Source organism: Alsobacter sp. R-9 (assembly GCF_054612375.1).
This window is the reverse complement of record NZ_JBTSWJ010000014.1, coordinates 1-113,991: the sequence shown is the minus strand read 5'-3', so window position 1 is coordinate 113,991 and position 113,991 is coordinate 1. Positions and strand designations below refer to the sequence as shown.

92 protein-coding genes and 2 pseudogenes (1 of these 94 only partly in view) are annotated in these 113,991 nt (G+C 71.0%); 61 read left to right on the top strand and 33 right to left on the bottom strand.

Going from position 1 to position 113,991, the window contains the following annotated elements:
- On the bottom strand, positions 1-59 hold the 5' end (the start) of the coding sequence (locus ACX9GQ_RS20415; RefSeq protein WP_459631470.1) for an MFS transporter. 1,120 nt of this gene lie to the left of the window's left edge; 59 of the gene's 1,179 nt are visible here — the first part of the coding sequence; it begins with the start codon at positions 57-59; its stop codon lies off the left edge, out of view.
- Between the two features lie 324 nt (positions 60-383).
- On the opposite strand from ACX9GQ_RS20415, the gene ACX9GQ_RS20410 reads away from it, so the two are divergent.
- On the top strand, positions 384-2,009 hold the full coding sequence (locus tag ACX9GQ_RS20410; RefSeq protein WP_459631469.1) for a SulP family inorganic anion transporter: 1,626 nt from the start codon (positions 384-386) through the stop codon (positions 2,007-2,009).
- 3 nt (positions 2,010-2,012) lie between these two features.
- On the opposite strand, the gene ACX9GQ_RS20405 is transcribed toward ACX9GQ_RS20410, so the two are convergent.
- The 9 genes from ACX9GQ_RS20405 to ACX9GQ_RS20365 all read right to left on the bottom strand — a co-directional run bounded on the left by ACX9GQ_RS20405 (position 2,013) and on the right by ACX9GQ_RS20365 (position 10,545).
- Positions 2,013-2,627 (bottom strand): NapC/NirT family cytochrome c, encoded by a 615-nt coding sequence (locus ACX9GQ_RS20405; protein WP_459631434.1) that lies wholly within the window; start codon positions 2,625-2,627, stop codon positions 2,013-2,015.
- A 1-nt stretch (position 2,628) separates the two neighbouring features.
- Complete coding sequence (locus ACX9GQ_RS20400; protein ID WP_459631433.1) at positions 2,629-3,093, bottom strand: nitrate reductase cytochrome c-type subunit; 465 nt, start codon at positions 3,091-3,093, stop codon at positions 2,629-2,631.
- Positions 3,090-5,606 carry a nitrate reductase catalytic subunit NapA gene (napA, locus tag ACX9GQ_RS20395; protein ID WP_459631432.1) on the bottom strand — a complete coding sequence of 839 codons (2,517 nt, stop codon included), beginning with the start codon at positions 5,604-5,606 and terminating at the stop codon, positions 3,090-3,092. Before napA ends, ACX9GQ_RS20400 begins: the two co-directional genes overlap by 4 nt.
- 60 nt (positions 5,607-5,666) lie before the next feature.
- Positions 5,667-5,987 carry a chaperone NapD gene (locus ACX9GQ_RS20390; RefSeq protein WP_459631431.1) on the bottom strand — a complete coding sequence of 107 codons (321 nt, stop codon included), beginning with the start codon at positions 5,985-5,987 and terminating at the stop codon, positions 5,667-5,669.
- Positions 5,988-6,024: 37 nt separating this feature from the next.
- Entirely contained in the window at positions 6,025-6,186 is a 162-nt protein-coding gene (locus tag ACX9GQ_RS20385; RefSeq protein WP_459631430.1) for a periplasmic nitrate reductase, NapE protein, read from the bottom strand.
- Positions 6,187-6,460: 274 nt separating this feature from the next.
- Entirely contained in the window at positions 6,461-7,354 is an 894-nt protein-coding gene (locus ACX9GQ_RS20380; protein WP_459631429.1) for an aldose 1-epimerase family protein, read from the bottom strand.
- Between the two features lie 10 nt (positions 7,355-7,364).
- On the bottom strand, positions 7,365-8,183 hold the full coding sequence (locus tag ACX9GQ_RS20375) for an NAD-dependent epimerase/dehydratase family protein (protein ID WP_459631428.1): 819 nt from the start codon (positions 8,181-8,183) through the stop codon (positions 7,365-7,367).
- A gap of 13 nt (positions 8,184-8,196) precedes the next feature.
- A complete protein-coding gene (locus ACX9GQ_RS20370) occupies positions 8,197-9,420 on the bottom strand; it encodes a mandelate racemase/muconate lactonizing enzyme family protein (RefSeq protein WP_459631427.1) in 1,224 nt (407 codons plus the stop codon).
- 159 nt (positions 9,421-9,579) lie between these two features.
- Entirely contained in the window at positions 9,580-10,545 is a 966-nt protein-coding gene (locus ACX9GQ_RS20365) for a hydroxymethylglutaryl-CoA lyase (RefSeq protein ID WP_459631426.1), read from the bottom strand.
- A 109-nt stretch (positions 10,546-10,654) separates the two neighbouring features.
- Between ACX9GQ_RS20365 and ACX9GQ_RS20360 the strand changes: the two genes are divergently transcribed.
- Together ACX9GQ_RS20360 and ACX9GQ_RS20355 are read left to right on the top strand one after the other, a co-directional pair.
- Positions 10,655-11,848 carry a CaiB/BaiF CoA transferase family protein gene (locus ACX9GQ_RS20360; RefSeq protein WP_459631425.1) on the top strand — a complete coding sequence of 398 codons (1,194 nt, stop codon included), beginning with the start codon at positions 10,655-10,657 and terminating at the stop codon, positions 11,846-11,848.
- A gap of 127 nt (positions 11,849-11,975) precedes the next feature.
- Positions 11,976-12,701, top strand: coding sequence for a DUF1028 domain-containing protein (locus tag ACX9GQ_RS20355; protein WP_459631424.1), 726 nt, complete (start codon positions 11,976-11,978; stop codon positions 12,699-12,701).
- A 3-nt stretch (positions 12,702-12,704) separates the two neighbouring features.
- On the opposite strand, the gene ACX9GQ_RS20350 is transcribed toward ACX9GQ_RS20355, so the two are convergent.
- A complete protein-coding gene (locus ACX9GQ_RS20350) occupies positions 12,705-13,382 on the bottom strand; it encodes a carbonic anhydrase (protein ID WP_459631423.1) in 678 nt (225 codons plus the stop codon).
- Positions 13,383-13,509: 127 nt separating this feature from the next.
- A complete protein-coding gene (locus ACX9GQ_RS20345; protein WP_459631422.1) occupies positions 13,510-14,205 on the bottom strand; it encodes a fumarylacetoacetate hydrolase family protein in 696 nt (231 codons plus the stop codon).
- Positions 14,206-14,350: 145 nt separating this feature from the next.
- Between ACX9GQ_RS20345 and ACX9GQ_RS20340 the strand changes: the two genes are divergently transcribed.
- Positions 14,351-14,797: a DUF3306 domain-containing protein gene (locus ACX9GQ_RS20340; RefSeq protein ID WP_459631421.1), complete on the top strand. Its 447-nt coding sequence runs from the start codon at positions 14,351-14,353 to the stop codon at positions 14,795-14,797.
- A gap of 4 nt (positions 14,798-14,801) precedes the next feature.
- On the opposite strand, the gene ACX9GQ_RS20335 is transcribed toward ACX9GQ_RS20340, so the two are convergent.
- Positions 14,802-15,149 (bottom strand): hypothetical protein, encoded by a 348-nt coding sequence (locus ACX9GQ_RS20335; protein WP_459631420.1) that lies wholly within the window; start codon positions 15,147-15,149, stop codon positions 14,802-14,804.
- A gap of 138 nt (positions 15,150-15,287) precedes the next feature.
- Between ACX9GQ_RS20335 and ACX9GQ_RS20330 the strand changes: the two genes are divergently transcribed.
- From ACX9GQ_RS20330 to ACX9GQ_RS20310, 5 genes and pseudogenes are all read left to right on the top strand, one after another.
- Positions 15,288-15,491, top strand: coding sequence for a formate dehydrogenase (locus ACX9GQ_RS20330; protein WP_459631419.1), 204 nt, complete (start codon positions 15,288-15,290; stop codon positions 15,489-15,491).
- Between the two features lie 53 nt (positions 15,492-15,544).
- Positions 15,545-18,455 (top strand): annotated as a pseudogene (locus tag ACX9GQ_RS20325) (formate dehydrogenase subunit alpha).
- 13 nt (positions 18,456-18,468) lie between these two features.
- Positions 18,469-19,056 (top strand): annotated as a pseudogene (fdh3B, locus tag ACX9GQ_RS20320) (formate dehydrogenase FDH3 subunit beta); the annotation flags it as partial.
- A gap of 65 nt (positions 19,057-19,121) precedes the next feature.
- The gene (locus ACX9GQ_RS20315; RefSeq protein ID WP_459631418.1) at positions 19,122-20,180 is read left to right on the top strand and encodes a formate dehydrogenase subunit gamma; all 1,059 of its coding nucleotides are present in this window, start codon (positions 19,122-19,124) and stop codon (positions 20,178-20,180) included.
- Between the two features lie 9 nt (positions 20,181-20,189).
- Positions 20,190-20,438: a hypothetical protein gene (locus tag ACX9GQ_RS20310; RefSeq protein WP_459631417.1), complete on the top strand. Its 249-nt coding sequence runs from the start codon at positions 20,190-20,192 to the stop codon at positions 20,436-20,438.
- Between the two features lie 3 nt (positions 20,439-20,441).
- On the opposite strand, the gene ACX9GQ_RS20305 is transcribed toward ACX9GQ_RS20310, so the two are convergent.
- Complete coding sequence (locus ACX9GQ_RS20305; protein WP_459631416.1) at positions 20,442-22,985, bottom strand: YbcC family protein; 2,544 nt, start codon at positions 22,983-22,985, stop codon at positions 20,442-20,444.
- 28 nt (positions 22,986-23,013) lie between these two features.
- Positions 23,014-24,600 (bottom strand): NADH-quinone oxidoreductase subunit L, encoded by a 1,587-nt coding sequence (locus tag ACX9GQ_RS20300; protein WP_459631415.1) that lies wholly within the window; start codon positions 24,598-24,600, stop codon positions 23,014-23,016.
- 100 nt (positions 24,601-24,700) lie between these two features.
- On the opposite strand from ACX9GQ_RS20300, the gene ACX9GQ_RS20295 reads away from it, so the two are divergent.
- From ACX9GQ_RS20295 to ACX9GQ_RS20285, 3 genes are all read left to right on the top strand, one after another.
- Positions 24,701-25,582, top strand: a complete 882-nt coding sequence (locus tag ACX9GQ_RS20295; protein WP_459631414.1) for a LysR family transcriptional regulator — start codon at positions 24,701-24,703, stop codon at positions 25,580-25,582.
- Positions 25,583-25,709: 127 nt separating this feature from the next.
- Positions 25,710-26,063, top strand: a complete 354-nt coding sequence (locus ACX9GQ_RS20290; RefSeq protein WP_459631413.1) for a DUF1236 domain-containing protein — start codon at positions 25,710-25,712, stop codon at positions 26,061-26,063.
- Positions 26,064-26,187: 124 nt separating this feature from the next.
- Positions 26,188-27,198 (top strand): LacI family DNA-binding transcriptional regulator, encoded by a 1,011-nt coding sequence (locus ACX9GQ_RS20285; RefSeq protein WP_459631412.1) that lies wholly within the window; start codon positions 26,188-26,190, stop codon positions 27,196-27,198.
- 14 nt (positions 27,199-27,212) lie between these two features.
- Here ACX9GQ_RS20285 and ACX9GQ_RS20280 read toward each other — a convergent pair whose 3' ends face one another.
- A complete protein-coding gene (locus ACX9GQ_RS20280) occupies positions 27,213-28,244 on the bottom strand; it encodes a nuclear transport factor 2 family protein (RefSeq protein ID WP_459631411.1) in 1,032 nt (343 codons plus the stop codon).
- A gap of 156 nt (positions 28,245-28,400) precedes the next feature.
- Here ACX9GQ_RS20280 and ACX9GQ_RS20275 point away from each other — a divergent pair, with 156 nt between their 5' ends.
- From ACX9GQ_RS20275 to ACX9GQ_RS20220, 12 genes are all read left to right on the top strand, one after another.
- Positions 28,401-29,468 (top strand): ABC transporter ATP-binding protein, encoded by a 1,068-nt coding sequence (locus ACX9GQ_RS20275; RefSeq protein ID WP_459631410.1) that lies wholly within the window; start codon positions 28,401-28,403, stop codon positions 29,466-29,468.
- Positions 29,469-29,548: 80 nt separating this feature from the next.
- A complete protein-coding gene (locus tag ACX9GQ_RS20270) occupies positions 29,549-30,766 on the top strand; it encodes an ABC transporter substrate-binding protein (RefSeq protein ID WP_459631409.1) in 1,218 nt (405 codons plus the stop codon).
- An 82-nt stretch (positions 30,767-30,848) separates the two neighbouring features.
- Positions 30,849-31,874: a carbohydrate ABC transporter permease gene (locus tag ACX9GQ_RS20265; protein WP_459631408.1), complete on the top strand. Its 1,026-nt coding sequence runs from the start codon at positions 30,849-30,851 to the stop codon at positions 31,872-31,874.
- Positions 31,875-31,876: 2 nt separating this feature from the next.
- Entirely contained in the window at positions 31,877-33,094 is a 1,218-nt protein-coding gene (locus ACX9GQ_RS20260) for a carbohydrate ABC transporter permease (RefSeq protein ID WP_459631407.1), read from the top strand.
- A 5-nt stretch (positions 33,095-33,099) separates the two neighbouring features.
- Positions 33,100-33,636 carry an ester cyclase gene (locus ACX9GQ_RS20255; protein WP_459631406.1) on the top strand — a complete coding sequence of 179 codons (537 nt, stop codon included), beginning with the start codon at positions 33,100-33,102 and terminating at the stop codon, positions 33,634-33,636.
- Between the two features lie 8 nt (positions 33,637-33,644).
- Positions 33,645-34,619, top strand: a complete 975-nt coding sequence (locus ACX9GQ_RS20250; RefSeq protein WP_459631405.1) for a nuclear transport factor 2 family protein — start codon at positions 33,645-33,647, stop codon at positions 34,617-34,619.
- Between the two features lie 98 nt (positions 34,620-34,717).
- Complete coding sequence (locus ACX9GQ_RS20245; RefSeq protein ID WP_459631404.1) at positions 34,718-35,743, top strand: cupin domain-containing protein; 1,026 nt, start codon at positions 34,718-34,720, stop codon at positions 35,741-35,743.
- A 1-nt stretch (position 35,744) separates the two neighbouring features.
- A complete protein-coding gene (locus ACX9GQ_RS20240; protein ID WP_459631403.1) occupies positions 35,745-36,872 on the top strand; it encodes a cobalamin-independent methionine synthase II family protein in 1,128 nt (375 codons plus the stop codon).
- A 296-nt stretch (positions 36,873-37,168) separates the two neighbouring features.
- A complete protein-coding gene (locus tag ACX9GQ_RS20235; RefSeq protein WP_459631402.1) occupies positions 37,169-38,419 on the top strand; it encodes a sarcosine oxidase subunit beta family protein in 1,251 nt (416 codons plus the stop codon).
- A 73-nt stretch (positions 38,420-38,492) separates the two neighbouring features.
- Complete coding sequence (locus ACX9GQ_RS20230) at positions 38,493-38,798, top strand: sarcosine oxidase subunit delta (RefSeq protein ID WP_459631401.1); 306 nt, start codon at positions 38,493-38,495, stop codon at positions 38,796-38,798.
- Positions 38,795-41,806 carry a sarcosine oxidase subunit alpha family protein gene (locus tag ACX9GQ_RS20225; RefSeq protein WP_459631400.1) on the top strand — a complete coding sequence of 1,004 codons (3,012 nt, stop codon included), beginning with the start codon at positions 38,795-38,797 and terminating at the stop codon, positions 41,804-41,806. The genes ACX9GQ_RS20230 and ACX9GQ_RS20225 overlap by 4 nt, the downstream gene beginning before the upstream one ends.
- Positions 41,799-42,374 (top strand): sarcosine oxidase subunit gamma, encoded by a 576-nt coding sequence (locus ACX9GQ_RS20220; protein ID WP_459631399.1) that lies wholly within the window; start codon positions 41,799-41,801, stop codon positions 42,372-42,374. The genes ACX9GQ_RS20225 and ACX9GQ_RS20220 overlap by 8 nt, the downstream gene beginning before the upstream one ends.
- Before the next feature lie 177 nt (positions 42,375-42,551).
- On the opposite strand, the gene ACX9GQ_RS20215 is transcribed toward ACX9GQ_RS20220, so the two are convergent.
- Positions 42,552-43,697 carry a Gfo/Idh/MocA family protein gene (locus ACX9GQ_RS20215; RefSeq protein ID WP_459631398.1) on the bottom strand — a complete coding sequence of 382 codons (1,146 nt, stop codon included), beginning with the start codon at positions 43,695-43,697 and terminating at the stop codon, positions 42,552-42,554.
- Between the two features lie 412 nt (positions 43,698-44,109).
- Between ACX9GQ_RS20215 and ACX9GQ_RS20210 the strand changes: the two genes are divergently transcribed.
- Both ACX9GQ_RS20210 and ACX9GQ_RS20205 read left to right on the top strand, forming a co-directional pair.
- A complete protein-coding gene (locus ACX9GQ_RS20210) occupies positions 44,110-44,316 on the top strand; it encodes a cold-shock protein (RefSeq protein WP_459631397.1) in 207 nt (68 codons plus the stop codon).
- Positions 44,317-44,753: 437 nt separating this feature from the next.
- Positions 44,754-45,179 carry an NUDIX hydrolase gene (locus ACX9GQ_RS20205; RefSeq protein WP_459631396.1) on the top strand — a complete coding sequence of 142 codons (426 nt, stop codon included), beginning with the start codon at positions 44,754-44,756 and terminating at the stop codon, positions 45,177-45,179.
- A 6-nt stretch (positions 45,180-45,185) separates the two neighbouring features.
- Here the strand turns inward: ACX9GQ_RS20205 and pgi are convergent, their stop codons facing one another.
- Both pgi and edd read right to left on the bottom strand, forming a co-directional pair.
- Positions 45,186-46,838 (bottom strand): glucose-6-phosphate isomerase, encoded by a 1,653-nt coding sequence (pgi, locus tag ACX9GQ_RS20200; protein ID WP_459631395.1) that lies wholly within the window; start codon positions 46,836-46,838, stop codon positions 45,186-45,188.
- A 31-nt stretch (positions 46,839-46,869) separates the two neighbouring features.
- Positions 46,870-48,696 (bottom strand): phosphogluconate dehydratase, encoded by a 1,827-nt coding sequence (gene edd / locus ACX9GQ_RS20195; protein WP_459631394.1) that lies wholly within the window; start codon positions 48,694-48,696, stop codon positions 46,870-46,872.
- Between the two features lie 328 nt (positions 48,697-49,024).
- On the opposite strand from edd, the gene ACX9GQ_RS20190 reads away from it, so the two are divergent.
- Positions 49,025-49,375 carry an endonuclease domain-containing protein gene (locus ACX9GQ_RS20190; protein WP_459631393.1) on the top strand — a complete coding sequence of 117 codons (351 nt, stop codon included), beginning with the start codon at positions 49,025-49,027 and terminating at the stop codon, positions 49,373-49,375.
- Between the two features lie 240 nt (positions 49,376-49,615).
- Here the strand turns inward: ACX9GQ_RS20190 and zwf are convergent, their stop codons facing one another.
- From zwf to ACX9GQ_RS20175, 3 genes are read right to left on the bottom strand one after another with little or no spacing between them, the layout of a single operon-like run.
- Complete coding sequence (gene zwf / locus ACX9GQ_RS20185; RefSeq protein WP_459631392.1) at positions 49,616-51,094, bottom strand: glucose-6-phosphate dehydrogenase; 1,479 nt, start codon at positions 51,092-51,094, stop codon at positions 49,616-49,618.
- A 17-nt stretch (positions 51,095-51,111) separates the two neighbouring features.
- A complete protein-coding gene (locus tag ACX9GQ_RS20180; protein ID WP_459631391.1) occupies positions 51,112-52,068 on the bottom strand; it encodes a carbohydrate kinase family protein in 957 nt (318 codons plus the stop codon).
- Complete coding sequence (locus ACX9GQ_RS20175) at positions 52,065-53,342, bottom strand: ROK family transcriptional regulator (RefSeq protein ID WP_459631390.1); 1,278 nt, start codon at positions 53,340-53,342, stop codon at positions 52,065-52,067. The genes ACX9GQ_RS20180 and ACX9GQ_RS20175 overlap by 4 nt, the downstream gene beginning before the upstream one ends.
- A gap of 639 nt (positions 53,343-53,981) precedes the next feature.
- Here ACX9GQ_RS20175 and ACX9GQ_RS20170 point away from each other — a divergent pair.
- From ACX9GQ_RS20170 to glgX, 6 genes are all read left to right on the top strand, one after another.
- Entirely contained in the window at positions 53,982-56,465 is a 2,484-nt protein-coding gene (locus ACX9GQ_RS20170; protein ID WP_459631389.1) for a glycogen/starch/alpha-glucan phosphorylase, read from the top strand.
- A 3-nt stretch (positions 56,466-56,468) separates the two neighbouring features.
- Positions 56,469-58,661 (top strand): 1,4-alpha-glucan branching protein GlgB, encoded by a 2,193-nt coding sequence (glgB, locus tag ACX9GQ_RS20165; RefSeq protein WP_459631388.1) that lies wholly within the window; start codon positions 56,469-56,471, stop codon positions 58,659-58,661.
- Positions 58,662-58,732: 71 nt separating this feature from the next.
- Positions 58,733-60,010, top strand: coding sequence for a glucose-1-phosphate adenylyltransferase (glgC, locus tag ACX9GQ_RS20160; RefSeq protein ID WP_459631387.1), 1,278 nt, complete (start codon positions 58,733-58,735; stop codon positions 60,008-60,010).
- A complete protein-coding gene (glgA, locus tag ACX9GQ_RS20155) occupies positions 60,007-61,461 on the top strand; it encodes a glycogen synthase GlgA (protein WP_459631386.1) in 1,455 nt (484 codons plus the stop codon). Before glgC ends, glgA begins: the two co-directional genes overlap by 4 nt.
- Positions 61,462-61,474: 13 nt before the next feature.
- Positions 61,475-63,103: an alpha-D-glucose phosphate-specific phosphoglucomutase gene (locus tag ACX9GQ_RS20150; protein ID WP_459631385.1), complete on the top strand. Its 1,629-nt coding sequence runs from the start codon at positions 61,475-61,477 to the stop codon at positions 63,101-63,103.
- Positions 63,104-63,113: 10 nt separating this feature from the next.
- A complete protein-coding gene (glgX, locus tag ACX9GQ_RS20145; protein ID WP_459631384.1) occupies positions 63,114-67,304 on the top strand; it encodes a glycogen debranching protein GlgX in 4,191 nt (1,396 codons plus the stop codon).
- Positions 67,305-67,316: 12 nt separating this feature from the next.
- On the opposite strand, the gene ACX9GQ_RS20140 is transcribed toward glgX, so the two are convergent.
- On the bottom strand, positions 67,317-67,943 hold the full coding sequence (locus tag ACX9GQ_RS20140) for a helix-turn-helix domain-containing protein (RefSeq protein ID WP_459631383.1): 627 nt from the start codon (positions 67,941-67,943) through the stop codon (positions 67,317-67,319).
- 518 nt (positions 67,944-68,461) lie between these two features.
- Here ACX9GQ_RS20140 and ACX9GQ_RS20135 point away from each other — a divergent pair.
- From ACX9GQ_RS20135 to cysG, 3 genes are all read left to right on the top strand, one after another.
- Positions 68,462-69,040 carry an ANTAR domain-containing response regulator gene (locus ACX9GQ_RS20135; RefSeq protein WP_459631382.1) on the top strand — a complete coding sequence of 193 codons (579 nt, stop codon included), beginning with the start codon at positions 68,462-68,464 and terminating at the stop codon, positions 69,038-69,040.
- Positions 69,037-70,080 carry a CmpA/NrtA family ABC transporter substrate-binding protein gene (locus ACX9GQ_RS20130; protein ID WP_459631381.1) on the top strand — a complete coding sequence of 348 codons (1,044 nt, stop codon included), beginning with the start codon at positions 69,037-69,039 and terminating at the stop codon, positions 70,078-70,080. The genes ACX9GQ_RS20135 and ACX9GQ_RS20130 overlap by 4 nt, the downstream gene beginning before the upstream one ends.
- Positions 70,081-70,157: 77 nt before the next feature.
- Positions 70,158-71,609: a siroheme synthase CysG gene (cysG, locus tag ACX9GQ_RS20125; protein WP_459631380.1), complete on the top strand. Its 1,452-nt coding sequence runs from the start codon at positions 70,158-70,160 to the stop codon at positions 71,607-71,609.
- Between the two features lie 4 nt (positions 71,610-71,613).
- On the opposite strand, the gene ACX9GQ_RS20120 is transcribed toward cysG, so the two are convergent.
- On the bottom strand, positions 71,614-72,390 hold the full coding sequence (locus ACX9GQ_RS20120) for a DUF2865 domain-containing protein (RefSeq protein ID WP_459631379.1): 777 nt from the start codon (positions 72,388-72,390) through the stop codon (positions 71,614-71,616).
- 143 nt (positions 72,391-72,533) lie between these two features.
- Between ACX9GQ_RS20120 and ACX9GQ_RS20115 the strand changes: the two genes are divergently transcribed.
- Complete coding sequence (locus ACX9GQ_RS20115) at positions 72,534-72,980, top strand: NUDIX hydrolase (RefSeq protein ID WP_459631378.1); 447 nt, start codon at positions 72,534-72,536, stop codon at positions 72,978-72,980.
- Between the two features lie 3 nt (positions 72,981-72,983).
- On the opposite strand, the gene ACX9GQ_RS20110 is transcribed toward ACX9GQ_RS20115, so the two are convergent.
- From ACX9GQ_RS20110 to ACX9GQ_RS20100, 3 genes are all read right to left on the bottom strand, one after another.
- Positions 72,984-75,635: an ATP-binding protein gene (locus tag ACX9GQ_RS20110; RefSeq protein WP_459631377.1), complete on the bottom strand. Its 2,652-nt coding sequence runs from the start codon at positions 75,633-75,635 to the stop codon at positions 72,984-72,986.
- Position 75,636: 1 nt separating this feature from the next.
- On the bottom strand, positions 75,637-76,140 hold the full coding sequence (locus ACX9GQ_RS20105; protein ID WP_459631376.1) for a putative pterin-binding protein: 504 nt from the start codon (positions 76,138-76,140) through the stop codon (positions 75,637-75,639).
- A gap of 106 nt (positions 76,141-76,246) precedes the next feature.
- Positions 76,247-76,966, bottom strand: a complete 720-nt coding sequence (locus tag ACX9GQ_RS20100) for a response regulator transcription factor (RefSeq protein ID WP_459631375.1) — start codon at positions 76,964-76,966, stop codon at positions 76,247-76,249.
- A 339-nt stretch (positions 76,967-77,305) separates the two neighbouring features.
- Between ACX9GQ_RS20100 and ACX9GQ_RS20095 the strand changes: the two genes are divergently transcribed.
- From ACX9GQ_RS20095 to ACX9GQ_RS20080, 4 genes are all read left to right on the top strand, one after another.
- Positions 77,306-78,046, top strand: a complete 741-nt coding sequence (locus tag ACX9GQ_RS20095) for a metallophosphoesterase family protein (RefSeq protein ID WP_459631374.1) — start codon at positions 77,306-77,308, stop codon at positions 78,044-78,046.
- A gap of 12 nt (positions 78,047-78,058) precedes the next feature.
- Entirely contained in the window at positions 78,059-79,465 is a 1,407-nt protein-coding gene (locus tag ACX9GQ_RS20090) for a protein kinase domain-containing protein (protein ID WP_459631373.1), read from the top strand.
- A gap of 136 nt (positions 79,466-79,601) precedes the next feature.
- On the top strand, positions 79,602-80,201 hold the full coding sequence (gene wrbA, locus ACX9GQ_RS20085) for an NAD(P)H:quinone oxidoreductase (protein WP_459631372.1): 600 nt from the start codon (positions 79,602-79,604) through the stop codon (positions 80,199-80,201).
- Between the two features lie 160 nt (positions 80,202-80,361).
- A complete protein-coding gene (locus ACX9GQ_RS20080; RefSeq protein WP_459631371.1) occupies positions 80,362-82,431 on the top strand; it encodes a sensor histidine kinase in 2,070 nt (689 codons plus the stop codon).
- Positions 82,432-82,447: 16 nt separating this feature from the next.
- Here the strand turns inward: ACX9GQ_RS20080 and uxuA are convergent, their stop codons facing one another.
- A complete protein-coding gene (gene uxuA, locus ACX9GQ_RS20075; protein WP_459631370.1) occupies positions 82,448-83,632 on the bottom strand; it encodes a mannonate dehydratase in 1,185 nt (394 codons plus the stop codon).
- A gap of 197 nt (positions 83,633-83,829) precedes the next feature.
- Between uxuA and ACX9GQ_RS20070 the strand changes: the two genes are divergently transcribed.
- Positions 83,830-85,026, top strand: a complete 1,197-nt coding sequence (locus ACX9GQ_RS20070; RefSeq protein ID WP_459631369.1) for an MFS transporter — start codon at positions 83,830-83,832, stop codon at positions 85,024-85,026.
- A 14-nt stretch (positions 85,027-85,040) separates the two neighbouring features.
- Here ACX9GQ_RS20070 and fumC read toward each other — a convergent pair whose 3' ends face one another.
- Complete coding sequence (gene fumC, locus ACX9GQ_RS20065) at positions 85,041-86,447, bottom strand: class II fumarate hydratase (protein WP_459631368.1); 1,407 nt, start codon at positions 86,445-86,447, stop codon at positions 85,041-85,043.
- 178 nt (positions 86,448-86,625) lie between these two features.
- Here fumC and ACX9GQ_RS20060 point away from each other — a divergent pair, with 178 nt between their 5' ends.
- From ACX9GQ_RS20060 to ACX9GQ_RS20050, 3 genes are read left to right on the top strand one after another with little or no spacing between them, the layout of a single operon-like run.
- Complete coding sequence (locus tag ACX9GQ_RS20060; RefSeq protein WP_459631367.1) at positions 86,626-89,934, top strand: transglutaminase family protein; 3,309 nt, start codon at positions 86,626-86,628, stop codon at positions 89,932-89,934.
- A 1-nt stretch (position 89,935) separates the two neighbouring features.
- Entirely contained in the window at positions 89,936-92,458 is a 2,523-nt protein-coding gene (locus tag ACX9GQ_RS20055) for a circularly permuted type 2 ATP-grasp protein (protein ID WP_459631366.1), read from the top strand.
- On the top strand, positions 92,455-93,348 hold the full coding sequence (locus ACX9GQ_RS20050; RefSeq protein WP_459631365.1) for a transglutaminase family protein: 894 nt from the start codon (positions 92,455-92,457) through the stop codon (positions 93,346-93,348). Before ACX9GQ_RS20055 ends, ACX9GQ_RS20050 begins: the two co-directional genes overlap by 4 nt.
- 16 nt (positions 93,349-93,364) lie before the next feature.
- Here ACX9GQ_RS20050 and ACX9GQ_RS20045 read toward each other — a convergent pair whose 3' ends face one another.
- Complete coding sequence (locus ACX9GQ_RS20045) at positions 93,365-95,272, bottom strand: mechanosensitive ion channel domain-containing protein (protein WP_459631364.1); 1,908 nt, start codon at positions 95,270-95,272, stop codon at positions 93,365-93,367.
- Positions 95,269-96,405: a 2Fe-2S iron-sulfur cluster-binding protein gene (locus tag ACX9GQ_RS20040; protein ID WP_459631363.1), complete on the bottom strand. Its 1,137-nt coding sequence runs from the start codon at positions 96,403-96,405 to the stop codon at positions 95,269-95,271. The genes ACX9GQ_RS20045 and ACX9GQ_RS20040 overlap by 4 nt, the downstream gene beginning before the upstream one ends.
- Before the next feature lie 140 nt (positions 96,406-96,545).
- Between ACX9GQ_RS20040 and ACX9GQ_RS20035 the strand changes: the two genes are divergently transcribed.
- The 3 genes from ACX9GQ_RS20035 to ACX9GQ_RS20025 are packed head-to-tail and all read left to right on the top strand — an operon-like array spanning position 96,546 to position 99,889.
- Positions 96,546-97,583 carry a LacI family DNA-binding transcriptional regulator gene (locus ACX9GQ_RS20035; RefSeq protein ID WP_459631362.1) on the top strand — a complete coding sequence of 346 codons (1,038 nt, stop codon included), beginning with the start codon at positions 96,546-96,548 and terminating at the stop codon, positions 97,581-97,583.
- Between the two features lie 57 nt (positions 97,584-97,640).
- Positions 97,641-98,699 (top strand): sugar phosphate isomerase/epimerase family protein, encoded by a 1,059-nt coding sequence (locus ACX9GQ_RS20030; protein ID WP_459631361.1) that lies wholly within the window; start codon positions 97,641-97,643, stop codon positions 98,697-98,699.
- A gap of 17 nt (positions 98,700-98,716) precedes the next feature.
- The gene (locus ACX9GQ_RS20025) at positions 98,717-99,889 is read left to right on the top strand and encodes a Gfo/Idh/MocA family protein (protein WP_459631360.1); all 1,173 of its coding nucleotides are present in this window, start codon (positions 98,717-98,719) and stop codon (positions 99,887-99,889) included.
- A gap of 29 nt (positions 99,890-99,918) precedes the next feature.
- Here the strand turns inward: ACX9GQ_RS20025 and ACX9GQ_RS20020 are convergent, their stop codons facing one another.
- Both ACX9GQ_RS20020 and ACX9GQ_RS20015 read right to left on the bottom strand, forming a co-directional pair.
- A complete protein-coding gene (locus tag ACX9GQ_RS20020) occupies positions 99,919-100,320 on the bottom strand; it encodes a type II toxin-antitoxin system VapC family toxin (protein WP_459631359.1) in 402 nt (133 codons plus the stop codon).
- On the bottom strand, positions 100,317-100,556 hold the full coding sequence (locus ACX9GQ_RS20015; RefSeq protein ID WP_459631358.1) for an AbrB/MazE/SpoVT family DNA-binding domain-containing protein: 240 nt from the start codon (positions 100,554-100,556) through the stop codon (positions 100,317-100,319). Before ACX9GQ_RS20015 ends, ACX9GQ_RS20020 begins: the two co-directional genes overlap by 4 nt.
- Before the next feature lie 372 nt (positions 100,557-100,928).
- On the opposite strand from ACX9GQ_RS20015, the gene ACX9GQ_RS20010 reads away from it, so the two are divergent.
- The 13 genes from ACX9GQ_RS20010 to ACX9GQ_RS19950 all read left to right on the top strand — a co-directional run bounded on the left by ACX9GQ_RS20010 (position 100,929) and on the right by ACX9GQ_RS19950 (position 113,767).
- Positions 100,929-102,212, top strand: coding sequence for an ABC transporter substrate-binding protein (locus tag ACX9GQ_RS20010; protein WP_459631468.1), 1,284 nt, complete (start codon positions 100,929-100,931; stop codon positions 102,210-102,212).
- A gap of 139 nt (positions 102,213-102,351) precedes the next feature.
- Entirely contained in the window at positions 102,352-103,314 is a 963-nt protein-coding gene (locus ACX9GQ_RS20005) for a carbohydrate ABC transporter permease (protein ID WP_459631357.1), read from the top strand.
- Entirely contained in the window at positions 103,311-104,267 is a 957-nt protein-coding gene (locus tag ACX9GQ_RS20000) for a carbohydrate ABC transporter permease (protein ID WP_459631356.1), read from the top strand. Before ACX9GQ_RS20005 ends, ACX9GQ_RS20000 begins: the two co-directional genes overlap by 4 nt.
- Positions 104,264-104,470, top strand: coding sequence for a hypothetical protein (locus ACX9GQ_RS19995; RefSeq protein WP_459631355.1), 207 nt, complete (start codon positions 104,264-104,266; stop codon positions 104,468-104,470). The genes ACX9GQ_RS20000 and ACX9GQ_RS19995 overlap by 4 nt, the downstream gene beginning before the upstream one ends.
- A 4-nt stretch (positions 104,471-104,474) precedes the next feature.
- The gene (locus tag ACX9GQ_RS19990; RefSeq protein ID WP_459631354.1) at positions 104,475-105,620 is read left to right on the top strand and encodes an ABC transporter ATP-binding protein; all 1,146 of its coding nucleotides are present in this window, start codon (positions 104,475-104,477) and stop codon (positions 105,618-105,620) included.
- Positions 105,613-106,641 (top strand): ABC transporter ATP-binding protein, encoded by a 1,029-nt coding sequence (locus ACX9GQ_RS19985; protein ID WP_459631353.1) that lies wholly within the window; start codon positions 105,613-105,615, stop codon positions 106,639-106,641. The genes ACX9GQ_RS19990 and ACX9GQ_RS19985 overlap by 8 nt, the downstream gene beginning before the upstream one ends.
- 4 nt (positions 106,642-106,645) lie before the next feature.
- Complete coding sequence (gene dhaL, locus ACX9GQ_RS19980; protein ID WP_459631352.1) at positions 106,646-107,239, top strand: dihydroxyacetone kinase subunit DhaL; 594 nt, start codon at positions 106,646-106,648, stop codon at positions 107,237-107,239.
- 2 nt (positions 107,240-107,241) lie between these two features.
- A complete protein-coding gene (gene dhaM / locus ACX9GQ_RS19975; RefSeq protein ID WP_459631351.1) occupies positions 107,242-107,631 on the top strand; it encodes a dihydroxyacetone kinase phosphoryl donor subunit DhaM in 390 nt (129 codons plus the stop codon).
- A 28-nt stretch (positions 107,632-107,659) separates the two neighbouring features.
- On the top strand, positions 107,660-107,971 hold the full coding sequence (locus tag ACX9GQ_RS19970; protein WP_459631350.1) for an HPr family phosphocarrier protein: 312 nt from the start codon (positions 107,660-107,662) through the stop codon (positions 107,969-107,971).
- Positions 107,964-109,595 (top strand): phosphoenolpyruvate--protein phosphotransferase, encoded by a 1,632-nt coding sequence (gene ptsP / locus ACX9GQ_RS19965; protein ID WP_459631349.1) that lies wholly within the window; start codon positions 107,964-107,966, stop codon positions 109,593-109,595. Before ACX9GQ_RS19970 ends, ptsP begins: the two co-directional genes overlap by 8 nt.
- Positions 109,592-110,014, top strand: a complete 423-nt coding sequence (locus ACX9GQ_RS19960) for a hypothetical protein (RefSeq protein ID WP_459631348.1) — start codon at positions 109,592-109,594, stop codon at positions 110,012-110,014. Before ptsP ends, ACX9GQ_RS19960 begins: the two co-directional genes overlap by 4 nt.
- Before the next feature lie 39 nt (positions 110,015-110,053).
- Entirely contained in the window at positions 110,054-111,037 is a 984-nt protein-coding gene (gene dhaK, locus ACX9GQ_RS19955; RefSeq protein WP_459631347.1) for a dihydroxyacetone kinase subunit DhaK, read from the top strand.
- Between the two features lie 381 nt (positions 111,038-111,418).
- The gene (locus ACX9GQ_RS19950) at positions 111,419-113,767 is read left to right on the top strand and encodes a xanthine dehydrogenase family protein molybdopterin-binding subunit (protein WP_459631346.1); all 2,349 of its coding nucleotides are present in this window, start codon (positions 111,419-111,421) and stop codon (positions 113,765-113,767) included.
- Positions 113,768-113,991 lie beyond the last annotated feature (224 nt).

Genomic DNA, 113,991 nt, shown 5'->3' with positions numbered 1-113,991 from the left:
AGCGACTGGATCATGTCGTTGAGCAGGTGGGTCGCGCTCAGTGCCAGCAGCACCGGCATCGCGGCGCGCGCGGCGGTCGATGGAAGGGGCTGGGCAGTCACGGGGGCGTCGCTCCTCGCCGTCCGCGCTGTCGACCCGCGCGGCGTTTCGGCCTCTTGTGATGCAGTTCCGTCCGCAAGGCCAGCCCCGGGCGCGGATGGCCGCCCTGCATGGAGGGCACGAGCCGGTCAGACCAGACCCGCAGTGCACCGATGCTGACGCAGCGTCGGCACGGCGTATGCTGTCGGTTGCGCCGACGGCCTGTCGGCGCGATCACGCCGGGGGGACACGTGCGCGAGACGGACACGAAGGGGGGCCACCCGGCGGCGGTCGGATCCGACGTCATGGCCGGGCTCATCGCCGCGTCCGTGGTGCTGCCGAAGGCCATGGCCTATGCCACGGTGGCCGGGCTCCCCGTCGGCGTGGGCCTCGCCACGGCGTTCGTCCCTGCCGTCGTCTACGCTCTCCTGGGTTCCTCCCGCATCCTCAGCGTCAGTTCCACGACGACGATCGCCATCCTTGCGGGGGCCGAGCTCTCGGCCGCGGTTCCCGATGGCGACCCCGTCCGGCTCGCTGCGGCGACCGCGACACTGACGGCCCTCGTCGGGCTGGCCCTGCTGGTCGCCCGGCTGGCGCGGCTCGGGACCGTCGCCAACTTCATCTCGATGCCTGTCCTCACCGGCTTCAAGGCCGGCATCGGGCTGGTGATCGTGTTCGACCAGCTGCCGAAGCTGCTCGGCATCTCCGTTGGCCACGGCTCCAACCCGGTCGAGGCAGCGGAGGCGCTCCTCAAGGCGCTGGCCACGGTGTCGGGGCCGACCGTGCTCGTGGGGCTCGGGACGATGGCGCTGCTCGTCGCCGCAGAACGGGTGCGGCCTCACTCGCCGGTGCCCCTCGTCGCCGTCGGCGGCGCGGTCGTTCTCTCGTGGTGGCTCGGGCTGGCCGACCGGGGCGTCGCGGTGGTCGGTGCAATCCCGCAGGGCCTGCCTTCCCTCACGCTTCCCGATCCGGGTCTCGTCAGGGCGCTGCTGCCGGGCGCGCTCGGCATCGCCCTGATGAGCTTCACGGAGACCATCGCGGCCGGCCGTGCCTTCCAGGCGCCGCGGGATCCGCCGATCCGACCCAACCGGGAGCTCGTCGCGGTCGGTCTCGCCAACCTCGCCGGCGCCTTTTCCGGCGCCATGCCAGCCGGTGGCGGCACGACCCAGACGAGCGTCGTGCGGTCTGCGGGAGGTCGAAGCCCCGTCGCCCTGCTCGTCTGCGCGGCGGCCGCCGTGGCGACGATGCTGGTCCTTGCGCCGTGGCTCGGCTTCCTGCCGCAGGCGACCCTCGCCGCGGTGGTGATCGTCTACTCGGTCGGCCTGATCCAGCCCGCCGACTTCACCACGATCCTGCGCGTGCGGCGCATGGAATTCGTGTGGGCCGTGGCGGCAGCGGCCGGCGTGCTCGTCTTCGGCACGCTGCAGGGGATCGTTGTGGCCATCGTGCTGTCGCTCATCACCCTCGCGCTTCAGACGACCGACCCCCGCGTGTCCGTCATCGGCCGCAAGCGTGGCGCCGACGTGCTGCGGCCGGTTTCGGCCGAGCATCCGGAGGACGAGACGTTCGAGGGCCTGCTGATCGTCCGGCCGGAAGGGCTGCTGTTCTTCGTCAACGCCCAGGCGGTCGCCGACCACGTGACGAGCCTCGTGCAGGAGTATCGGCCGCGGGTGCTCGCGCTCGACATGAGCCGGGTGCCGAACATCGAGTACTCGGCCCTGCAGATGATCAAGGCCGGCGCCGCGCAGGCCCGCGAACAGGGCATCGCGTTCTGGCTGCTTGACCTCAACCCCGACGTGCTCGCGGTCGTGCGACGCGACGGCTTCGACCGCGAGCTCGGGCCCGACCTGATGTTCAACACCCGCGCGGCGATCGCCCGCTATACGAAGTCCGGTCCCGCCCCTGCCGGCTCGGACGAGGCGCCGACCTGACCGCTACTGCCAGCCCGGCACGCCCTGCATGTTCGGGAGCCTGTGTGCGATGCCCTTGTGGCAATCGATGCAGGTCTTCTCGCCGCTGAAGAGAAAGCGCTCGTGCGCCGTCGCCGCCCGCGGGTTCTGCTTCGACACGTCCATCGCCGCGGCGCTGTGGCAGTTGCGGCACTCCAGCGAGTCGTTCGCTTTCATGCGGGCCCATTCGTGCTCGGCCAGGGTGCGGCGCAGTGCGACGAACTTGTCACGCGTGTCGATCGACCCGAAGATGTGGCCCCAGACCTCCTTGGACGCCTGCATCTTCCGCGCGATCTTGTTGGTCCACTGGTGCGGGACGTGGCAGTCCGGGCAACTCGCGCGCACGCCGGAGCGGTTGCTCGCGTGGATCGTGCCCTTCAGCTCCTCGAAGACGTTGGCGCGCATCTCGTGGCACGAGGTGCAGAAGGCCTCCGTGTTGGTGGCCTCCAGCGCCGTGTTGAAGGCGCCCCAGAAGATCACGCCCGCGACGAAGCCGCCGAGCGTCAGGAAGGCGAGGGAGAGGGTGACCGGCGGGCGGGTCGCCGTCTTCACCCACGAGTTCTGCCAGAACGTGGTCCAGGCGCGCGCGATGGCGGTCATGTCAGCGCCCCGTCGGTTCCCGCTCGACGAGCGCGTCCATGTCCGTGAACGTGTTGGGCACCAGTGGCGGCGCCCCCGTCTGAGTGACGTGGCAGGTGAGGCAGGCGAACCGACGCGGCGAGACGCCGCCCAGCGTGTTGCCCTCGCGGTCCTGGTAGTGCGTGACGCTGATCATCGGGGCCTGCGACTGCTCCGTGAACTTGCGCGCGTGGCAGGCCATGCACTTGTTGGCGTTGAGGTCGAGCGCATAGCCCTCGATGGCGTGCGGGATCAGCGGCGGCTGGTCGGGATAGTTGCGCTTCTTGCGGACGTCGTCGGTCACCTGCCGCTGCATCGGCGGGATCGGCGTCTCCTTCGTGAAGGGCGTGGGCCCGGTCAGCCGCGGCGATTCCTGCTGCGCCACCAGGGCGGTCGCAGTGAGCGTCGCGAGGGCGACGACGGCGGCGAGGAGGAGCGGGCGGATCATTCCGCGCCTCCCTGCGCCATGGCAATACCGACCACCTTCACGGCGCACTTCTTGAAATCGGTCTGCTTGGAGATCGGGTCGGTGGCGTCGAGCGTCACCTTGTTGATCAGCTGGCTCGCGTCGAAGAACGGCACGAAGACCAACCCCGGCGGCACCTTGTTGCGGCCGCGCGTCTCCACGCGTGAGCGGATTTCTCCGCGACGCGACACGATGCGGACCTCCTGCCCGCGTCGAAGGCCCCGCTTCTGCGCGTCGTCCGGGTGCATGAAGAGAACGGCGCCGCTGAAGGCGCGGTAGAGCTCGGGCACCCGCATCGTCATCGACCCGGAGTGCCAGTGCTCCAGCACGCGCCCCGTCACCAGCCAAAGGTCGAACTCGCCGTCCGGCGGCTCGGCTGGCGGCTCGTAAGGCGCCGCCATGACGATCGCGCGCTTGTCGCTGTTGCCGTAGAACTGCCAGCCGCTGCCCTTCTCCACGTAGGGGTCGTGGCCTTCGCGGTAGCGCCAGCGCGTCTCCTTGCCGTCGACGACGGGCCAGCGAAGGCCGCGGACCTGATGATAGACGTCGAACGGCGCGAGGTCGTGGCCATGGCCGCGGCCGAAGCTGGCGTATTCCTCGAAGAGCCCCTTCTGCGGATAGAAGCCGAAGGCCTTCGCCTCGTGGTTCTCGTAGGGCGCAGGCACCTCGCTGGCCGGGAAGCGGTCCACGGAGCCGTTGCGGTACAGCACGTCGAAGAGCGTCTTGCCGCGGTACTGCGGGTTCGCCGAGAGGATCTCCACCGGCCACACCTCGTCCGTCGTGAAGCGCTTGGAGAACTCCATGAGCTGCCAGAGGTCCGAGCGCGCCTCGCCGGGCGCGTTGACCAGCTGCCGCCACATGTGGGTGCGGCGCTCGGCGTTGCCGTAGCCTCCCTCCTTCTCGACCCACATGGCCGTGGGCAGCACCACGTCCGCCGCCATCGCCGTCACTGTGGGATAGGGATCCGAGCAGACGACGAAGTTCGCCGGGTTGCGATAGCCGGGATAGGTCTCCTGCGTGGTGTTGGGCGCCGTCTGGAGGTTGTTGGTGCACATGATCCAGTAGGCGTTGAGCTTGCCGTCCTTCAGCATCCGGTCCTGCTGGACGGCGTGGTAGCCGATCTCGCCGGGCAGCAGCCCGGGCGGCAGCTTCCAGATCTCCTCCGCGTGCTTGCGGTGCTCGGCGTTGGCCACCAGCATGTCGGCCGGGAGGCGGTGGGCGAAGGTGCCGACCTCGCGGGCCGTGCCGCAGGCCGAGGGCTGGCCGGTCAGCGAGAAGGGACCGTTGCCGGGCTCCGCGATCTTCCCCGTCAGCAGATGCAGGTTGTAGACGAGGTGGTTGGCCCACACGCCTCGCACGTGCTGGTTGAAGCCCATCGTCCAGAGCGACACGACCTTCGTCTTCGGGTCGGCGTAGGTCTTCGCCAGCGCGAGGAGCCGCTCCTTCGGCACGCCCGACAGCTCGGCCGTCTTCTCCAGCGTGTACTCCGACACCATCCTGGCATAGGCGTCGAAGCTTGAGCCTTGCGACGCCGCGGCGTCGTTGGCGTGGGCGGCGCGCTGCTCGAGCACGTGCTCGGGTCGCAGGCCGTAGCCGATGTCGGTGTTCGCCATCCGGAAGTTGACGTGGCGGTCGACGAACTCGCGGTTCACAGCGCCGGTCTGGATGATGTGGTTGGCGATGTAGTTGAGGATGGCGAGGTCGGTGCCGGGCTTGAAGATCAGGCCCTGGTCCGACAGGTCGGTGGTGCGGTGCTCGTAGGTCGACAGGGTGGCGATGCGGACGTGCTTCGCGCTCAGCCGCCGGTCGATGATGCGAGTCCACAGGATGGGGTGCATCTCGGCCATGTTCGAGCCCCAGAGCACGAACGCGTCGGCCTGCTCGAGGTCGTCGTAGCAGCCCATCGGCTCGTCCATGCCGAAGGTCCGGATAAACGTCACCGCGGCAGAGGCCATGCAGTGGCGGGCGTTCGGGTCGAGGTTGTTGGAGCGGAAGCCCGCGCGCATCAGCTTCGTCGCCGCGTAGCCTTCGAAGATGGTCCACTGGCCGGAGCCGAACATGCCGACCGCCTTCGGCCCCTTCTCCTTGAGGACGCGCTTCCACTGCCGCGCCATCTCGTCGAAGGCCTGGTCCCACGTCACCGGCTGCAGGTCGGCCGTCTTGTCGAAGCGCCCGTCGCGCACGCGCATCAGAGGCTGCTTCAGCCGGTCGGCGCCGTACATGATCTTGGAGAGGAAATAGCCCTTCACGCAGTTGAGGCCGCGGTTGACCTCGGCCTGCATGTCGCCATGCGTGGCGACGACCTTGCCGTCCCGCACGCCGACCATGACGCCGCAGCCCGTGCCGCAGAAGCGGCAGGGCGCCTTGGACCAGGTCAGCTGGATGTCCTCGCCGGCGGCGAAGTTCTGGGCGTGGGCGGGCAGGTCGACACCGGCGACGGCGGCAGCGGCGGTGGCGGCCTGCACCTTCAGGAACTGGCGGCGGGAGACGTCCATGGCGTGATCCTCGGCGGTCGGCGGTCGGCGTTCTGCGGGAGGCGGCTGCAGGCGCCGCGATCACTCGAAGTGGTGGTAGACGAGGGCGGTCGAGAGAACCCCGGGCAAGTCGCCGATGGCGCCCATGCGCTCGACGATCTCGTGCTCGCTGCGCGTTTCGAGCGTCACCACGAGCTTGCCATCCTCGTTGCGGCCGTGGATCTCCGCGCCCGGCAGGCCTTCGACGGCCCTGGTCACGGCCGCCAGCGCGTCCGGACGGGCGTGGACCACGAGGCCGGTCACATGCCAGGCCCAGCCGTCTGCGGCGGGATCGCGGGCGGGTTGCGGACGGCCGGCGAGGAGGTCGCGGCGTGAAGGCTCGTGATCGCGGGAGGAGGCCATGGGCGCACCGACGGATTGAGGGGGGAAGAGCGGCGGGTCAGACGGGTCCGGGCGGGCCGGTGAACGCGTAGTACATCCACACGACGAAGCCCCAGCCGGCCACGATGCCGACGGCGATGAAGGGCCAGATGAGGACCGCGAGGACGAGAAAGGCGACGATTTCGCGCCGCCGTGCCGCAGTTGGCGTCGTGGCGTCCAAGCATTCCTCCCCTTGCATCTCTCGCGCCGATACTGGCGAAGCCCAAGCTCGGACGATCGGCGACGGTTCTGCGATCAAGTTACCAAGGCTCATCCGGCAGAACAGTTCGTGATTTGCCGGATCACCGACGTGACGAAAGCTTGATCGGAATTTGAAAAGTGATGAGTCCCGTTCCGACCGTACCGGCGCCGCCGGGGACAACAACGGAAGACGCAAGAAGGTTCCGGACGGCGGCGATGGGGCTTCCCGCTCGGCCCCGAGGGTGCAGGGCGGTTCAGGCCCCTGGGTCGTCGGTCCCGAACGCGATCGTCAGCGGGAAGGCGGCGGTCTGTCCCGGAGGCAGAGAGACGACACCCGGTCTTTGCGAGAGCTCCGGCGATCCGCCCTCCTCGGCGGCGAAGCCGTGCCAGGGCTCGATGCAGAGGAAGGGCGCGCCGGGGCGGGTCCAGATGCCGAGGTGGGGGCAGTCCGGGAAGGTCACGGTGATGCCGCAACCGCCCGGCCTGCCGAACCACACTGCGCGCGAGCGCAGGGTCTCGAACTGGATCGAGCCCCTCTCGAAGAGGTCGTCGCGCAGCGCGAGGGTGCGGCCCCCGACCGGGCAGGTCTCGCGTTCCCGCAGCAGCAGCCCGGTGGCCAGCCGCGCCCGGCGCACCGGCGCGTCCTCGCGATGGCCGAACCGGCAGACGAACGCCTCGCGCTCGTTCCGCGTGGCGGCCCACAGGAAGCCGGGGTGGTAGCCGAAGCAGAAGGGCATCGGACGCGATGAGCGGTTCTCGACTGTCGTCGTCATGCCGAGCGTGTCTCCATCCACCCAGGCGTCGACGGCGAGGCGGTAGTCGAAGGGAAACATCCCGTGCGTCTGGTCATCCGACTCCTGCGCCAGCGAGACACGGCCGTCGGCGGAGCCGGTGAGGGCGAAGGCGCGGTCCCGGGCGAACCCGTGCAGCGGCATGGGATAGGGTCGCCCATCAACTGTCACGGTCTCGTCGATCGAGCGGCCGATGACGGGGAACAGCAGCGGTGCCCGGTAGTCCCACCACTCCGGATCGCCGTGCCACAGTCGCTCCTCGCCCTCCCACACGAGCGACCAGAGTTCCGCGCCGGTCAGCGCAAGGCTGGCCTCCAGACGCTCCGAGCGCAGCGTGACGAGTGGCCGGGAGGTCATCGTCGGCTCCTCAGTAGCGGGTGTCCTGCAGCCACTGTTCGGCTGCCTCCAGCATCTCGCGCGTCCTGCGTGTGGCGACGGCCCCGCGCTGCTGCTCGGGCGTCACGCTGGCGCGGTGGCCGTCGCGGGGGGCGTAGCCGATCGTGCGCTTGGTCGTCTCGATGTCCCAGCGCATGCCGGGATTGTCGGACATCAGGTTCAGCACCTGGAAGCCCACCGATTGCGGCGCCGTCACGGCCTTTTCGAAGCCCTCGCAGAGGTCGCGGTCGGAGAGCCACATCTCCTGGCCCCAGTCGCTCCATCCCATGTGCGGGCCGGGCTTGTTCTCGCCGCGCTGGCAGTAGCCGATGCGGAAGCAGATCACCGAGAGGCCCCAGCGGTCCCAGTAGCTGCGGCCCATCCGCTCGGCGACGAGCTTCGACATGCCGTAGGCGTTGACCGGGTACGGGTCCCGCTCCGTCGGAAGCGCGCCGCCGTGGAAGCGGTGTCCGGCCATGGTCCAGTTGGAGCTGGCGAAGATCACCCGCTTCGCGCCCTGCCGCGCGGCCGCCTCGTAGACGTTCATCGGCAGGTCGAGGTTGAGCCGCTGCACCGATGCCCACGTCGCCGCAGGGCTCGGGTCGCCCGCCAGCAGCAACACGGCATCGGCGTCCTTGAAGGTCGACACCCAGCGCTCGTCCCAGACCGAGAGGTCGGCCGCGACGACGCGCGGGTCGCCGCCGTCACGGACGTCCGTGAGCCGCAGCGTCCAGCCAAGCCCCTCGAAGTGCCGGCGCAGCTTCACGCCCAGGTTGCCAGTGGCGCCCGTGATGACGACCGTGCGGCTCATCGCGCGTCTCCTCTCACCAGTTGGTGTGCGATCCGTCGAGGCGGTGCAGCATCGGCGGGTTCCAGTGCTTGAAGGCGTCGGCGCGCAGGACCTTCTCGTCGACCTCGATGCCGATGCCCGGTCCGTCGGGGATCGGGAAGAAGGTGCCGGCGAGATTGGGAGCGGTCGGGAACAGCGCATGCTCGATCGGCGGCGCCGGCCGGAACTGCGAGCGGTTGTACTCCAGCCACGCGAAGTTCGGCACCACGGCGGCGAAGTGGATGGACGCCGCGGTGCACACCGGTCCCAGCGGGTTGTGCGGGAAGAGGTCGATGTAGTGCGTCTCGCACCAGCCCGCGACCTTCAGCGCCTCGGTGAAGCCGCCGATGTTGCAGACATCCAGCCGCATGTACTGCGTGAGACCGCGCTCGATGAACGGGTAGGCCTGCCACTTCGACGAAAACTCCTCGCCGATGGCGAAGGGGACGTCGACCATCGAGCGCAGCGTCGCGTAGGCCTCCGGGCTCTCGTCGCGGATCGGTTCCTCGAGGAAATCGAGCGTGCCGCGCGGCATGCGCTGGCAGAACGAGATGCACTCGGCCACCGACAACCTGTGGTGGTAGTCGATGCCGATGGTGACGCCGGTGCCCAGCGCCTCGCGGGCGCGGACCATGCACCGCGCCGTTTCCGCGAGGGACTGGCGAGGCTCGAACGCCGCCTCGTCCTCCCCGGTCATCAGCGGGTTCACGCGGCCGAAGCGCACCACGTCGAAGCCATCGGCCACATAGGTCTGGGCCTGCTCGATGGCGACGTCGGTGGAGATCGCGTTCGTCGTGGCGAGGCTCGGGATCTTGTCGCGCACGCGTCCGCCGAGGAGCTCGTACACCGGCAGGCCGAGCGCCTTGCCCTTGAGGTCGTACAGGGCGATGTCGATGGCGGACTGCGCGGCCGTCAGCACCCGGCCGCCCTCGAAGTACTGGCTCCGATAGAGCTTCTGCCAGATGTGGGCGATGCGGAACGGGTCCTCGCCGATCAGCAACTCGCGGAAGTGTTGAACTGCGCCCACCACCGCCAGTTCGCGGCCGCTCAGCCCGCCCTCTCCCCAGCCGTACGTGCCATCGTCTGCGGTGATCTTCACCAGCAGCTGGTTGCGGTGCCCGACCCAGACCGGGAAGGCCTCGACATCCCGGATCTTCAGCCCCGAGCGTCCCTCATGGCGCGCTCCTGCGCCCTCTTTGGCGCCCTGTCCGTCGTTCATCCGCGTCTCCCCCGTCCTGGCGCGGATCGGCGGACGCCTGTGGCGGCGTCTCGCATCCGGCCGTGGCCAGCATCGACCCGCGACGGCGGGCTTGTCCACCGCGCGTTGCGCGGCGTGCCGCAGGGCTCCCATGAGCGGGGAGCAGGGGATGGATCGCGATCAGCCGCCCGCGGCGCGGCGCCGGAAGGCCGAGAGCCCGCCGCCCAGCACGAGGGCGCTCGGCAGCGTGTGGCCGACGATGGAGCGTGCGAGACGCGCGGCCTCGATCAGCGTGTCGAGGTCCACGCCCGTCTCGATGCCGAGTTCCTCGCACAGGAAGACGAGTTCCTCCGTCGCGATGTTGCCCGGCGCGCCGGGCTGGGCGGCGAACGGGCAGCCGCCGAGACCGCCGACGGACGCGTCGAAGGACGCGACGCCGAGGCGCAGGCCGGCATGCGCGCTCGCGACGGCGAGGCCGCGCGTGTCGTGCAGGTGGAGCGTCAGGGCGAGGTCGGGCCAGTGCTCCCGCACCGCACCCACCAGACGTTCCACCCGGACGGGGGTCTCCCAGCCCATGGAATCGGCGAGGGACAGGCGCGTGATCGTCACGCCTGTCTCGGCCGCCACGGCGAGGCCGTCGCGGATCGTCGACAACACCTGATCGACGGCGATGTCGCCGGCGAAGTTGCAGCCGAAGGCCGCCATGACGCTCAGCCGGTTCACCGGCACGCCGGCTTCGCGGTGCACGCCGACGTGCTCGCGCATGGCTGCGAGCTGGCCTTCGCGGTCGCGGTTGAGGTTGCGCAGGGAGAAGGCCTCCGAGGCGCTGAGCGTGATCGAGCCGGTCACCGTCAGGCGGTCGCGGAAGGCAAGCGCGCGGTGCAGGCCCTGCGGGTTGAAGTAAAGCGCCTGGTAGGCGACCCCGCGCACCGGAGTGAAGCCGGCGACGACGGCATCCGCGTCGGCCCAGCCGGGCACCTTCTTCGGGTTGACGAAGCTCGCGACCTGCATCCGCCTCAGGCCGGTCGCCGAGAGGGCGTCGATCAGCCGGATCTTGTCCTGCGTCGCGATGGGGCCCGGCTCGATCTGGAACGCTTCGCGCGGTCCCTCCTCCAGAATGTCCACGCGCTGGGGATAGTCGCTCATGGCCGGTGCTCCGCGGCGGACCCGGCGCCCTTGCCCTTGCGGCCCGCCGGTCCCTTTATGGAGGAAGCAACGGCGATCGCAACGGGGCGGCCGGCCGGGAGAGGACGACATGGACGGCGCGGGCCTGCCGCTCGACGGCATCAGGGTGGTCGAGTTTTCCCATATGGTCATGGGGCCGAGCTGCGGCCTTGTGCTCGCCGACCTCGGGGCCGACGTGGTGAAGGTCGAGCCGGCTCCGGAGGGCGACAACACCCGGCGGCTCGCCGGATCTGGGGCAGGCTTCTTCCCCACCTTCAACCGCAACAAGCGCAGCCTCGCCATCGACCTGAAGGACCCGCGCGGGCTGGAGCTGGCGCGGCGTCTCGTCGCGGGGGCCGACGTCGTCACCGAGAACTTCCGCCCCGGCGCCCTCGACAGGATGGGCCTCGGCTTCGCGGACCTGCGACAGGACAATCCCGGCCTCGTCTACTGTTCGCTGAAGGGATTCCTCGCCGGCCCCTACGAGGAGCGCACCGCGCTCGACGAGGTGGTGCAGATGATGGGCGGGCTCGCCTACATGACCGGGCCGCCGGGCCGGCCGCTGCGCGCAGGAACCTCGATCAACGACATCATGGGCGGCATGTTCGCCGTGATCGGCATCCTGTCGGCGCTGCTCGAGCGCCAGCGGACGGGACGGGGACAACTGGTGAAGAGCGCCCTCTTCGAGACCAACATGATCCTCGTGGCGCAGCACATGATGCAGTACGCCGTCTCCGGCGTCCCGCCGGCGCCGATGCCGAACCGCCTCGCCGCGTGGGCCGTCTACGACGTCTTCGAGACCGGCGACGGCGGGCAGATCTTCGTGGCCGTGGTCAGCGACACCCAGTGGCGCGCCTTCTGCGACCATTTCGGGCTCGACGACCTGAAGACCGATCCCGCCCTCGCCAGCAATCCGCAGCGCGTGAAGGCCCGCGACGTCTTCATGCCGCGCCTGCGGGCCCTCTTCGCCTCCATGCCGCGCGAGGCGATCGCCGCGGCCTGCGAGGGCATCGGGCTCCCCTTCGCCCCGATCAACAAGCCCGAGGACCTGTTCGACGACCCGCATCTCAACCACCCCGGCGCGATGGTCGACGTCCGCCTGCCGGACGGAAGGACGACGCGCTCGCCCGCGCTTCCGCTCGACATGGACGGGCGACGCTTCGGCAAGCGGCTCGACGTGCCGCGGGTCGGCGAGCACAGCGCGGCGGTGGCGCGGGAGGCCGGCTATCTGCCGGAAGAGATCGAGCGGCTGGCCGCTGCGGGCGTCCTGCGCGTCGAGGACTGACCCGCGCCGCTGGCGTCGGCGTGCCCTCCCATGCGGCACGGGCGGAGCCGCATGCACGGGGCGCTGTTGCCGTCCCGCCGCGGCGGCCTATCCTCCCCCCGTCACGTTCCTTCCGGGGTATCCGTCCATGACCTGGTCCATCGTCGCCCGCGATCCCGCCACGGGGGCGCTCGCCGTCGCCGTCTCCACCTGCGCCTTCGCCGTCGGGGCGAGGGTGCCCTATGGCTGCGGGCGCGTCGGCGTCGTGGCGACGCAGTCCTTCGTCAATCCCTTCATCGGGATCGACGGCCTGCGCCACATGCTGGAGGGGTGCTCGCCGCAGGAGGCGATGGACACGGTGATCGCCGCCGATCCCGGCGCCGCCCTGCGACAGGCCCACATGATCGACCGGCACGGCCACATCGCCGTCTACACCGGCAAGGACTGTGTCGACTGGTGCGGGTCCGTCAGCGGCCCGGACGTCTCGGTCGCCGGCAACATGCTGGCCGGGCCGCAGGTGGTGGAGAAGACGCTGGAGGCCTACCTCGCGGGCGTCGACCTCGACTTCGATGACCGGCTGATCACGGCGCTGGAGGCCGGCGAGGCGGCGGGCGGCGACAAGCGGGGCAAGCAGTCCGCGGCGATCCGCGTGTGGACGACGGAGGTGTTCCCCGCGATCGACATCCGTGTCGACGACTCGCCCGAGCCCCTGGTCGAACTCCGGCGCCTGTGGCGCATCGCCCACCAGCGCTACGTGCCGTTCCAGGCGGCCGGGCCATCGCGTGCCCGCCCTGGTGGCGTGCTCGACCGGCCGACGCTCGACCGCCAGTGCACCGCCTATGCGGACGACTGGAACGCGCGCCACCCTGCCTGAGGTTCAGGGACCGGCGGCGCGGATCATCGGGCGGCGGCGCGGCATCTCGGCCACGACGGGCTCGAAGACGCCCGTCGCCGGGTCGCGCACCATCAGCCTGCCCGTGGAGATGCCGAAATAGGCGCCGTGGATCTGCAGCTTGCCGCGCTCCACGAGGATGCGGACGCAGGGGAAGGTCATCAGGTTCTGCAGGCTGAGCTCGACGGAGGCGAACTCCAGCTTGCGGAGATAGTCCCGCTCGAGGTCGGCGGGCTTCGGCCCGAGGCTTTCGGCGGCCGGCGCGATCTGCGACATCCAGCGGCCGATGAAGTCGCCCGGGGAAAGCGGCTCGCTGTCGTCCGCGAAGGCCCGGATGCCGCCGCAGAGGGCGTGGCCGAGGACCACGATGTGCTTGACCCGCAGGGCCTGCACGCCGAACTCGAGCGCCGCCGAGGTGCCGTGCTGGCTGTCCCGGTCCGGCTCGTACCTGGGGACGATGTTGGCGACGTTGCGCACCACGAGCAGTTCGCCGGGCGCGGCGTCGAAGATCACCTCCGGGGAGACGCGGCTGTCGACGCAGCCGACGACCATGATCTCGGGGCGCTGGCCGGTATCGGCCAGCGTCTCGTACCGGTCCTGCTCGCTCTGGAAGCGTCCGCCGAGAAAGGCCTTGTAGCCGTCGGAGAGCCGTTGCGGGAACATGGGGGGATCTCCCGGTCACTGGTCGCGGCGCTGCCGCACTGCACAAATACCAGCGTCCGGATGGAGAACCAATCAGCCTGTAGGAGGGGTCCGTCCGGGCGCTTCCGCCGACCGGCCCCGCTGGCCGTCAGGCCACCTTGGCCGTGACGGTTCCGATGCCGTCCACGCCCCCCTCCATCAGGTCGCCGCGCACGATGGCGCCGACGCCGGACGGCGTGCCGGACATGATCAGGTCGCCGGCCTGCAGTTCGAACAGCCCGGAGAGATACGAAATCATCTCCGGCACCTTCCAGATCATCTGGTTGAGGTCACCCTGTTGGCGCAACTCGCCGTTGACCTTGAGCCAGATGGCGCCGTGCGACGGGTGGCCGATCTCGCTCGCGGGCACGATGTCCCCGATCGGCGCCGAATGCTCGAACGCCTTGGCGATCTCCCACGGCCGACCGGCTTTCTTGCACTCGTCCTGGAGGTCCCGGCGGGTCATGTCGAGGCCGACGGCATAGCCGAAGACGTGGTCGAGCGCCGTCTCGACGGGGATGTCGCGGCCGCCCCGGCCGAGGGCGACCACCATCTCGATCTCGTGGTGAACGTTGGTGCTGCGCGGCGGATAGGGGAACGGCGCGCCGCCCGTGACCACGGTGTCCGGGTTCTTCTGGAAGAAGAAGGGCGCCTCGCGATTCGGGTCGCCGCCCATCTCGATCGCGTGCGCGGCGTAGTTGCGGCCGACACAGTAGATGCGGTGGGTCGGGAAGCGCGCCTGCGTCCCCTTCACGGGCAGGCTCGGGACCGCGGGCGGGGCGATGACGAAGGCGGAAAGGGTCATGACGGTGCAGTCCTGTGCGATGGGCCGTCGGGCGGGAGGGTTGGCGAGCGGCGGGGGCGCCGAGGGAATCCGGAGCGCGTCATATCCCCTGTGCAACCGGTTGCACAACGGCCGCGTTGAAAGGAACCGTTTCCGGAGGCCGTCGATGAGCGTGCTCGCGTTCCTGTCGCGATGGTCCCGCCGCAGCCTCGAACACCGTTCAGGCCTGCCGGCGCGTACCCCTTCAGCGCCGCCGGCGGGAGAGGGGGTCGGTGCCCCGCCGGATGCCGCAGGCCCCGGCCATCAGGTGCCTGACCCTCCGCTGCCCGATCCGGACATGCTTGGGGCGGACAGCGATTACACGGCCTTCCTGAGGCCTGGGGTCCCGGCGGCCGTTCGCGCGGCCGCCCTGCGGCGGGCCTGGGTCTCCGACCCGGCCATCGTCTCGTTCCGCGGCATGGCCGAGTACGACTGGGACTTCAACGATCCGGCCGCGCGCCTGCCGCTCGCGCCGGGGATGGCGCTGCGGATCGCGGAGGCGGTCCTCGGCCCGCTCCCGCTGCAGACCCCGGGGGCCGATGCCGACACGGGCGAGGCGCCCGAAGAGGCCTAGTCGTTCACGGCGGTGTCTGGGCCTTGGGCGGGACGGTTCCCGTCGCGTCAGGGGCATCCGCAGCAGGACGCCCCTGCCCCTGCCCGGTGGTCGTGCCCGTCGATCCCTTGTGAGCCTTGTCCATCGACTGCTGCAGGTCGGGAGAGGCCTCGCCGGGGAGGACCTTGGGCGGGTTGCGCCCAAGCGGCGTCAGCTCGGGGTCCTGGCTTTCGCGAACCGCGGGGTCCTGGGCCAGCGTCTCCCCCGCGGTCGTCGGGGCAGCCTTCGGGGGCGCGTCCTGGGCGATCACGGTGCCCGGTGCGATGGAGACGGCGAGGGCGAAGGTTCCGCAGGCGAGGCGCGAGAATGGCATGGGAGGGCTCCTTCCGACCGACAACGTCGCCCCGCCTGTTTGGTGCCCGGCAGGCGTCGGCAAGGAACCGACCTGTCCGCTGCGGGTTGTGGGGGCAACGGCCGGCCTCAACCGACCACTGTCGTCCGGGAGCGCCCGATGAACGAGAGAGTACGGCCCGAAGCCAACGGTGTGCGCCGCCGATCCGTCCTGGGCCTGATGGGATGGAGCGTCGCTGCAGCGGCCGCACCAGCGGTCGTCCCGGACGAGGCACAGGCGATGCGCGCAACGCCAGACCAGCGGGCGGCCCGTTACCGCGAGACGGACCATGTCCGCACCTACTACCAGACCAACAGGCGCTGACGCCGCCGGGTCGCGCCCGGCGCGGCCCTTCGCGAAGCGGAAGGAGGGCCGCCATGCTGCTGAAGCGCAAGACCCCGGGTGATTCCGCCCGCCTCAAGGCCCGCCTTCCCCACGTCTCGCTTGCTTCGCCGCCCATGGACCGCCGCAGTTTCCTGCGCGCGGCCGGCCTCGGTGTCGGCGCCGCTGCCGCCCTTCAGGCCGCGCCCGGCTTCGTGACGCGCTCGGCAGCCCAGTCGGCTGCCCCGGCCGGCCCGAAGGTCGAGATCCGCAAGAGCATCTGCACTCATTGCTCCGTCGGGTGCACGGTGGTGGCCGAGGTGCAGAACGGCGTCTGGGTCGGCCAGGAGCCCGCCTTCGAGAGCCCGATCAACCTGGGCACGCACTGTGCGAAGGGCGCCTCGGTGCGCGAGATCACGCACGGCGACCGGCGCACGAAGGTGCCACTCAAGTTGCAGAACGGCGAGTGGACGCGCCTCAGCTGGGACCAGGCGATCGAGGAGATCGGCGCGAAGCTGCTGCAGTTGCGACAGGAGTCGACGCCCGACAGCGTCTTCTGGCTCGGCTCGGCCAAGTTCTCGAACGAGAACGCCTACCTCTACCGCAAGTTCGCGGCTTTCTGGGGCACGAACTCGGTCGACCACCAGGCTCGCATCTGCCACTCGACCACCGTCGCCGGCGTCGCCAACACGGTCGGCTTCGGCGCCATGACGAACTCCTTCAATGACATCGGCAACGCCAGGTGCATCATGATCATGGGCGGCAATCCGGCCGAGGCCCATCCGATCTCGATGCAGCACATCCTGCGCGGCAAGGAGATCAACCGGGCGCACATGATCGTCGTCGATCCGCGCTTCACCCGCACGGCCGCCCACGCCACCGAATACGTGCGCCTGCGCCCGGGCACCGACATCCCGGTGATCTGGGGCATCCTCTGGCACATCTTCGAGAACGGCTGGGAGGACAAGGAGTACATCGCCCGCCGGGTCTACGGCATGGACGACGTGCGCAAGGAGGTGGCGCGCTGGACCCCGGCCGAGGTGGAGCGCGTGTCCGGCGTCCCCGGCGAGCAGCTGAAGCGCGTCGCCGAGCTGATGTCGCAGAACAAGCCTTCGACGCTCATCTGGTGCATGGGCGCGACGCAGAAGACCGTCGGCACCGCCAACGTCCGTGCCTACACGACGATGCAGCTGGCGCTCGGCAATGTCGGCGTGCCCGGGGGTGGCGCCAACATCTTCCGCGGGCATTCGAACGTGCAGGGGGCGACGGACCTTCGGCCTCGACGTCACGACCCTGCCCGCCTACTACGGCCTCACCGAGGGCGCCTGGCGCCATTGGTGCCGGGTCTGGGACGTTCCGTACGACTGGATGGTCTCCCGCTTCACCAGCCCCAAGCTGATGCAGGAGAAGGGCATCCCGACCACCCGCTGGTTCGACGCGGTCAACCTGCCGAAGGACCAGATCGACCAGCCCTCGAAAATCCGCGGCATGGTGGTCTTCGGGCATGGCGGGAACACCGTCACGCGCATGCCGGATGCGGTGAAGGGCATCGAGGGCCTCGACCTGCTCGTCGTGGTCGACCCGCATCCCACGACCTACGCGATCATGGGCGAGCGGCGCGACAACACCTACCTGCTGCCGGCCGCGACGCAGTTCGAGATCCGGGGTACGCGCACGTCTTCCAATCGCTCGCTTCAGTGGGCGGACGAGGTGATCCCGCCGGTCTTCGAGTCGAAGCCGGACCACGAGATCATGTACCTGCTGGCGCGCCGGCTCGGCTTCGCCGACGAGATGTTCAAGCACATCGCGCTCGAGGGGCCGAACCGCACTGTCCCCGTCGTCGAGGACATGCTGCGCGAGATCAACCGCGGCACGTGGGCCGTCGGCTACACGGGGCAGTCGCCCGAGCGGCTGAAGCTGCACATGCAGCACCAGGACAAGTTCGATCCCGACACGCTGCGCGGTCGCGCCGCGCCGGTCGAGGGCGAGTACTACGGCCTGCCGTGGCCGTGCTGGGGCACGCCTGAGCAGAAGCATCCGGGCACGCCGGTGCTCTACAACCTCTCCCTTCCGGTCAAGGAGGGCGGCAGCGGCTTCCGCGCGCGCTTCGGCATCGAGCGGAACGGCGTGAACCTGCTCGCGGAGGGCGTGTCGACCCCGGGGTCGGAGATCCAGGACGGCTATCCGGAGTTCACCATGGCCGTGCTGAAGAAGCTCGGCTGGGACACCGACCTGACGCCGGAGGAGATGGCGGTCATCACCGCCGTCGGTGGCAACGCCATCGACGCGGTCAGCTGGCAGACGGATCTTTCCGGCGGCATCCAGCGGGTCGCCATCGCGCATGGCTGCAGCCCCGGCGGCAACGCCAAGGCGCGGGTCAACGCGTGGAACCTGCCGGACCCGATCCCGACGCATCGCGAGCCGATCTACTCGCCCCGCCCGGATCTCGTGCAGGCCTATCCGACGTTGCCGGACAACCGGGACTTCCGGCTGCTGAACGCCGGCTTCACCGTGCAGAAGACGGCGGCGGAGCGGAAACTCGGCGAGCAGTACCCCTTCGTCCTCACCTCCGGACGGCTGGTCGAGTACGAGGGCGGCGGCGAGGAGACGCGGTCCAACCGCTGGCTGGCGGAGCTCGTCCAGGAGGCCTTCGCGGAAATAAACCCGAAGGACGCCGCCCGCCTCGGCATCCGCAACGGTCAGATGGTCTGGCTGCGTGGACCGGAGAACAAGTCGTCGGCCCGGGTCAGGGCTCTCGTCACCGAGAGGGTGGGGCAGGGCGTGGTCTTCATGCCGTTCCACTTCGGCGGGTTCTGGCAGGGCAACGACCTCAGGTCACGGTATCCCGCCGGCCTCGATCCCATCGTCCTCGGCGAGAGCGTCAACGGCATCACGACCTACGGCTACGACCCCGTGACGGCGATGCAGGAGACCAAGGTGACGCTGTGCAACGTCGAGCCGGCCTGAGAGGAGCGTCGTCATGCCCCGCATGAAGTTCCTGTGCGACGCCGAGCGCTGCATCGAGTGCAATGCCTGCGTCACGGCCTGCAAGAACGAGCACGAGGTGCCCTGGGGCATCAACCGCCGCCGGGTGGTGACACTCAACGACGGCATGCCCGGCGAGCGGTCCGTGTCGATGGCGTGCATGCACTGCACCGACGCGCCCTGCGCGAGCGTCTGCCCCGTCGACTGCTTCCTGAAAACGGCCGACGGGGTGGTGCTCCACTCCAAGGAGCTCTGCATCGGGTGCGGCTACTGCTTCTACGCGTGTCCGTTCGGCGCGCCGCAGTACCCCAAGGCCACGAACTTCTCCTCGCGCGGCAAGATGGACAAGTGCACCTACTGCGCCGGTGGGCCGGAGACAGCCGACTCGCCCGAGACCTTCGCCCTTTACGGCCGCAACCGTCTCGCCGAAGGCAAGCTTCCGCTCTGCTCCGAGATGTGCTCGACGAAGGCCCTGCTCGCCGGCGACGGGGAGATCATCGCGACCATCTATCGCGAGCGCGTGCTGAGACGTGGCTATGGCTCGGTGGCGTGGGGATGGTCGACGGCGTACCGCGACAGCCCCGCCCCCGTCGGCGCCGGCAACTCCACCTGGCCCGGCGGCAGCCGCACGGAAAGCGGGAGGCAGGCATGAGGCACGCGGCGCGGCTCCTTCCGATCCTTCTGCTCGCGGCACTTGTCCTGGGGACGCCCGCCCTTGCCCAGCAACCCGCCCCCGGAGGGGTCGGTTCGAACGCGGCGCAGGATCGCGGCGTCCATCCCAATCCGAGCCGGGCGCCCGAAGCGACCGAACAGCAACTCATGAACGTGCTGCGGCAGTCGGCCATGCCCGACGGCCCGGTGCGCGGCAACGTCTACATCCCCGACGCCAAGGCCGCCGTGCTGGTCCAACCTGAAGGGCGAACGTGGCGGGATTTCCGCGTGGGTCCGTCCCGCTGGACGCACGCGATCCTGTTCGGTCTGGCCATCCTCGCGGTGCTGGCGCTCGCGCTGCTGGTGGGTGCGCAGCGATACACGCCGGACCCGGAAGGACGGCGGGTCCGTCGCTTCACCGCCTGTGACCGGTTCATGCACTGGATGACGGCAGTGAGCTTCGTCGTGCTGGCGCTCACGGGCCTCAATGTCGTCTTCGGCCGCCTCATCCTGCAACCATGGATGGGCGACCGCGCCTTCGCCGCGTGGAGCGGATGGGCGCTCGTCGCGCACAACTTCACCGGCTACGCCTTCCTGCTTGGCATCCTGCTGATGGCCGGGGTCTGGATGCGTCACAACCTCTTCCACCGTGTGGACTGGCAGTGGCTGCGGCGCGGTGGCGGCATCGTCTCGCATGAGCATCCCCCGGCCGAGAAATTCAATGCCGGGCAGAAGCTCATCTACTGGGTCAGCATCCTCGGTGGCCTGGCGATGGGCGTGACCGGAGTGCTCATGATGATCCCGACCGCGTCGCTGTCGGTGAATGGCATGCAACTGGTGCAGTCGCTCCACACGCTGGTGGCGGCCGTGATGATCGCCGTCATCATCGGTCACATCTACCTCGGCGTGTGGGGTGTCCGGGGCTCGTTCGACGGCATGGCCCGCGGCGACGTCGACCTCAACTGGGCCCGGAGCCATCATTCGCTGTGGGTCGAGCGGCTGGGCGAGGATCCGGGAGCGCTCGCGCGGCCCGGCCGGCGCCAGCCGGCGGAGTAGGAGGCAGCGGTGCGCATCTTCCTTCTGGCCTGCGTCGCCGTCATCGCGATCGCCGCGGGCGCCTATGCCGTCCTCGAGGAGGGCCTGCGTCGCAACGCCGGCGATGCCTTCGCCGTGAAGGGCTCGACCCGTGTCGGAGATGCCGCCAAGCCCGATCCCCGCGGCTTCCTCGCCAGCCAGCACCAGCCGGCCGGCGGGGTCACCTCGGGCCGCTCGCCGGCGGGCGGGACGACCGCCGGCGTGCAGAGCCCTCCCTGATCCTCAGCAGGTTTCCCACCGGCCGAGCCCCCGGTAGCGGCGGATCGTCCGGCCCTCGTCGGCGAGGGCGTGCAGGTGCACCCAGCCATTGTCGACGAGGTCCCTCACGCCGGGGTTCCGGGCGATGACGCCATCCATCGCCGCCTCGGGCGCCTCGATGAAGACGTTGAGCCGGTGCGGCTCGTGCACGAAGCGCGTCCCGTCGTGCACCGACTGCCAGGGCAGGCCGACCTTGAGGTCGCCGGCATTGCCCTCGAGCACGCCGAGCTGGCCCACCACGTTGTGCAGCGCCTTGTTGCCGGCGCCGAAGGCCGAGTTGTTCACCGTCGAGCCGAAGTACTGCAGGTTGATCCAGCTCGCGACGACCATGGGCGCGGTCATGATCAGTTCCAGCACCTTGTGGCCGCTGTCCTGCGCATGGTCGTAGCTGTGGAGGAACGACCGGCCTGCGAGGTCGAGGCCCTGCGTCCGCTCGCGCGGCGCGGCGATGAAGGCGGCGTTGCCGGCGAGGCCCCACTCGGGCCGCACCTGCGACCAGTCCCGGCTGCGGGCGAGGATTCCCTCGTCGACGCTGCCCTCGGCGGCATCGAGGCCGAGCAGCGACGCGCGTTCCATCCGCGCCAGCGCGGAGGCCTGCTGCAGCCACACCTCGAGCGCGGCGAGATCCTCCAGGTGCGATGACGGAACGTCGTCGCGGTCGAAGATCGTGACCTCGTCGGTGGTGGTGTCGTGCTGGGCCGCGAGGAACCACGTGTCGGCGGGGACGGCGATCCCGGCCCGGGCAAGGCCCTGCCGCACCTCCGGATCGTTGAGGATCGCCGCGGCGACCCTGGCGTTCGCCTCGCCGGTGTGGCCACCGCAGGCGCCACAGTCGAGGCCCGAGGCGTGGGGGTTGTTCACCGTGGTGGAGCCGTGGCCGGCGAGCAGCACGAGGCGGGCGAAGTCGCCCGTCATCGACATCGCCTTCAGCACCGCCTCGGCCATGGCGACGCGCTGCTCGGGGGTGAAGCCCGTCTGGCGTCCACCGACGGTCAACGCCCGCAGCCGCGGCCGCACCCGCCTGGTCACGCTCGTGTCGATCCCGTCCACCATGGGGTTGGCGACGGTGCGGGTGAGGCCGGCGCTGTCCGAAACGATCTTGCCGGCGAAGAGCAGGCCCGCCGTCTCGACGTAGGAGAACGAGGACACCGCGGACACCTTGAACGCCTTCCAGGCCTTGGCGGCCCGCCGCCGCAGCAGCCGCAGGCCGAGCACTTCCGTCTCCTCCTCCTCGGAGGCGCCCTTGACGCTCTCGCAGACGATGAAGCTCGGCTTCAGCAGAACGGGGCATTGCGCCCCGCCCCGCGAGTGGCCGATCGGGACGTACTCGATTGGAAAGCCGAAGAACCCGGCGAAGCCGACCGTCTCGGCCTTCGGGCACACCGTCTCGAAGGCCCTCCGCAGTACCTCCGACCGCACGTCGATGCAGAAGGCGGCCTGCACGGCCCGCCGGGCCGGCAGCTGCACCGGCCGGGCGGCCGCGTTGTGCTCGCGGATCCGGGCGGTCAGCGTCCGGCGGAAGGCGATCTCGTAGGCGTGATGCAGCACGAGGTCGAGCGCGAGCTCCGGGTCGTCGCCCAGCCGCTCGTCCTCCGGCAGCGCTGCGGCGGCCTTCATCGCGGCGGCCCAGGCCTGCCGGAAGGCGTCGTCCCTGCGCGCGTTGAAGAGGCCCCAGCCATAGGCGATGCGGATCGCGAGCAGCTGCACGAGGGTGTCGTCCTCGCGCCCGTCGAGCTCCGCGTTCCAGCCGATGTAGCGGGCGTAGGCGGCCCAGCCGCCGATGTCGAACAGCGCCCGGTGGAGGTAGTCCTCCACCGCCCGCTCCGGAATGCCCAGCCGGTCCACCACCTCGCGGATGGCCGCCACCGGATCTTCGGGCAGGTCGAGCACCGACGTCCTGAACCCGGCGATGCCCATCGCCTCGGCGTTGAGATCGTGGGCGGCGAGGAGCCGCCACGCCGCGTAGGGCCGCAGCGTCCGCCCCGGCATCCGCCAGATGGCCTGCCCTTCGTCGAAATAGCCGGCGCACCAGCGCGAGATCTCGTCGATCATGAACGCGACGAGCGAGGCCTGACGATCGCCGCCGGAGACCTTGTCCAGCACTTCCGCGACCGTCGCTACGACGGCCGGCGGGGCCTTCGCCTGGCCGACGGGACGCCGGCTTGCAGCCTTGAGGCCGTCGATATCGCCGGGGACGCCGGCGAGGCCGGGCATCTCGGCCAGGGCCTGGCCCAGGGCTGCGTCGTCGATGGCGCCCGCCGCGAGCGCCTCGCGGTAGAAGTCGCGCGGCATCAGCATCTCCGTCCCGGCGACCCGCTTCAGCGTCGCGCAGGTCGAGGCGAAGGACTGGCCGGTGAAGCCGAGGAACGGGTTCACCGCGACGAAGTGCTTGAGCGGCCAGAGCGGCGCGATCTTGCGGCAGGCTCCCTTGATGGCCGCCGCGACGGCGGCCTCGTGGTCGTTGGCGGCCGTGACGAAGGGATCGGCGGAGACGAGCTGGGCGGACATGGCAGTCCCTCTCGAGCGGGAGGATGGATCAGGCGGAGGCGCGGCCGGTGCCTGGCCACAGCTTCAGCACCCAGCGATTGGCGATGGTGTTAACGTAGAAGCCGTTGGCGAGGTGGGCGTAGAGACGCTGCCAGCGCGGCTCGCCGGCGTGGCGGGCCATCTGGCTCTGGAACACCGTCAGGGCGGCGAAGGCGACGATGGCGAGCACCGCGATCACCAGGTCGAGCGGGCCCTCCAGCGGCGCCGTGGCCGGCAGGCTCGCGCGGGTGAGCCACTCGGCCGCCGCCTGCAGCGCGAAGTAGGCGGTGGTCACCACCGCGGCCATCGCCATGGCCCGGCCGACGACGTAGCCGTTCGGCCGCTCGTCGATGGCGCTCCCGATGAGGTGCACCAGACCCATCGCCAGGATGGCGCCGAGCACGAAGGCTCCCGGCTTCTGCATCAGCGTCGCGCCGAAGAGCGAGGCGACGACCGAGGCGACCGCCAGCACCGTGACGAGCGCCAGCACGAGACGGGCGGGGTGGGGCTGGCCGCCGGGCGAGGGCGTCCACGAGGCCCGGGCGAGGTCGATGACGCTGCCCGAGGAGAGGAAGGCGTGGGCCTTGTAGAGCGAGTGCGCGACGATGTGCAGGAAGGCGGCCGGGAAGGCCCCGAGGCCGCATTGCAGCATCATGAAGCCCATCTGCGCGACCGTGGACCAGGCGAGCGAGACCTTGATGGAGGTCTGCGTCAGCATGACCACCGACCCGAAGAGGGCGGTGAAGCCGCCGACCAGCGCAAGGACGTGGAGGGCCGGCCCGGGTAGCACCATCACGTCGGCCATCCGCAGCACGAGGAAGCCGCCGGCGTTGATGATGCCGGCATGCAGCAGCGCCGACACCGGGGTGGGCGTCTCCATCACCTCCAGCAGCCAGCCGTGGGTGGGGAACTGGGCGGACTTCAGCAACGCGGCGACGGCGACCAGCACCGCGGCGGTGGTGACGGCCGCGGGCGCCTGCCCGGCCGCCTTGAGCGACTCGGCGCCGGCGAAGATCCCGGCGAAGTCGAGCCGGCCGAACTGGGCGAAGAGCAGCGCGGCCGCGATGACGAGGCAGAGGTCGCCGAGCCGGCTCACCACGAACTTCTTGCGGGCCGCGAGCCGGGCAGCCGGCCGGTTGCCGTAGAACAGCAGGAGCCGGTTGAGGCCGATGCTCGTGCCGACCCATGCCGCGATGAGCAGCGCCATGTTGCCGGCGACGGTCAGCAGCAGAACGGCGGCGAGCGTCAGCGACAGCCAGCGGATGAAGTCGCCGTGCCGCGGGTCGCCGTCGAGGTAGTTGCGGCTGTAGCGCACGACGACGACGCCGATGAAGGCGACGAGGATCGTCATCAGGGCCGAGAGCGTGTCGGCGTAAACGCCGAGCCCGATCCCGGCCATGCCCAGCGTCGGCGTCGCCACCGGCCCGCGCACGAGGACCGCCGCGGCCACCGTCACCGCGACCGCCAGGGCGGCGAGTGCGGCGGCGAAGGCGATGTCGGCCAGGCGGCGCGGAGGCCGCTCCGCGAGAAGAGGAAGGGCGGCGACCGCCGGCAGGGCCGGGGCGAGGAGGATGAGCCAGGGCAGGATCGAGGTCATGGGGCCGGTCCGGGTGAAGGTCGGCCCCGGGATTAGCAAAACTACGGATTTCGCAAAAATTCAAATTGTCAAACAGGTCGTTCTGATTTATCGAACGATCATGGCGTTCCTGAACTACCACCATCTCCGCTACTTCTGGGTCATCGCCACGGAAGGCAGCCTGACGCGGGCGGCTCGGCGGCTGGCGGTGTCTCCTTCGTCGCTGTCGGTGCAGCTGCAGCAGCTGGAGGCCCAACTCGGGCACGCGCTGTTCGACCGGCGGGGCCGTGGGCTGGAGCTGACGGAGGCCGGACGCATCGCCTTCGACTACGCCGGCACCGTGTTCCGATCCGGCGAGGAGCTTCTCAACACGATCAGGGGCCTCGGCGGCGGCCGGGGGCACCTGCTGCGGGTGGGCGCCACCGCGACGCTGTCGCGCAACTTCCAGATCGCCCTCCTCGGCCCGCTGGTGGCGCGGGGAGACGTCGAGCTCATCATCCGGTCGGGAGCGCTGGAGGACCTGCTGGCCCAGCTCGAAGCGCACGCGCTGGACCTCGTGCTCGCGAACCAGCCCGCTCCGACGGACGCCGATGTCGACTGGCAGAACGATCTGGTCGACGACCAACCCGTCAGCCTCGTCGGGCGGCCGGGCGTGCTCCCGTCGCCACTGTCGTTTCCGCAGGGCCTCGAGGGGGTGCCTCTCGTCCTGCCGGGACGCGGCAGCACGCTCAGGATTGCGTTCGACCGCCTTTGCGCCGATGCGGGCGTCACGCCCGTGGTCCTGGCCGAAGTCGACGACATGGCGATGCTTCGCCTCGTCGCCCGCGAGAGCCGCGCCCTCACGCTCGTGCCCCCGGTGGTGGTGCGCGACGAGCTGACATCGGGGCTCCTGGTCGAGCACTGCCGGGTCGAGGCCATCCGCGAGGCGTTCTACGCCATCTCGCGGCGCCGGCGCTTCCCGCACCCTCTCCTGGGCGACCTGCTCGACAGCCTCAGGCGCTGAGGCGGCCGCTTGCTCGCCTGCATGCGGGGCGACGCACTCGGCCATCCTGCCGGGAAACAAAGGAGCGGACCACGCGTTGCAGGTGTCAGGACGCTACGGCGTCAACCTCATGCAAAGGAGGCTACCCATGCAACGCACCCTCATGCTCGCCGCTGCCGCCGCGCTCCTCGCCTCGGCTGCCCCGGCCTTCGCCCAGTCCTCGACGACGACCACGACGACCAAGCAGGAGACGACGGGCGCGATCACCATCGCCCCCGAGCAGCGCACGAAGATCAAGGAGTACGTGGTCAAGGAGAAGCACGCCTCCGTGCCGGCTCCGGCCGGGTTCACCGTCTCGGCGGGCGCCACCGTTCCGTCCAGCGTCGAGCTGTACGCCTTCGGCCCCGACGTCGGCGTGACCCAGTACCGCTACACCGTGATCGGCGGCCGCACCGTGCTCGTCGAGCCGGGCACCCGGCGCATCGTTCAGATCATCGAGTAACGCGTCGCGGCCCATGCCGCGCGCAGCAGGCGCCGCAGGACGGGTCCTCCCGGCCTGCGGCGAGCTCGCGTCCTCTCTACACGTCAGGCTGGAAGCGCGGGCTGAAGCTTGCCAGAATGGCGGCATGCCCAAGCCGTCCGTGACGTCCGCCGACGTCGCCCGCCTCGCCAACGTCTCCCAGTCGGCCGTCAGCCGTACCTTCTCGCCCGGCGCCAGCGTGTCGGCGAAGACCCGCGAACGCGTGCTCGCGGCTGCCAAGGAACTCGGCTACCGCCCCAATGCCATCGCGCGGGCCATGATCAGCGGGAGGTCCCGCCTCATCGCCCTGCTGGTCGCCTACCTCGACAACCACTTCTACCCGGTCGTGCTGGAGCAGCTCGCGCGGTCGCTCCAGGACCGCGGGTACCAGGTCCTGCTGTTCATGACCGGCACCGGTGACCAGGACCGGGTGGTGCAGCAGATGCTGGAGTACCAGGTCGAGGGGATCGTCATGGCCTCGGCGACCCTGTCGTCGTCGCTGGCGCGCGAATGCGCGAACTCCGGCATTCCGGTGGTGCTTTTCAACCGCTACGTTCCTTCCTCCCCGGCCAGCAGCGTCACGTCGGACAATCTCGAGGGCGCGCGGCAGCTCGCCCACCTGCTCGTCGACGGCGGGCACAAGCGCATCGCCTTCATCGCGGGGCACGAGGATTCCTCGACCAGCCGCGACCGCGAGGCCGGCTTCTGCAAGGGACTCGCCGAGCGGGGCCACACGCTCTTCGCGCGTGCCGTCGGCGGCTACACGATGCCGGGGGCGGCGGAGGCGACGCGAGCCCTGTTCCGCGAGCGGGAGCGCCCGGATGCGGTGTTCGTCGCCAACGACCACATGGCCTTCGGCGTGATCGACGTGCTGCGGGGCGAGCTGCGGCTTCGCGTCCCCGAGGACGTGTCGATCGTCGGCTACGACGACGTGCCGGAATCGGGCTGGGGCGGCTATGCGCTGACCACCGTGGCGCAGCCGTCGCAGGAGATGGTGGACGCCACCGTCTCGATCCTGCTCGAGCAGGTGGAGAAGCGCGTCGTCCACCGCCGCGCCGCAGTGCTGCCGGCGCGGCTCGTGGTGCGCAAGTCGGCCCGCCTGCCGCGGCCGGCCTGACCCGAGCGCTTGCTCTAGATCCGCCCGCGCCGGAAGAAGCTCTGCATCCGTGCGAACACGTCGACATCCATCTGCCGGAGCAGGTCGATGATGTCGAGCGGCACCCAGTTCTCGCGGATGAGCCCCTCGTGGTGCAGGTAGAAGTCCATCACCCGCATGGTGACGTCGCGTCCCGTCGGGCCGCTGCCGAGGAAGCCGCCGCCGAGATGCTTCGCGTAGACGCTTGGCCAGCCGGACGTCACCGAGTACGGGCCATCGCCGAAGCGGACATAGTGGTTGCCGCCGCGCCGGTTGGGGAAGGCGATGCGGAAGGGCAGCTGGTGGTAGTCCACGAAGCCCTGCAGGCCGCGCGTGGTGCCGATGCCGGCCGGCCCGTACCACATCATTCGTGGGTGCCAGTGGATCTTCTGCGGCATCTCCAGGAGGCCTTCGCGCCCGCGGCCGCTCGTGTCGTCGTAGTCGCCGAGCGTCCTGTGCATCGCCAGCGTCTGCGCGATCGAGGCGGCGGAGACGGCCGGGTCCTGCGGCGTCAGCACGATGCCGTCGCCGGTGAAGGGCGCCGGCCACATTTCCTCCGTGCCGAGGCTGGGCGCGATGGGCCAGAAGCCGGCCTGCCGGATGACGTCGAGGATGTCGATCAGCACGGTGCTCTGGTCGATCTTTCCGCCGCGGACCCGGTGCACCTCGCCGTACCGCAGGTACATCGTGCGCCCAGTGGCCGGGATCGTCAGCCAGTCCTCCCGGAAGGTGCCGCAGTAGTGGCCCACGGCCGCGACGAAGTCGGCGCCGTTCCAGTTGCCGCCGATCAGGATCACGTCGCGGCGCTCGAGGTCGGGGAAGCTGCGCAGCAGCGGGCGCCACACGGTGGCGGCCATCGCCTCGGTGCCCCGCATCTCGTCGAGGGGATGGGAGCCGCGCCACTCCGCGTCGGGGTGATAGGCGGCGGCGAGCCGTTTCTCGAGCGTCGCCGGCGTCGCCTCCGCCAGTGCCACCAGCGCGTCGCGCACCGCCTGCTTGTTCGCCACGTGGTCCGCCTCACCCGTCATCGCCGCCTCTCCGGACAAACTTCGCATCGCGAGCCTACGACCCTGTTGCATACGTAGTCAAACTTATCCTACTGTGATGGGAGAGGATCGTCCGGAACGCCGCAGGGTCGCGGGGTTCCCCTGGCTCCAGCCCCCAGAGCGGGAGGATTCCACCGCATGGTCGAGGTCGCGCTCAAGGGCGTCACGAAGCGCTGGGGCTCGTTCGTCGGCGTGCGCTCGATCGACCTGACCATCGCGGACCGCGAGTTCATCGTCTTCCTGGGCCCCTCCGGCTGCGGCAAGACCACGACGATGCGGATGATCGCCGGGCTCGAGGACCCGACCGAGGGCGACATCCTCATCGGCGGGCGCGTGGTCAACGACCTCGAGCCCAAGGACCGCGACGTGGCCATGGTGTTCCAGAACTATGGCCTCTACCCCAACCTCTCCGTCTACGAGAACATCCGCTTCCCGCTGAAGGTCAGGCGCGTGGATCCGGCGACGCACGACGCGCGCGTCCGCAAGGCGGCGGCGATGGTCGAGCTGGGCGCGCTCCTCGAGCGCCGCCCGCGCGAGCTCTCGGGCGGCCAGCGCCAGCGCGTCGCGCTCGCCCGCGCCATCGTGCGCGAGCCCGCCGTGTTCCTCATGGACGAGCCGCTCTCGAACCTCGACGCCAAGCTGCGGGTCTCCACCCGCGCCCAGATCAAGAACCTCCAGCACGAGCTGAAGGTGACGACGATCTACGTCACCCACGACCAGATCGAGGCGATGACGCTCGCCGACCGCGTCGTGGTGATGAACAAGGGCGAGTTCCAGCAGGTCGGCACTCCGCGCGAGATCTACGACCGCCCGGCCAACACCTTCGTCGCCGGCTTCATCGGCTCGCCCGCCATGAACCTCGTCGCCGGCGACATCGCCGACGGCGTCTTCGAGGCGCCAGGAATCCGCGTTCCCGGCCTGCCGGGCTCGGGCCGCGTGACGCTCGGTTTCCGCGCCGAGGACGTGTCGCTCGGGCCGCCGGAGACAGCCGAGGTTTCCGCTCCGATCTACAGCGTCGAGCTGCTCGGCGACGCGACACTGGTCACCGTGCGCTCGGGCGCGGCGCTCATCGCCGCCAAGGCGCCCAAGACGTTCCGTGGCGAGATCGGCGAGCCCGTGGGTTTCCGCCTCGCGACCGACCACTGCCACCTGTTCGACAGGACGACGGGAGGCCGGATGGACGCCGGCCAACCCACGCCGGCCTGAGACCCGAGACCGGCCGAACGGGCCGGAGGCGATCACCGGGCCGGCGCGACGCGGCGGCTCACCAACGGAGGGGAATGGACATGAAGATCAAGGCAATCGTCGCGGCGACCGCGCTGTCGCTGCTCATGGCCGGGACGGCCCATGCCGCCTGCAGCTTCCAGAACACCGTGCCGCTGAAGTCGCTGACGGCAGGCTTCCAGGCGTGGAAGTCTGTGACGTCGGCCATGGCCGAGTGCGGCAACTTCCAGGCGGAGCTCGACCAGGACTTCTCGAAGAAGCACGTCGCGGCCTTCTCGGCGAACCCGGCGCTCTACCAGATCGGCGGCGTCGCCACGGAGACCTTCGTGCCTCTGCTCAACGGCGGCCTGATCCGGCCGCTCGATGCCTACGTGGCAAAGTACGGGCAGAAGCTGCAGCCCGCCCAGCTCGTCAAGATCGACGGCAAGGTGATGGCCATCGCCATGATGGTGAACGCGCAGCACCTCATGTACCGCAAGGACATCTTCGACAAGCTCGGCATCCCCGAGCCGAAGACCTACGACGACGTGCTGGCCGCCGCCGCCAAGATCAAGGCGTCGGGCGAGATGGCGACGCCCATCGGTGCGACGATGCGCTCCGGCTGGAACCTCGCCCAGGATTTCGTCAACATGTACATGGGCTTCGGCGGCGAGTTCTTCGGCGCCAACAACATGCCGGCCGTCAACGGCCCCGCCGGGGTGAAGACGCTCGACATGATGAAGAAGCTGACGGCCTACATGGACCCCGAGTACCTGAACGCCGACAGCACCGTGGTGCAGAAGCAGTTCCAGCAGGGCAAGATCGCCATCGCCAACTTCTGGGCCTCGCGCGCCGGCGCGCTCGACGATCCCAAGGAGTCGACGGTGGTCGGCAAGGTGAAGATGGCGGCGGCGCCGCTCGCCATGGCCGGCGGCAAGCCGGCGACGACCGTGTGGTGGGACGGCGCGGTGATCGCCAGGAACATCCCGGACGACCAGGCCGAAACCGCCTTCCGCGTGCTCATGGAAGGCCTCGACAAGGAGATGGTGACCGCCAACAACGACGACGCCGTGTGGCTGGTCGAGGGCTTCAAGCCCGGCCCGGCCGCCGAGGGCGCGCTGGCCACCCTCAACGCCGGCACCCCCGGCTTCCCGGCCTCGCCCCGCATGGGCCTGCTGCACTCGGCGCTCGGCTCGACGCTGCCGGACTTCTTCACTGGCAAGCTCACCGCCGAGGCGACCCTCAAGGCGGTCGAGGACAAGTACGTCACCGCGGCCAAGGAGGCCGGGCTGATCAAGTAGCATCCGTGGCGGGCGCCGCCGGTCCCGGCGGCGCCCGCTGCACACGTCCCTGCACCCCCGCGCGGAACCGGACGCCGGCACCATGAGGACCCGCACCTTCGCCGCCTTCGTCGCGCCCTCGATGGTGATGATGGTGCTGTTCATCGCGCTGCCGCTCGTCAGCGTGTTCATGCAGAGTTTCTACAACACGCGCGTCGTCTACCGGGACGAGGTCGTGGAGAAGTGCACGCCGGGCTTTCCCGCGCCCCGCTGCGAGAAGGAGACCCGCAGCATCCCCGTGGCGGGGCCCGACGGAAAACCCGTGCGCGAGACGGTCTATGTCGGGCTCGACAACTACCGCACGCTGCTGCGCACCAGCGAGGTGTCGCGGCTCCTCGGCGAGGGCCTCGCCGGCGTGAACGCGATCCTCGCCATCGACTTCTACCGCGCGCTGCGTTTCACGCTGACCTTCACCTTCATCACGCTTCCGATCATGCTCGCGGTCGGCATGGGGCTGGCGCTCGCCCTCAACGCCACGGTCCAGAGCCTGCGCGGGCCGATCATCTTCGTGTCGCTGCTGCCCTTCATCATCACGCCGGTCATCGGGGCGCTGTCGATCAAGTGGCTGTTCACCGGCGACGGACTGATGACGGCGGCGCTGAGCGCGCTGCTCGGCCAGCGGGTCTCGCTGCTGTCCAACACGTGGACGCTCGAGGCGCTGATGATGTTCTACCGGGTGTGGCACAACGCGCCCTTCGCCTTCATCATCTTCTACGCAGGCCTGCAGACGCTCGACCAGGACGCGGTCGATGCCTCGGTGGTGGACGGCGCGTCGCGCTTCGAGCGATTCCGCTACGTGGTGCTGCCGCACCTGATGCCGCTCGTGGTGTTCGTCTCGCTCATCCACCTGATGGACGCCTACCGCGTGTTCGACGAGGTCGTCGGCTTCTCCAGCCAGGCCTACGTCATCTCGCTGCAGTGGCTGACCTACGACCTGCTGATGCCCGACAACACGGGCAACCGCTCCATCGCCCGCGCGTCGGCGTCGTCGATGCTCACGATGATCGGCATCGTCATCCTGCTCATCCCGCTCATCCGCCGCACGTGGCGCGACTACGGGAGGCGCTGATCATGACGAGCGCCGCGCCCCGCGCCCTGCCGCCCCCGCTGTCCGTCAAGGTCTCCGTCTTCGCGGTCCTCGCGGTGTGGACGGTGCTCGCCCTGTTCCCGCTGCTGTGGGTCACGGTGATGTCGTTCAAGCTGCCGGTCGACGCGCTGTCGTCGGACCCGCTGACCGTTCTCACCGGGCCCCGGACCCGCGCGGCAGGGGAGGGGCTGTCGCTTCTCGACATGGCGCTCGGCCTTGCCGTCTTGGTCGCCGTCTACGTCCTCGTCACGCGCTTCGCGAAGACGCTCGCGGCGGGCCTCTCGTTCGGCGGCAGCGCGGCAGTCGGCTGGCTGCTCGCCGGGTTCGTCCTGGCGCTGGGCGCGCTCGTCGTCGTCGCCGGGCTGATGCCGCCCGCGATCCGCGGCGCCAATGCCGTGGCCCAGGCGGTGCCGGGGCTCGGCTGGCTGGCCGAGCCGCTCCTCGGCTTCACCATCCGCCACTACGTCGCGGTGTGGGTGGGGCACGGCTTCTACCGCAACTTCCTCAACTCGCTGATGGTGACGGCGGGCGTCGTCATCATCTCGCTCACCTTCGGCACGCTGGCCGGCTACGCGCTGGCGCGCACGCCGGCACGGGTGGCATTCTTCCTGCTGCTCGCCGCGCTGGTGTTCCGCGCGCTGCCGCACTCCGTGCTCGTCACCGGCTACCTGCCGCCCTTCATCAACAGCCGCGAGCTGCTGATGCCCCTGTGGACGGCGCCTGTCCTCGGCCCGGTGCTGCAGCTCTTCTCCGCCGCGCCGCCGACGCTCTACGGCCAGCCGTGGGCGGTCATCGGCGTGCTGGTGGCGATCAACCAGCCCTTCACGATCTGGATGCTGCGCTCGTTCTTCCAGAACGTCCCGGCCGAGCTCGACGAGGCGGCCCGCGTCGACGGCTGCTCCTACTTCGAGGCGTTCCGCCGGGTCATCATGCCGGTGATGTGGCCGGGCGTGATCACCACGGGCCTGTTCTCGTTCCTGCTCGCCTACAACGACTACCTCGTCTGCTCGCTGCTCCTCGACGCGCAGTCGCAGACGATGGTCCCGGCGATCAGCCAGTACTTCAACCGCGAGACCACCTCCACCGACCAGATCGAGGCGATCGCCGCCGCGGTGTCGATCACCGCGCCGCTGTTCCTCCTCGTCATGGTCTTCCAGCGCCAGATCGTGTCCGGCCTCACCGCCGGCGCCGTGAAAGGATGACCCGCATGGCCGGAAACCGCCCCGAACAGGCCCCCCTCACCCGCGACAACGACCTCTCGAAGACCGAGGAGACCCGCCGCGTCATCGAGGGCATGGTCGACGGACTGAACGACCACAAGATCAACGGCATCGCCGACTTCTTCCACGAGGCGTTCCGCTGGATGGGCAATGCCGGCTGCGGCACCAAGAACGGCCTGAGGGAATTCCAGGACAACTGGCAGCGTCCTTTCCAGGCCGCCTTCTCCGACAAGGTGGCGATCGACGAGGCGCGCCTCTTCCAGGGCGAGTGGGGCGCCTGCTTCGGCGCGCAGCACGCCATCCACTCCGGGGAGTTCATGGGCATCCCGCCCACCGGCAAGCGGGTCGAGATCCGCTACATGGACTTCTGGAAGGTCAAGGACGGCAAGATCGTCGACAACTGGGTGATGGTCGACTTCCCCCACGTCATGCGCCAGCTCGGCGTCGACCCGTTCAACGGGCACGGCTGGGAGGAGTACGACGCCGGCCGCAAGGTCCCCCCGCGCCCCAACCACGACAAGTGAGGCCCGCGATGGCGCTCGACGGATTCGATCCGAAGTGGAAGGACTTCCCCGACTACATCCTCGGAATCACGAAGGAGATCTGGGAAGACCGGAACATCGCGACGCTGCACCACTACTACGCCGAGACGATGCCGGTGCGTTCGCCCGGCTCCGTCGTGGTGGGCAACCGCAACGTCATCGCCGCCACGATGGCGACGCTGGCCGAGTTCCCCGACCGACAACTGCTGGGCGAGGACGTCATCTGGTGCGGCGACCCCGTGGGCGGGTTCCTCTCCTCGCACCGGATCATCTCGACCGCGACGCACTCGCGCGACGGCGTCTACGGCAAGGCCACCGGCAAGACGCTGCGCTACCGCATCATCGCCGACTGCGCGGCGCGCAAGAACCAGATCTTCGACGAGTGGCTCATCCGCGACCAGGGCGCCATCGTCCGCCAGATGGGCTGGGACCCGAAGGCCTACGCGGCCGACCTGATCGCGCGCGAGGGCGGCCCCGAACGCTGCGTGAAGCCCTTCACGCCCGCCATCGACGTCGCAGGCGAGTACAAGGGCCGCGGCAACGACCACCCCGTCGGCCGACGCTACGCCGACATCCTCGCGCGCATCATGGGCGCCGACATGGCCGCCATCCCGGCGGAGTACGACCGCGCCGCGCAGGTCGAGCTGCCTGGCGGGGTGACCGGCTTCGGCTGGGCCGACGTCGACCGCTTCTGGATGGGCCTGCGCGCCGCGCTGCCGTCCGCCCGCTTCGAGATCCACCACGTCATCGGCCGCGACGACCCCGAGTTCTCGCCCCGCGCCGCCATCCGCTGGTCGCTGACCGGCCGGCACGACGGCTGGGGCGCCTTCGGCACGCCGACCGGCGCCGAGGTCCACGTCATGGGCATCAGCCATGCCGAGTTCGGGCCGTGGGGCCTGCGCCGCGAGTGGGTGCTCTACGACGAGACCGCCATCTGGAAGCAGATCCTGCTGCAGACCGGCTGAGGCTCCCCCTGCCGGCCGCGCTTCTGCGCGGCGGGCCGTGCATACGAATGCGACCGGACGGGGCCGCGGTCCCGCGCCAGACCAGAGGAGGAAACACCATGGGCGCCCTCGACAAGCGGCTCATCCGCTACGCCGACCTGCGGCCGTGCCGCAACGCCTTCATCGACACCCGCTCGCCGGGGTCGGAGGAGAAGGAGAACTTCACGCTCATCGGCCCCGGCGTCTCCGAGAATCCGAACCAGCACGTGCACATCCCCGAGCCGCACGGCTTCAACATCGGCGCAGCGCGGCAGCCGGGGCGCTGCCTCAACTCGCAGCACAGCCACGAGACGGCCGAGGTGTTCATCGTCCACACCGGCCACTGGCGCTTCATGTGGGGGCCGAATGCCGACGACGGTTCGATCGAGCTGCACGAGGGCGACGTCATCAGCCTGCCGATCCACATGTTCCGCGGTTTCGAGAACCTGGGCACGCCGCAGGACGTGAGCTTCCTCTTCGCCGTGCTGGGCGGAGACGATCCGGGCAAGGTGACGTGGAGCCCGCGCGTCTTCGACCTCGCCAAGCGCTTCGGCATGGTGCTGCTCGAGGGCGGCCGCCTGATCGACACCGCCGCCGGCCAGTCCGTCCCGGAAGGCGCCACCCTGCAGCAGCCGCCGGACGCCGCGACGATGCAGCGGCTCGCCTCGCCATCCGACGAGAAGATGGCGCAGGGCGTCGTGCGCTTCGCCGACCTCAAGGGCAACCCTGCGTCTCCGCTCGCCGGCCCCGGCGTCGAGGAGTGCCCGGTCATCGTGCCGAAGCCGACGAAGGACGGCTTCCAGCCCGGCCCCGTCGTCGGCTGGTGGCCGCACGGCTTCAACCTGCGCTGCCTGAAGATGGCCTCCGGCGCCTCCGTCCCGGCGCACATCCGGCGGGAGGAGGAGGTGATCTTCGTGCACAAGGGCACGCTGCTGGTCACGACGCCGGATGGCGACGTCGTGATGGGCGCCGGCGACACCTTCACCACGCCGAAGGGGCTGCCACGGTCCTTCCGCGCCACCTCGTCGGACGGCTGCGTCGCCTATGTCGTGCGCGGCGGCGACGAGGCGGGCGCCGTGGAGTTCCTCGCCGAGAAGGCCGCCTGAAATGCCAAGGATCCGCACCACGCATGTCGGCTCGCTGCCCCGCTCGTCCGTGGTGGCGGATCTGCTCTTCGTACGCGAGAAGGGCCTGCCCTTCGACGACGCGGCCTATGACGACGTCATGGCGAAGGCGACGGCGGCGACCGTCGCGCGCCAGAAGGAGATCGGCATCGACCTGCCGTCCGACGGCGAGACGTCCAAGATCTCGTATGCCACCTACGTGAAGGACCGGCTCACCGGCTTCGACGGCGACAGCCCGCGCGAGCCGCCGCAGGATCTCGACGACTACCCGGACTTCAAGCTGCGCCTCGCAAGGGCCGGCGGCACGCCGCAGTACCGGCGGCCGCGCTGCGTCGGGCCCATCGCCGTGAAGTCGATGGAGCCGCTCGCCAAGGACGTGGCGGCGATGAAGGCGGCGCTCTCTGCCTCCGGCTATGCCGAGGGCTTCATGAACGCAGCGAGCCCGGGAGTCATCGCGCTGTTCCAGCCCTCCGACCATCACGCCAGCCTCGACGACTACCTCGCCGACATCGCCGAGGGCATGCGCGCCGAGTACGAGGCCATCGTCGCGGCGGGGCTGATCCTGCAGATCGACGCGCCCGACCTTGGGCTCGGCCGGCACATGATGTACCGCACGCTGGACGAGGACGGGTTCCTCCGCCGCGCGGCGCTGCACGTGGAGGTGCTCAACCATGCCCTGCGCAACGTCCCGCGCGACCGGGTCCGCATGCACATCTGCTGGGGCAACTACGAGGGCCCGCACACGCGCGACATCGCGCTCGCCCGCGTGCTGCCGGTCCTGCTGAAGGCGAAGCCCGGCGCGCTGCTGTTCGAGGCGTCGAACCCCCGCCACGCCCACGAGTGGACGGTGTGGCGCGAGGCGGCGCTTCCCGACGACCTGGTGCTGATCCCCGGCTGCCTCGATTCGACGACCAACTTCGTCGAGCACCCGGAACTCGTGGCCCAGCGCATTGCGGCCTTCGTCGACGCCGTGGGGTCCGAGCGGGTCATCGCCGGCACGGACTGCGGCTTCTCCACCTTCGCCGGCTTCGGCGCCGTGGACCCCGAGATCGCGTGGGCCAAGCTCGCGGCCCTCGTGGAAGGCGCCGCCATCGCCTCGCGCCGGATGTGACGGGCGGCGGGCCGAGCCGCTTCGCTCCCTTCTCCCCGCTTGCTGGGAGAAGGTGGCTGCGCGACAGCGCAGCCGGATGAGGGGCGGGGGCGGGCAAGAGCCCGCCCCCACCTCGCGGGAAACGCGCCGGACCGCCCGAATTCACGCCCGCTCGCGCGCCCGGAGCCCCCTGCGACATGCCGGCCATGTCCGAAAACGGCTTCGCGGATGTCGCAAATCGTCTAGAAGCGGCGTATTCCCCCGTGCAAATGTCCGACCACCGCGGCTCCCGGAGCCGCCAGGGTGACGAGCGAGCCATGCGTTTCAATGCCTTCACCATCCTGCGCCAGGCGCTGAGCGGCAATATCGGCTGGCCGGAGCAGTGGCGTTCGCCCGAGCCGAAGCCGGCCTACGACGCCGTCATCGTCGGCGGCGGCGGGCACGGGCTGGCGACCGCCTACTACATGGCGAAGGAACACGGCATGACCAACATCGCCGTGGTCGAGAAGGGCTGGCTCGGCGGCGGCAACACCGGGCGCAACACCACCATCATCCGCTCGAACTATCTCTGGGAGGAGAGCCAGGGCCTCTACGAGCACGCGGTGAAGCTGTGGGAGACGCTCTCGCAGGAGCTCAACTACAACGTCATGTACTCGCCGCGCGGCGTCATGATGCTCGCGCACAATGTCCACGACGTGCAGGTGTTCAAGCGCCACGTCCACGCCAACCGGCTGCAGGGCATCGACAACGAGTGGCTGACGCCGGAGGAGGCGAAGGCCTTCTGCCCCCTCCTGAACATCTCGCCCAACATCCGCTATCCGATCGTCGGTGCCGCCCTGCAGCGGCGCGGCGGCGTCGCCCGGCACGACGCGGTGGCGTGGGGCTACGCCCGCGGCGCCAGCGCGCTCGGCGTCGACATCCTCCAGAACTGCGAGGTCACGGCGATCCGCCGCGGCGCCGACGGCGCCGTCGAGGCGCTGGAGACGACGCGCGGCACCATCCGCACGAAGCGCGTCGGCGTCGTCGCGGCGGGCCACACCAGCGTGGTCATGGCCATGGCCGGCGTGCGCATGCCGCTGGAGAGCTATCCGCTGCAGGCGCTCGTTTCGGAGCCCGTGAAGCCGATCATGCCCTGCGTGGTCATGTCCAACACGATCCACGCCTACATGTCGCAATCCGACAAGGGCGAGCTCGTCATCGGCGCCGGCACCGACGCCTACACGTCGTATTCGCAGACCGGCGGCCTGCACATCGCCTCGCACACGCTCGACGCGATCTGCGAGCTGTTCCCCACCGTCCGGCGGCTGCGCATGCTGCGCAACTGGGGCGGCATCGTCGACGTCACGCCGGACCGCTCGCCGATCATCGGCAAGACGCCCGTGCCAGGGCTGTTCGTGAACTGCGGCTGGGGCACCGGCGGCTTCAAGGCGACCCCCGGCTCCGGGCACGTGTTCGCCCACACCGTCGCGACCGGCGAGCCGCATCCCATCAACGCCCCCTTCACGCTCGACCGGTTCCGCACCGGCCGTCTCATCGACGAGGCGGCGGCCGCCGCCGTCGCGCACTAGAGCAGGCGCGAAGACGTGGAATCAGGTTCTTCGACATGACGCCTGCGACCAAGACCAAAGAGGTCCCCGCCCGATGCTGCTGATCCGTTGCCCCTGGTGCGAGGCGGAGCGTCCCGAGCTCGAGTTCCGCTACGGCGGCGAGGCGCATGTCGTGCGTCCCGAGGACCCCTCCGCCGTCTCCGACGAGGCGTGGGCCGATTTCCTCTACATGCGGGCCAACCCGAAGGGCCTGCACGCGGAGCGCTGGCGGCACACGCATGGCTGCGGCCGCTTCTTCAACGCCGTGCGCCACACCGTCACCGACCGGTTCGTCGCGACCTACCGGCCGGGCGAGCCGCGGCCCGACCTTGCCGCGCTGGCGACGGAGGGCTCGCGATGACCGCGCCGTCCCGCACCGCCGCCGGCGGTCGCATCGTCCGCGAGCGCGTGCTGCGCTTCACCTTCGACGGCCGGCGCTACGAGGGCCATCCCGGGGACACTCTCGCCTCGGCGCTGCTTGCCAACGGCGTACGGCTCATGGGCCGCTCGTTCAAGTACCACCGCCCGCGCGGCGTGCTCGGCGCCGGTGCCGAGGAGCCCAACGCGCTGGTCACGGTCGACCGCGGCGGCGGCGCCTCGACGCCCAACCTGCGCGCCACGCAGGTCGAGCTCTACGACGGCCTCGTCGCGCGCAGCCAGAACCGCTGGCCGAGCCTCTCGGTGGATGTCGGCGAGGTCAACGACCTGGTCCCGGCCGGCGTGCTGTCGGCCGGCTTCTACTACAAGACCTTCATGCAGCCGCGCACGGCGTGGAAGGACCTCTACGAACCCTTCATCCGCCGCGCCGCCGGCCTCGGCCAGGCGCCCGACGCCGCCGATCCCGACCACTACACGCACCGCTACGCATTCTGCGACGTGCTCGTCGTCGGTGCCGGCGCGGCCGGCCTCGCCGCCGCGCTCGCCGCGGCACGGGCCGGGGCCAGCGTCATCCTGTGCGACGAGCAGGCCGAGATGGGAGGGGGTCTGCTCTCCGAGCGCACGCTGACCATCGACGGCGCCCCCGCGGCCGACTGGGTCGCCGCGACGCTGGCCGCGCTCGCCGGCCATCGCCGCGTCACCCTGCTGCCGCGCACCCAGGCCTTCGGCGCCTATGCGCAGGGCTTCTTCGGCCTCGCGCAGCGGCTCACCGACCATCTCGACCACCCCGACCCGAAAGCGCCCCGCGAGCGGCTGTGGAAGGTGAGGGCGCGCGAGGTGGTGCTCGCGACAGGCGCCATCGAGCGGCCGCTGGTGTTTCCCGAGAACGACCGCCCCGGGGTCATGCTGGCGGGCGCGGCCCGAACCTTCGCCAACCGGTACGGCGCGCGGCCCGGCAGCACCGCGGTGGTCTTCACCGCCTGCGACAGCGGCTATGCCGCGGCGCTGGATCTCTCGGCGGCGGGCGTCTCCGTCGCGGCCGTCGTCGACATGCGGCCCGCGCCGGATGCGTCTCCCACCGTGGCCGACCTGCGCAGCCGGATGCCGATCCGCTACGCCAGCGTCCTCACGGGCATCGCCGGACGCCACGGGGTGAAGGCGGCGCACGTCGCCACGCTCGACGCGAACGGCCTCGTCGGCCCTTCGTCCGACATCGCCTGCGACCTCGTCGTCATGGCCGGCGGCTGGACGCCGGCCGTCCACCTGCACTCGCAGATGCGGGGCCGGCTGACCTTCGACGAGGCGCGGCAGGTCTACCTGCCCACGCCCGGCTCCGTGCCGAACGCACGCTCCGCCGGCGGCTGCAACGGCGCCCTCGGCGTCGCCGCCGCGCTCGCGGAGGGCCAGAGGGCCGGCGCAGAGGCCGCCGAGGCCACGGGCCACGCGGCGCCTCCGGAGGCGCCGCTCGCGGTGCAGGGCGAGATCCTGCCGAAGGGCGGCTTCCACGGCGCGGTGCCTCACAACCGCGACGTCCAGAAGGTGAAGGCCTTCGTCGACTTCCAGAACGACGTGACGGAGAAGGACATCCGGCTCGCCGTGCGCGAAGGCTTCCGCTCCATCGAGCACGTGAAGCGCTACACCACCACCGGCATGGCGACGGACCAGGGCAAGACGTCGAACATGAACGGCCTCGCCATCGCCGCCGGCTCGCTCGGCAAGGCGATGCCCGAGGTCGGGCTCACGACCTTCCGCCCGCCCTACACGCCGGTCACCTTCGGCACCTTCGCGGGTCATTCGCGCGGCGCGCTGTTCGATCCCGCCCGCCACACGCCCACGCACGACTGGGCCGTCGCCCACGGGGCGGTGTTCGAGGACGTCGGCCTGTGGAAGCGGGCGCGCTACTTCCCGCACGAGGGGGAGGACATGCACGCCGCCGTGCTGCGCGAATGCCGCACCGTGCGCGAGGCAGGCGGCCTCTTCGACGCCTCGACGCTCGGCAAGATCGAGGTCGTCGGCCCCGACGCGGCCGAGTTCATGAACCGCCTCTACACCAACCCGTGGACGAAGCTCGAGCCCGGGCGCTGCCGCTACGGCCTGATGCTGAACGAGGCGGGCTTCGTCATGGACGACGGCGTCGTCGGCCGCCTCGCGCCGGACCGCTTCCACGTCACTACGACCACCGGCGGGGCGCCGCGGGTGCTGGCGCACATGGAGGACTACCTCCAGACGGAGTTCCCCGAGCTGCGGGTATGGCTCACCTCGACGACCGAGCAGTGGGCGGTGATCGCCGTGCAGGGCCCCCACGCGCGCGAGGTGCTGGCGCCGCTCGTCGAGGGCATCGACATCTCGCGCGAGGCCATGCCGCACATGAGCGTGCGCGAGGGCGCGATCGCGGGCATCCCGTGCCGGCTCTTCCGCATGAGCTTCACCGGAGAGCTCGGCTTCGAGGTGAACGTCCCGGCCGACTACGGCAGGGCGGTCTGGGAGGCGATCTGGGAGCGCGCCCGCGCCCGCGATTTCTGCGTCTACGGCACCGAGGCGATGCACGTGCTGCGCGCCGAGAAGGGCTACATCATCGTCGGACAGGAGACGGACGGCACCGTCACCCCCGGCGACCTCGGTCTCGACTGGGCCATCGGCAAGGCCAAGAAGGACTTCGTCGGCAAGCGCTCGCTGGCGCGGCCCGACATGCTCCTGCCGCAGCGCAAGCAGCTCGTGGGCCTGCTCTGCGAGGACCCGGCGCTGGTGCTGGAGGAGGGCGCGCAGATCACCGCCATGCCCGATCCGCCGCGCGGCACGCCGGCGCTCGGCCACGTCACCTCCGCCTATGACAGCGCCGCCCTGGGCCGCTCGATCGCCCTGGCGCTCGTCGCCGGCGGCCGGGCGCGGATGGGCGACACGCTCTACGTGCCGATGCCATCCGGCGCCGTCGCGGTCACCGTGACCTCGCCCGTCTTCCTCGATCCGGAGGGGAGCCGCCTCGATGCCTGAGATCCTCCGTCGTCCGCCGCTCGCCGCCGCCCCGCCCTTCGCGGCCGGCCTCGTGCGCATCGCTGTCGAGCCGCCCGCCGGACGCTTCGTCCTGCGTGCCGACACCGCCACGGCGCAGGCTGTCGGCCCCGCCTTCGGCGTCGCGCTGCCGGAGCGCATCAACACGTCCGCCGTCGCCGGACCCCGCGTCGCCATGAAGCTCGGCCCCGACGAGTGGCTGCTCATCGCCACCGACGCCGCGGAGCCCGCGGCCGCGGCTGCGCTGGCCCATCGCATCGAGGCCGACTGCGGCGGACGGCCCTGCAGCCTCGTCGACGTCTCGCACCGCCAGATGGCCCTGCGCGTCGAAGGCCACGAGGCCGCGCTGGCGCTCAACGCCGCCGTGCCGCTCGACCTGTCGCCCGAGGCGTTCCCCGTCGGCACGGCCACGCGCACGATCTTCGAGAAGGCCGAGATCGTGCTCTGGCGCGCGGCCCCGCACGACTTCCGCGTCGAGGTCTGGCGCTCCTTCGCCCCCTACGTGCTGGCGCTCCTGCAGACGGTCGCCGAGGAGAACGCGGTCGCCTGACGAGCACACGGCCGCCCCTCATCCGCCTCCGCTGCGCGGAGGCACCTTCTCCCCGCACGCGGGGAGAAGGTGGCGCGATGCGCCGGATGAGGGGCCGTCGCCGCGATGCGCCGGATGAGGGGCCGTCGCCGCGAAGCGCCGGATGAGGGGCCGTCGCCGTCGTGCGCTCGCGCGTCCTCAGCCCTCCACCGCCACCCAGCGCTGCCCGGCCGACGACACGAGCGCGGCGTCGATGACCTGCTGGACGGCGAGCGCCTCGCGGAAGTCGGGCCCCTTGCGCGGACCGCCCGCGATGGCGGCGAGGAAGTCGGCGACCTCGATCGTCTTCAGGTCGTTGAAGCCGAGCTGGTGGCCCGGCGCCACGCAGAAGTGGCCGTAGGGCGCATGCTGCGGGCCCGCCTCCACGCGCACGTACCCCTGCTGGCGCGCATCTCCGCCGGCGCGGTGCACGAGCAGCTCGTTGAACCGCTCCTGCGTGAAGCTGATCGCGCCCCTGCTGCCGTGGATGTCGAAGGCGAGCTGCATGGTGCGCCCGGTCGCCACCCAGTTGGCCTCGATCGAGCCGCGGCAGCCGCGCGCGAAGCGCACGGTGAGGCGCGCGATGTCGTCGACGAGAACCGGCCTGCGCTCCCGCGCACCGCGCGTCACCGGGCGGTCCTTCACCACGGTCTCGAGGTCGGCGAACACGCTCTCGACAGGGCCCAGCAGGAAGCGGCCGAGCGCGATGGCGTGGCTGCCGATGTCTCCGAGCGCGCCCGGTCCGCCCGCCGGGTCGAGGCGCCACGAATGCGGCACGTCGGGATCGCTCATGAAGCCCTCGGCGTGAATGGCGCGGAACGATGTCACCGTGCCGATCTCGCCCGCCGCGATCATGTCGCGCGCCATCGCGAGCAGGGGGTTCTTCAGGTAGTTGAAGCCGACCTGCGTGACGACGCCTGCTGCCTCCGCCGCCTCCGTCATGACGCGCGCGTCGGCCGCCGTCGGCGCGAGCGGCTTCTCGCAGTGAACGTGCTTGCCGGCGGCGACGGCGGCGAGGGCCATCTCCCTGTGGAGGACGTTGGGCGTGGTGATCGCGACGACGTCAACGGCCGGATCGGCGACGAGGTCGCGCCAGTCCGTGGTGGCGCGGGCGAAGCCCATCTGCGTCCGCGCCGCCTCCGCCGCGCCGCCGTCGACGTCGGCCACCACCGCGAGCCTCGGATGCGGAAGGCCCGGGATCACGCCCGCTGCGGCGCGGTAGGCGAGTGCGTGCGAGCGGCCCATGAAGCCGGTCCCGATGATGCCGATGCCGAGGCCCCGGCCGGCCGCTGCCCCATGGCTCATGTCGCGCCTCCCGCCCCGCGCGGTCATTTCGGGTCGCCGCGGGCGTCAGGTTGATGCCACACGAAAAAAAATCTTGCACGTGTCAACGGCCGTGGCCCGCGCCGGCATGCGGGGACGTGCAGGCGCTCCGGCATCGCACGCGGACGCGACCCTTGTGCTCGTAACCTGACCGTTAACCTTTTGAGATTGCGGTGCATTCTGGCTTCGACGCGACATCCGGGGCATGGCTGCCGGGCGTCTGGTGCATGGCCGTCCCGCAGCCTGCACGAGGCTCGCGCGAGGCGCGCGCGGGGCCGGCGAAGGCACCGGCACCGCAGGTCGTGCCGCTCAGCTTCGTTGCAACCTGTCGCGCGGCATGCCAGCGTCATGATTGCGGCGCCGGTGCCGCGACTAGGACGACCAGGATTTCGAGATGCCGACTGGGACTGTGAAGTGGTTCAACAGCGAGAAGGGGTACGGCTTCATCCAGCCGGACGCCGGCGGGCCGGATGTCTTCGTGCACATCAGCGCGCTGAACCGGGCGGGGCTGCGCGAGCTGAAGGAGAGGCAGAAGATCTCCTACGAGCTCGAGACGGGGCGTAACGGCAAGACCAGCGCCGTCGACCTCCGCGTCGTCTGACCGCGTCGCCGACGCGGTCCTGACCTCGTCTCTCCAGCCGGCCAGGACGATCCGTCCGGCCGGCTGATCCTCTTCGTTCGTCGCCTGCGCCGGAGCCGTGCCGACCTGCCGCTCCCGGACTGTCCCAGCGCGTCCCGGCACAACGTCGTGCTGCGGCCGGGGACGTGGCGACGGGCTTCGGTTCGAGCGCGCGGGGGCGCGGCCCTCTCTCGCGCCCACAGCCCATTCTCCGTCATCCCCGGCCGAGCGGCGCAGCCGCGGAGGGGACGAAGGCCCGCGGTTCGGCGGAAGCCTTGGGGTCGGTGCCCGGCGCGAGCGCGCGGCCGACGCCATGTGACGGTTTCGTGACAAAAATCACGTGACACCGATCCGGGCCGGATTCATCGTGGCCGCCGCGGGCGGCGCGAATCGACGGCCGCTGCCGGGAGAGCCGCGGTTTGGGCAAGAAGACCAGCCCCGCCATGCAGTTCGGAGCCTTGCCCGTGCGACGCCGCGACGGCATCGCCTCGGTGCTGCTCGTGACCTCCCGCGACACCGGCCGCTGGGTGATCCCCAAGGGCTGGCCGATGCCGGGCCGTCCGCCTGCGCTCGCCGCCGCGACGGAGGCCTTCGAGGAGGCCGGCGTCAGGGGCCGCGTCCTCGGCAAGTCTATCGGCGGCTACACCTACTGGAAGCAGTTCCGCGCCCGGCAGATGCTGTGCACGGTCGAGGTGTTCCTGTTCCACGTCGACGCGGAGCTTCCGAACTGGCCCGAGAAGCGCCAGCGCCTGCGGCACTGGTTCACCGTCGAGGAGGCCGCCGGGCTCGTCGAGGAGCCGGTCCTGGCTGCGCTGATCCGCGAGGCCGGCCCCCTGATCCCCTGAGGCGCCTCAGCCCGCCGCGAGCCCGCGCAGATGCGCGACGAGGCCCGCCGTGGACGGGTCGACCGCCGTCGCCGGGGCCTTGCCCTCGACGAGGGGCGCCAGCGCGCCGGCGAGTTCCTTGCCCAGTTCCACGCCCCACTGGTCGAAGGCGTTGATGCCCCACACTGCCGCCTCCACGAACACCCGGTGCTCGTAGAGTGCGATCAGCCGGCCGAGCGTCGCGGGGTCGAGCTGGCGGTAGGCGATGGTCACCGACGGCCGGTTGCCGGGAAACACCCGGTGTGGCGCGAGGACGCCCGCCTCGGCCTCCGACCGGCCGGCCGCGATCAGCTGCCCCCGGGCCTCGGCAAGCGTGCGGCCCGTCATCAGCGCCTGCGACTGGGCGAGGCAGTTCGCCACCAGCAGCGCGTGGTGGTTGGCGAGTTCGGGCTCGTGGCCCCGCGCCGCCACGAGGAACTCGCAGGGGATCACGTCGGCGCCCTGGTGGATGAGCTGGTAGAAGGCGTGCTGCCCGTTGGTGCCGGGCTCGCCCCAGACGATCGGCCCGCTGGCGCGCGGCACCGGCGCCCCGTCGAGCGTCACGGTCTTGCCGTTCGACTCCATGTCGAGCTGCTGCAGGTAGGCGGGGAAGCGCGACAGGCGCTGGTCGTAGGGCAGGATCGCCCGCGAGCCGTGGCCGCAGACATTGCGGTGCCACAGGCCGACGAGCCCCAGCAGCACCGGGAGGTTCGCCTCCAGCGGCGCCTCGGCGAAGTGGCGGTCCATGGCGTGGGCGCCGTCGAGGAAGGCGCGGAAGTTCCGCGCGCCGATGGCGATCATCAGCGACAGGCCGACCGCCGACCACACCGAGTAGCGGCCGCCGACCCAGTCCCAGAAGCCGAACATGCGCTCGGCGCCGATGCCGAAGGCCTGCACCTTGTCGAGCGCCGTCGACACCGCGCAGAAGTGCGCCGCCACCGCCTCCTCGCCCAGCGCCGCGACGAGCCAGCGCCGCGCCGACGCCGCGTTGGTCATGGTCTCGATGGTGGTGAAGGTCTTCGACGCCACGATGAGCAGCGTCGTCGCCGGGTCGAGCCCCTTCAGCGTGTCGGCGAGGTGGGCACCGTCGACGTTGGAGACGAAGTGGCAGCGCGGCCCGTCGTGCCACGGCGCCAGCGCCAGCGTCGCCATCGCCGGGCCGAGGTCGGACCCGCCGATGCCGATGTTGACGACGTCGGTGAAGCGGCCCCCGCGCGCCGGGGCGATCGCGCCGTTGCGGATGCCCTCCGCGAACGCCTCCAGCCGCGCCAGTGTCGCCGCCACCTCGGGCATCACGTCCTTCCCGCCGACGCGGATCGGGCGGTCGGGCCGGTTGCGCAACGCGACGTGCAGCACGGCGCGGTTCTCGGTGCGGTTGATCGCCTCGCCGGCGAACATCGCGTCGCGCTTCGCCTCGACGCCGGCGGCGCGGGCCAGGTCCGCGAGCAGTGACAGCGCCCGTTCGTCAAGCGCCGTCTTGGAGAGGTCGAGGAGCATGTCGTCGAGCCGCGCGGTGAGGCGCGGCACGCGCTGCGGGTCGGCCGCGAAACGCTCGGCGATGGTGACGCCCTTCTGCGCCGCGTGGTGGCGCGCCAGCGCGTCCCAGCAGGCCTCGACCTTCGCGGGGTTTCCCGTCGTCATCCTCGTCCTCCCCGAACGCTCTGCCGCCGCCTCAGCCGGCCATGCCGAACACGGACGCGCCCGCGTCGGCGCGGCCGGCCGCCTGCCGGAATACGGAAAAGAGCTCCCGTCCACAATCCACGTGCGAGGCCGAGAGATCCGCCGTCGCCGGCGCGCGCGCCGCCCACTCCGCCGGGTCGACCAGCACCTCCAGCCGCCCGGCCGGCGCGTCGACCCGGACGATGTCGCCGTCACGGACCCGCGCGATGGCGCCGCCGTCGGCCGCCTCCGGCGTCACGTGGATCGCCGCCGGCACCTTGCCCGAGGCGCCGGAGAGCCGCCCGTCCGTCACCAGCGCGACGCGCTGGCCGCGGTCCTGCAGCACGCCGAGCGGCGGCATCAGCTTGTGCAGCTCGGGCATGCCGTTGGCCTTCGGCCCCTGGAAGCGCACCACGGCCACGAAGTCGCCGGTCAGCGCGCCGGCCTTGAAGGCGGCCTGCAGCTCTTCCTGCGAGTGGAACACGCGCGCCGGCGCCTCGATGACGTGGCGCTCCGGCGCCACCGCCGAGGTCTTGATCACGGCGCGGCCCAGCGGCCCGTCGAGCAGCGCGAGGCCGCCCGTCGGCTGGAACGGCTCCGCCGCGCCGCGCAGCACGGCCGTGTCGCCGGACACCGCGGCGGCGTCCTTCCAGCCGATGCCGCCGTCGGCCTCCAGCACCGGCTCCACCGTGTAGCCGTCGAGCCCGGTGCCCCACACGGTCGTCACGTCGCGGTGCAGCAGGCCCGCGCCGATGAGTTCGCGGATGAGGAAGCCCATGCCGCCGGCGGCGTGGAAGTGGTTCACGTCGGCCTTGCCGTTGGGGTAGACGCGGCAGAGCAGCGGCACCACGGCGGCGAGATCGGAGAAGTCGTCCCAGGTGATGGCGATGCCCGCCGCCGCGGCCATGGCGATCAGGTGGATGGTGTGGTTGGTCGAGCCGCCGGTGGCGTGCAGCCCGACGATGCCGTTGACCACGGCGCGCTCGTCCACCACCCGCCCGATCGGCGTATACGCGTTGCCCTGCGCCGTGATTTCCAGCACCCGCTTCGTCGCCGCGCCGGTCAGCGCGTCGCGCAGCGGCGTGTTGGGGTTGACGAAGGAGGAGCCGGGCAGATGCAGGCCCATGATCTCCATCATCATCTGGTTGGTGTTGGCGGTGCCGTAGAACGTGCAGGTACCCGGCCCGTGGTAGGACTTCATCTCGCTCTCGAGCAGCGCGTCGCGGCCCACCTTCCCCTCGGCGTAGAGCTGGCGGACCTTCGCCTTCTCGTCGTTGGGGATGCCGGATGTCATCGGCCCGGCCGGGACGAAGATCGCCGGCAGGTGGCCGAACGCCAGCGCGCCGATGAGCAGCCCGGGCACGATCTTGTCGCAGACGCCGAGATAGAGCGCCGCGTCGAACATCCTGTGCGACAGCGCCACGCCGGTGGCGAGCGCGATGACGTCGCGCGAGAACAGCGACAGCTCCATGCCGGCCTCGCCCTGGGTGACGCCGTCGCACATGGCCGGCACGCCGCCCGCCACCTGCGCCGTCGCCCCCGCCTCGCGCGCCGCCGCGCGGATCAGGTCGGGGAAGCGCTCGAACGGCTGGTGGGCCGAGAGCATGTCGTTGTAGGCGGTGACGATGCCGATGTTCGGCGTCTCGCCGCCCGCCAGTCGGCCCTTGTCGGTCGGCCCGCAGGCCGCGAAGCCGTGCGCGAGGTTGGCGCATCCCAGCCGCCGCCGCGCCGGCTGCGCCTCGGCCGCCCGCGCGATGCGGTCGAGATACACCCCCCGCGCCCCCCGGCTCCGCTCCACGATCCGCTGCGTCACGGCCTCGACCGTCGAATGGATGCTCATCTCAGCTCTCCTGCCTCACCGCACGATGCACGCGCCAGCCCCTCATCCACTCCGCGGGCGCGGGCTGCTGCCCGCTCCCGCCCCCTCATCCGCCTCCGCTCGCGCGGAGGCACCTTCTCCCCGCAAGCGGGGCGAAGGGACGCCCGGCCGCCGCGCCTCGCCTTTCACCCTTCCAGCCCCCGCGCCGGCGCCGATCCCCTTCTCCCCGCCCGCGGGGAGAAGGTGGCGCGAAGCGCCGGATGAGGGGCAGGCTCCACCGGGAGCAGAGGATGGAAACCACAACCCCGCGTTCGTGGCGCCGGTCACGCCAGCCCGGCATGCTTGAGGTATGGCGAACCGCCCGTCCCTCGCCACGTCCCGCGCTCGCGCGCTCCGCCGCACGATGACCGACACCGAGCGCCGGCTCTGGCACCGCCTGCGCGACCGCCGATTGGCCGGCTTCAAGTTCGTGCGGCAGGAGCCCGTCGCAGGCTTCATCGCAGACTTCTGCTGCCGTGAGGCGAGGCTGATCGTCGAGGCCGACGGCAGCCAGCATGCCGAGAGCACGCGTGACCTCCACCGTGACGCCGCGCTGCGCCGCGCGGGGTTCCGCGTGCTGCGGTTCTGGAACCATGAGATCCTGCACGAGACCGACGCCGTCATCGACACCATCTTCGCCGCCCTGCACCAGCGCTCCTGAAGGCCCCTCATGCGCCCCTTCGGGGCACCTTCTCCCCGCAAGCGGGGCGAAGGGATACCCAGCCGCCTCGCCTGATCCCGCACCGCCCGTCCAGCCCCCGCGCCGCCGCCGCTCCCCTTCTCCCCGTCTACGGGGAGAAGGTGCCCGCGCAGCGGGCGGATGAGGGGCACTTCCCTTCTCCCCGCGGGCGGGGAGAAGGTGGCGCGAAGCGCCGGATGAGGGGCCTTTCGACCCCACCGCTCAATACCCGTCGTCCTGCCACGTCCGCCCGTCGCGCTCGATGAGGGCGACGGCGGCGGAGGGGCCCCAGGTGCCGGCGGTGTAGGGGCGCGGGGGCTGGCCGGAGGTCTTCCAGGCCTCGAGGATCGGGTCGATCCACGCCCACGCGGCGTCCACCTCGTCGCGGCGCATGAACAGGGTCTGCGAGCCGCGCACCACGTCCATCAGCAGGCGCTCGTAGGCGTCGGGCGCCGTCACGCCGAAGGCGTCGGCGAAGGTCATGTCGAGGGGCACGTGCTGCAGGCGCATGCCGCCGGGGCCGGGGTCCTTGATCATCAGCCACAGGCGCACGGCCTCGTCCGGCTGCAGGCGCATGACGAGGCGGTTGGAGCGCACGGCGCCGGCCGAGCCGGGGAAGATCGAATGCGGGATGGGGCGGAACGCCACCACGATCTCGCTGAGCCGCGTCGCCAGCCGCTTGCCCGTGCGCAGGTAGAAGGGCACGCCCGCCCAGCGCCAGTTCTCGACCTCGGCCTTCAGCGCCACGAAGGTCTCCGTGGTGCTGTCGTCGCGGCCGAGCTCCTCGAGGTAGCCGGGCACGGCGCCGCCGGCGGAGGCGCCGGCGCGGTACTGGCCGCGCACCGTCATGGCGTCGACCGTCTGCGGCGAGATCGGCTTCAGCGCCTTCAGCACCTTCAGCTTCTCGTCGCGCACGGCGTCGGCGTCGAGCGAGGTCGGCGGCTCCATGGCGACGAGGCAGAGCAGCTGCAGGATGTGGTTCTGCACCATGTCGCGCAGCGCGCCGGATGTGTCGTAGTAGCCGGCGCGCCCGGCGACGCCCAGCGTCTCCGCCACGGTGATCTGCACGTGGTCGATGTGGGCGGCGTTCCACACCGGCTCGAACAGCGCGTTGGCAAAGCGCAGCGCCATCAGGTTCTGCACGGTCTCCTTGCCGAGGTAGTGGTCGATGCGGAAGATCTGCCGCTCGCCGAACACCCGGCCCACCGCGTCATTGACGGCGCGCGCGCTCTCGCCGTCCTTGCCGACCGGCTTCTCCACCACCACCCGCGTCGCCGGAGTGACGAGGCCGTGCCGGCCGATGCGCTCGCAGATGGCGCCGAAGAGGTCCGGCCCCACCGCGAGGTAGAAGGCGCGGATGCGCGCCGGATGCTCGGCCAGCAGCGCGGCGAGGTCGCTCCAGCCGGCTTCGCCGCCGGCGTCGAGCGTGACGAAGGCGAGCCTCGCCACGAAGCGGTCGATCGCCTCGGCCGTCAGCTCCTCCGCCGGCACGTGCTGCTGCAGGCTGCGGCGCACCAGCGCCTCGAAGCTGCCCTCGGACGGCAGGCGGCGCGACACGCCGATGACGCGCGCATCGGCCGGCACCTGGCCGGCGACGTCGCGGCGGAACAGCGCCGGGATCAGCTTGCGCGCGGCGAGGTCTCCGGTGGCGCCGAAGACGACCATGTCGAAGGGATCGACGCTGATGATGCGGGGTGACATCGCAAGGCTCCTTGGTCTCAGGCGAGCGCCGCCGCCACCTCGGCGGCGCGCGGCAGGTCGGCGCCGCGGCGCGAGCAGGTGATGGACGACGCGGTGACGGCGTAGCGCAGCGCCTCGCCCAGCCGCTCGCGCGACACCGCGGGCGCGGCACCGGGCCGAAGCGCGGCGGCGCGGTCGAGGTCGGCCAGGAGGGCGGCGTGGAACGTGTCGCCGGCGCCCACCGTGTCGATCACGGCGACGCGGCGGCCCGGCACCTCCAGCGGCGCCTCGCCGCGGGGGAAGGCGACGGCGCCGTCGGCACCGCGCGTCACCACCACCAGCCCGGCGCCGGCCGCCTGCCAGCGCGCGGCCGCGTCTGCCACCGTCAGTCGCCCGCCATAGGCCACCGCGATGTCCTCGTCGCTCGACTTGATGATGGCCGCCGTCGCGGCGAAGCGGTCGAAGCGCTCGGCCCAGCGGTCGAGGTCGCCGATCAGCGTCGGGCGCAGGTTGGGGTCGAGGCTGATGGCGCGGCGGGTGCGTTCGCGCTCGGCCAGCGCGAGGTAGGCGTCGCCCACAGGCTGCACCGACAGCGTGTAGGAGCCCATGGTGATGACCCGCACGGCGTCCGGCAGCGTCGCCGGGAGGTCGGCGGCGGAGAACACGCGGTCGGCGGCGTTGTCGCCGTAGAAGGCGTAGCGCGGGTGGCCGTCGGCGCCGCGGGCGACCACGCTCATGGTCGTCGCGTTGGGCTTCACCGGGGCGAGCGACAGGTCGACGCCCTCGCGGCCGAGCAGGCCGGCGAGCAGCTCGCCGAAGCGGTCGGTCGAGAGGCCGCCGAGGAAGGCGGCCGGCGCGCCCAGCCGGGCGAGGCCGAGCGCCACGTTGAAGGGCGAGCCGCCGGCGACGATCTCTGCCGGCAGGCGGGCGCCGGAGGGGCCCTCGGGATCGCCGACGAACACGTCGACGAGCGCTTCTCCGCACACCAGGATCATGGGCGTCCGTCCCCTTCCTTGAACAGCACCTCGCGGTCGGGCGCGAAGCCCGCCATCAGCGGCAGCATGGCGGCGCCGATGGCGCGGGCGTCGTGTCCCACGGTGCCCTCGATGAAGCGCACCGGCGACAGGCCGCGCCGGTCGAGCGCGGCGGCCTGCGCCGACACGGCCTCGACGACGCGGCGGCGCACGTCCGGCGGGCAGGCGCCGTCGATGACGATGGCCTCGACGTCGATCACCGCCGTGCAGGCGATGAGCGCCGGAGCCAGCGCCGCCGCCGTCTCCTCGATCCACAGGTCGAGCAGGTCGCCGATGCCGCTCCAGTCGTCCGGCTGGCGCCAGATGTGGGAGGGGTCGCGGCCGGCGTCGCGCAGCTTCTCCTCGAGGAGATACAGCGAGGCCTGCCGCAGCAGCTGCGGGCGCACGAGCCGGCCGTCCTGCGTCAGCGTGGCGACGGGCATCGAGCCGATGGCGGCGGCGTTGCCGGTGCGGCCGGGGTAGAGCGTGCGGTCGAGCACGAGGCCGCCGCCGACGAACGAGCCGATGAAGCAGTAGACGAAGTCGCGGTGGCGGGCGCCCGCGCCGATCATCAGCTCGGCGGCGCAGGCGGCGGTGGCGTCGTTGCACACGAAGGTCTGGAGCCCGGTGCGGGTGGCGACCTCGGCTGAGAGGTCGCAGTCGCGCCACGCGGCCATGGTGCGGGGGGAGGCGCCCATGCCGGCGTCCCACGTCCACAGCTCGAAGGGGGAGGCGACGCCGGTGCCGGTGACGCGCCCGCGCAGCGACGGCGGCAGCACGCCGAGCACCGCCTCGCGCGCACCCTCCAGCCAGCCGAAGACGCTGGCGGGGTCGGGATAGGCGTGGGCGATCCGCTCGCACGCGCGCACCCTGCCGGCGAAGTCGACGAGCATCAGGTCGGAGCTGCGGCGGCCGACCTTGAGGCCGAGCGCGAAGGCGCCGTCCGGGTTGAGGCCATAGGGCACGGAGGGCTGGCCGACGCGCCCGCGGGTCTTCTCGCCGCGCAGCAGCAGGCCGTCCGCCTCCAGCCGGTTCATGATGGTCGTGGTGGTCATGGCCGAGAGGCCGGTGAGGCGGGCGATCTCGGCCTTGGGCAGGGGGCCGTGCCGGCGCACGAGCGACAGCACGAGGCGCTCGTTCCACAGACGCACGCCCGCCTGGTTCGTCCCCCGGCTCCCCGGCTCGGCGCGCGGCGTCGCCCCGGGGCCCTTCGCCCCGGCCGCCTCGCCGCCACCCGCCGTCACGTCCGCGTCCAACCCGTCCGCTCCTTCGCCATCCGCCCCTCGAGGCCCCGCGGGTGCGGGCGTCTGCCCGTTCCCGCCGTCTCACGGGCACGGGCTTTTGCCCGTTCCCGCCGCTTGGAGGTCGCGGGCTTTTGCCCGCTCGCACCTTCATCGAAGCACGAGACGGGCTAGCCCGGCCCGTTTGCACGGGCTTTGCTGGCGCCGCCCCTCATCCGCCCCGCGGGCGCGGGCTGTTGCCCGCTCCCGCATCCTTCGGAGCACGAGCCGGGCAAGCCCGGCGCGTGCGGGGCACCTTCTCCCCGCTGGCGGGGAGAAGGTGCTGGATCGAAGCGGAGGCGGATGAGGGGCCGCCGCCGGTGCCGACGCATCGCCTGCGTCCACAATCACCCGCCGTGCCCGATCCGCCCCGTGCAACCCACCGGCGCAGTCTGCGACCATGGCGCCCGCTCGTCAATAACTAAGTCCACTGGATTTATTTATTGACAGCGATCACGTGTTGCGTTGAACTTCCGGGCCATCGGTGGAAGGCTGTCTCCACCTCCGCGCGTGTCGCGGAAGGCCGGAGAAGACGGCGGAGAGTGTTTTTCCGGGGGCGGACAGTCGCGGAAAGCGGCGGAAATGCCCCCTGAAGCACGCGGGAGAGGCGGTGAGATGACGGTTCAGCAGAAGCCTCCCGCGGTGGAGCCCGCGCCGCCGGCCCTGCCGCAGGTCGATCCCGCGGTCGTGCGCGACGCCATCCTCGCCAAGCTGACCTACTCGGTCGGCAAGAATCCGATCGTCGCCAGCAAGCGCGACTGGTTCATCGCGACAGTCCTCGCGGTCCGCGATCGCATCGTCGAGCGCTGGATGGCCTCGACGCAGGCGACGTACGCGGCCAAGTCCAAGCGCGTCTACTATCTGTCGCTGGAGTTCCTCATCGGACGACTGCTCGCCGATGCGCTGACACAGCTGCAGCTGACCGAGCCCGTCCGCGAAGCCTTGCAGGAACTCGGAGTCGACTTGGAAGAGCTGCGCCAGATCGAGCCGGACGCCGCGCTGGGCAACGGCGGCCTCGGACGCCTCGCCGCCTGCTTCATGGAGAGCATGTCGACCCTGTCGATTGCAGCCTATGGTTACGGCATCCGCTACGACCACGGGTTGTTTCGACAGGTCATCCAGGACGGCTGGCAGCAGGAGTTCCCGGAGACCTGGCTCAGCTTCGGCAACCCGTGGGAGTTCGAGCGCCCCGAGGTGCTCTATCCCGTTGGATTCGGCGGATATGTCGAGACGACGGAAGACAGGGACGGGACCCTCCGGCACAGCTGGAAGCCTGCCGAGACCATCGACGCGGTGGCCTACGATACGCCCGTGCCGGGCTGGCGCGGGCGCCACGTGAACACCCTGCGGTTGTGGTCGGCGCGGGCGACGGACGCCCTTCGGCTCGATGCCTTCAACCAGGGCGATCATGTCGGCGCGCTGGCCGAGCGGGTCCGGGCGGAGTCGATCTCCAAGGTCCTCTACCCCAGCGACGCCACCCCGGCCGGCCAGGAGCTCCGCCTCCGGCAGGAGTACTTCTTCGTTTCCGCCTCCCTGCAGGACCTCGTGCGCCGCCACGTCCGCCAGCACGGCGACATCCGAGCCCTGCCGGACAAGGTTGCGATCCAGCTCAACGACACGCACCCGGCCATCGCGGTCGCCGAGCTGATGCGGATCCTCGTGGATCTTCATGGGGTTGCGTGGGAGCAGGCGTGGGAGATCACCACCGCCACGCTGTCCTACACCAACCACACCCTGCTGCCCGAGGCGCTGGAGAGCTGGCCCGTGCCGCTGATGGAGCGGCTGCTGCCGCGCCAGATGCAGATCATCTACCTGATCAACGCGCTGCACCTCGAGCGCCTGCGCCGCAACGGCGGCGACGACGGCTATGCCTCGGCCATGTCGCTCATCGACGAGGCGCACGGCCGGCACGTGCGGATGGGGCACCTCGCCTTCGTCGGCTCGCACCGCATCAACGGCGTCTCGGCGCTGCACACGGACCTGCTGAAGCAGACGCTCTTCGCCGGGCTCGACCGGCTCTATCCGGGCCGAATCGTCAACAAGACCAACGGGATCACCTTCCGGCGCTGGCTCTACGAGGCCAATCCGGGCCTCACCGGCCTGCTCGTCGACACGGTCGGCCCGCAGATCCTCGACGACCCGAACGCGCTCTCCGGCTTCGCGGCCTTCGCCGACGACGCCTCGGTGAAGGACCGCTTCGCGGCGATCCGCCGCGAGAAGAAGCAGGCGCTGGCTCGGCTGATCAGCGAGCGGGTCGGGGTCCGCGTCGACCCCTCCGCGCTGTTCGACGTGCAGATCAAGCGCATCCATGAGTACAAGCGCCAGCTGCTCAACATCCTCGAGACGGTCGCGCTCTACGACGCCATCCGCGCCCGCCCCTCCGCCAACTGGGCGCCGCGGGTGAAGATCTTCGCCGGCAAGGCGGCGGCGAGCTACCATCAGGCCAAGCTGATCATCAAGCTCGCCAACGACGTGGCGCGCCTCGTCAACGGCGACCCGACGGTCCGCGGCCTCCTCAAGGTGGTGTTCCTGCCGAACTACAACGTCAGCACCGCGGAGGCGATCATCCCGGCGGCGGACCTCTCCGAGCAGATCTCCACCGCCGGCATGGAAGCCTCCGGCACCGGCAACATGAAGCTGGCGCTGAACGGCGCGCTCACCATCGGCACCCTCGACGGCGCCAACGTCGAGATCCGCGAGCATGTCGGCGACGACAACATCTTCATCTTCGGCCTCACCGCCGAGGAGGTCGAGGCCCGGCGCCGGCAGGGCATCGACATGACCGACGTCATCGAGGCCTCGCCGATGCTCGGGCAGGTTCTCGAGGCCATCGGCTCGGGCGTCTTCTCGCCGAGCGACCCGCACCGCTATTCCGGCATCGTCGACGTGCTGCGCCACCACGACCACTTCATGGTGGCGGCCGACTTCGACGCCTACTGGGCGCGGCAGCGCGACGTCGACGCGGCCTGGGCCGATTCCTCGGGCTGGTGGCGCAAGGCGATCCTGAACACCGCCCACATGGGCTGGTTCTCGTCCGACCGCGCCATCGCCGAATACGCCTCGGACATCTGGTCCGTCCCCGTCCGGTCGAGGAACTGAGCCATGGCGGCCGCCGTCCCCGCATCCGACGAGGACGTGGCCGCCATCGTCGGCGCCCGCCACCCCGATGCGTTCGCCGTGCTGGGCCTGCACGAGCAGAGAGGCCCGCCGACGGTCCGCGCCTTCGTCCCCGGGGCGGAGCACGTCGACGTGCTCGATGGCCGTGGAGAGCGGCTGGACAGTCTTTCCAGACGCCATCCAGACGGGTTCTTCGAGGGCGCGGTCCCGACGCTCGCCGGACGGCGGCCCTATCGCCTCCGCGCGGCCAACGCGGGAGGGACCTGGACCTTCGCCGACCCCTATGCCTTCGGGCCGGTGCTGGGGCCGACCGACGACTATCTCCTCGTCGAGGGCACGCACCGCGAACTCTACGGCCGCCTCGGCGCACACCCGATGCGCCACGAGGGCGTCGAGGGCGTCCATTTCGCCGTCTGGGCGCCGCACGCGCGCCGCGTGTCCGTCGTTGGGGATTTCAATGCCTGGGACGGGCGCCGCCACCAGATGCGCAAGCGCGTCGACAGCGGGCTGTGGGAGATCTTCGCCCCGGGCGTCGGGGAGGGCGCCGTCTACAAGTACGAGATCGTCGGTCCCGACGGTGTGCTCCTGCCGCTGAAGGCCGACCCGTTCGGTTTCGCCAGCGAGCTGCGTCCCTCCACCGCCTCGGTCGTGGCCCGCACCGACGCTTTCGCGTGGACGACGGAGCCTCCGCGCGGCGGCGACCCGCGCCGCTCGCCCATGGCGATCTACGAGGTCCACCTCGGGTCGTGGCGGCGCGGCGAGGACAACCGGTTCCTGACCTACGACGAACTGGCCGACCAGCTCGTCCCCTACGCGGCGGAGATGGGTTTCACCCACCTCGAGTTGCTGCCGGTCAGCGAGCACCCGCTCGACGACAGTTGGGGCTACCAGCCCATCGGGCTGTTCGCGCCGACGGCGCGCTTCGGCGACCCCGCCGGCTTCGCCCGCTTCGTCGACCGCGCCCACGCCGCCGGGCTCGGCGTGATCCTCGACTGGGTTCCTGCGCACTTTCCGACCGACGTGCACGGCCTTTCCCGCTTCGACGGCACGGCGCTCTACGAGCACGCCGACCCGCGGCGCGGATTTCACCCGGACTGGAACACGGCGATCTACGACTTCGGCCGGCGCGAGGTCGTCAACGTGCTCGCCGCCAACGCGCTCTACTGGCTCGAGCGCTTCCGGGTGGACGGGCTGCGCGTCGATGCCGTGGCGTCCATGCTCTACCTCGACTACTCGCGCAAGCCGGGCGAGTGGCTGCCCAACGAGCAGGGCGGCAACGAGAACACGCAGGCGGTGGCGTTCCTGCGCCACGTCAACGGTCTGGTCCATGCCCAGAAGCCGGGCACGCTGATGATCGCCGAGGAGTCGACCGCCTGGCCCGGCGTGTCGCTCCCGCCGGATGCAGGCGGGCTTGGCTTCAACTTCAAGTGGAACATGGGGTGGATGAACGACACCCTGTCCTACATGGGCCTCGATCCGGTGCATCGGCGCTGGCACCACGACCGGCTGACGTTCGGGCTGCTCTACGCCTTCTCGGAGAACTTCGTCCTGCCGATCTCCCATGACGAGGTCGTGCACGGGAAGGGCTCGGTGATCGGCCGGATGCCCGGCGACGACTGGCAGAAGTTCGCCTCCGCCCGCGCCTACTACGCCTTCATGTGGGGGCACCCGGGCAAGAAGCTGCTCTTCATGGGGCAGGAGTTCGGGCAGCGGCGGGAATGGGCCTTCCGGCAGTCGCTGGACTGGCACCTCCTCGGCGAAGGCCCGTTCCACGTCGGGCTGCAGGCGACGGTGCGCGACCTGAACCAGCTGTACCGGACGCTGCCGGCGCTGCATGCGCGCGACTGCGAGCCCGAGGGGTTCCGCTGGGTCGTGGTCGACGATGCCGACCAGTCGGTGCTGGCCTGGCTGCGCTTCGACGCTGAGGGCGGCCCGCCGGTGGCGGTCGTCTGCAACTTCACGCCCGTGCCGCGGCACGGATATCGCATCGGGCTGCCGCAGGCTGGCCGCTGGCGGGAGGCGCTGAACACCGACGCCGTCGACTATGGCGGAACGGGGATGGGCAATCTTGGCGCGGTCGAGGCCGCGCCGGAGCCGTCCCACGGCCTGCCGGCGTCGGCCACGCTGACGCTGCCGCCGCTGGCGGCGCTCTACCTGGTCTTCGAACCCGGAGACTGATGGAAGGACCGGCGAAGACCGGCCGACGAAGAAACTGGATGAACCACGGGACTGAACGAGGGGAGGAGACCATGACGACCGCGAAGGCGCCGAGCCCGACCGTCACGCCGCTGGCCCGCCACGCCATGGCCTACGTGCTCGCCGGAGGGCGCGGCAGCCGGCTGATGGAGCTGACGGACCGCCGTGCCAAGCCCGCCGTCTATTTCGGCGGCAAGTCACGCATCATCGACTTCGCACTGTCGAACGCGCTCAACTCCGGCATCCGCCGCATCGGCGTGGCCACCCAGTACAAGGCGCACAGCCTGATCCGCCACCTGCAGCGGGGCTGGAACTTCTTCCGGCCGGAGCGCAACGAGAGCTTCGACATCCTGCCGGCGAGCCAGCGCGTCTCGGAGGAGAAGTGGTACCTCGGCACGGCCGACGCCGTGTACCAGAACATCGACATCATCGAGAGCTACGACCCGCGCTACATGGTCATCCTGGCGGGCGACCACATCTACAAGATGGACTACGAGCAGATGCTCCAGCAGCACGTCGAGCAGGGCGCCGACGTGACCGTGGGCTGCCTCGAGGTGCCGCTCGCCGACGCGACCGGGTTCGGCGTGATGCACGTCGACGAGAAGGACCGGATCGTGTCCTTCCTCGAGAAGCCCAAGAACCCGCCGCCGATGCCGGGCAAGCCGGACGTCGCCTTGGCCAGCATGGGCATCTACGTCTTCGACACCAAGGTGCTCTTCGACCTGCTCAACCGCGACGCGGCGGACCCGAACTCCAGCCGCGACTTCGGCAAGGACATCATCCCGTGGCTGGTGAAGAACGGGAAGGCGGTGGCGCACCACTTCTCGCGCTCCTGCGTGCGCTCCAGCGCCGAGACGAAGCCCTACTGGCGCGACGTGGGAACAGTGGACGCCTACTGGGAGGCCAACATCGACCTCACCGACGTGGTGCCCGACCTCGACCTGTACGACCAGAACTGGCCGATCTGGACCTTCGGCGAGATCACGCCGCCGGCGAAGTTCGTGCATGACGAGGACGGCCGACGCGGGCAGGCCATCGCCTCGCTCGTCTCCGGGGGCTGCATCGTCTCGGGCGCGGCGGTTCGGCGGTCCCTGCTGTTCACCGGCGTGCGCGTGAACTCCTTCGCCTCGATGGAGGGCGCGGTCGTGCTGCCCTATGTCGACGTCGGTCGCGGCGCGCGGCTCACGAACGTCGTCATCGACCGCGGCGTGCAGATTCCCGAGGGGCTCGTCGTCGGCGAGGATCCGGTGGCGGACGCCGCCCGCTTCCGCCGCACCGACAAGGGGATCTGCCTGATCACGCAGGCGATGATCGACAAGCTGCCGGCATGAGCGACCTCGCCGTCCTGTCCGTCGCCTCGGAGGTCTACCCGCTCGTCAAGACGGGTGGCCTCGCCGACGTCGCCGGCGCTCTGCCGGGCGCGATGGCCGGGCATGGCGTCGCCATGCGCACGCTGGTGCCGGGCTATCCGGCGGTGATGGCGAAGCTCGAGGGGGCGGGCGAAGTGCATCACGTCGCCGACCTCTTCGGCGGACCGGCCCGCCTTGTCGCGGGAAAGGCCGCGGGGCTCGACCTCGTCGCGCTCGACGCGCCGCATCTCTACGACCGGCCCGGCAACCCCTATGTCGGCCCCGACGGGCGCGACTGGCCGGACAATGCCTTCCGCTTCGCCGCGCTGGCGCGTGTCGCCGCCGACATCGGGCTGGGGCGCACGGCCCTGCCGCGGCCGGACGTGGTGCATGCCCATGACTGGCAGGCCGGCCTCGCGCCGGCCTACCTGCACTATGCCCGCGAGCGGCGGCCCGGCACCGTGATCACCGTCCACAACCTCGCCTTCCAGGGGCAGGCGCCGGCCGAGCTACTCGGGTTGCTCGGCCTGCCGCCGTCCAGCTGGTCCTTCGACGGCGTCGAGTACTACGGCACGATCGGCTACCTGAAGGCGGGCCTCCAGTTCGCCGACCGCATCACCACCGTCTCGCCGACCTACGCGCTGGAAATCCGCGGCCCCGACGCGGGCATGGGCCTCGACGGCCTGCTGCGCGCCCGCGCGCCGGTGCTCTCGGGCATCCTCAACGGCATCGACACGACCGTGTGGGATCCTGCCATGGACCCGCACCTGCCGGCGCCCTTCGACGCGCGGCGGTTGAAGGGCCGGGCGGCCTCCACTGCGCAGCTGCGCGAGCGGATGGGCCTCGACGCCGATCCGGCGGCGCCGCTGTTCGGCGTCGTGAGCCGGCTCTCGTGGCAGAAGGGCCTCGACCTGCTGCACGCCGCCCTGCCGGTTCTGGTGGAGAGCGGCGCCCAGCTCGCCCTGCTCGGTGCCGGGGAGCCGGCGCTGGAGGACGGCTTCCGCCGGGCCGCCGAGACGTGGCGCGGGCGCGTCGCCTGCCGCATCGGCTACGACGAGGGGCTCGCCCACCTCATCCAGGGCGGGTCGGATGCGATCCTCGTCCCGTCGCGCTTCGAGCCCTGCGGGCTGACGCAGCTCTGCGCGCTGCGCTACGGCGCGGTGCCGGTGGTGGCGCGTGTCGGCGGGCTCGCCGACACGGTGATCGACGCCAACGAGATGGCGCTGGCGGCCGGCGTCGCGACCGGCCTTCAATTCGCCCCGGTCGACCGCGAGATGCTGGAAGCGGCCTTGCGGCGCACCGTGGCGCTCTGGCACGACAGGGCGGCGTGGCGCCGCCTGCAGAAGAACGGCATGGCCACGGACGTGTCCTGGACCCTCCCGGCGCGCCACTATGCCGAGCTTTATCGCGGCCTCGCGCCGCGCCCCGCCTGACCGAGAACCCGCGATGACCAAGACCGTCCCCACCGCCCCGATCGCCGGCCAGAAGCCGGGCACCTCCGGCCTGCGCAAGAAGGTCCCGGTATTCCAGGCTCCGCACTACGTGGAGAACTTCGTGCAGTCGATCTTCGACTCGCTGGAGGGCTTCCGCGGGCAGACACTCGTCATTGGCGGTGACGGGCGGTACTACAACCGCGAGGCGATCCAGGTCGTGCTGCGCATGGCGGCCGCCAACGGTTTTGGCCGGATCGTGGTGGGCCGCGGCGGCATCCTCTCGACGCCGGCGGCCTCGAACCTGATCCGCAGCCTGAAGGCCTTCGGCGGCATCGTTCTCTCCGCGAGCCACAACCCCGGCGGGCCGGACGGCGACTTCGGCATCAAGTACAACATCGGCAATGGCGGCCCCGCGCCGGAGAAGATCACCGACGCGGTCTTCGCCCGCACGCAGACGATCGACCGGTACCTGACGCTCGACACGCCGGACGTCGACCTCGACCGCATCGGGGAGGTGAAGCTCGGCGACGCCGTCGTCGCAGTGGTCGATCCGGTTGCCGCCTATCGCGACCTCATGGCGACGCTGTTCGACTTCGACGCCATCCGCGCGCTGTTCGCCTCCGGCTTCACGATGCGCTTCGACGCGATGTCCGCCGTGACCGGGCCCTATGCGAAGGCGATCCTGGAAGGGGAGCTTGGCGCGGCACCGGGCACGGTGATGAACGCCGAGCCGCTGCCCGACTTCGGCGGCCACCATCCCGACCCCAACCTCGTCCATGCGAAGCACCTGCTGGACCTCGCCTTCTCCGCGGACGCGCCCGACCTGTGCGCCGCATCGGACGGCGACGGGGACCGCAACCTCATCATCGGCCGCAACCGCTTCGTGACGCCGTCCGACAGCCTCGCGCTGCTCGCGGCGAACGCGCATCTCGCGCCCGGCTACAAGGGGGGGATCGCCGGCATCGCCCGCTCGATGCCGACCAGCGCGGCCGCCGACCGGGTGGCCGAGAAGCTCGGCGTGCGTTGCTACGAGACGCCGACGGGGTGGAAGTTCTTCGGCAACCTGCTCGACGCCGGGCTCGCGACCATCTGCGGCGAGGAGAGCGCGGGCACGGGCTCCAACCACGTGCGCGAGAAGGATGGCCTGTGGGCCGTGCTGCTGTGGCTGAACATCCTCGCCGTCCGGCGCCAGGGCGTCGACGCCATCGTGCGCGAGCACTGGACGACCTACGGGCGCAACTACTACTCGCGCCACGACTACGAGGAGGTCGCGACCGACGGCGCCAATGCCATGATGGCGGAGCTGCGGGCCGCGCTGCCGACCCTGCCGGGCCAGCGCTTCGGCGCGCTGACGGTGAAGGCGGCCGACGACTTCGCCTATCACGACCCGGTCGACCACTCCGACTCGCGCAACCAGGGCTTGCGGATCCTGTTCGAGGACGGCTCGCGCATCGTGTTCCGCCTGTCCGGGACGGGCACGGCGGGCGCGACGATCCGCATCTACATCGAGCGCTTCGAGCCCGATCCCGCGCGGCACGAGCAGGAGACGCAGGCGGCGCTCGCCGACCTGATCGCGCTCGCCGGCGAACTCTCGGGCATCCGCCGGCACACCGGGCGCGACGCCCCGACCGTGATCACCTGAGTCCGGCCGGATGGGCTGCCGGGTCACGCCGGGATCGCCCGAGCCCCTCGGCGTCGTCCCCGACGGCGACGGGGTGAACGCGGCGTTCCCCGCGCCGAACGCGGAGGCGGTCGAACTCTGCCTGTTCGACGCGGCTGGTGCCGTGGAGACCGAGCGCATCCGACTCGGGCACCGCACCGGCGGCGTCTGGCACGCCCATGTTGCGGGAGTTGCTGCTGGGACACGCTACGGCCTGCGCGTGCATGGGCCGTTCGATCCCTCGCGCGGCCACCGCTTCAACCCGGCGAAGCTGCTTGTCGACCCGTGGGCGACCCGGCTCGATCGTCCGCTGCGGCTCGACCCGCTGCTGTTCGACACGCGGCGCGCCGATCCGTCCGCTCCGCCGGACGAGGCCGACAGCGCCGGCGTGGTGCCGAAGGCCATCGTCGAGGCGCTGCCGTCGCCGCCCACCGACACGCGGCCGCGGGTGCCTTGGGACCGGACGATCCTGTACGAACTGGGCGTGAAGGCCTTCACGGCGATGCACCCGGAGGTGCCGGAAGCGCAGCGCGGTACCTTCGCGGGGCTCGGGCATCCAGCAGTCGTCGGCTACCTCCGCGACCTCGGCATCACGACCGTCGAGATCCTGCCGGTCGCGGCATGGATCGACGAGCGGCACCTGCCGCCCCTGGGGCTGGCAAACGCCTGGGGCTACAACCCCATCGGCTTCTGCGCGCCCGACCCGCGCCTTGCGCCCGGCGGCTGGACGGAGGTGCGCGCGGCGGTTGAGGCGCTGCACGCGGCGGGCCTCGAGGTCATCGTCGACGTGGTGCTGAACCACAGCGGCGAGTCCGACGAACTGGGGCCGACGCTCTCCCTGCGCGGCCTCGACAACGCCGCCTACTACCGGCTGCGGCCCGACGATGCGGCGCTCTACGTCAACGATGCCGGCTGCGGGAACGTGCTGTCGCTCGACCGTCCGCCCGCGCTGCGGCTCGCCATGGACGCGCTGCGGACATGGGCGATCCGCGGCGGCGTCGACGGCTTCCGCTTCGACCTCGCGGCGACTCTGGGCCGCCGGCCGGAGGGTTTCGATCCCGACGCTCCGCTGCTGCAGGCCATCGCGCAGGACCCGCTGCTGCGCGACCTCAAGCTGATCGCCGAGCCGTGGGACATCGGCCCCGGCGGCTACCAGCCCGGCCGGTTTCCTGCCGGCTGGGGCGAGTGGAACGACCGCTACCGCGACGACGTGCGGCGGTTCTGGCGCGGCGACGGCGGCATGGCCGGCGCCATGGCCACCCGTCTCGCAGGCTCTCAGGACGTCTTCGGGGGCAAGCACCGCCCGTCACGCGGGGTCAACTTCATCACCGCTCACGACGGTTTCACGCTCGCCGATCTGGTATCGCACGAGCGCAAGCACAACGAGGCCAACGGCGAGGACAATCGCGACGGCACGGATGCCAACCATTCGTGGAACCATGGCATCGAGGGCCCGGCCGCCGATCCCGAGGTCCGGCAACGCCGGCTCGCCGACCAGCGGGCGCTCCTTGCCACGCTCCTCCTGTCGCGCGGAACGCCCATGATCTCCATGGGCGCGGAGGCGGGTCGGACGCAGCACGGCAACAACAATGCCTATGCGCAGGACAACCCGCTCGGCTGGTTCGACTGGGCGGGGAAGGACGACACGCTCGTCGGACTCGTCCGGACGCTGTGCCGATGGAGGACGGCGCTCCCGCCGCTTCGGGAGGACGCCTTCCTGTCCGGGCGCCCGCCGGCAGGAAGCGACCTGCCGGACGTCGTCTGGTGCCGGCCCGACGGCGCCCCCATGACGGACGGGGACTGGCACGGCGATGTGCGGGTGATCGTCGCCGTCTTCGCCACCGTCACGGACGATCGTGTCGTTCGGGCGGCGGTCGTGCTGAACGCCTCGCCCGGCCCCGTTCCGGTCACGCTGCCCGATCCGCGCGAGGATCAGCGATGGATCGTGCGCGTGGAGACCGGCGGCGACGCCGCGGGCGAGGCTCTCGACGGCCGACCGGTGACGGTCACGGCCCGCAGCGTGCTTCTCGCCGAGGAGGTCGAGGCTTCGCCGTCGCGTCGCTCCGGCATACCCCCGCTGCTGCTCGGAAAGCTCGCCGCGGCGGCCGGCATCGCCGCGGAGTGGTGGGAGGAGACGGGCGTGCGCCACGCCGTCGGTGACGACACGCGTCGCGCGCTTCTCTCGGCCATGGGCGTCCCCTGCGGGAGCGCAGGCGAGGCCCGGGACGCGCTGTCGTCGCTCGCCGAGGAGCGAGACGGGCGTGCGCTCGCGGCGGCGCAAGCCGTTCGTCTTGGCCGCCCGGGATCGCTTGCCGTCGCCGCGGAAGCCTTTGCGCGCTCCCGGGCACTGGTGCTCGCGGACGAGAACGGTGCCACGATGACGGTGCCGCTGCCGGCGAATTGTCCCGCACAGGGGCGCGAAGGCGTGGACGGCCGCACGCGCGTCGTCCGGATCGTCCCGCTGCCCGATCTTTCGTCCGGCCGCTGGATCGCGCGGCTGGACGGCGCGCCGGACCAGCCGTGTCGCCTGACCGTCGCCCCGCCGCACTGCTTCACGCCGGACCATCTTGCGCCCGGCGTGCGGCGGGCCGGGGTCGCGGCCCACCTCTACGCGGTGCGCCGGAAGGGGGACCAGGGGATCGGCGACTTCACGGCTCTAGGCGAACTCGGCCGCCTGACGGCCCGGGCCGGTGGCGTGACCGTGGGGCTCAACCCCATGCATGCGCTGTTCGGTGCGGATCGGGACCGCGCCAGTCCCTATCACCCCTCCGACCGGCGGTTCCTCGATCCGATCTACCTCGACGTCAACGCCCTCGGCGCCGGCGACCCGACCGGCGCAGCGGCGGCGCTGCTGGCGCGTTCCGGAGAGGCGCTGTCGCGGCTGGCTGGCGTCTCCCACGTCGACTACCCCGGCGCCTGGTCGCTGAAGCGGACGGTCCTCGCGCAGTGCTTCGCCGATCTGCAGGAGGCCCCCGCGGATCATCCGGAACGGCGCGCACTGGACCACTTCCGGACGGAACGTGGCGACAACCTGCAGCGCTTCGCCACCTTCGAGGCCCTGGCCGAGGTCCATGCGGGCCCGTGCTCGGCTTGGCCGGAGGCCGTGCGCGACCCTGCCCGAGCAGGGGCTGCAGCAGATCCGGATCGGGTCGCCTTCCATGCGTGGCTGCAGATGCTCTGCGAGCGGCAGTTCGAGACCGCAGCCCGGCGCGCCGGTCTGTCGCTCGGGTTCTACCGCGACCTTGCCGTCGGCGCCGCCCCCGATGGCGCGGAGATCTGGGCCGATCCGGGCGGCTTCGCCCGCGGCGTGTCGATCGGGGCGCCCCCCGACCTGTTCTCCCGGGATGGTCAGGTGTGGAACCTTCCGCCCCCCAACCCGCTCGCCCAGGAGCGCAGCGGAGGCGCGGCGTTCGGCGCGCTTCTGGCCACGAACATGCGCCATGCAGGCGCGCTTCGCATCGACCACGTGATGGGCCTGACGCGGCTGTTCTGGGTGCCTGACGGCGCACGCGGGGCGGATGGCGCCTATGTCGCCGCGCCCTTCCGCCATCTAGCGGCCCAACTGGCGCTGGAGAGCCACCGGGCCCGGGCCGCCGTGGTCGGCGAGGACCTCGGCACCGTTCCGGAGGGCTTCCGGGAGCGGCTGGCCGCCGAGCACGTCCTGAGCTACCGGGTGCTGTGGTTCGAGCGGGACGGGGACGGTTTCCGGCCGCCGCAGACCTGGCCCGAGCGCTCGGTCGCCTGCGCCAGCACCCACGACCTTCCGACGCTCCGCGGCTGGTGGCGGGGGGCCGACATCGCGGAGCGTCACTCCCTGGGGTCGCTCACCGGCGACGACGCGACGGCGGCGCGAGCGGTGCGTGTGCGTGACCGGGAGGCGGTGCTCGCCCTGCTGCGTCGCGAGGGCCTGCTCCCGCCGGGACCCGCCGCACTGGATGCGAGTGACGAACTCCCCACGGAGGTTGCGTCGGCGCTGCATGCGCTGGTCGCGCGCGCGCCTGCCGTCCTCGCGCTCGCGCAGGTGGACGACCTCGTGGGGGAAGGAACGGCACTGAACCTGCCGGGCACCGATCGGGAGCGCCCCAATTGGCGCCGCCGCCTCGCCGCCGATCTCCAGGAGATCTTCAAAGCCGGTCCGGCGCAGGCGATGTGGTCGGCGCTCAGCGGTTCCCGGCCGGCGTGAACCGTCCGCGCCTCACCACGGCGACGGATCAAGTGTGCGCGAAGGCTTCGCAAACGCCCGGAGCGCGTCGATGTCGTGAATGATGTAGCGGTTCCCGTCCGTTTCCACGCCCACGGTGCGCAACTGCGCGAGGATGCGCGACAGCGTCTCGGGCGTCGCGCCGAGCCGCTGGGCCACCTTCCTTTTCGGGAGGTTGAAGTCGATCACGTTGGTGTCGGGCGACCGCGACTGCTCGCGCAGGATCAGCGCCGCGAGACGCTCGGACGCGGGCCGCAGCTTCTGGTTGAGCACCTCGCGGGCCGCGAGGTCCGTGGTGCGGGCGAGTTCCGTGGCAAAGGCCATGGCGAGGCCGTTGTCGATCCGCAGGACGTCCCGGACGGATGATGCCGGGATCATCAGGAGGTCGGAACGCGTCGTCGTGCAGAAGCTCGCGAAGGACGGCGTGCCGAGCAAGATGCCCGAGTGGACGAAGCAGCGTCCGTGCGGGACCACGTACATCAGCGTCTGCAGACCGTCGTGGCTCGCCACCGCTTCCACGGCGCCGCTCACCACGCCATAGAGATACTCGACGGGCATGTCCTGTCCGAGCACCTCGGTGCCGGTCGGGACGACCTGCAGGAAACTGAATTCGCTGACCATCGCCAAAAGGTCGTCGTGCGCCTCCGCGAATAGCGAAAGCCGACGACAGGCGTGTATGACGCGCATGCGATTCGCGTTCATCACGGAAATCCCCCCAAGGCCAAGCTAGAGCATGGGCGTCGGGGAGCAAGATAGGACTTGAATAAATTCGTGGGAATGCTTGCCCGCGTTGCCGGCTTTGTAATGAAGCCGGCAACGCGGGCGATGCCGGGCGCCAGAATGGAAGGCCGGACCAGGGTTGGATCGGAGGCGCGCCCGTACCTCTCGCCTGTCCGACTGGCGAAATCTTAGGCAGAAGATCCTTAATCTTTCCTTATGATGCGGGAGTTTCAACCAGATTTGGTCAATTCCATCCCCGATGCATCAAGCCAATGTACCGAAGCTCAAGCCTGGATTCCCGATCCGTAGCCTGACGGATGCTTCCTGCCCTTGAACCCGGTGCCTGTCGGCGCCAGCCTGTGCTGGTTGGGACGCCAGCGGCGGCGTCCGCAAGTCAGGGCTGCACAAGGCCGCATGGCATGGGCACGCGAATCGTCATCATTGACCAAAGTCCCATCCGGGGCGCCATCATCGAGGAGGGACTGCGGGAGGCGGGGTACCAGCACATCGTCCACCTCGAGGCGACCGAACGGTTGCTGGAGCGCATCGTCGCAGAGGCGCCGGACGTGATCGTCATCGACCTCGAGAGCCCGAGCCGCGACACGCTCGAGCAGATGTTCCTCGTCAGCCGTTCCGTCCCGCGCCCGGTCGCGATGTTCGTCGACCAGTCGGACACGGCAATGATCAACGCGGCGATCGACGCCGGCGTGTCGGCGTATGTCGTGGACGGCCTCCGCAAGGAGCGCGTGCGGCCGATCCTCGACATGTGCATCAGCCGCTTCAATGCATTCGCCCGCCTGCGCGACGAACTCACCCGCACCCGCACGCAGCTCGAGGAACGCAAGGTCATCGACCGGGCGAAGGGGCTCCTGATGCAGGCCCGCGGCCTCACGGAGGAGCAGGCCTACGCCCTTCTCCGGCGCACCGCCATGAACGAGAAGAAGAGGCTCGCCGACATCGCCCAGTCCGTCCTCACCGCCTCGGAACTGCTGAAATGACCCGCACGATCCGGATCGGGTTCATCCCTCTCGTCGACGCGGCGCTGCCGATCGTGGCGGCGAGGCTCGGCTTCGCAGAGGAGCAGGGCCTCGCCCTCGATCTCGTCCGCGAAGTCTCGTGGGCCAATGTCCGCGACCGGCTGCTGCTCGGCCATCTCGATGCCGCCCACCTTCTGGCGCCGGCCGCCATCGCGTCGAGCCTGGGGGCGGGGCACGTGCGGGTGCCGCTGGTCGCGCCGGCTGCGCTTTGCCTCGACGGCAACGCGATCACCGTCTCCTCGCGCCTGTACGCCGAGATCATGGACCACCTCGACGGGCCGCCGACGCCACGGGCGACGGCGCAGGCGCTCGCCGCGGTGGTGGCGCGGCGCGCGGCTGGGGGCGAGGCGCCGCTGACGCTCGCCCACGTGTTTCCTTTCTCGACCCACCATTACCAGCTGCGGCACTGGCTCGCTCTCGGAGGCATCAGGCCGGATGACGACGTCCGGCTCGTCGTGCTTCCGCCCCCCTACATGGCCGGCGGCCTGGAAAGCGGACACATCGACGGCTTCTGCGTCGGCGCGCCGTGGAGTTCGCTCGCGGTGCGCTCGGCGGGCGCGGTGCTTCTGCACGCCGGCCCCGAGGTGACGCCCGACGTGCCCGAGAAGGTGCTGGCCTTCCGCGCCGCGTGGGACGCCGAGCACCCCGATCTCGTCGAGCGGCTGGTGCGTGCCATCCACGATGCCGCCCGTTGGTGCGCGGTGTCGGCCAACCGCGACGCGCTCGCGCAACTCCTTTCGGCCCCCGGGCATGTCGGCGTGGACGCTGCGACGATCGGCGAGATCCTGTCGGGGGACCTGCTGGTGCAGGCGCCGGACCGGAGGTGGAACGGGCCTGCGATCCGCCTGGGGCCGGAGGTCGTCCGGCCGCGCAGGAGCCACGCGACGTGGCTTTTCGATCGCATGGTGGAGGCGGGTCAGACGTCGGACGGTCCCGCCGGGCGGGCCGTCGCGGAAGCCGTCTACCGCCCGGACCGCTACGACGCGGCCATGGGTGCGTGAAAGCGGGGGCCTTGCCCTGCACGTCGTTCCGTGGCTCCTGATGCCCTGTCCGCGGGGCGCGGGAGCGGAGGGTCGGCATGAGCGGGGAGCATCCGGACACGCCCGCGGGTGATGACGCCGCCGCGCGCAGGATCGGCGCCCTGGCCGCCCTGCCGCTGTTCCACAAGCTCGATGGCCGGCGCGTCGTCGTCGCCGGCGGTTCCGACGGCGTCGCGTGGAAGGTCGAGCTGCTGGCAGCGGCGGGCGCCCGTGTCGATGTCTACGCTGCGCAGCCCGGTGACGCGCTGTGCGCCTTCATGTCCTCCGGTGCAGCCGCCGCCCGGGTGACGCTGCACGAGCGGCCGTGGACGCCCGACGTCCTGCATGGAGCGCGACTGGCCCTGGCCGACGTGGAGGGCGAGGCGGAGGCCGAGGCCTTCCGGTGCGCGGCGCGCCTCGCGGGGACGACCGTGAACGTCGTCGACAAGCCGGCCTTCTGCGACGTCCAGTTCGGCTCCATCGTCAACCGTTCGCCGCTGATCATCGGCATCTCGACGGACGGTGCCGCGCCGGTGTTCGGCCAGGCCATCCGGGCCCGGGTGGAGGCCCTGCTGCCCGACGGGCTGCGGCGATGGGCAGAGGCCGCGAGGGACTGGCGGCCCGCCGTGCAGGCCCGCGGCCTCGGCTTCCGGGCGCGACGGGCATTCTGGGAGCGCTTCACCGCGCTGGCGCTGGCCCGGCCTGGCGATGCGCCGACGCCGGACGATCGCGCCGGTCTGCTGGCGATGCTCGACAAGGCCGAGACGACGCGCCCCGGGTCGGTCGCCTTCGTCGGTGCCGGGCCGGGCGATCCCGACCTCGTCACGCTGAAGGCGGTGCGTGCGCTGCAGTCGGCCGACGTCATCCTGCACGACGATCTCGTCGACGGGCGCATCCTCGACCTCGCCCGGCGCGAAGCGCGCCGTGTCGGCGTCGGCAAGCGGGGCGGGCGGGCGTCGTGGACGCAGGCAGACATCATCGCGCTGCTGCTGAAGGAAGCGGGAGCGGGTGCCCGCGTCGTGCGGCTCAAGGGCGGCGATCCCGCGATCTTCGGGCGCCTCTCCGAGGAACTGGCTGCCTGCGTCGCTGCCGGCCTTCCCGTCGAAGTGGTGCCCGGGATCACGGCGGCCAGTGGTGCGGCGGCTGCGCTCGGGATCAGCCTGACGCAGGCCGCCAAGGCGTCGCGCCTCCAGTTCGTCACCGCCCATGCGCCCGACGGGAGCCTGCCGACGGACCTCGACTGGGCGGCGCTGGCCGACCCGCGCGCAACGACAGCCGTCTACATGGGAGCACGGACGGCACCCGCCCTCGTCGCCCGGCTGGTCGCCGAAGGGCTGCCGCCGGCGACGCCGGCCGCCATCGTCGTCAACGCGACCCTTGCGTCGGAACGCAGCATTCGCTGCAGGCTCGACGAGGTTGCCGCCGGGCTCGAAGAGCATGGGGGGGGCGGGCCGGCGCTGATCCTGATCGGTGCGGTCGCCGGCGCGCAAGGGCGCGCCCCGCTGCCGTGACGCCTTACTGGCCGAAGGCAGGCTCGCCGACCTGACGGGGCTCGAGGCGCCGAAGCGAGGCCGGCGTCGGGGTGACGACGATCTCGTTGGCGCGGCGGCCGGCGACGCGTGCCGGCTCTTCCGGCCGGCGGGCTGCCGTGTCGAAGCCGGGGCCGAGCATGCGCTCGGCCTGCCGCAGGAGCCCGGCCGGCAGCGCGCCGGGGCGCCGCACGTCGAGGAAGTCCGCGCTCGTCCACGCCGACCGGGACGGATTCGCCGGGCTGAAGACGCTGGCGCCCTGCAGGGTCACCACGAGGTCGCCGCGCCGCAGGGTGGGGTCGGACAGGATGCGCTGCATCGCCGCCACGTAGCCTTCGTCGCGGCGGCACGAGCAGCCCTCGCGCAACCCGGTGCGGTAGGCGAAGGCGTTCGGCAGGTCGCCGTAGCGGCGTCCCCGCGCGTCGACCGCGGCCTCGGGTGCGAGGGCCGGGCCGCGGAACACCGCCATCTCCTGGTTGGGACAGCTCGCCGCGCACAGGCTCTCCGCGGCGCCGCGCGCCGCGCCCTCGACGGGAAAGTAGAAGCCGTCGCAGGCGCGCATGCAGAACACACGGCCGCCGCCCGCGTTGGCCGGAGGCAATGCCGGATCGCCGGGCGCCGGCATCGGGGAGAACCCTCCAGCGGGCGGTGCCGGGCGGGTGGAGGAGCCGAACAGCAGCTCGAAAAGGCCCGCCTGCGCCGGCGTGACGGCAAGCAACGCCGCGGCGATGGCGAACAGGCGGAGGAAACGGGCATGCGCCATGGTGGCTGCGGCTGGGCTCCGGACATGTACGGTTGCCGCTTCGTGTCACCGCCTCAGGAGAAACACAAACGATTCCGAAACACGTTGCTAACAAATACTGGATGGACCGCCGCATGGCTGCGCCGGAGACGGAGCCCCCGTGGATGAAGAGGATCGAACCCGAGCCGGATCTCGCGGGCCTGCCACGGCAATATGCGGCGCTGCCGTGGCGCCTGCGAAAGGGCCGCATGCGCATCCTTCTCGTCACGTCGCGCGAGACCCGGCGGTTCATCCTGCCGAAGGGCTGGCCGATCGAGGGGCTCAAGCCGCACCGCGTGGCCGAGCGCGAGGCTCTCGAGGAAGCCGGCGTGACCGGACGGATCGAGCGGCAGCCGATCGGGGCCTACGCGGCGTGGAAGCGGATGCCCGGGACCTTCCTTCTCTGCGCGGTCGAGGTCTATCCGCTCGAGGTCCGGGACGAGCGCGCCCGCTGGCCGGAGCGGTCGGAGCGCGAGCGGCTCTGGGTCGAGGCGGAGGACGCGGCAGACCTCGTCGACGAGCCCGGCCTCGCCTCCCTGCTGCGCCGGGTCGCGCAGGCGCGCGCCGCCTGACCCTCAGGCCTCCGCGCCGACGTCGACCGCCAGGCGGGACAGGGCCTCGAGCCCGACGGCACAGGATTGTAGGAGGGCGGGGACGCCTGCGACCGTCGTTTCGTCCGCGTCGGCGTGGCTCACCGCCCGGGCCTCGGCCGCGAGCTCGACCATGCCGAGCTGGCCGAGGACGCCGGCGATCTTGTGGGCTTCCTTCCGCATCACCGCGACGTCGCCTCGCCTGAAGGCCGCCCCGAGTGCGGCCACCCGCTCCACCGCGTCCTGGCGGAACCGGTCCAGCACCGCCACGAAGGTCTCCGGGTCGAACGCGTCGCGCAACTCGCCGATGGCGGGCTTCATGGCGTCGAGCAGGGACACCACCGGATCAGCGGTCGCCTGCCGTGCCGTCGAGGAAGAGGCGCCGCCAGCGTCGGCGCTGCTCCCCTCCCGGGCCTCGGCGAGCATTCCGCGCAGCTCCGCGAGGCGCACCGGCTTGGTGAGGTAGAACGGCGTACCCGCCTCCGCCGCCAGCGACCGCGCCTCGGGCAGGGCCTGCGCCGTGAGGAAGATCACGGGCGTGGTCCCCGCCGCTCCCGGCAGAAGCCTGATCAGGCGCGTGGCCTCGACGCCGTCGAGCACCGGCATCTGCATGTCCATCAGGACGGCATCGAAACGCCCGCGACGCACGGCCTCGACGGCTTCGCGGCCGTTGTCGACGCAGACGACGTCGTGACCGAGCTTCCTGAGCATCGCCTCGACGACGAGGCGGCTGCTGGCGGTGTCCTCGGCGACTAGCAGCCGCAGCGGCGCGGCGCTGGCGAGGGGCTCGGCCGGCAACGGTGCCGCCGGCAGCGCCGCTGTCGCGCGGGGCAGGTCCAGCTCGACGAAGAACGTCGTTCCCCGGGCGGACGTGTCCGCCACGCCGATCCGTCCGCCGAGCAGGTCGACGAAACGGCGACTGATGGCGAGGCCGAGCCCCGTCCCGGCCTGGCGCGGGTCCTGCGCGTCCTCGCCGCGCACAAAAGGCTCGAACAGGCGCTCCACGACGGCGGCGGGCAGGCCGGGGCCCGTGTCGACGATCTCGAAGCGCACCCGGTCGGGATGGCCGGTGTCGCCCGCCGGTCGCGCCCGCAGGGTCACGGTTCCCTCCGCTGTGAACTTCACGCTGTTGGCGAGAAGGTTCAGCAGCACCTGATAGAGGCGCCCCTCGTCCCCCATCACGTGCCGCGGCAGGGCGGGATCGGTCACGCACGCGACAGCGACGGGCTTCGATGCCGCCAGCGCGCCGGCCACGGACGTCAGCCGGCCCAGCGTGTCGCCGAGGTCGAAGGGGGCGAGGTCGAGCTCCGCCCGGCCGGCCTCCAGCCGGGAGAGGTCGAGGATCGTGTTGATGAGGTGCAGCAGCTGGTTGGCCGCCTCGTTCACGGCCGCGACATAGCGCGCCGCCTCGGGATCGAGCCGCGTGCCGGCCAGCAGCTCCGACAACCCCACCACCGCGTTCATGGGCGTCCGGATCTCGTGGCTCAGCGTGGCCAGGAACTCCGATTTCGCCGCGTTGGCCTTCTGCTCGCGCAGCGCCAGCAGCCGCAGCTCCTCGGCCTGCTGCTGGAGAATCGCCTTGGTTTCCTCCAGCTCGGCCTCGCGGCGCTTCAGCTCGCTGATGTCGGTGCGGATGCCGACGAGCCCGCCCTCGCTGGTCCGGCGATCCGAGATCATCAGCCAGCGGCCGTCGCCGAGCAGCTGCTCGAACGGGTCGCCGAGGCTGTCGCGGCGCTGCATGCGCTTTCGCAGGAACTCATCGGGATCGTCGACGGCCTCCACGTACTGTCCCCGCGCCACCCCCAGCCGCAGGATCTCCTCGAACGTCCGCCCCGGCTCGATCGCTTCGGCCGACAAGGCGTAGTACTCGCGGTACTTGGCGTTGCAGATGACCAGCCGGTCCTCGGCGTCGTAGAGGACGAACCCCTCGTTGATGTTGGCGATCGCCTCCGACAGGCGATTGCCGGCGGCCTCCGCCTCGGCGCGCGTGGCGGACAGTTCCCGCACGGCGGCGCGCGACCGGGCCTCGGCCCGGACGAGGTAGATCATCAGTGCGAAGAACGAGGCGAAGGCCGAGGCCGAGAACACCTTGATCTCGGTCCTCAGGGTGTTCTGGGCCCGTGACAGCACGGCACGGTCGTCCAGTTCGTCCTGGACGCTTGCGGCGGTGATCCGCTTGATGATCGGCAGGTGAGGCAGGATGGCGTTGCGGATCTCGCTGCCGTGATGATGGTCAGTCGGTTCGAGGCCGGCGACGAGCGGATCGACGCGCTCCAGGTCACGCTGCAGCCGATCGAGCGCCGCTCGCGCCTCCGGCTTGTCGGAGAGCCAGCGCGCGTGCACGCCCGCCGAGAACAGTGCCAGCCGGCTCCAGGCGATGTCGAAGCGCTCGGCAACGGACTGGGGCGAGACCTTCTGTTCGCCGTGGTGGAAATCGTCGAGCGCGATGAGGAAGCGGGCGAGTTCGACCTCGAGCTGCGCCGAGGCCCAGACCGGACTGTCTTCCACCGGCAGGCGGAGCCGGTTCTCGATGGCGAGATAACGCGTGGCCGAGATCACCGTGTTCAGGACGAGCAGGGCCACGACCCCGGCAAGCAGGAGCGGCAGGCGCTGCGATCTGTCCCCGAACAGCTTCATCCTACTGCACGACGATCGACTTGAGCTGCCAGATCCACTTGTGGTTGTTGGCCTCCTCGCGGAACGACGGCAGTTCCTCGTACGGATACACGATCCAGATCGGCCCCTTGTCCCGCACCCGCAGCTGCACGCCGTTCATCCGCATCGCCAGCAGAGCGGGAATCCTGTCGAACTCCGTCGCGTCGAGCTCGACGGAGTAGTCGTTGATCGCCATCGCCTTGAGGCGACGGCCCTTGATCCCGACCGCGTCGAGCAGGGCCTTGACGGGGACGCCCTCGAACTCGACCACGCCGTCGGTCCATGGCGTCGTGGTCCGCAGCCGGGCGAGGCCCAGCCGTTCCAGCATGGCGCGGTCGAAGACGGCCCGGTCCCCGTCGTTGGTGTTGGTGATCGCACCCGATACCGTCAGGAGGACCTGGCCCGACGGACGGTCGAGCGCCTTGGACGCCGTCGGCGCCGCCATCCCGGTCAGAAGCGCCAGGGCAAGGACCAGAAGTCGTCTCATGCCAAGTTCCTCGGTCGCGCGGCGGAGCCGTCTGCCGGCATCGGAGCGCGCAGCGCCGCCGGCGCCAGATGTGGCATGGATCGCGGGATCGCGGAAGCGCCTCGTCTCAGCCGGGGACGGCTGAGACCTGCAGCACATAGCCCAGGTTGCGGACGTTGGCCACGAGGCTGGGGGCGGACGGATCGTCGATCTTGCGCCGCAGCTTGCTGACGAGGACGTCCACGCGGCGGCTGTCGCCCGGCACCTCGCGCCTGAAGACCTCCGCCTCGATGCGCTCCCGGGAAAGGATCGTCCCGGCGTTGTCGAGGAGGAGCCGCAGGAGGCGGAACTCGGCGTCGGTCAGATGCTCTGCCGAGCCCTCCGGCCGCTGCACGCTGCGCTCCACCATGTCGATGCGCACGGCGCCGAGGGTGGCTGTGGCCGATCCGGGCCGGATCGAGGCAGCGGTGCCCAGGAGCCGCTCGAGCCGGCGCACCCTGAGGAGAAGCTCCCGCAGCTCGAACGGCTTGACGAGGTAGTCGTCCGCCCCCCGCTCCAGACAGTGGATTCGATCTTCCGTCGAGGCCTTCGCCGAAACGACCATCAGCGGAATGCCGCGCGGCGCGAAGAGCTCCAGGAGCTCGTACCCTTCGCCGTCCTCCAGCATGAGGTCGAGCAGGACGATGTCGGGCGGTGTCCGCTCCAGGATCACCTTGGCTCCTGCCACGCTCCACGCCTCGAGCGCAGCGAACCCGCTGGCCCTCATGTAGTCGACCACCGTGCGGCGCAGCGACGGGGAGTCCTCGATCACGAGGATGCGAAGGGGATCGGCGGCCGGGAGGGACATGAAACGGCTGCACCTTCGAAAAGAAAGCCTCCGGCCCGGCCCCTCAGAGAACGGCAGTCGGCCCTAAAGTGTAACGTTCTTGATAATATTCGCCGCCGGGACAGCAGCGAAGACTTTCCATGTCCGTCACGTTTGCATGAATATGATATCCTTGAAATCTTTTCAATTGATCATCATCAATAGATATGATTTCATGAATTGGAATAACATCCCGGGTTGTCGCGAGGAGAGCGGGACGTGGACCACGCCGGTCCCTGCCCGGATGCTCAGCACTTCGCCTAATTGGCGGGCGCGGCGAATGCCGGTCGAATGGCTCGTCCGTCTCCCCGGGGCCCCGCCGTGCTGACCGCCGTCTTCGCCGACGTCCATTCCAATCGCGAGGCGCTGACGGCCTGCCTCGCCGATGCACGGCGACGCGGCGCGGAGCGGCTCGTGTTCCTCGGCGACCTCGTCGGCTATGGCGCGGATCCCGAGTGGGTGTGCGAGACGGTCGCGCAGCTGGTGGCAGACGGCGCCGTCGCCATCCGGGGGAACCACGACGCGGCTGCCGTGACGCCCGATCCCGGCATGACGGAAGCGGCGGCCGCTGCGATCGCCTGGACCCGGGGGCGGCTGTCGCAAGCCCAGGTGGGCTTCCTCGCCGGGCTTCCCCTGGAGCATGCGGACGGCGAGGTGCTGTTCGTCCATGCCAACGCGTGGGCGCCGGAGGGCTGGGGATACATCCGTTCGACGGTGGACGCCGAGCGAAGCCTGCGGTCGACGACGCACCGGGTGACCCTGTGCGGACACACGCACGTACCGGCGCTGTACCACATGGCGCCGCTGCGCCCGCCCGCGCTGCACCAGCCCGGCCCGGGCGTCGCGCTGCCGCTGGCCATGTCGCGGCGCTGGCTGGCTGTGCTCGGCGCGGTGGGCCAGCCGCGGGACGGCAGCCCGGCAGCCTGCTACGGCCTCCTCTCGGACAGGCCGAGCGAACTCACATTCGTCCGCGTCGCCTATGACGTGGACGCCGCGGCCCGGAAGATCCTGGCGGCAGGCCTCCCCGAAAGCCTCGCCTCCCGTCTCGCCAGGGGCCGCTGAACGGGGGACACGATGCGGCAGAGCTACGCCGAAGGCCAGGTCGTCGAGGGGTTCCGCCTGCTCAGGCGTCTCCATCAGGGCGGCATGGGAAGCCTGTGGGCCGTGGAACGGGAGGAACCGGCCACCGCCCCGCCCGACGAGGGCCCGCTCGCCATGAAGATCCCCTCGCTGGCCGAAGGCGAGGACGTCTCCGCCATCGTCGGCTTCGAGGTGGAGCAGCTGATCCTGCCGCGCCTGTCCGGCCCGCACGTGCCGCGCTTCGTGGCCGCCGGCGACTTCTCGCGGCTGCCCTTCCTGGTCATGGAGCGCGTGGAGGGCCGCAGCCTCGTCGGCGACGTCGAGGCGGCCCCGCTTCCGCCCGATCGCGTCGTCGAGACGGGACTGCGGCTGGCCCGCGCGCTGCAGGACCTGCATCGCCAGAGGGTCCTGCACCTCGACCTGAAGCCCTCCAACGTCATGATCCGCCCCGACGGCTCGGCCGTCCTGCTGGATTTCGGCCTGTCGCGGCACGACGACCTGCCCGACCTCCTCGCCGAGGAATCGGACGTGCCGATGGGGACGGGCGCGTACATTTCGCCCGAGCAGATCGTCGGCGACCGCGGCGACCGCCGCAGCGACATCTTCGCGCTCGGGGTGATGCTGTACGAACTCGTCACCGGGAAGCTGCCGTTCGGGTCGCCGCAGGGACGCGGGGGAATGTTGAAGCGACTGTGGCGCGACCCGGTGCCGCCGCGCCGTCACGCCCCGGACTGTCCGGAGTGGCTGCAGGAGGTCATCCTGCGCTGCCTGGAGATCGATCCGGAGAAGCGCTACGCGACGCCGGCCCAGCTCGCCTTCGCGCTGCAGCACCCCGAGCAGGTGGCGCTGACGGAGCGGGCCCGGCGGACGCAGCAGGACGGAGTTCTCGTCACGCTCAAGCGGTGGCTGCGCTCCCGCCGCGTGGAGCGGAGGCTGCGGCCTGCCGTCGTCCAGCATCTCTCGACGGCGCCGATCGTGATGGCGGCCGTCGACCTGTCCAATGGCGTCGACCCGCTGGCCGACGTCCTGCGCGTGCACGCGCGCCGCGCGCTCGACGCCGATCCCGATGCGCGGCTGGCGTGCGTCACGGTGCTGAAGACGGCGATCCTCGCCGTCGAATCGACGGGGGAGGGAGCCGGCAACCCCTACGTGCAGCGCCTCGTCGAGCTCAAGGAGTGGGCGCGGCCGCTGGCGGACGGCGACGACCGCGTCAGCTACCACGTGCTCGAGGCGGTCGATCCGGCGTCGGCGCTCATCGAGTACGCGCACCACAACAGCGTCGACCACATCGTCGTCGGTGCCCGGGCAAGTTCGGCCTTGCGCCGCTATCTCGGCAGTGTCTCGGCACAGGTCGTCGCCGAGGCGCCCTGCACGGTGACGGTGGTGCGCCTCCCGGCCTGAGGCGCCGCGGCGCGCTGCCAAGCCCCTGCAAGGGCAGTCTTGCACCGTTGCACGTTGCCTTGACCGGCGGGACGCCCACTTGTGCACCCGAACGCGCCAGCCGGCGCGCCCTCGAACAGACGACCGGAGTGTTCCGATGACCAAGGTGCTCGTGCTCTATTACTCGTCCTACGGCCACATCGAGGCCATGGCGGAAGCGGTGGCGGAGGGCGCGCGCGAGACGGGCGCGACCGTCACGATCAAGCGCGTGCCCGAGCTGGTGCCCGAGGATGTCGCCAAGGCGAGCCACTTCAAGCTCGACCAGAAGGCCGAGGTGGCCAAGCCGGGCGAACTCGCCGACTACGACGCGATCATCGTCGGCGCCGGCACGCGCTTCGGCACGATGGCGTCGCAGATGCGCAACTTCTGGGACCAGACCGGCGGCCTCTGGGCGCAGGGCAAGCTCGTCGGCAAGGTGGGCTCGGCCTTCACGTCGTCGGCGACGCAGCACGGCGGGCAGGAGTCGACCATCCTCGGCTTCATTCCGACGCTGATGCACCACGGCATGGTCGTGGTCGGGCTCCCCTACGCCTTCGCCGGTCAGACGGGCGTCGACGAGATCAAGGGCGGCTCGCCCTACGGCGCCTCGACGATCACGGGCGGCGACGGCTCGCGCATGCCCTCGAAGGTGGAGCTCGACGGAGCCCGCTACCAGGGCCGGCACGTGGCCGCCATCGCGGCGAAGCTCAAGGGCTGATCGTCGCACCGGGCGGTCGCGGCGGGTCCGGCGGGCCGGTTCCTGGCCGGGCCGCCAGAAATCGTGGAACGGGACGGCCGGCAAAGCCTCTGCTTGCCGGCCGTCGTCGTCTTGCCTTTACTCGGTCCGTCGCCGCCGGCGCGGCGGCGGATCGTGGTGGATGATGCGCGCTGGAGACGACCGGCCCAAGCCCCTGGGCAAGCATCTGGGATGGTCCTTCCGGACCCATCTGATCGCATTCGGCCTCGCCATCGCGATTCCGGTGGTCGTGCTTGCACTGATCCTCTTCACGCGGTTCCAGACCGGCGAGCGGCAGCGGCTGGAGACCGTCATCGCCGACACCACCCGCAACCTGGCGGGCGACGTGGAGCGTCACCTCTCCGGTCTCATCGCGACGCTGGAGGCGCTGGCCACCTCGCCCGCGCTGATGAACGGTGACGTCGGGACGTTCGCGCTGCAGGCGAGCCGGCTCTCCTCCGCCACGGGCCTGACCATCCTCCTGCGGGACATGGAGGGCGCGCGCCTCATCGACACCCGCCTGCCTGCAGGGCTCGCGGGGCCGCCGATCTCCTTCGGCGAGGCTGACAAGAGGGCGCTCGACTCCGGCCTCGCCGTCGTCTCGGGCCTGCCCCCGGCGCCCATCGACGGCACCTGGTCGGTCGCGGTCCGGATCGCGGTGCCGCGCGGCCCCCGGCCGACGCACCTCCTCGGCATCCTCGTTCCCTCATCCCGTCTCGCCGAGATCCTGAGAACCGAGCTCGGGGGCAGCGAGACCGTCGCGGGCCTCGCCGACGCGCAGCGGCGGGTCGTCGCCACGACTCGACGGGGCAACACGGACACCGGTCGCGACGCGCCGTTTCCGGCCGGGGCGGAGATGGGCCACCTCCAGGCCATCAACCTCGAGGGCAGGCCGGCGCTGATGGCGGTGGCCCCGGTCTCGAGCACCGGATGGACGCTGTGGGTCGGCGTCACGGCAGGGACCGTCGACGCAGCGGTCCACAAGTCACTGGGGCTCCTCGGGCTTGCCGCGGTCTCGCTGGTCGCGCTGTCCCTCGGGCTCGCGCTGCTGTTCGGGCGAAGGCTGGCCGAACCGGTGCGCCTGCTCGCCGTCCGGGCCGAGCGGATCCATTCGCCGGCGTCCTGGACTGCCATGGACAGCGACCTGCGCGAGGCGAACGAGGTCGCCGACGCGCTGGCCCGGACGTCGCGGACACTCTCCGAGCGCACGGCCACGCTGGAGCGGACGGTCGCGGAGCTCGTGGGACTGTACCGGTCGGCGCCTGTCGGCATCGCCCTCTTCGACCGGGACGGCGTGGTCCTGAGAATCAACCCCTGGTTGGCAGCGGCGACAGGCGTGCCCCCCGAGGCCGACGCGGGACGGCGGCTCTGGGACGTGCTGCCGAGCCTCAAGCCGCTGGTGAAGCCGGCCTTCGAGAAGGTCCTCGCCACGGGACAGCCCGTGCAGGACATCGAAGTGCGGGGCGACGACGGCAGGCACGGGGGGCGCAGGGACTACCTCGTCACCTTCTACCCGGTCACCACCCCCGGCGGCGTGAGCGCGGTGGGCGTGATCGTCGAGGACGTCACCGAGCGCAAGCAGCGGGAGGCGCAGCAGCACTACCTGATGCGGGAACTGACGCACCGCACGAAGAACCTGCTCAGCGTCGTCCAGGCCATGGCCCAGCAGATCGCCCGCACGTCGCCGTCGCTGGAGGACTTCACCAGCCGCTTCTCGTCCCGGCTGCAGAGCCTGGCCGGCTCCCACGATCTCCTCGTCCAGCAGAACTGGGCCGGCGCCGACATGGCCGATCTGGTGCGGTCCCAGCTCGGCCACCATGCCGACGGGATCGGCGGCCGCATCAAGGTGGATGGGCCGCGCGTGCGCCTCAGCCCGGACGCGGCGCAGAACATCGGCATGGCGCTCCACGAACTCGCGACGAACGCGGTGAAGCACGGGGCGCTGGCCACCGAAGGCGGTGGCGTCCTGGTGAACTGGAGCCTCGACGACGGCCACTTCCGGCTGGTGTGGCGGGAGACGGGCGTCGACGGTCTCAAGCCGCCCGAGCGGCTGGGGTTCGGCCACACCGTCACCACCCGCGTGGTGGCGCGTGCGCTCGACGGGACGGTGACCCTCGACTATCCGCCGGGCGGCGTGGTGTGGACGCTGTCCTGCCCGGCCGTCTCGAACGGCGTGGAACGGGTCACCGGCTACGCGCAGGGTGCGACGTAGCGCCGCTGCGGACGGATCAGGCCAGCTGCTCCACGGCCCGCAGGACGCCGCGCAGCTCGGCGAGGCCCTTGAGACGGCCGATGGCCGAGTATCCGGGGTTGGTCGTCTTGGCGAGGTCGTCCAGCATCCGGTGCCCGTGGTCCGGACGGAAGGGGATGCTGTCGGCCGCGCCGCGCCGACGATCCTCCCGCGACAGGGCCCGCAGCACGCCGACCATGTCCACGTCGCCGTCGAGGTGGTCGGCCTCGTGGAACGACATCGGGTCCGCTTCCCGCTTCGTCGCGCGCAGGTGGGCGAAGCCGATGCGCGGGGCGAAGCGCTCGGCGATGGCGACGAGGTCGTTGTCGGGACGCACGCCGAGGCTGCCCGTGCAGAAGCACATGCCGTTGGCCGCGACCGGAACCGCGTCGAACAGGGCCTGGTAGTCGTCGCCCGTGGAGGCGATGCGCGGCAGCCCGAAGAGCGGCCGGGGCGGGTCGTCCGGGTGCAGGGTGAGCCGCACGCCGAGGTCCTGCGCGACGGGGGCCACCTCCTCGAGGAACTCGATCAGGTGTTGACGCAGGCGCGGCGCGTCGATGCCGGCATAGGCGGCGAGCCGGGCGCGGAACGCGTCGAGGTCGAGCGCGTCCGTCGTGGCGCCCGGCAGGCCGGCTGCGATGGTGCGGGTGAGCGTCGCGACCTCGTCGGCCGCCATCGCGTCGAGCGCGGCCCGCGCCCGGGCCTTCACGGCGTCGTCCCAGTCCCGCTCGGCGCCCGGGCGCTTCAGGACGTAGAGGTCGAAGGCGGCGAAGCGGTCGTTGTCGAACCGCAGAGCCGTCGCACCCGTCGAGACGGGCCAGTCCAGGTCCGTGCGCGTCCAGTCCACGATGGGCATGAAGTTGTAGCAGACGACGCGGATGCCCTCGGCGGCGACGGCCTCGAGGCTGGCGATCCACGCTGCGATCGACGCCCGGGCGCCCTTGCCGAGCCGCTTCACGTCGTCGGGGACCGGAATGCTCTCGACCACCGACCACGTCAGCGGGACGCGGCCGGGCGGGGTCGTCTCGATCAGGGCCTTGCGCTCGGCGACCAGCTTGCGGGTCCAAGCCTCCTCGGGAGGCAGCTCGTGGAGCGCGTTGACGATGTCGGTCGCGCCGGCCTGTCGGATGTCGTCGAGGCTCACCGGGTCCTTCGGCCCGAACCAGCGCCACGCCTGTCTCATGCGTCGTCCTCCCGTGTTGCCGGGGATGTGACGGTGCTTCGCCGCCGGCGTCAACCGGCCGGGAGGCGCAAGCTGCAACCCTGCCATGCCGCTGGCGGCGCGTTGACATCTCGGCCGGCCGGAACGAGGGTGCCGCCCGCGCGGCGGGAACGGCTGCCACGCAGGCTGGGCGGGGCGACGATCATGCGGGCAGGCGGATGACGGGAGAGCAGCTTCGCCTGCTGATCATCCTCGGGATCTGCTCGCTGACGGGGGCGCTCGCCATCCGCATCCCCGACCCGCTGGTGCCGCTCATCGCCGGGCATTTCGGCGTGGCGGTGACGACGGCGGCCCTTCTCGCCACGGCCTTCGCGCTCCCCTACGGCCTGTTCCAGCCGATCCTCGGGCCGCTCGGCGACGCCTACGGCAAGTCGCTGGTGCTGCGCGCCTGCATGGTCGTGCTGACCCTCGCGCTCTTCGCCGCCGCCGTCTCGCCGACGCTGGAGGCGCTCTTCGCGTCCCGCATCCTCGCCGGCATCGCAGGCGGCGGGCTCATCCCGCTGGGCATCGCCGTCATCGGCGACCGGTTCGAGGGGCCCGCCCGGCAGATCGCGCTCTCCCGGATGATCGCCGCCGCGACCGTCGGGACGCTGATCGGCCTGATGTCCTCGGGCGTCATCGCCGAGGCCTTCGGCTGGCGCGGTCCCTTCTGGACGGCCGCCATCATCGCCCTGCCGGCCACCGCCGCCGTGCTGGTGCTGCTGCGGGAACCGCCGAAGGCGGCGTCCTCCCGCGGGTTCAGCCTCGGCGGCATGCGCGAGGGCTACCGGAAGGTCTTCCGCAACCCGCGGGCGCCGATCTGCTACGGGGCCGTCTTCCTCGAGGGCATCGCCGTCTACGGCGTGTTCCCGTTCGTGGCGGAGATCATCCAGACGCGGGGCGTCGGAGGGACCGCCGAGGCGGGCTTCGTCGTCGCGTCGCTCGGCGCCGGAGGGATCGTGTTCTCGATCTTCGTCGGCGTCCTGCTGCGGCTCTTCTCGCCCTTCACGCTGATGGCGGCAGGCGGGTTCATCGCGGGGGCGGGGCAGCTCGTCTTTTCCTTCCCGGCCCCCTGGCAGGTGTCGTCCTTCGGGTTCCTGCTGCTCGGGTTCGGCTTCTTTGCGCTGCACAACGGCCTGCAGACCCGTGCCACCGGCCTCGCGCCCGAGGCGCGCGGATCGGCCGTGGCGCTGCACGCCTTCTTCTTCTTCATGGGCCAGGCGGTGGCCCCGATCATCCTGGGGCCGTTCATGCACGGCGACACGGCACGCGTGACCCTGCTCGCCTGCGCGCTCGTGATGGCGCTGACCGGCATCACGGCCGCGACTCTCCTGCGCCGGCTCGACGAGCGGGACGCGACGCTCGCCAAGGCCTGAACTGCCGCCGAAGGTCAGCGGCCCGTCATGGCCGATGGGACCACCAGCGCATCGAACTCCTCGCCGCTGACGTGGCCCAACCGGATCGCCTCCTCCCGAAGCGTGGTGCCGTTGGCGTGCGCCGCCTTGGCCACCGCGGCGGCGGCGTCGTAGCCGATGCGTGGCGCCAGCGCCGTCACCAGCATCAGCGAGCGGTCGAGATGCTCGCGGATGCGGGGCTCGTCGGGTTGGATGCCCTCGATGCAATGGGCGCGGAAGCTGTCCGCCGCGTCGGCCAGCAGGCGGATCGACTGGAGCACAGCGTCGGCGATCACCGGCTTGTAGACGTTGAGCTCGAAATGGCCCTGGCTGCCGGCGAAGGCGACCGTCGCCTGGTTGCCGAAGACGCGGGCGCAGACCATCGTGACCGCCTCGGCCTGCGTCGGGTTGACCTTGCCTGGCATGATCGACGATCCCGGCTCGTTCTCGGGAATGAGCAGTTCGCCAAGCCCCGAGCGCGGGCCTGAGGCGAGCAGGCGGATGTCGTTGGCCACCTTGAAGAACCCCGCTGCCGCCGCGTCGAGCGCGCCGTGCAGGAAGACCAGACCGTCATGGGCGGCCAGCGCCTCGAACTTGTTTGCGGCCCCCGTGAAGGGCAGGCCCGTCTCCTGCGCGAGCCGGGCGGCCACCCGGTCGCCGAACTCCCGATGGGCGTTGAGGCCGGTCCCGACGGCAGTGCCTCCCTGCGCGAGCGGCCAGACGTCGGCCAGCGCCGTCTCGATGCGCCTCTCGGCTCCCGCCACCTGCGCCGCGTAGCCCGAGAACTCCTGACCCAGCGTGATCGGCGTCGCGTCCTGCGTGTGCGTGCGGCCGATCTTGACGATGCCGGCGAAGGCCTTCGCCTTGGCGTCCAGTGCCTCGTGCAGGCCGCGAAGCGCCGGCAGCAGGCGGCGGCTCGCCGCCATGCCGACGGCGACGTGCATGGCCGTGGGGATGGTGTCGTTGGACGACTGCCCCCGGTTGACGTGGTCGTTGGGATGCACGGGCGCCTTGCCCCCGCGCCCCGCTCCCAGGATTTCGTTGGCCCGGCCGGCCAGCACCTCGTTGGCGTTCATGTTGGTCTGCGTGCCCGAGCCGGTCTGCCACACGGAGAGCGGGAACTGGTCCCTCAGCGCGCCGGACAGTACCTCGTCCGCCGCCGCCACGATCGCCTCCGAGAGGCCCGCGTCGAGCTCGCCCAGCTCGGCGTTCACCTGCGCCGCCGCCTTCTTGACCATCACCAGCGCGGTGATGAGCTCCTCCGGCATGGTTTCCGTGCCGATCCGGAAGAAGTGCAGCGACCGCTCGGTCTGGGCGCCCCAGTAGCTGGTGGCCGGCACCTCGATCGGGCCGAAGCTGTCGGTTTCGGTGCGGGTCGGGCGGTGGCCGGCGGCGTCGGTCATGGTCGGTGTCTCCCGCGGGCCGGCCCGTCGCTTGACGCGCCGTCAAGGTTATGCCCGCCATAGTGCGGCACGGGCCTTGCCTCTCGACCCGGCCAGTCTACGCTGCTTCGTTGCCGCCGGCTCGACCGGAGGCGGGGGAGCGGCCGGACCGGCGGCCCCGAAGCCCGGAACGAGCCCCGTGTCGATCACCGCCGCCCTCAACCACGTCACCCACTACCGCTACGACCGGCCCGTCACGCTAGGGCCGCAGGTCATACGACTGCGACCGGCGCCCCACTGCCGCACGACGGTCAAGAGCTACTCGCTCAAGGTGACCCCGGCTAACCACTTCATCAACTGGCAGCAGGATCCCCACGGCAACTGGCTGGCGCGCTTCGTGTTCCCGGAGCCGGCGACGGAGCTGAAGATCGAGGTCGACCTCGTCGCCGACCTCGCCGTGGTCAACCCGTTCGACTTCTTCGTCGAGGGCTACGCCGAGCACTTTCCGTTCACCTATCCGCCCGAGCTCAAGCACGAGCTGCTGCCCTATCTCGAACTCGACGACCACGGGCCGCTGCTCGACGACTTCGTCGCGTCGATCTCGCGCGCCGAGACCCCCATCGTCACGTTCCTCGTCGACATCAACCAGCGGCTGCAGCGGCAGATCGGCTACGTCATCCGCATGGAGCCGGGCGTGCAGACGCCGGACGAGACGCTGCGCCTCGGCAAGGGGTCGTGCCGCGACACCGGCTGGCTGCTGGTGCAGGCGCTGCGGCGGCTCGGCCTCGCCGCCCGCTTCGTCTCCGGCTACCTGATCCAGCTCAAGCACGACCTGAAGGCACTCGACGGTCCGACCGGGACCGACCACGACTTCACCGACCTGCACGCCTGGGCCGAGGTGTACATCCCCGCCGCGGGATGGCTCGGCCTCGACCCCACGTCGGGCCTTTTCTGCGGCGAGGGGCACCTGCCGCTCGCCGCCACGCCGCACTACCGTTCGGCCGCGCCGATCAGCGGCATGGTCGGCTACGCCGAGGTCGAGTTCGGGTTCCACATGGGCGTGACCCGCGTCGCCGAGTCGCCGCGGGTGACGCTGCCGTTCTCTGACGAGAGCTGGCACCGCCTCGCGGCGCTGGGCGACGTGGTGGACGCGGACCTCGTGGCGGGCGACGTGCGCCTGACCATGGGCGGCGAGCCCACCTTCGTGTCGATCGACGACTACCAGGCGGCCGAGTGGAACACCGACGCGGTCGGGCCGACCAAGCGCCAGCGCGCCGACGACCTGGTGCGACGGCTGCGCGAGCGCTTCGCCCCCGGCGGCCTGCTGCACCACGGGCAGGGCAAGTGGTACCCGGGGGAATCGCTGCCCCGCTGGACCTTCTCGCTCTACTGGCGCAAGGACGGCCAGCCGATCTGGCGCGATCCGTCGCTGCTCGCGGTGGAGGCCCCTGCCGAGCCTCCGGCGCCTGATGCGCTCGCGGCCGTGGCGACGGGCGTCGCCGAGCGGCTGGGCCTGCCGAGAGAGTGCGTCCTTCCCGCCTTCGAGGACCCGGCCCACTGGATCCTGAAGGAGGCCGAGCTGCCGGTGAACGTGGACCCGGTCGAGTCCCGGCTGGAGGACCCCGAGGCGCGGGCCCGCATGGCGCGGGTCTTCGAGCGCGGCCTCGGCCAACCGGTCGGAATGGTGCTCCCGGTGCAGCGCTGGAACGCCGCGGCCCGCGACCGCCGCTGGGTCAGCGAGCGCTGGTCGCTGCGGCGCGGGAAGCTGTTCCTCGTTCCGGGCGACTCGCCTGTGGGCTTCCGCCTGCCGCTGGGGTCGCTGCCCTACGTGCCGCCCGCGTCCTACCCCTACGTGGTGCCGACCGACCCGTCCGAGCCGCGCGGTCCGCTGCCGAGCGCCGAGCAGCTCTCCCAGCGCGTGCGGGGTGCCGACGACGGCGCGCGGCAGGACGTTGTCGAGCAGTACGAGGCCGGCCTCGGCATGGTGCGAACCGCCGTCGCCTTCGAGGTGCGCGAGGGCATCCTCTACGTGTTCATGCCCCCGGTGCAGGCGCTGGAGGACTATCTCGAACTCGTCGCGGCGGTGGAGGACTCGGCGCGCGACGCCGGGCTCCCGGTCCGCCTCGAAGGCTACCAGCCGCCGCACGACCCGCGCCTGGCGGTGCTCAAGGTGACCCCCGATCCCGGGGTCATCGAGGTCAACGTCCAGCCGGCCGCGAGCTGGCGGGAGGCGGTGGACGTCACGCAGGGCGTGTACGAGGAGGCGCGGCTCGCGCGCCTCGGCACGGACAAGTTCATGATCGACGGGCGCCACTGCGGCACCGGCGGCGGCAACCACGTGGTGCTGGGCGGCGCTACGCCGAACGACAGCCCGTTCCTGCGCCGGCCCGACCTCCTGAAGAGCCTCGTGCTCTACTGGCAGCGGCACCCGTCGCTGTCCTACCTGTTCTCGGGGCTGTTCATCGGGCCGACCAGCCAGGCTCCGCGCATCGACGAGGCGCGGCACGACGCCCTCTACGAGCTCGAGATCGCCATGGCGATGGTCGAGGGGCCGGGCGGGCGCGAGACGCCGCCGTGGCTCGTCGACCGTCTGTTCCGCAACCTGCTCGTCGACGTCACCGGCAACACGCACCGCTCCGAGATCTGCATCGACAAGCTGTTCTCGCCCGACGGGCCGACGGGACGGCTCGGCCTCGTCGAGTTCCGCTCCTTCGAGATGCCGCCCGACTCGCGGATGTCGCTCGCGCAGCAACTGCTCCTGCGCGCCCTCGTCTCGTGGTTCTGGCGCGAACCGCAACATGGCGCGCTGGTGCGCTGGGGGACGGCGCTGCACGACCGCTTCATGCTGCCGCACTTCGTTTGGGAGGACTTCCTCTCCATCCTCGACGACCTGCGGCGCGAGGGCTACGACTTCGAGCCCCTGTGGTTCGAGGCGCAGCGCGAGTTCCGCTTCCCGTTCTGCGGGGCCGTGGACGTCGCGGGCGCGCAGATGGAGATTCGACAGGCACTGGAACCCTGGCACGTGCTCGGCGAGACGGGCGCCGTCGGCGGCACCGTGCGCTACGTCGACTCCTCGGTGGAGCGGCTGCAGGTGAAGCTCGAGGGCTTCAACCCGGCGCGCCATGTCGTCGCCTGCAATGGCCGCCGCGTGCCGATGACGCAGACCGGCCGCCCCGGCGAGGCGGTGGCGGGTGTTCGTTACAAGGCATGGCAGCCGGCCTCGGGGCTGCACCCGACGATCCCGGTGCACGCGCCGCTGACCTTCGACCTCATCGACACGTGGACGGGTCGCTCCGTGGGCGGCTGCGTCTACCACGTCGCCCATCCCGGCGGGCGCAACTACGACACCTTCCCCGTGAACGCCTACGAGGCCGAGGCGCGGCGCCTCGCCCGCTTCGAGGCGTTCGGACATACGCCCGGTCGTTCCGCCGTGCCGGCGCCCGAACCTTCGGTCGAGTTCCCGCTGACGCTCGACCTGCGGCGCCCGCCGGGCGCAGGCAGGGTCTGACGTGCTGTCCGCCGCGTCCCCCGACGATCCGACGGTGGAAGTGCGGCGGCGCGTCCTGCTGTCGGGCTACCGGCCGCTTCCGGGCGCGCGCGACGAGATGCTGGACGAGAGCGGCGCCATCCGGCCGCACTGGGAGCCGGTGCTGCAGGCGCTCGCGGTGGCGTCCGCCGCCGATGTCGATGCCGCCTTCGCCATTGCGGACCGCCACCAGCAGGACAGCGGTGTCTACTATCGCGTGTATGACGCCGGGCAGAGTACGGAGCGGCCCTGGCCGCTGAGCCACATTCCGCTCGTGATCGACGAGGACGAGTGGTCGGCAATCGGCCGCGGTCTCGTGCAGCGCGCGCAGCTTCTGGACGCCGTCCTGGCCGACGTCTACGGCGATGCCGCGCTGGTGCGGGAGGGCGCGCTGCCGGCCGCCGTCGTCGCGGGCAGCCCTGACTTCCTCCGGCCCATGGTCGGCGTCGCTCCGCGCGGCGGACGACGGCTGCAGGTCTATGCTGCCGATCTCGGACGGGGGCCGGACGGGCGCTGGTGGGTGCTGGGGGACCGGGCGCAGGCGCCGTCTGGCATGGGCTACGCGCTGGAGAACCGGATCGCGCTGTCCCGCGCGCTCCCGGACCTCTACGGGCGGATGAACGTGCTGCGGCTGGCGCCGTTCTTCCAGGCGTGGCGCGCCGCGCTCGCGGCGCAGGCGGCGCGCGGCAACTCGCGCATCGCGCTGCTGTCGCCGGGGCCGCTCAACGAGACCTATTTCGAGCACGCCTACCTGTCGCGCTACCTCGGCTTCCTGCTGGTGGAGGGCGGGGACCTCACGGTCCGTGACGACGCGGTGTATGTCCGCACCATCGGCGGCCTGAAGCGCGTCGACGTGATCGTGCGGCGCCTCGACAGCGAGTTCGCGGACCCGGTCGAACTGGAGCCGTCGTCGCAGATCGGCGTGCCGGGGCTCGTGCAGGCGGTGCGGGCGGGGTCGGTCGCCCTCGCCAACGGGCTCGGCGCCGGCGTCGTCGAGAGCCGCGCGCTGCTCGGCTTCCTGCCCTCGCTGGCGCGCCGCCTGACAGGCGAGGACCTGCTCCTGCCCATCGTCGCCACATGGTGGTGCGGCCAGCCGGCGGAGCGCGCGACCGTGCTCTCGGGCCTCGACCGGCTGGCGCTCGCGCCGGCCTTCAGCGCCGTCGCCGGGTGGCCGTTCGGGCCGGTGCCGGTGGCCGGCGCCGCCCTCGATGCGCCGGACCGGCGGGCGGCGGAGCGCTTCATCGCCGAGCGCGGGCATGGGGTGGTGGGGCAGGAGATCGTGCGCCTCTCGACGATGCCCGTCTGGCAGGACGGGCGCCTGCAGCCGCGGCCCTTCACGCTGCGCGCCTATGTCGTGGCAACGCCGGACGGATGGGAGGTGCTGCCGGGAGGGTTCTGCCGGGTCTCCGAGACGCCGGACCCGCGTGCGCTGTCGATGCAGCACGGCGGCCGGTCCGCCGACGTGTGGGTCACTTCGCGCGCGCCAGTCGACCAGTCGGTCTCGCTGCTGCCCCAACCCGGCACGCAGCCGGTGCGCCGCGTCATCGGCTACCTGCCGAGCCGGGCGGCGGAGAACCTGTTCTGGCTCGGGCGCTACCTCGAACGCGGCGAGGCGACGCTGCGGGTGGTTCGCTGCCTCGCCGGCCTCAGCGTCGAGAACTCGGAGACGAGCGGGCCGGCGCGCGAGGCGCTGCTGCGCCTCGTCGACCTGCTCGGCGCCTGGGGCGCGGCGCCCGGGCTCGGAGCGGCGGTCAAGGGATCGTCGGCGGCGGCGATCGAGGCCGCGCTGTCGAGCCAGGATCACGCCGGCTCGGTGCGCCGGCTTCTGCAGGAGGTGCGCCGCACGGCGTCCGTCATCCGCGACCGGCTGTCGCCGGACGCCGTCAGGGCGCTGGCGGCGCTGGCCGCGCCGTTCGAGCAGAGGCCCGACGGGCCGCGGGGACCGGGCGAGTCGCTCGAGCTGGCGGAACACGCCCTGCGCATCATCGCGGCCTTCTCCGGGCTGGCGCAGGAGAACATGAACCGGCTCAGTGGCTGGCGCTTCCTGGAGATCGGCCGGCGCATCGAGCGCGGCATCCTCACCGGGCGCTTCGTGCGGCGCCTCGCCGAGCGCGACGCCCCGCCGCCCTGCCTCGATGCTCTGCTGGAGCTGTCCGACAGCCAGATCACCTATCGCGCCCGCTACCTGATGGGCGCGCAGCGCCTGCCGGTGATCGACCTCGTGGTGCTCGACGACGGCAACCCGCGCTCGGTCGCCTTCCAGGTGGCGCGGCTGCGCGACCATCTGGCCGGCCTCTCCGACGTCCCGAGCCACGAGGCTCTCGACCTGCCGCAGAAGATCGTCCTGCAGCTGAGCACCGTGCTCAGGGTCATCGACGTGTCGGACGTCGACCCGGACACGGTCCTCTCCGTCGAGAACCGGCTGATGGATCTCTCCAACGAGATCACGCAGCGCTTCTTCTCGCAGCCCGACGTGGCGGCCGACGCGGTCGAGGACGGCGCGTGATCTACGACATCGACCATGTGACGACCTACGAATATGGCTCGCGCGTCGGCGGCGCCCGCTGCGTGCTGCGGCTCGAGCCGCGCCGGGAGCCCGGGCAGGATGTGCTGGAGTCGAGCATCGACGTGGACCCGGCGCCCGTCGAATCCGCCTCCGTCACCGATTTCTTCGGCAATGCCGTGCGGGTGTTGCGCTTCGGGGACCCCCACGCCGCGCTCGTCATCCGGGCGCGCTCGCGCGTCGTCGTGCAGCCGCCGGCGGACGTCCTCTGGGCGACGCCATGGGAGACGGTCCGGGACGTCGCGGCCGGGGTCGCCGACCTCGGTCCAGCGAGCCCCATCCACCACCTCTTCGCCAGCCGCTACGTGCCGCTGCCCCACAGCGTCACCGCCTACGCGGCCGCATCCTTCCCGGCAGGGCGCAGCGTTGCCGACGGCGCGCTCGATCTCGCCTGCCGCATCCATGCGGACTTCGCCTACGATCCCGCCGCGACGGACGTCTCGACGCCGGTGGCCGACGTCATGGCGACGCGCCGCGGGGTCTGCCAGGACTTTGCCCACCTGATGATCGCGGGCCTGCGCGGGCTCGGCCTGCCGGCGGCCTATGTCAGCGGCTACCTGCGCACCCGTTCGCCGGCCGGGCGGGAACGCCTGACCGGCGCAGACGCCACGCATGCCTGGGTGTCCGTGTGGTGCGGACCGGAAGCCGGGTGGATCGGGCTCGACCCGACGAATGCGATGCGGGCCGGCGAGGACCATGTCGTGCTGGCGCGCGGGCGCGACTACGCCGACGTGGCGCCCGTTTCCGGCGTGGTGCTCGCCTCGGCCGGGCAGCGGCTCGCGGTGTCGGTCGATGTCAGGCCTGTGGAGACGCCTCAGGCGTTGGCCGGTTGATCCGCGGCCCGCGCCGTCAGGCGTTGGCCGGTTGATCCACCGCGCCCGCAGCCGGCGGGCCCTGCAGGATGATCTGGGAGCGGCTGTCGGCGAAGCGGATGCCGTTGTCCCGCAGCGCCGCCTCGATGCGGCGGTAGGCCGCCGCGCGCACCTCGAACTGCTTGCCGGGAGGCGTCTGCACCTTGCAGCGGAATACCTTCACCCCCGGCTCGATGCGATAGAGCTTGGCCTTCAGCGGCTCGACGATGAGCGGGGCGAGTTCAGGGTCCTCCAGCATCTGCTGGCCGATCTTCTTGATCAGCTTGCGCACGAACTCGCTGTCCACCTCGGGCGGCAGGGGAATCTCGAACTTGTCGATGACCCAGTCGCGCGAGTTGTTGCGGACCGAGCCGAGCGCGCCGTAGGGCACGAAGTGCAGCGGGCCGTTCTGGTGGCGCAGTGCCACGGTGCGCAGCGTGATCCGTTCCACCGTGCCCTTGGCGCTGCCGGCCTCGATGTAGTCGCCGATCCGGAACACATCCTCGGCGAGGTAGAACACGCCCGAGAGCACGTCGCGCACCAGCGTCTGCGCGCCGAAGCCGATGGCGATGCCGAGCACGCCGGCGCCGGCCAGCAGAGGCGTGACGGCGATGCCGAAGATCGACAGCAGCGACAGCGCGACGAGGCCGAGCAGGGTCACGCCGAAGGCCTTCCGGCCGAGCGGCAGCAGCGTCAGCAGCCGCGCGTTGGCACCCGCCTCTGGTTCGCCGTGGCTGGTGGTGACGATGCGGCTGAGCCGGGCGTCGACCCAACCCTTCACCGCCGCCCATGCGAGATCGGCGACGAGCAGCAGCGCGACGGCGCTGAGCACCTGCGACATGAAGCGGCCGGAGGGCGTGCCTGCCGCCGTCATCTCGAGCACGGGGATGTCCCACACCGCGACGCAGCCCGCGACGCCGGCGAAGGCGACGAGGAATCGCACGACGCGCAGGCTGAGGTCTGCGAAGAGCGCCTCCATTGCCGGGTCGAGCCGCGGCAGGGCCTCCCCGCCGGCCTCCAGCGCGGCGCGGTCGCTGCGCCATGCCGTCCAGAAGGCGCGGACCGCGCGACGCGATGCCCACTCGGCGACCAGTGTGGCGCTGGCGATGATGACGGTCAGCGTCCACCGTGGGGCGCCGCCGAGCCACATCAGGCCGACCAGCGCGCACCACAGCGCGGCGACGATGGGCAGCGGCAGCATCCGCAGCCGCCGGCGCGCAGCCGGCGTCTCCCCGCCCCGGCGGCGGCTGACGAGGGCGCGCACCGCGACGACCAGCAGCACGCCGGCGAAGGTCGCGGTGACGATGCCGACGGCCGCCGCCAGCGTCGGGGAGAACGGGGCGAGGACGTCCGGGGCCGCCGAGCCTGCGGCGAGGATCCCGGTGATCGCCACCAGCAGAGGAACGGCGCGGACGGCCTCGCGCGTCGGCATGCGCAGCAGGCGCAGGCGCGGCGCCTCGGGCGACAGCAGCGCCCGCGCCACGAGCCCCACGATGCGGGCGGCCGCCACCACGAGGATTGCCGAGGCGACGAGGTCCTGCAGCCCGGGCGGCCATGCCATCATCGCCGTGACGGCAAGGGCGGACACGGTGGAGAGGAGGATGGCGCAGAGGTCGATGAAGGCGCGGCGCCCCGCCACCCGCCACGCCTCGACGCGGGTGCGCGGGTCCGTCGCCATCAGCCAGCGGTAGCCGGGCGCGGCGTAGGTCCAGAATAGCCACTCCAGGCCGACGGCGACGATGATGACGATCAGCGCGTAGGCAAAGGCCCGCAGCCCCGGTCCCGTCTGCAGCGCGGCCATCGCCTCCGACCCGACGCGCGCGGCTTCCGCCGGTGCGGCGCCGAGGTCGGCGAGCGCATGGGCGACGCCATGGCGGACGCGGCCGAGGAACTCCGCGAGGATCATGTCGCCTCCGCGGAAGACGCTGCGGGCCCCGGGGCGGCGGGCGCGAGCCAGTCCTGCGGACGGCGGGCGGCCGAGGCATCGGCGTCCGGCGGCAGCAGGCGCTCCACGGCGACGCCTGCGTCGATGACCCTGGCGCGGCAGGCGAGGCGCACCGAGCCGTCGCGCGCCGATGCACCCAGCGTCCACCGTTCGATGTCGTCCATCGGCGTCAGGGAACGGGCGCCGGCGAGCACCTTGACCCGGCAGGTGCCGCAGCGCCCGCGGCCCGAGCAGACGCTGGCATGCGGGACGTGGGACAGGCGGCTGATCTCCAGAACCGAGAGCCCGCGACGACCCTCGCCCTGCATACCGCCGTCGTAATCGACCCGGATGGCCTCGCCGCGGCTCCGCACCATCCGCAGGCCGAGGACCGCGAGAGCCAGCCCCACGGCAGCCCAGTAGGTGACGATGGTGGCCTGCCGGACGGCCCCGAGCGGGCCCTGCGCGCCCTGCAGCAAGGCCCACTGGCGGGCGACCTCGGCCGCAAAGGCGGGGTCGGTGTCCAGCCTCAGCAGCACCGCCTGCCCTGCCTCCACGAACCCGAGCAGGGCGAGGATCGGCACGGCGAACAGCAGGGGCGTCACGAGGGGTCCCGCCGCCGGCCACCAGCGCTGCAGCGACATCCAGCCGGTGAGCCCGATGCTCGCATGCGCCCAAACGACCACGACCACGAGGAGCTGCTGGATCGCGAAGGAGGGGGCCAGGTGCCAGTAGAATGCGAGCAGGCGCGAGAAGTCGAGGTCGAGCCGCGGGGCATAGTCCTGGGCCACCGTCATCGTCAGCACGTGCGGCAGCAGCAAAGGCAGGATCGCGAGGCCGAGGGCCACCTGCACGGCGTCGGCACGGCGTCCGGTCAGGCTGCGCCGCGCGGCGATGGCCTGCAGGCCGGCCAGCAGGTGCAGCACGATGGAGGCCGTGAGGAGCGTGCGGCCGAGGCCGGTGCCCCAAGGCCGCATCAGGATGCCCGCCATCCGGGCGATGGCGTCGGTCGATACGAGGCCGGCGGCCACGGTCAGCAGGTGGCCCGCGACGAAGGTCATCAGCACGAGCCCGGAGACGAGCCGTGTGCTCCTGATCCACGCGGTTGCCGACATGCCCTCTCCGCGTCCCCCGGCCGCTGCACCCACTGTGCACGGCGCGGCCGTTCAGGTCGAGCCCGCCGGCGCAAGCGTCGCATTGCGCCGCAGCAACGAAATGAGTTGCGCACCTCATGTGCTGAGGTACGTTCACCGCCATGGTCAGCTCGATCGAACGCGTGACGCTGGAGGACGTGGCCCGGGAAGCGGGCGTCTCGCTCGCGACCGTCGACCGCGTGGTCAACCGCCGGCCAGGCGTGCGGGAGAAGACCGTCGCGCGCGTCGAGGCCGCCATCAACAAGCTGAGCTACCGGCCGGATCCGGCTGCCGCGCGGCTGGCGCGCAACCGCTCGTTCCGCTTCCTCTTCATCCTGCCGACGGGCACCAACACCTTCATGGGCCAGCTCGCCGACCAGGTCCGTCAGACGGCCGAGTGGCTCGCCGTGCAGCGCGCCTTCGTCGACGTGCTTCACGTCGACGTCTTCGTGCCCGACGAACTCGCCGCGACGCTGGAGCGGGTGGGTCCGGAGTATGACGGCGTCGCCACCATCGCGCTCGACCATCCCCGCGTCCGCGCCGCCATCGACGACGTGGTCGGGCAGGGCACGGCCGTCGTCACGCTGGTCTCCGACGCGCCGACGTCCCGGCGCCTGCATTATGTCGGCATCGACAACACCGCGGCGGGGCGGACGGCGGGCTCCCTGATGGGCCGCTTCCTCGGCGAGCGGACCGGGACCATCGGCGTCATCGCCGGCTCGCTGTCGCTGCGCGACCACGCGGAGCGGCAGTTCGGCTTCACGCAGGTGCTCTCCACCGAGTATCCCCGGCTCGTGGCGCTGCCCGCGCGCGAGGGGCGGGACGACAGCGAGCGCACGGCGCAGCTCACGCGCCAGTTGCTCGACGAACACCCCGACCTCGTGGGCATCTACAATGCCGGCGCCGGCAACCGGGGCATCGGCGCGGCGCTGGAGGAGAGCCCCCGCGGCGCCGGCATCGTGTGGATCGCGCACGAGCTGACGCCGCACACGCGGCGCTTCCTCGTGCGCGGCGCGATGGCCGCGATCATCAACCAGGATGCCGGGCACGAGGCGCGCTCGGCGGCGCGCATCCTGCTCGCGCACTGCTCCGGCGAACCGATCATGGCGGACCAGGAGCGCATCCGCATCGACATCTTCATCCGCGACAACCTGCCGTGATGCCTCCCGGGGAGGGAGGAGAACGGCGGCAACGAACCGACAAAGGGAGGCTTCGACGTGGCAAGCAACGTGAAGGGACCGGCGATCTTCCTCGCCCAGTTCGCCGGGGACGCCAAGCCGTTCAACTCGTGGGACTCGATCTGCAAGTGGGCGGCGAGCCTCGGCTACAAGGGCGTACAGGTGCCCACCTGGGACGGCCGCCTGTTCGATCTCGAGAAGGCCGCCTCGTCGAAGGACTATTGCGACAAGATCGCGGGCGTGGCGAAGAAGCACGGCCTCGTCATCACCGAGCTGTCGACCCATCTGCAGGGCCAGCTCGTCGCCGTGAATCCGGCCTATGACGAGGCCTTCGACGCCTTCGCGCCGCCGCAGGTGAAGGGCAAGCCGCGCGAGCGGCAGAAGTGGGCCGTCGAGCAGCTGATGATGGCGGCGAAGGCGTCAAAGCACCTCGGCCTGACCGCCACCGTCACCTTCCCCGGCGCGCTGGCGTGGCCGTTCGTCTACCCGTGGCCGCAGCGGCCGGCCGGCCTGATCGACACGGCCTTCGAGGAGCTCGCGAAGCGCTGGAAGCCGATCCTCAACGCCTATGACGAGGTGGGCGTCGATGTCTGCTACGAGATCCATCCCGGCGAGGATGTCTTCGACGGCGCGACGTTCGAGACGTTCCTCGCCAAGCTGAAGAACCATCCGCGCTGCTGCATCAACTACGATCCCTCGCACTTCGTGCTGCAGCAGCTCGACTACCTCGCCTTCATCGACATCTACCACGACCGCATCAAGGCCTTCCACGTGAAGGACGCCGAGTTCAATCCTGACGGGCGGCAGGGCGTCTACTCGGGCTACCAGCCCTGGGTGGATCGGGCTGCCCGCTTCCGCTCGCTCGGCGACGGGCAGGTCGATTTCGCCGCGATCTTCTCGAAGATGGCGCAGTACGGCTACGAGAGCTGGGCCGTTCTGGAGTGGGAGTGCTGCCTGAAGCACCCGGAGGACGGCGCCCGCGAGGGGGCCCAGTTCATCGCCGACCACATCATCCGCGTGACCGAGAAGGCGTTCGACGACTTCGCCGGCGGCAGCGTGGACAAGAAGCAGATCAAGCGCTTCCTCGGGCTGCGCTGAGAGAGGATCGACCGACCATGGCCATCGAAGGCAAGGACGACGGCGGCGCGGGCCGCCGCATCAGGCTCGGCATGGTGGGCGGCGGGGAGGGCGCGTTCATCGGCGCCGTCCACCGCATCGCCGCCCGCATCGACGACAACTACACGCTGGTGGCGGGGGCCCTGTCCTCGACGCCGGAGAAGGCGATGCGCTCGGGCGCCGCGCTCGGACTCGACCCGAAGCGCACCTACGGCACCTTCGAGGAGATGGCGGCGCGCGAGCGCAGGCTGAAGGACGGCATCGAGGCGGTGGCCATCGTCACGCCGAACCACATGCATGCGCCCGCAGCGGCGGCATTCCTCAAGGCGGGGATCCACGTCATCTGCGACAAGCCGCTGACGACGACGCTCAAGGAGGCGCGCCGGCTGCAGGCGCTGGCCGAGAAGTCCGGCCTCGTGTTCTGCGTGACGCACAACTACACGGGCTATCCGCTGATCCGGCAGGCGCGCGAGATGGTGCGCTCCGGGGCGCTGGGAGAGATCCGTGTCGTGCAGGTGGAGTACCCGCAGGACTGGCTCACCGAGCCTCTGGAGACGACCGGCCAGAAGCAGGCCGACTGGCGCACCGATCCGGCCCGCTCGGGCGCCGGCGGCTGCGTCGGCGACATCGGCACGCACGCCTACAATCTCGCCGACTTCGTCACCGGCATCGAGGTGTCCGAGCTGTGTGCCGAACTGACCACCTTCGTGAAGGGTCGCCGCCTCGATGACAACGTCCAGATCATGCTGCGCTACGCCAACGGCGCGCGCGGCGCGCTGTGGGCGAGCCAGGTGGCGCCCGGCAACGAGAATGGCCTGCAGCTGCGCGTCTACGGCACCAAGGGCGGCATCCACTGGCGCCAGGACAACCCGAATTACATGTTCTTCACGCCGTTCGGGAAGCCGACGCAGATCCTCACCCGCGGCGGCGCGGGCGCGGACGCGGCGGCGGGCCGCGTGACCCGCATCCCCTCCGGCCATCCCGAGGGGTATCTGGAGGCCTTCGCGACGATCTACACCGAGGCGGCCGCGGCCATCCGCGCCGCCCGCGACGGCTCCAAGCTCGACAAGGCAGTGACCTTCCCCACCGTCGTCGACGGGGTGAAGGGCGTCGCCTTCATCGAGGCGGCGGTGAAGTCCTCGTCGAAGGGCGGGGCCTGGGTGAAGCTCTGAGATCGCGCGGCTGGCGGGCGCCGGTCGCGTCAGGCCGGCGCGAAGAGGTCAACGGACGGGAAGTAGGTTCGGATACGGGCTGCATCGCGAGTCAGCAGTTTCATCCCGGAGACGGCCGCATGGGCGCCGATGAAGAAATCCGGAAGCACGCCGGGGCGGTGGCCGCCCCGGCGGCGGTACTGCTGAAATGCCTTTCCGGCGAGGAAAAGCGCTTCGCGTGGCATTTCGATCACCGCGATTCCGGCGTCCGCCAGAAAACCATCGACGGTCTCGATCCGATCGAAGCCGATCGAGACCTCTGCGTAGACGATCGGATTGCAGACGACCGTTCCCGATGCCGTCGCCGCATCGAGTTGCTCGATAGACCAGCGCGCCCACCGCGGGTCGTCGGTGACGAGGTCGAGCAGGACGTTCGTGTCGACGAGGGTCAATCCGGTTCGCCGCGGGTGAGAGCCATGATCTCGTCGGTGCTGAGGCGCGTCGTGGCGATCCCACGCAGTCGCTCGAAGCGGCTCGCCGGAGGCGTCCCGCCGCGCTCGACCTGCAGGACGGCGCGGCCATCCTTGTCGAGCCTGAACTCCACCCTGGTGCCCGGCTTAATGCCGAGCCGGTCGCGGATGGACTTGGGAATCGTGACCTGGCCTTTGGTCGTGACGGTCGTCGTCATGGACAGCATCGTAATACCCGCCGCGAGACTGGTATTACATACCGAGGGGCGGTGCCGTTGGCTAGCCCTTCGGATGCACGGCGAGTCGGCCTTGCCGGCCGCATTTGTTTAGTTGACTTGTTTAGTAACGCGTGTTGCACTGAACATTAGGACGACGGGTGCCAAGACCCCGCGTCAGAGGGAACGCCGAGCCACAACAACCGGCCGGACATCGCAAACTCGTGTGCGCCCGCCTCGATGCGGGCCGAACCGACGTGCCCGAGGCCCCGACGGTCGCTCCGGCCTGACGGGTCGTCGTCATGCTCAACGTCCAGGGAGAACGACCCGATGAAGAAGCTGCTTGCAGGTGCGGGAGTCCTCGCCGCGGCGCTCATGGCCTCCGTGGCCACGACGCCTGCCTCGGCCCAGGGCAAGACCATCACGCTGTGCTGGGCCGCATGGGATCCGGCCAACGCGCTGGTGGAGCTGTCCAAGGACTTCACCGCCAAGACCGGCGTGAACATGAAGTTCGAGTTCGTGCCGTGGCCGAACTTCGCCGACCGCATGCTCAACGAGCTGAACTCGAAGGGCAAGCTGTGCGACCTGCTCATCGGCGACTCGCAGTGGATCGGCGGCTCCGCCGAGAACGGCCACTACGTGAAGCTGAACGAGTTCTTCGACAAGAACGGCATCAAGATGTCGGACTTCATGCCGGCCACGGTGACCGGCTACTCGGAGTGGCCCAAGGGCACGCCGAACTACTGGGCGCTCCCGGCCATGGGCGACGCGCTCGGGTGGACCTACCGCAAGGACTGGTTCTCGCGGCCCGACCTGCAGGCCGCCTTCAAGGCCAAGTACAATCGTGACCTCGCGCCGCCGAAGACGCAGACCGAACTGAAGGAGGTCGCGGAGTTCTTCCAGGGCCGCGAGATCGACGGCAAGAAGGTCTATGGCGCCGCCATCTTCACCGAGCGCGGCTCCGAGGGCATCACGATGGGCGTCAACAACGCGCTCTATCCCTTCGGCTTCGAGTACCAGGACCCGAAGAAGCCCTACGCCATGGACGGCTTCGTCAACTCGGCCGACGCGATCAAGGGGCTCGAGTTCTACAAGGCCCTCTACAAGTGCTGCACGCCGCCCGGCTACACCGACGCGTACATGCAGGAGGGCCTCGATGCCTTCAAGTCGGGCCAGGTGGCGATGCAGATGAACTGGTTCGCCTTCTTCCCGGGCCTCGCCAAGGACGAGAAGGTCGGCGGCGACAAGATCGGCTTCTTCGTCAACCCCGGCGAGAAGACGAAGGGCTCGCAGCTGGGCGGCCAGGGCATCTCGGTGGTGGCCTACTCGCCGAACAAGAACGAGGCGCTCGAGTACATCAAGTGGTTCGCGCAGCCCGACGTGCAGAAGAAGTGGTGGTCGCTCGGCGGCTACTCGGCGTCCAAGGCCGTGCTCGAGGACCCGAACTTCCCGAAGACCGCGCCCTTCGCAGGCGACTTCCTGATCGCCATGGGCCAGGTGAAGGACTTCTGGGCCGAGCCGTCCTACGCGCAGCTGCTGCTCGCCATGCAGAAGCGCGTGCATGACTACGTCGTGGCCGACAAGGGCACGGCCAAGGAGGCGCTCGACAGCCTGATCGCCGATTGGAAGAAGGTCTTCAAGGACGACGGCAAGCTCTGATGCCTGCCGCGGGCGGCGCCCAGCGCGCCGCCCGACCCGGGCGCCCTCCTGCCTGCCGGGAGGGCCGCCGCGGGATCCCGTGCGCCCGCGCGCTTCGCGGCCCCGTCAACCATCCCGTGTCGTGATCCGCCGGTCCGTGATGAACGAGACACCGCACCCCAGGACGCTGGCCGACAGGGCCGCCCTCGCGACGCCGCCGGCGCTGGCGCAGCGGGTGCGCGGGCTCTCGGACCGCGCGGTGGCGTGGATCTTCATCGCGCCGACCATCGTCCTGCTGCTGGCGATCAACATCTTCCCGCTGATCTGGACGATCCAGCTGTCGTTCACGAACTACCGCGCCAACCGGCCGAACGCGCCGGTCCGGAATGTCGGCACGGACAACTACCATTCCATCCTGACCGACCCGGACATCTGGGCGGCGATGCAGGCGACGGCGCACTTCGTCTTCTGGACGATCGTGCTGCAGACGCTGATCGGCTTCACGCTCGCCTGGCTCATCGACCGCAAGTTCCGCGGCCACGGCTTCTGGACGACCATCATCCTCATCCCGATGATGCTGTCGCCGGCGGTGGTGGGAAACTTCTGGCGGTTCCTCTACCAGCCGCAGATCGGCGGCTTCAACTACTTCGTCTCCTTCTTCACCGGCTGGGCGCCGTCGTCCTTCGAGATGATCGGATCGGTGAAGCTCGCGCCATGGGCGATCGTCATCGTCGACACCTGGATGTGGACGCCCTACGTGATGCTGATCTGCCTCGCCGGGCTGCGCTCCATCCCCGACTACATCTACGAGGCGGCCGAAGTGGACCGCGCCTCGCCCTGGCGGCAGTTCTGGTCGATCACGCTGCCGATGGCGCTGCCCTTCATCATGCTGGCGGTGCTCTTCCGTGGCATCGAGAACTTCAAGATGTTCGACATGGTCAACCTGCTCACCTCGGGCGGGCCGGGTTCGACCACGGAGGTGGCCTCGATCACGCTCAAGCGCGAGGCCTTCGAGAAGTGGCGCACGGGTTTCTCCTCCGCGTTCGCCATCATCCTCTTCGTCACCGTCTTCGGCCTCGCCAATATCTACGTGAAGGCGCTCAACCGGGTGAAGCAGAGATGAGCGGCGGCATCACCACGGCCCATTCCGTCGTCGAGCCGGGCGCCACGTCCAGGCGCATCGCGGCGACCGTCGTCGTCCTCTACGCGGTGCTGACCATGCTGCCGCTCGGCTGGATCTTCCTGACGAGCCTCAAGACGCCGCCCGACTCGATCAGCTACCCGCCGAAGGTCGTCTTCCAGCCGACCATCGAGGGCTACTGCAACCTCTTCACCACGCGCTCGCGGCAGACGGCCGAGTACATCCGCGGGCTGCCGCCGCCCTCGGGGCGCTGCGAGGAGATCGCGCGCGACCGCAACATGGTCGTCGTCGGCCCGTCCAACTACGCGCCGCGCTTCCTCAACTCGCTGATCATCGCCTTCGGGTCCACGTTCTGCGCGGTGACGCTGGGCACGCTGGCGGCCTACGGCTTCTCCCGCTTCAAGGTGCCGCTCGCCGACGACCTGCTGTTCTTCATCCTGTCGACGCGCATGATGCCGCCGATCGCCGTCGCCATCCCGATCTACCTCATGTACCGCGAGCTCGGCCTGTCCGACACCAAGCTCGGGATGATCCTGCTCTACACCGCCGTCAACGTGTCGCTCGCGGTGTGGCTGCTGAAGGGCTTCATCGACGAGATTCCGCGCGAGTACGAGGAGGCCGCCATGATCGACGGCTACACGCGCCTCCAGGCCTTCCGGAAAGTCGTGCTGCCGCAGGCCGCGACCGGCATCGCCGCCACCGCGATCTTCTGCCTGATCTTCGCGTGGAACGAGTACGCCTTCGCCGTGCTGCTCACCTCCGGCGAGGCGCAGACGGCGCCGCCCTTCATCCCGATCATCATCGGCGAGGGCGGCCAGGACTGGCCGGCGGTGGCCGCGGGCACGACGCTGTTCCTCATCCCGATCCTCGTCTTCACCGTGCTGCTGCGAAAGCACCTGCTGCGCGGCATCACCTTCGGGGCGGTGCGCAAATGAGCGGCGGGACCCCTCTCGACCGGCCCGACCGCCGCCGCGGCATCTTCCGCCGCGGCCCGTGGGAGGCCGTCGCCGTCGCGGTCATCGGCGCCGGCGTGCTGATGCTGCTGCAGCCGTTTTCGCTGGCACTCTACAGCTACTCCTTCGCCACGACGCTGACGGGCGTCGTGCTGTTCACCATCGTGTCGAAGTTCCCGGAGTAGAGCCATGGCCGGGATCAGGGTCGACCGCCTGCAGAAGCGCTTCGGCGATTTCGCCGCGGTGAAGGATTCGAGCTTCGTCGTCGAGGACGGGGAGTTCTTCTGCCTGCTCGGCCCATCGGGCTGCGGCAAGACGACGACGCTGCGGATGATCGCGGGGCTGGAGCTGCCGACCTCGGGGGAAATCCGGCTCGACGGCGACGACGTCACGTTCAGGCGGGCGTCGGAGCGCGACATCGCCTTCGTGTTCCAGCTCTTCGCCCTCTACCCGCACATGAACGTGCGCCGGAACATCGCCTTCCCGCTCGTCTCCCAGGGGGTGCCGAAGGCGGAGATCCGGGAACGGGTGGAGGAGGCGGCGCGCATCCTGCGCATCACCCACCTGCTAGACAGCCCCGTTTCCGGGCTTTCGGGGGGCGACCGCCAGCGCGTCGCGCTCGGCCGCGCCATCGTGCGCCGTCCCAAGGCGTTCATGATGGACGAGCCGCTGGGCGCGCTCGATGCCGAGTTCCGCCATGTCATGTGCGGCGAGCTGCGGGCGCTGCACGATCGGCTCAAGGCGACGACGATCTACGTCACCCACGACCAGCTCGAGGCCATGTCGATGGCCGACAAGATCGCGGTGATGAACGAGGGGATCATCGAGCAGCTGGCGACGCCGCGCGAGATCTACGACCGGCCGGCCTCCATGTTCGTCGCCGACTTCATCGGCTCGCCGCCCATGAACTTCCTCTCGCTGCGGGCCGGCCTTCCCGCCGGCGCCGATCATGTCGAGATCGAGGGGGCCCGCATCGCCATGCCGGCGTTGCGCGATGCGGTGAGCGAGCGCGACCTGGCGCTCGGCGCACGGCCCGAGCACGTCCGCTTCTCGGACGCCTCGCCCCTGCGCGGCGAGGTGTTCGGCGTCGAGTATCTCGGCACCACCCAGGTCGTGACGCTGACGACGGCGAGCGGGCGCGTGAAGGCGCGGCTGCCCTCCGACGTTCCGGCGCGGATCGGCGAGACCGTCGGGCTGGTGCTGCGGCCAGAGAAGCTGTCCCTCTTCGACCGCGCGACGGGCAAGGTGCTCCGCTCGGCGCTGCACGACGGTGCCGCCGAGGCTCGGACCAGCCGTGCCCCTGCGCCCCATACAGCGGAGGCGCGCCATGGCTGAGGTGCGTCTCGAAGGCGTCTCGAAGAGCTTCAGGACCCGCGGCGGTACGACCGAGGCCATCCGCGACCTGACGCTCACTATCGGCGACGGCGAGTTCATTGTCCTGCTGGGGCCGACCGGCGCCGGCAAGACCACGACGCTGCGGCTCGTGGCGGGGCTGGAGAAGCCCGAGGCGGGGCAGGTCTTCATCGGCGGCGCGGACGTGACGCGCGAGCCGCCGGCTGCTCGCAACGTCAGCTTCGTCTTCCAGCAGTACTCGCTCTACCCCCACCTCTCCGTCTACGACAACCTGGCCTTCCCGCTCCGCTCTCCGGCGCGCCGGGTGCCCGAGCCGCAGATCGAGACGACGGTGCGCGAGGTCGCGCGCCTGCTGCGCATCGAGGACAAGCTGAAGAACCGCGCGACCCAGCTCTCAGGCGGGCAGATGCAGCGCGTCGCCATCGGCCGCGCGCTTGTGCGCCAGCCGTCGATCTACCTGATGGACGAGCCGCTCTCCTCGCTTGACGCCAAGCTGCGCGCCGACCTGCGCGTCGAGCTCAAGCGCGTGCAGGAGCAGCTCGGCGCGACGATCCTCTACGTCACGCACGACCAGACCGAGGCGATGACACTGGCGACGCGCATCGGCGTGATCAACCAGGGCCGGCTCGTCCAGGTCGGCACGCCCCGGCAGATCTACGAGGACCCGGTCGACAGCTACGTCGCGACCCGGCTCGGCAGCCCGGGGATCAACCTGCTGCCGCGCGGGCTCGTGCCCGCCGTCGCCGCGCCGCCAGCGGCCGCCACTGTCGGGGCGCGGACCGAGCACATGCGCATCCGCCGCGCCGTCAACGGCGAGGCGGTGGGGTCGGTCACCTGGGTCGAGCACCTCGGCGACCAGAACCACCTGCACGTGCGCATGGGCGATGTCGACGTGGTGACACTGAGCGACCCCGACTCCGGGCTGGAGCAGGGCGACCCGGTCGCCATCGACTTCGTCTCTCCTCTTTTCTTCGACGCCTCCGGCGCCCGCATCCGGACCTGAGCCCATGGATACCGCCACCCTCTCCCGCCTCATCGACGCCGTCGCCGGCACGGTCGTCGCCCATGCCGACGAGCTGACCGCCCTCGACCAGGCCATCGGCGACGGTGACCACGGGCTCAACATGAAGCGCGGCTTCGAGGCGGTGCTGGCCGAAAGGGACGCGACGGCCGCCAAGCCCCTGCCCGACGCGCTGAAGGCGATCGGCATGGCGCTGGTGATGAAGGTGGGCGGTGCGTCCGGGCCGCTCTACGGCACGCTGTTCATGACGCTGGGCAAGGAGCTCGGGCCGGCGCCGTCCGCCGACGACGCCGTGCGCGCCTTCGGTGCCGCCATCGATGCGGTGAAGGCGCGCGGCAAGTCCGAGCCCGGGCAGAAGACCATGCTCGACGTGCTGGTGCCCGTGCATGCGGCGCTGGCGGGGGGCACGCGCTCCGGTCTCGCGGGGCTTGCCGCGCAGGCGGCCGACGCCACCGTTCCGATGAAGGCCATCCGCGGTCGCGCGTCCTTCCTCGGCGAGCGCTCGATCGGCCACATGGATCCGGGCGCCCGCTCGTCCTCGCTCATCATCGCGGCCGTCGCCGCCGAACTGGGGGCCTGAGCATGGCCAACGTGGGCATCGTCATCGTGTCGCATTCGCCCAAGGTGGCGGAGGGCGCGGCGGACATGGTGCGGCAGATGGTCGGCGACCAGGTGCCGCTCGCGTGGGCTGGCGGCAACGCGGACGGCGGCCTCGGCACGGATGTCGGCGCCATCCTCCTCGCCATCGACCGGGCGTGGTCGGAGGCGGGCGTCGCCATCCTCGTCGACCTCGGCGGCGCCGAGACCAACAGCGAGATGGCCGTGGAATTGCTTGACGAGGAGCGGCGGGGCCGCGTCGCCGTCTGCAATGCCCCCATCGTCGAGGGGGCCGTCATCGCGGCGGCGGAGGCGTCCGGCGGTTCGCCGCTGGAGATCGTCAAGCAGGTGGCGGAAGAGCTTTCGCCGCAGTAAGGGCTGCAGGGCGAGAAGGAGGAGCGAGATGTCCCACGAGTCCGTCACGGCGTCGGCCCTGCTGACCAATGCCGTCGGCCTGCACGCGCGCCCCTCCGTCAAGCTGACGCAGCTGGCGAAGTCCTTCCCCTGCGCCGTCGAGATCGCCCTGTCCGCCGAGGGCCCGTGGTTCGACGCCAAGAGCCCGGTCAAGGTGATGCGCGTGAAGGCGGGCAAGGGCAGCGTGCTGCACGTGCGGGCCACGGGCGAGGGCGCCCGCGAGGCCGCTGCCGCCGTCATCGCGCTCATCGAGCGGCAGTTCGACGAGGGCGACGCGGTCGCCGGGGCGGCGCATGCCTGAACGCCCGCCAGCGGAGCGCGTGCTGCGGGGCAGGCCGGCCTCTTCCGGCCTCGCCGCCGGACCGGTGCACCGTCTCGCCGCGGCGGGCGGCGGGCGCGTCGCCAGCGGCGACCCCTCGCTGGAGGAGCAGGCCCTGCGCGACGCCATCGCCGCCGCGCTGGTCGCCGTGGAGGCGCTGATGGAGGAACTCGGCGGCGAGGCCGCGGATGTCCTCGGCTTCCAGGCTGCGCTGCTCTCCGACGACGAGCTGGCAAGACCCGCCTACGAGGCCATCGCGCAGGGGCTTCCGGCCGACCTCGCCTGGGAGTCCGCCATCGCCGCCGAGATCGCCGGCTACATTGCCAGCGAGGAGGAGTATTTCCGCGCCCGAGCCGCCGACCTCGAGGACCTGCGCGACCGCGTGCTGGAGGCGCTCGCCGGCCCGACCGCCGCGGCGCCCGTGCCTCCGGGTGCCGTCGTGGCGGCGCACGACATGCCGCCCTCGCGATTCCTCGCAGTCGACTGGTCGGCCGGCGGCGCGGTGATCCTCTCGGCGGGCTCGCCGACGAGCCACGTCGCCATGCTCGCCCGCTCGCGCGGCGTGCCCATGGTGGTCGGCCTCGGCTTCGACGCGCAGGTCATCGAAGGCGATGCGCTCGTCGACGGGGAGGCGGGGCAGATCGTCCTCGATCCGGGCCCCGGGGCGCTCGCCGCCCATGCCGAGCGCCGCGAGGCGGTCGAGCGGGAGCGCGTCGCCGCGGCGGCGCTGCTCGACAAGCCGGCGGCCACGCGCGACGGCACAAGCGTGCTCGTCCACCTCAACATTGCCGACCCGGGAGAACTGAAGGCGCTCGATCCCGCGCACTGCGACGGCATCGGCCTCGTGCGCACGGAGTTCCTGTTCCACGGCCGCGGCAGCCTGCCGGGGGAGGAGGCGCAGTTCGGCGTCTACCGCACCATCGCGGAGTGGGCCGGCGGACGCCCGGTCACCATCCGCACGCTCGATGCCGGCGGCGACAAGCCCATCCCGGGCCTCACGCTCGACGGCGAGTCGAACCCGTTCCTCGGCCTGCGCGGCGTCCGCCTGTCGCTGCGCCACCCGGAGGTGTTCCGCGTGCAGCTGCGCGCGCTGCTGCGCGCATCAGCCTACGGCGCCGTCAAGATCATGCTGCCCATGGTGACGACGCCTGCCGAGATCGCCGCGGTCCGCGCGATGCTGGACGCGGAGGAGGCGGCGCTCGCGGCGGCGGGCCGTCCGCACGCCCGGCCCCCGCTCGGCATCATGGTCGAGGTGCCGGCCGCTGCGGTGGCCGTCGACCTCTTCGACGCCGACTTCTTCTCCATCGGCTCGAACGACCTCACCCAGTACGTCACCGCGGCGGGACGCGACAGCGACGCCGTCGCCGACCTTGCGGACCCGCTGCACCCGGCCGTGCTGCGTCTGGTGGGAACGGTGGCGCGCCACGGCCGCGAGGCTGGTCGGGACGTCAGCCTGTGCGGCGACGCGGGCGGCGAGCCGTCCGTCATCCCGCATCTGCTGCGCGCCGGGCTGCGCTCGGTGTCGGTGGCGCCGGCGGCGCTGGCGCGGACCAAGGCGGCCATCGCCGCGGTCGACCTGCGGGCCGACGCGGGAGCGGCCCCATGACGGGCCGGGCGGAGCCGGCCGTCGTCGCCGATGCCGTGGCCGGCTACAAGCGCGTGCTGCAGCGCGTGCTCGACAACCGCCCCTCGGGGACGCGGCAGCGGCTCGCAGGCGCGCTGGGCAAGAACCGCTCGTTCGTCTCGCAGATCGCCAACCCGGCCTATCCGACGCCGATTCCGGCGCAGCACCTCGAGACGATCTTCGAGGTCTGCCATTTCTCGCAGGAGGACCGCCGGGCCTTCCTCGCCGACTACGGCCGCGCGCACCGCCAGCGGCTGAAGCTCGTGCACGGGGCGAAGCGCCATCGCACCATCGCCGTCGCGGTCCCCGACCTCGGGGATGCGCGGCGCAACAAGGCCATCGACGACATGGTGGCCGACTTCGCCCGCAAGCTCGGGCGCATGATCGAGGATCTCGGCTGACGCCTCGGGCGAATCGGCCGGACTGAACGGGAGGGACCCATGAAGAAGCTGATCAACGCGGTCGACACCGTGCTGGCCGAGAGCCTCGACGGCTTCGCCGCGGCCCACGCCGACATCGTCGTGCTGGGGGAGGAGCGCAAGTTCGTGCGCCGCAGGTCGCTGAAACCCGGCAAGCCGGCGCTGGTGTCGGGCGGCGGGTCCGGCCACGAACCGCTGCATGCGGGCTTCGTCGGCCACGGCATGCTCGACGCGGCCTGCCCCGGACAGGTGTTCACCTCGCCCACGCCCGACCAGATGCTCGCGGCGGTGGAGGCCGTCGACACCGGCGGCGGCGTGCTCTTCATCGTGAAGAACTACGAGGGCGACGTGATGAACTTCGAGATGGCGGCCGAGATGGCTGGCCGCGAGGTGCTCACCGTCGTCACCGACGACGACGTGGCGGTGGAGACCTCCACCTGGTCGACCGGACGGCGTGGCGTGGCCGGCACCCTCGTCGTCGAGAAGATCGTCGGCGCCGCCGCGGAGCAGGGTCGGGCGCTGGCCGACCTGAAGGCGCTCGGCCAGGAGGTCAACGCCCGCACCCGCTCGATGGGCGTCGCGTTGACCTCGTGCACCGTGCCGGCGGCCGGCAACCCCACCTTCACGCTCGCCGAGGACGAGATGGAGATGGGCGTCGGCATCCACGGCGAGCCGGGCCGGCGCCGCGTCAAGCTCGCCTCGGCCGACGCCATCGCCGAGGAGATGCTCTCGGCCATCCTCGGCGACCTCGCGCCGAAGCCCGGCGCCGAGGTGCTGCTGCTGGTCAACGGCTTCGGCGGCACGCCGTCGATGGAGCTCTACCTGATGGTCAACGCCGCCCGGAAGGTGCTGGCTGGCCGCGGCGTCACCGTGGCCCGCCACCTCACCGGGTCGCTCGTGACCTCGCTGGAGATGGCCGGCTGCTCGCTGACGGTCACCGTCCTCGACGACGCCACCCGCGCGCTGTGGGACGCCCCCGTCCATACGCCGGCGCTCCGGTGGTGAGCCATTCCCCTCGGCGCTGAAGCCTGCGCCGACGCCCCCTCATCCGCCTGCGCTGCGCGCAGCCACCTTCTCCCCCTGCGGGGGCGAAGGGAAGGGCGGTGCTGCCGCCGGTGGCGTGAAGGCGGGTATTCTGAACCGCATGACGCCTGGCTTCCCTTCGCCCCGCTCGCGGGGAGAAGGTACCTCGGCGCAGCGGAGGCGGATGAGGGGTCGGTCGTGCTTGACTGCAAACCGTGCGGGCGGGGCCGCCAACCCCCGTCTCGCATGAGCGAGACGCGGACGTGATGTGTCCCTGACGAGACTCGCCCCGGGGAGGCGGCGCGCTAGACTACGTACGAAGGCCGGCGCTTGCGCCAGGCCGGATTCATGCGTGGTGACTCGATGAACGTTCGCACTTCTCCCGACGACCTGGCCGCCCTGCAGTTCGGTGTAGGGCAGCCCGTTCCCCGCAACGAGGACCCGATCCTGGTGCGCGGCGAGGGGCGCTACACCGACGACGTGAACGTCGAGGGGCAGCTCCATGCCGCCTTCGTGCGCAGCCCCTACGCCCACGGCACGATCAAGGGCATCGACACCGAGCCGGCAACGGGCATGAAGGGCGTCGTCGCCGTCTACACCGGCGCCGATCTCGTCGCCGCCGGCTACGGCATGCTCAAGTGCGCATTCTCCTTCCAGGGGCGCGACGGCAAGCCGCAGCTGACCTCGCCGCGGCCGTCGCTGGCAGTCGACAAGGTGCGCTTCGTCGGCGACCCGGTGGCCGTGGTCATCGCCCGCACGGCGCTGCAGGCGCGCGACGCGGCAGAATCCGTGGTGCTCGACATCGAGGTGCTGCCCGCCGTCACCTCGCCGGAGGAGGCGCTGAAGCCCGGCGCGCCGCAGCTCTACGAGGAGATCCCCGGCAACCTCGTGCTCGACTACCACTATGGCGACACGGCCAAGGTGGCGGCGGCGTTCGAGAAGGCGCACCACGTCACGTCGCTGCACCTCGTCAACAACCGGATCGTCATCAACCCGCTTGAGCCGCGAGCGGCGCTGGCGCAGTGGGACCGCAAGGCGAAGCGCTTCACGCTGCACGCGCCCAGCCAGGGCGTGTTCGGCAAGCGCAACAACATCGCCGAGGTGATGAAGGTGAAGCCGGACCAGGTCCGGCTCGTCACCGGCCATGTCGGCGGCTCCTTCGGCATGAAGGGCGCCGTGTTCCCCGAATATGTCGCGCTGCTGCACGCGGCGCGGGCGCTGAACAAGCCGGTGAAGTGGACGGACAGCCGCTCGGAGAGCTTCGTCTCCGACCACCACGGCCGCGACATGACGGTGAAGGCCGAGCTGGCGCTCGACCGCAAGGGCCGCTTCCTCGCCACGCGCTTCACCGGCTACGGCAACCTCGGCGCCTACCTGACGCAGGTCGGGCCGATGATGACGACGCTCAACATCGCCAAGAACTCGATCGGCATGTACCGCACGCCGCTCGTCGAGGTGAACACGCTGTGCGCGGTCACCAACACCGTGCCGATCGGCGCCTATCGCGGCGCCGGACGGCCGGAGGGCAACTACTACATGGAGCGGCTCATCGACACGGCGGCGGCCGAGATGGGCATCGACCGGGTCGAGCTGCGCCGCCGCAACCTCATCGACCCGTCGCAGCTGCCCTACGCCACGCCGGCCGGCACGACCTACGACACCGGCGACTTCCCGGCCATGGTCGCCCAGGCGCTCGCCGTCTCCGACTGGGCCGGCTTCAAGGCCCGCCGCAAGGAGAGCGCGAAGCGCGGGCTGCTGCGCGGGCTCGGCATGGGCTGCTACCTCGAGGTCACGGCCCCGCCGATGAACGAGATGGGCGGCATCCATTTCGAGGAGGACGGTACCGTCACCATCCTCACCGGAACGCTGGACTACGGCCAGGGCCACTGGAGCGCCTTCGCGCAGGTGCTGCACACCCATCTCGGCGTGCCGTTCGACAAGGTGCGGCTGGTGCAGGGCGACAGCGACCGGCTGATCGCCGGCGGCGGCACCGGCGGGTCGAAGTCGATCATGGCCTCGGGCGCCGCCATCGTGGAGGCGAGCCAGCTCGTCGTCGAGAAGGGCAAGGCCGTCGCCGCGCACGTGCTGGAGGCGTCGGTCGCCGACATCGAGTTCGACCGCGGGCGTTTCTCCATCGCCGGCACCGACCGCTCCATCGGCATCATGGAACTCGCCGCACGCCTGCGGTCGGGGCTCGCCCTGCCGCCGGGGCTGCCGGCGTCGCTCGACGTCGACCACGTGTTCAAGCAGGCGCCGTCGGCCTACCCCAACGGCTGCCACGTGGCCGAGGTGGAGATCGACCCGCAGACCGGCGTCGTCACCATCGACCGCTACACGACGGTCAACGACTTCGGCACGCTGGTGAACCCCATGCTGGTCGAGGGCCAGCTGCACGGCGGCGTGGTGCAGGGCATCGGCCAGGCCATCATGGAGGGCGCGGTGTTCGACGAGGCGGGCCAGCTCGTGACGGGGTCCTTCATGGACTACGCCATGCCGCGGGCCGGCGACGTGCCGTTCTTCGCCTTCCACAACCAGGGCATCCCGGCGAAGACCAACCCGCTCGGCGCCAAGGGCTGCGGCGAGGCGGGCTGCGCGGGCGCCCTGCCGTCGGTCATGAACGCCATCGTCGACGCGCTCTCGTCGCGGGGCATCCGCCACGTCGACATGCCGGCGACGCCGCAGAAGATCTGGGCGCTGCTGCACGGGGCTTGAGACGACGGGAGAAGGGGACCGGGCCGACGTGCCGTGGCGCGACTGCCCGCAGCCTATCCGCGTCGCTCCCGAACCGTGATTCGTCGCCGCTTCGTTCCCGTGCCGGCCCCTCGGGTGCCGGCGCGGGACGGTGCCGGCGCCCGGGTGTTCATGTCTCGTTGACCATGATCCGCGGCCGAAGGCGACACGACGGCGCCCGAACCCGCGAAGCGATTCGTCGACGC

What these genes read in the sequence shown, in the direction of transcription:
- cysG (WP_459631380.1), top strand. Translation starts at nt 70,158, where the DNA reads ATGAGCGGGGAGCATCCGGACACGCCCGCGGGTGATGACGCCGCCGCG.
- glgB (WP_459631388.1), top strand. Translation starts at nt 56,469, where the DNA reads ATGGCGGCCGCCGTCCCCGCATCCGACGAGGACGTGGCCGCCATCGTC.
- ACX9GQ_RS20210 (WP_459631397.1), top strand. Translation starts at nt 44,110, where the DNA reads ATGCCGACTGGGACTGTGAAGTGGTTCAACAGCGAGAAGGGGTACGGC.
- ACX9GQ_RS20230 (WP_459631401.1), top strand. Translation starts at nt 38,493, where the DNA reads ATGCTGCTGATCCGTTGCCCCTGGTGCGAGGCGGAGCGTCCCGAGCTC.
- ACX9GQ_RS19990 (WP_459631354.1), top strand. Translation starts at nt 104,475, where the DNA reads ATGGCCGGGATCAGGGTCGACCGCCTGCAGAAGCGCTTCGGCGATTTC.
- ACX9GQ_RS20330 (WP_459631419.1), top strand. Translation starts at nt 15,288, where the DNA reads ATGAACGAGAGAGTACGGCCCGAAGCCAACGGTGTGCGCCGCCGATCC.
- wrbA (WP_459631372.1), top strand. Translation starts at nt 79,602, where the DNA reads ATGACCAAGGTGCTCGTGCTCTATTACTCGTCCTACGGCCACATCGAG.
- ACX9GQ_RS20180 (WP_459631391.1), bottom strand. Translation starts at nt 52,068, where the DNA reads ATGATCCTGGTGTGCGGAGAAGCGCTCGTCGACGTGTTCGTCGGCGAT.
- ACX9GQ_RS20025 (WP_459631360.1), top strand. Translation starts at nt 98,717, where the DNA reads ATGGCCATCGAAGGCAAGGACGACGGCGGCGCGGGCCGCCGCATCAGG.
- ACX9GQ_RS20080 (WP_459631371.1), top strand. Translation starts at nt 80,362, where the DNA reads ATGATGCGCGCTGGAGACGACCGGCCCAAGCCCCTGGGCAAGCATCTG.
- ACX9GQ_RS19950 (WP_459631346.1), top strand. Translation starts at nt 111,419, where the DNA reads ATGAACGTTCGCACTTCTCCCGACGACCTGGCCGCCCTGCAGTTCGGT.
- ACX9GQ_RS20235 (WP_459631402.1), top strand. Translation starts at nt 37,169, where the DNA reads ATGCGTTTCAATGCCTTCACCATCCTGCGCCAGGCGCTGAGCGGCAAT.
- ACX9GQ_RS20070 (WP_459631369.1), top strand. Translation starts at nt 83,830, where the DNA reads ATGACGGGAGAGCAGCTTCGCCTGCTGATCATCCTCGGGATCTGCTCG.
- ACX9GQ_RS20005 (WP_459631357.1), top strand. Translation starts at nt 102,352, where the DNA reads ATGAACGAGACACCGCACCCCAGGACGCTGGCCGACAGGGCCGCCCTC.
- ACX9GQ_RS20305 (WP_459631416.1), bottom strand. Translation starts at nt 22,985, where the DNA reads ATGTCCGCCCAGCTCGTCTCCGCCGATCCCTTCGTCACGGCCGCCAAC.
- ACX9GQ_RS20285 (WP_459631412.1), top strand. Translation starts at nt 26,188, where the DNA reads ATGCCCAAGCCGTCCGTGACGTCCGCCGACGTCGCCCGCCTCGCCAAC.
- ACX9GQ_RS20340 (WP_459631421.1), top strand. Translation starts at nt 14,351, where the DNA reads ATGAGCGTGCTCGCGTTCCTGTCGCGATGGTCCCGCCGCAGCCTCGAA.
- ACX9GQ_RS20170 (WP_459631389.1), top strand. Translation starts at nt 53,982, where the DNA reads ATGACGGTTCAGCAGAAGCCTCCCGCGGTGGAGCCCGCGCCGCCGGCC.
- ACX9GQ_RS20225 (WP_459631400.1), top strand. Translation starts at nt 38,795, where the DNA reads ATGACCGCGCCGTCCCGCACCGCCGCCGGCGGTCGCATCGTCCGCGAG.
- ACX9GQ_RS20260 (WP_459631407.1), top strand. Translation starts at nt 31,877, where the DNA reads ATGACGAGCGCCGCGCCCCGCGCCCTGCCGCCCCCGCTGTCCGTCAAG.
- fumC (WP_459631368.1), bottom strand. Translation starts at nt 86,447, where the DNA reads ATGACCGACGCCGCCGGCCACCGCCCGACCCGCACCGAAACCGACAGC.
- ACX9GQ_RS19960 (WP_459631348.1), top strand. Translation starts at nt 109,592, where the DNA reads ATGACGGGCCGGGCGGAGCCGGCCGTCGTCGCCGATGCCGTGGCCGGC.
- ACX9GQ_RS20105 (WP_459631376.1), bottom strand. Translation starts at nt 76,140, where the DNA reads ATGAGACGACTTCTGGTCCTTGCCCTGGCGCTTCTGACCGGGATGGCG.
- ACX9GQ_RS20130 (WP_459631381.1), top strand. Translation starts at nt 69,037, where the DNA reads ATGACCCGCACGATCCGGATCGGGTTCATCCCTCTCGTCGACGCGGCG.
- ACX9GQ_RS20405 (WP_459631434.1), bottom strand. Translation starts at nt 2,627, where the DNA reads ATGACCGCCATCGCGCGCGCCTGGACCACGTTCTGGCAGAACTCGTGG.
- edd (WP_459631394.1), bottom strand. Translation starts at nt 48,696, where the DNA reads ATGAGCATCCATTCGACGGTCGAGGCCGTGACGCAGCGGATCGTGGAG.
- ACX9GQ_RS19995 (WP_459631355.1), top strand. Translation starts at nt 104,264, where the DNA reads ATGAGCGGCGGGACCCCTCTCGACCGGCCCGACCGCCGCCGCGGCATC.
- ACX9GQ_RS20350 (WP_459631423.1), bottom strand. Translation starts at nt 13,382, where the DNA reads ATGTTCCCGCAACGGCTCTCCGACGGCTACAAGGCCTTTCTCGGCGGA.
- ACX9GQ_RS20265 (WP_459631408.1), top strand. Translation starts at nt 30,849, where the DNA reads ATGAGGACCCGCACCTTCGCCGCCTTCGTCGCGCCCTCGATGGTGATG.
- ACX9GQ_RS20365 (WP_459631426.1), bottom strand. Translation starts at nt 10,545, where the DNA reads ATGAGCGACTATCCCCAGCGCGTGGACATTCTGGAGGAGGGACCGCGC.
- ACX9GQ_RS20275 (WP_459631410.1), top strand. Translation starts at nt 28,401, where the DNA reads ATGGTCGAGGTCGCGCTCAAGGGCGTCACGAAGCGCTGGGGCTCGTTC.
- ACX9GQ_RS20150 (WP_459631385.1), top strand. Translation starts at nt 61,475, where the DNA reads ATGACCAAGACCGTCCCCACCGCCCCGATCGCCGGCCAGAAGCCGGGC.
- ACX9GQ_RS20090 (WP_459631373.1), top strand. Translation starts at nt 78,059, where the DNA reads ATGCGGCAGAGCTACGCCGAAGGCCAGGTCGTCGAGGGGTTCCGCCTG.
- ACX9GQ_RS20355 (WP_459631424.1), top strand. Translation starts at nt 11,976, where the DNA reads ATGACCTGGTCCATCGTCGCCCGCGATCCCGCCACGGGGGCGCTCGCC.
- ACX9GQ_RS20280 (WP_459631411.1), bottom strand. Translation starts at nt 28,244, where the DNA reads ATGACGGGTGAGGCGGACCACGTGGCGAACAAGCAGGCGGTGCGCGAC.
- dhaK (WP_459631347.1), top strand. Translation starts at nt 110,054, where the DNA reads ATGAAGAAGCTGATCAACGCGGTCGACACCGTGCTGGCCGAGAGCCTC.
- ACX9GQ_RS20295 (WP_459631414.1), top strand. Translation starts at nt 24,701, where the DNA reads ATGGCGTTCCTGAACTACCACCATCTCCGCTACTTCTGGGTCATCGCC.
- ACX9GQ_RS20370 (WP_459631427.1), bottom strand. Translation starts at nt 9,420, where the DNA reads ATGAACGACGGACAGGGCGCCAAAGAGGGCGCAGGAGCGCGCCATGAG.
- ACX9GQ_RS20015 (WP_459631358.1), bottom strand. Translation starts at nt 100,556, where the DNA reads ATGACGACGACCGTCACGACCAAAGGCCAGGTCACGATTCCCAAGTCC.
- glgA (WP_459631386.1), top strand. Translation starts at nt 60,007, where the DNA reads ATGAGCGACCTCGCCGTCCTGTCCGTCGCCTCGGAGGTCTACCCGCTC.
- ACX9GQ_RS20335 (WP_459631420.1), bottom strand. Translation starts at nt 15,149, where the DNA reads ATGCCATTCTCGCGCCTCGCCTGCGGAACCTTCGCCCTCGCCGTCTCC.
- ACX9GQ_RS20045 (WP_459631364.1), bottom strand. Translation starts at nt 95,272, where the DNA reads ATGATCCTCGCGGAGTTCCTCGGCCGCGTCCGCCATGGCGTCGCCCAT.
- ACX9GQ_RS20245 (WP_459631404.1), top strand. Translation starts at nt 34,718, where the DNA reads ATGGGCGCCCTCGACAAGCGGCTCATCCGCTACGCCGACCTGCGGCCG.
- ACX9GQ_RS20380 (WP_459631429.1), bottom strand. Translation starts at nt 7,354, where the DNA reads ATGACCTCCCGGCCACTCGTCACGCTGCGCTCGGAGCGTCTGGAGGCC.
- ACX9GQ_RS20410 (WP_459631469.1), top strand. Translation starts at nt 384, where the DNA reads ATGGCCGGGCTCATCGCCGCGTCCGTGGTGCTGCCGAAGGCCATGGCC.
- dhaL (WP_459631352.1), top strand. Translation starts at nt 106,646, where the DNA reads ATGGATACCGCCACCCTCTCCCGCCTCATCGACGCCGTCGCCGGCACG.
- zwf (WP_459631392.1), bottom strand. Translation starts at nt 51,094, where the DNA reads ATGTCACCCCGCATCATCAGCGTCGATCCCTTCGACATGGTCGTCTTC.
- ACX9GQ_RS20040 (WP_459631363.1), bottom strand. Translation starts at nt 96,405, where the DNA reads ATGTCGGCAACCGCGTGGATCAGGAGCACACGGCTCGTCTCCGGGCTC.
- ACX9GQ_RS19985 (WP_459631353.1), top strand. Translation starts at nt 105,613, where the DNA reads ATGGCTGAGGTGCGTCTCGAAGGCGTCTCGAAGAGCTTCAGGACCCGC.
- ACX9GQ_RS20345 (WP_459631422.1), bottom strand. Translation starts at nt 14,205, where the DNA reads ATGACCCTTTCCGCCTTCGTCATCGCCCCGCCCGCGGTCCCGAGCCTG.
- glgX (WP_459631384.1), top strand. Translation starts at nt 63,114, where the DNA reads ATGGGCTGCCGGGTCACGCCGGGATCGCCCGAGCCCCTCGGCGTCGTC.
- ACX9GQ_RS20290 (WP_459631413.1), top strand. Translation starts at nt 25,710, where the DNA reads ATGCAACGCACCCTCATGCTCGCCGCTGCCGCCGCGCTCCTCGCCTCG.
- ptsP (WP_459631349.1), top strand. Translation starts at nt 107,964, where the DNA reads ATGCCTGAACGCCCGCCAGCGGAGCGCGTGCTGCGGGGCAGGCCGGCC.
- ACX9GQ_RS20140 (WP_459631383.1), bottom strand. Translation starts at nt 67,943, where the DNA reads ATGGTCAGCGAATTCAGTTTCCTGCAGGTCGTCCCGACCGGCACCGAG.
- ACX9GQ_RS20110 (WP_459631377.1), bottom strand. Translation starts at nt 75,635, where the DNA reads ATGAAGCTGTTCGGGGACAGATCGCAGCGCCTGCCGCTCCTGCTTGCC.
- ACX9GQ_RS19970 (WP_459631350.1), top strand. Translation starts at nt 107,660, where the DNA reads ATGTCCCACGAGTCCGTCACGGCGTCGGCCCTGCTGACCAATGCCGTC.
- dhaM (WP_459631351.1), top strand. Translation starts at nt 107,242, where the DNA reads ATGGCCAACGTGGGCATCGTCATCGTGTCGCATTCGCCCAAGGTGGCG.
- ACX9GQ_RS20240 (WP_459631403.1), top strand. Translation starts at nt 35,745, where the DNA reads ATGCCAAGGATCCGCACCACGCATGTCGGCTCGCTGCCCCGCTCGTCC.
- ACX9GQ_RS20190 (WP_459631393.1), top strand. Translation starts at nt 49,025, where the DNA reads ATGGCGAACCGCCCGTCCCTCGCCACGTCCCGCGCTCGCGCGCTCCGC.
- ACX9GQ_RS20010 (WP_459631468.1), top strand. Translation starts at nt 100,929, where the DNA reads ATGGCCTCCGTGGCCACGACGCCTGCCTCGGCCCAGGGCAAGACCATC.
- napA (WP_459631432.1), bottom strand. Translation starts at nt 5,606, where the DNA reads ATGGACGTCTCCCGCCGCCAGTTCCTGAAGGTGCAGGCCGCCACCGCC.
- ACX9GQ_RS20255 (WP_459631406.1), top strand. Translation starts at nt 33,100, where the DNA reads ATGGCCGGAAACCGCCCCGAACAGGCCCCCCTCACCCGCGACAACGAC.
- ACX9GQ_RS20300 (WP_459631415.1), bottom strand. Translation starts at nt 24,600, where the DNA reads ATGACCTCGATCCTGCCCTGGCTCATCCTCCTCGCCCCGGCCCTGCCG.
- ACX9GQ_RS20115 (WP_459631378.1), top strand. Translation starts at nt 72,534, where the DNA reads ATGAAGAGGATCGAACCCGAGCCGGATCTCGCGGGCCTGCCACGGCAA.
- ACX9GQ_RS20135 (WP_459631382.1), top strand. Translation starts at nt 68,462, where the DNA reads ATGGGCACGCGAATCGTCATCATTGACCAAAGTCCCATCCGGGGCGCC.
- pgi (WP_459631395.1), bottom strand. Translation starts at nt 46,838, where the DNA reads ATGACGACGGGAAACCCCGCGAAGGTCGAGGCCTGCTGGGACGCGCTG.
- ACX9GQ_RS20100 (WP_459631375.1), bottom strand. Translation starts at nt 76,966, where the DNA reads ATGTCCCTCCCGGCCGCCGATCCCCTTCGCATCCTCGTGATCGAGGAC.
- ACX9GQ_RS20250 (WP_459631405.1), top strand. Translation starts at nt 33,645, where the DNA reads ATGGCGCTCGACGGATTCGATCCGAAGTGGAAGGACTTCCCCGACTAC.
- ACX9GQ_RS20390 (WP_459631431.1), bottom strand. Translation starts at nt 5,987, where the DNA reads ATGGCCTCCTCCCGCGATCACGAGCCTTCACGCCGCGACCTCCTCGCC.
- ACX9GQ_RS20120 (WP_459631379.1), bottom strand. Translation starts at nt 72,390, where the DNA reads ATGGCGCATGCCCGTTTCCTCCGCCTGTTCGCCATCGCCGCGGCGTTG.
- glgC (WP_459631387.1), top strand. Translation starts at nt 58,733, where the DNA reads ATGACGACCGCGAAGGCGCCGAGCCCGACCGTCACGCCGCTGGCCCGC.
- uxuA (WP_459631370.1), bottom strand. Translation starts at nt 83,632, where the DNA reads ATGAGACAGGCGTGGCGCTGGTTCGGGCCGAAGGACCCGGTGAGCCTC.
- ACX9GQ_RS20315 (WP_459631418.1), top strand. Translation starts at nt 19,122, where the DNA reads ATGAGGCACGCGGCGCGGCTCCTTCCGATCCTTCTGCTCGCGGCACTT.
- ACX9GQ_RS20035 (WP_459631362.1), top strand. Translation starts at nt 96,546, where the DNA reads ATGGTCAGCTCGATCGAACGCGTGACGCTGGAGGACGTGGCCCGGGAA.
- ACX9GQ_RS20375 (WP_459631428.1), bottom strand. Translation starts at nt 8,183, where the DNA reads ATGAGCCGCACGGTCGTCATCACGGGCGCCACTGGCAACCTGGGCGTG.
- ACX9GQ_RS20360 (WP_459631425.1), top strand. Translation starts at nt 10,655, where the DNA reads ATGGACGGCGCGGGCCTGCCGCTCGACGGCATCAGGGTGGTCGAGTTT.
- ACX9GQ_RS20000 (WP_459631356.1), top strand. Translation starts at nt 103,311, where the DNA reads ATGAGCGGCGGCATCACCACGGCCCATTCCGTCGTCGAGCCGGGCGCC.
- ACX9GQ_RS20220 (WP_459631399.1), top strand. Translation starts at nt 41,799, where the DNA reads ATGCCTGAGATCCTCCGTCGTCCGCCGCTCGCCGCCGCCCCGCCCTTC.
- ACX9GQ_RS20400 (WP_459631433.1), bottom strand. Translation starts at nt 3,093, where the DNA reads ATGATCCGCCCGCTCCTCCTCGCCGCCGTCGTCGCCCTCGCGACGCTC.
- ACX9GQ_RS20270 (WP_459631409.1), top strand. Translation starts at nt 29,549, where the DNA reads ATGAAGATCAAGGCAATCGTCGCGGCGACCGCGCTGTCGCTGCTCATG.
- ACX9GQ_RS20215 (WP_459631398.1), bottom strand. Translation starts at nt 43,697, where the DNA reads ATGAGCCATGGGGCAGCGGCCGGCCGGGGCCTCGGCATCGGCATCATC.